Annotated in this window: 109 protein-coding genes and 1 tRNA gene (2 of these 110 cut by a window edge); 49 read left to right on the top strand and 61 right to left on the bottom strand. The window is 58.2% G+C overall.

Annotated elements, in window-relative coordinates; translation table 11 throughout:
- A protein-coding gene (locus ACZ1GS_RS03240) for a TIR domain-containing protein (protein ID WP_472697061.1) crosses the window boundary here: on the bottom strand, window positions 1-1,086 show its 5' portion. 870 nt of this gene lie to the left of the window's left edge; 1,086 of the gene's 1,956 nt are visible here — the first part of the coding sequence; its start codon is at window positions 1,084-1,086; its stop codon lies beyond the left edge, outside the window.
- A gap of 18 nt (window positions 1,087-1,104) precedes the next feature.
- On the bottom strand, window positions 1,105-2,970 hold the full coding sequence (locus ACZ1GS_RS03235; RefSeq protein ID WP_472697060.1) for a serine protease: 1,866 nt from the start codon (window positions 2,968-2,970) through the stop codon (window positions 1,105-1,107).
- A 199-nt stretch (window positions 2,971-3,169) separates the two neighbouring features.
- Between ACZ1GS_RS03235 and ACZ1GS_RS03230 the strand changes: the two genes are divergently transcribed.
- From ACZ1GS_RS03230 to ACZ1GS_RS03220, 3 genes are all read left to right on the top strand, one after another.
- Window positions 3,170-5,146, top strand: coding sequence for a hypothetical protein (locus ACZ1GS_RS03230; RefSeq protein ID WP_472697059.1), 1,977 nt, complete (start codon window positions 3,170-3,172; stop codon window positions 5,144-5,146).
- Window positions 5,147-5,278: 132 nt separating this feature from the next.
- Window positions 5,279-5,815 (top strand): nuclear transport factor 2 family protein, encoded by a 537-nt coding sequence (locus ACZ1GS_RS03225; protein ID WP_472697058.1) that lies wholly within the window; start codon window positions 5,279-5,281, stop codon window positions 5,813-5,815.
- Between the two features lie 81 nt (window positions 5,816-5,896).
- Window positions 5,897-7,234 carry an aromatic ring-hydroxylating oxygenase subunit alpha gene (locus tag ACZ1GS_RS03220; RefSeq protein ID WP_472697057.1) on the top strand — a complete coding sequence of 446 codons (1,338 nt, stop codon included), beginning with the start codon at window positions 5,897-5,899 and terminating at the stop codon, window positions 7,232-7,234.
- A 21-nt stretch (window positions 7,235-7,255) separates the two neighbouring features.
- Here the strand turns inward: ACZ1GS_RS03220 and ACZ1GS_RS03215 are convergent, their stop codons facing one another.
- Both ACZ1GS_RS03215 and ACZ1GS_RS03210 read right to left on the bottom strand, forming a co-directional pair.
- Window positions 7,256-7,780: an isoprenylcysteine carboxyl methyltransferase family protein gene (locus ACZ1GS_RS03215; RefSeq protein WP_472697056.1), complete on the bottom strand. Its 525-nt coding sequence runs from the start codon at window positions 7,778-7,780 to the stop codon at window positions 7,256-7,258.
- A complete protein-coding gene (locus tag ACZ1GS_RS03210; protein WP_472697055.1) occupies window positions 7,780-8,844 on the bottom strand; it encodes a type III polyketide synthase in 1,065 nt (354 codons plus the stop codon). Before ACZ1GS_RS03210 ends, ACZ1GS_RS03215 begins: the two co-directional genes overlap by 1 nt.
- 116 nt (window positions 8,845-8,960) lie before the next feature.
- On the opposite strand from ACZ1GS_RS03210, the gene ACZ1GS_RS03205 reads away from it, so the two are divergent.
- Both ACZ1GS_RS03205 and ACZ1GS_RS03200 read left to right on the top strand, forming a co-directional pair.
- Window positions 8,961-10,058, top strand: a complete 1,098-nt coding sequence (locus ACZ1GS_RS03205) for an AraC family transcriptional regulator (protein WP_472697054.1) — start codon at window positions 8,961-8,963, stop codon at window positions 10,056-10,058.
- A gap of 115 nt (window positions 10,059-10,173) precedes the next feature.
- Window positions 10,174-11,043: a sterol desaturase family protein gene (locus ACZ1GS_RS03200; protein WP_472697053.1), complete on the top strand. Its 870-nt coding sequence runs from the start codon at window positions 10,174-10,176 to the stop codon at window positions 11,041-11,043.
- Between the two features lie 287 nt (window positions 11,044-11,330).
- Here the strand turns inward: ACZ1GS_RS03200 and ACZ1GS_RS03195 are convergent, their stop codons facing one another.
- Window positions 11,331-11,600, bottom strand: coding sequence for a hypothetical protein (locus ACZ1GS_RS03195; protein WP_472697052.1), 270 nt, complete (start codon window positions 11,598-11,600; stop codon window positions 11,331-11,333).
- Between ACZ1GS_RS03195 and ACZ1GS_RS03190 the strand changes: the two genes are divergently transcribed.
- From ACZ1GS_RS03190 to ACZ1GS_RS03180, 3 genes are all read left to right on the top strand, one after another.
- Window positions 11,584-12,087: a phasin family protein gene (locus tag ACZ1GS_RS03190; protein WP_472697051.1), complete on the top strand. Its 504-nt coding sequence runs from the start codon at window positions 11,584-11,586 to the stop codon at window positions 12,085-12,087. The two genes, ACZ1GS_RS03195 and ACZ1GS_RS03190, sit on opposite strands and share 17 nt — an antisense overlap.
- Before the next feature lie 257 nt (window positions 12,088-12,344).
- Window positions 12,345-12,692, top strand: a complete 348-nt coding sequence (clpS, locus tag ACZ1GS_RS03185; protein ID WP_472698055.1) for an ATP-dependent Clp protease adapter ClpS — start codon at window positions 12,345-12,347, stop codon at window positions 12,690-12,692.
- Between the two features lie 48 nt (window positions 12,693-12,740).
- On the top strand, window positions 12,741-13,400 hold the full coding sequence (locus ACZ1GS_RS03180; RefSeq protein ID WP_472697050.1) for a DsbA family oxidoreductase: 660 nt from the start codon (window positions 12,741-12,743) through the stop codon (window positions 13,398-13,400).
- Here ACZ1GS_RS03180 and ACZ1GS_RS03175 read toward each other — a convergent pair.
- Genes ACZ1GS_RS03175 through ACZ1GS_RS03165 form a run of 3 tightly spaced genes read right to left on the bottom strand, consistent with a single transcriptional unit; the run spans window position 13,397 to window position 15,301 of the window.
- Window positions 13,397-13,831, bottom strand: a complete 435-nt coding sequence (locus ACZ1GS_RS03175; protein WP_472697049.1) for a VOC family protein — start codon at window positions 13,829-13,831, stop codon at window positions 13,397-13,399. The genes ACZ1GS_RS03180 and ACZ1GS_RS03175 overlap by 4 nt on opposite strands.
- A gap of 22 nt (window positions 13,832-13,853) precedes the next feature.
- Window positions 13,854-14,669 carry a DUF1295 domain-containing protein gene (locus ACZ1GS_RS03170; RefSeq protein ID WP_472697048.1) on the bottom strand — a complete coding sequence of 272 codons (816 nt, stop codon included), beginning with the start codon at window positions 14,667-14,669 and terminating at the stop codon, window positions 13,854-13,856.
- A complete protein-coding gene (locus tag ACZ1GS_RS03165) occupies window positions 14,666-15,301 on the bottom strand; it encodes a lysophospholipid acyltransferase family protein (protein ID WP_472697047.1) in 636 nt (211 codons plus the stop codon). The genes ACZ1GS_RS03170 and ACZ1GS_RS03165 overlap by 4 nt, the downstream gene beginning before the upstream one ends.
- Before the next feature lie 161 nt (window positions 15,302-15,462).
- Here ACZ1GS_RS03165 and ACZ1GS_RS03160 point away from each other — a divergent pair, with 161 nt between their 5' ends.
- The gene (locus ACZ1GS_RS03160; protein ID WP_472697046.1) at window positions 15,463-16,062 is read left to right on the top strand and encodes a rhodanese-like domain-containing protein; all 600 of its coding nucleotides are present in this window, start codon (window positions 15,463-15,465) and stop codon (window positions 16,060-16,062) included.
- Here ACZ1GS_RS03160 and ACZ1GS_RS03155 read toward each other — a convergent pair.
- From ACZ1GS_RS03155 to ACZ1GS_RS03140, 4 genes are all read right to left on the bottom strand, one after another.
- On the bottom strand, window positions 16,034-16,498 hold the full coding sequence (locus tag ACZ1GS_RS03155; RefSeq protein ID WP_472697045.1) for a thermonuclease family protein: 465 nt from the start codon (window positions 16,496-16,498) through the stop codon (window positions 16,034-16,036). The two genes, ACZ1GS_RS03160 and ACZ1GS_RS03155, sit on opposite strands and share 29 nt — an antisense overlap.
- A gap of 129 nt (window positions 16,499-16,627) precedes the next feature.
- The gene (locus ACZ1GS_RS03150; RefSeq protein WP_472697044.1) at window positions 16,628-16,972 is read right to left on the bottom strand and encodes a PilZ domain-containing protein; all 345 of its coding nucleotides are present in this window, start codon (window positions 16,970-16,972) and stop codon (window positions 16,628-16,630) included.
- A 186-nt stretch (window positions 16,973-17,158) separates the two neighbouring features.
- On the bottom strand, window positions 17,159-18,115 hold the full coding sequence (locus tag ACZ1GS_RS03145) for a cation diffusion facilitator family transporter (protein ID WP_472697043.1): 957 nt from the start codon (window positions 18,113-18,115) through the stop codon (window positions 17,159-17,161).
- A gap of 127 nt (window positions 18,116-18,242) precedes the next feature.
- Complete coding sequence (locus ACZ1GS_RS03140) at window positions 18,243-18,422, bottom strand: PspC domain-containing protein (RefSeq protein WP_472697042.1); 180 nt, start codon at window positions 18,420-18,422, stop codon at window positions 18,243-18,245.
- A gap of 614 nt (window positions 18,423-19,036) precedes the next feature.
- Between ACZ1GS_RS03140 and recF the strand changes: the two genes are divergently transcribed.
- Together recF and mobA are read left to right on the top strand one after the other, a co-directional pair.
- Window positions 19,037-20,116 carry a DNA replication/repair protein RecF gene (gene recF, locus ACZ1GS_RS03135; RefSeq protein ID WP_472697041.1) on the top strand — a complete coding sequence of 360 codons (1,080 nt, stop codon included), beginning with the start codon at window positions 19,037-19,039 and terminating at the stop codon, window positions 20,114-20,116.
- A gap of 333 nt (window positions 20,117-20,449) precedes the next feature.
- Window positions 20,450-21,043, top strand: a complete 594-nt coding sequence (gene mobA, locus ACZ1GS_RS03130; RefSeq protein WP_472697040.1) for a molybdenum cofactor guanylyltransferase — start codon at window positions 20,450-20,452, stop codon at window positions 21,041-21,043.
- Window positions 21,044-21,093: 50 nt separating this feature from the next.
- Here mobA and ACZ1GS_RS03125 read toward each other — a convergent pair whose 3' ends face one another.
- Window positions 21,094-21,354 carry a hypothetical protein gene (locus ACZ1GS_RS03125; protein WP_472697039.1) on the bottom strand — a complete coding sequence of 87 codons (261 nt, stop codon included), beginning with the start codon at window positions 21,352-21,354 and terminating at the stop codon, window positions 21,094-21,096.
- A gap of 198 nt (window positions 21,355-21,552) precedes the next feature.
- Here ACZ1GS_RS03125 and ACZ1GS_RS03120 point away from each other — a divergent pair, with 198 nt between their 5' ends.
- Window positions 21,553-22,992 (top strand): amidohydrolase, encoded by a 1,440-nt coding sequence (locus ACZ1GS_RS03120; protein ID WP_472697038.1) that lies wholly within the window; start codon window positions 21,553-21,555, stop codon window positions 22,990-22,992.
- A 37-nt stretch (window positions 22,993-23,029) separates the two neighbouring features.
- Here the strand turns inward: ACZ1GS_RS03120 and ACZ1GS_RS03115 are convergent, their stop codons facing one another.
- Entirely contained in the window at window positions 23,030-26,257 is a 3,228-nt protein-coding gene (locus tag ACZ1GS_RS03115; protein ID WP_472697037.1) for an amidohydrolase family protein, read from the bottom strand.
- A gap of 98 nt (window positions 26,258-26,355) precedes the next feature.
- A complete protein-coding gene (locus ACZ1GS_RS03110; protein ID WP_472697036.1) occupies window positions 26,356-27,258 on the bottom strand; it encodes a histone deacetylase family protein in 903 nt (300 codons plus the stop codon).
- A 198-nt stretch (window positions 27,259-27,456) separates the two neighbouring features.
- Between ACZ1GS_RS03110 and ACZ1GS_RS03105 the strand changes: the two genes are divergently transcribed.
- The gene (locus tag ACZ1GS_RS03105) at window positions 27,457-28,704 is read left to right on the top strand and encodes an ABC1 kinase family protein (protein WP_472697035.1); all 1,248 of its coding nucleotides are present in this window, start codon (window positions 27,457-27,459) and stop codon (window positions 28,702-28,704) included.
- Here ACZ1GS_RS03105 and ACZ1GS_RS03100 read toward each other — a convergent pair whose 3' ends face one another.
- Window positions 28,705-30,465, bottom strand: coding sequence for a tetratricopeptide repeat-containing protein (locus ACZ1GS_RS03100; RefSeq protein WP_472697034.1), 1,761 nt, complete (start codon window positions 30,463-30,465; stop codon window positions 28,705-28,707).
- A gap of 161 nt (window positions 30,466-30,626) precedes the next feature.
- Here ACZ1GS_RS03100 and ACZ1GS_RS03095 point away from each other — a divergent pair, with 161 nt between their 5' ends.
- The 5 genes from ACZ1GS_RS03095 (at window position 30,627) to ACZ1GS_RS03075 (ending at window position 37,391) form a co-directional block, all read left to right on the top strand.
- Window positions 30,627-31,844: a TIR domain-containing protein gene (locus ACZ1GS_RS03095; RefSeq protein ID WP_472697033.1), complete on the top strand. Its 1,218-nt coding sequence runs from the start codon at window positions 30,627-30,629 to the stop codon at window positions 31,842-31,844.
- Between the two features lie 71 nt (window positions 31,845-31,915).
- Window positions 31,916-33,193, top strand: coding sequence for a spinster family MFS transporter (locus ACZ1GS_RS03090; protein ID WP_472697032.1), 1,278 nt, complete (start codon window positions 31,916-31,918; stop codon window positions 33,191-33,193).
- Between the two features lie 76 nt (window positions 33,194-33,269).
- Window positions 33,270-34,403 (top strand): DUF3667 domain-containing protein, encoded by a 1,134-nt coding sequence (locus ACZ1GS_RS03085; RefSeq protein ID WP_472697031.1) that lies wholly within the window; start codon window positions 33,270-33,272, stop codon window positions 34,401-34,403.
- Between the two features lie 3 nt (window positions 34,404-34,406).
- Window positions 34,407-36,041, top strand: coding sequence for an alkaline phosphatase D family protein (locus ACZ1GS_RS03080; protein ID WP_472697030.1), 1,635 nt, complete (start codon window positions 34,407-34,409; stop codon window positions 36,039-36,041).
- Between the two features lie 171 nt (window positions 36,042-36,212).
- On the top strand, window positions 36,213-37,391 hold the full coding sequence (locus ACZ1GS_RS03075) for an LL-diaminopimelate aminotransferase (RefSeq protein ID WP_472697029.1): 1,179 nt from the start codon (window positions 36,213-36,215) through the stop codon (window positions 37,389-37,391).
- Between the two features lies 1 nt (window position 37,392).
- Here ACZ1GS_RS03075 and ACZ1GS_RS03070 read toward each other — a convergent pair whose 3' ends face one another.
- A complete protein-coding gene (locus ACZ1GS_RS03070) occupies window positions 37,393-38,205 on the bottom strand; it encodes a universal stress protein (protein ID WP_472697028.1) in 813 nt (270 codons plus the stop codon).
- A 135-nt stretch (window positions 38,206-38,340) separates the two neighbouring features.
- Between ACZ1GS_RS03070 and ACZ1GS_RS03065 the strand changes: the two genes are divergently transcribed.
- Genes ACZ1GS_RS03065 through ACZ1GS_RS03055 form a run of 3 tightly spaced genes read left to right on the top strand, consistent with a single transcriptional unit; the run spans window position 38,341 to window position 40,490 of the window.
- Window positions 38,341-39,030: a glutathione binding-like protein gene (locus ACZ1GS_RS03065; protein ID WP_472697027.1), complete on the top strand. Its 690-nt coding sequence runs from the start codon at window positions 38,341-38,343 to the stop codon at window positions 39,028-39,030.
- A gap of 9 nt (window positions 39,031-39,039) precedes the next feature.
- On the top strand, window positions 39,040-39,669 hold the full coding sequence (locus ACZ1GS_RS03060; RefSeq protein ID WP_472697026.1) for a DsbA family protein: 630 nt from the start codon (window positions 39,040-39,042) through the stop codon (window positions 39,667-39,669).
- A gap of 38 nt (window positions 39,670-39,707) precedes the next feature.
- On the top strand, window positions 39,708-40,490 hold the full coding sequence (locus tag ACZ1GS_RS03055) for a crotonase/enoyl-CoA hydratase family protein (protein WP_472697025.1): 783 nt from the start codon (window positions 39,708-39,710) through the stop codon (window positions 40,488-40,490).
- Between the two features lie 3 nt (window positions 40,491-40,493).
- Here ACZ1GS_RS03055 and ACZ1GS_RS03050 read toward each other — a convergent pair whose 3' ends face one another.
- Window positions 40,494-40,928 (bottom strand): acyl-CoA thioesterase, encoded by a 435-nt coding sequence (locus tag ACZ1GS_RS03050; RefSeq protein ID WP_472697024.1) that lies wholly within the window; start codon window positions 40,926-40,928, stop codon window positions 40,494-40,496.
- Window positions 40,929-40,966: 38 nt separating this feature from the next.
- Window positions 40,967-42,397, bottom strand: coding sequence for a spinster family MFS transporter (locus ACZ1GS_RS03045; protein ID WP_472697023.1), 1,431 nt, complete (start codon window positions 42,395-42,397; stop codon window positions 40,967-40,969).
- 302 nt (window positions 42,398-42,699) lie between these two features.
- Between ACZ1GS_RS03045 and ACZ1GS_RS03040 the strand changes: the two genes are divergently transcribed.
- From ACZ1GS_RS03040 to ACZ1GS_RS03000, 9 genes are all read left to right on the top strand, one after another.
- Window positions 42,700-43,335, top strand: a complete 636-nt coding sequence (locus tag ACZ1GS_RS03040) for a LuxR C-terminal-related transcriptional regulator (protein ID WP_472697022.1) — start codon at window positions 42,700-42,702, stop codon at window positions 43,333-43,335.
- Entirely contained in the window at window positions 43,332-43,577 is a 246-nt protein-coding gene (locus ACZ1GS_RS03035; protein WP_472697021.1) for a hypothetical protein, read from the top strand. The genes ACZ1GS_RS03040 and ACZ1GS_RS03035 overlap by 4 nt, the downstream gene beginning before the upstream one ends.
- Entirely contained in the window at window positions 43,574-44,518 is a 945-nt protein-coding gene (locus ACZ1GS_RS03030; RefSeq protein ID WP_472697020.1) for a glycosyltransferase, read from the top strand. The genes ACZ1GS_RS03035 and ACZ1GS_RS03030 overlap by 4 nt, the downstream gene beginning before the upstream one ends.
- Window positions 44,515-45,018 (top strand): hypothetical protein, encoded by a 504-nt coding sequence (locus ACZ1GS_RS03025; protein ID WP_472697019.1) that lies wholly within the window; start codon window positions 44,515-44,517, stop codon window positions 45,016-45,018. Before ACZ1GS_RS03030 ends, ACZ1GS_RS03025 begins: the two co-directional genes overlap by 4 nt.
- Before the next feature lie 7 nt (window positions 45,019-45,025).
- Complete coding sequence (locus tag ACZ1GS_RS03020) at window positions 45,026-46,171, top strand: hypothetical protein (RefSeq protein ID WP_472697018.1); 1,146 nt, start codon at window positions 45,026-45,028, stop codon at window positions 46,169-46,171.
- A gap of 100 nt (window positions 46,172-46,271) precedes the next feature.
- Entirely contained in the window at window positions 46,272-47,186 is a 915-nt protein-coding gene (locus tag ACZ1GS_RS03015; protein ID WP_472697017.1) for a sulfite exporter TauE/SafE family protein, read from the top strand.
- Window positions 47,183-47,956: a TIGR02186 family protein gene (locus ACZ1GS_RS03010; RefSeq protein ID WP_472697016.1), complete on the top strand. Its 774-nt coding sequence runs from the start codon at window positions 47,183-47,185 to the stop codon at window positions 47,954-47,956. Before ACZ1GS_RS03015 ends, ACZ1GS_RS03010 begins: the two co-directional genes overlap by 4 nt.
- A gap of 115 nt (window positions 47,957-48,071) precedes the next feature.
- The gene (locus ACZ1GS_RS03005; RefSeq protein WP_472697015.1) at window positions 48,072-49,814 is read left to right on the top strand and encodes an ATP-binding protein; all 1,743 of its coding nucleotides are present in this window, start codon (window positions 48,072-48,074) and stop codon (window positions 49,812-49,814) included.
- Window positions 49,815-49,944: 130 nt separating this feature from the next.
- Entirely contained in the window at window positions 49,945-50,382 is a 438-nt protein-coding gene (locus tag ACZ1GS_RS03000) for a hypothetical protein (RefSeq protein WP_472697014.1), read from the top strand.
- 134 nt (window positions 50,383-50,516) lie between these two features.
- On the opposite strand, the gene ACZ1GS_RS02995 is transcribed toward ACZ1GS_RS03000, so the two are convergent.
- From ACZ1GS_RS02995 to ACZ1GS_RS02970, 6 genes are all read right to left on the bottom strand, one after another.
- Window positions 50,517-53,426, bottom strand: coding sequence for a valine--tRNA ligase (locus ACZ1GS_RS02995; RefSeq protein ID WP_472697013.1), 2,910 nt, complete (start codon window positions 53,424-53,426; stop codon window positions 50,517-50,519).
- A gap of 209 nt (window positions 53,427-53,635) precedes the next feature.
- A complete protein-coding gene (locus ACZ1GS_RS02990; protein ID WP_472697012.1) occupies window positions 53,636-54,304 on the bottom strand; it encodes an enoyl-CoA hydratase/isomerase family protein in 669 nt (222 codons plus the stop codon).
- Window positions 54,301-56,400, bottom strand: a complete 2,100-nt coding sequence (locus ACZ1GS_RS02985) for a S9 family peptidase (protein ID WP_472697011.1) — start codon at window positions 56,398-56,400, stop codon at window positions 54,301-54,303. The genes ACZ1GS_RS02990 and ACZ1GS_RS02985 overlap by 4 nt, the downstream gene beginning before the upstream one ends.
- A 98-nt stretch (window positions 56,401-56,498) precedes the next feature.
- Window positions 56,499-57,116, bottom strand: a complete 618-nt coding sequence (locus ACZ1GS_RS02980) for a DUF2497 domain-containing protein (RefSeq protein WP_472697010.1) — start codon at window positions 57,114-57,116, stop codon at window positions 56,499-56,501.
- A 110-nt stretch (window positions 57,117-57,226) separates the two neighbouring features.
- Window positions 57,227-58,738 (bottom strand): TolC family outer membrane protein, encoded by a 1,512-nt coding sequence (locus ACZ1GS_RS02975; protein ID WP_472697009.1) that lies wholly within the window; start codon window positions 58,736-58,738, stop codon window positions 57,227-57,229.
- Window positions 58,739-58,762: 24 nt separating this feature from the next.
- Window positions 58,763-59,416, bottom strand: a complete 654-nt coding sequence (locus tag ACZ1GS_RS02970) for a protein-L-isoaspartate O-methyltransferase family protein (RefSeq protein ID WP_472697008.1) — start codon at window positions 59,414-59,416, stop codon at window positions 58,763-58,765.
- 261 nt (window positions 59,417-59,677) lie between these two features.
- Between ACZ1GS_RS02970 and ACZ1GS_RS02965 the strand changes: the two genes are divergently transcribed.
- Window positions 59,678-59,751 (top strand) — tRNA-Cys (locus ACZ1GS_RS02965).
- Window positions 59,752-59,956: 205 nt separating this feature from the next.
- The gene (locus tag ACZ1GS_RS02960; RefSeq protein ID WP_472697007.1) at window positions 59,957-60,379 is read left to right on the top strand and encodes a PilZ domain-containing protein; all 423 of its coding nucleotides are present in this window, start codon (window positions 59,957-59,959) and stop codon (window positions 60,377-60,379) included.
- Between the two features lie 9 nt (window positions 60,380-60,388).
- Here ACZ1GS_RS02960 and ACZ1GS_RS02955 read toward each other — a convergent pair whose 3' ends face one another.
- Window positions 60,389-60,886: a hypothetical protein gene (locus ACZ1GS_RS02955; protein WP_472697006.1), complete on the bottom strand. Its 498-nt coding sequence runs from the start codon at window positions 60,884-60,886 to the stop codon at window positions 60,389-60,391.
- A 193-nt stretch (window positions 60,887-61,079) separates the two neighbouring features.
- Here ACZ1GS_RS02955 and ACZ1GS_RS02950 point away from each other — a divergent pair, with 193 nt between their 5' ends.
- Window positions 61,080-61,823 (top strand): helix-turn-helix transcriptional regulator, encoded by a 744-nt coding sequence (locus ACZ1GS_RS02950; RefSeq protein WP_472697005.1) that lies wholly within the window; start codon window positions 61,080-61,082, stop codon window positions 61,821-61,823.
- A 31-nt stretch (window positions 61,824-61,854) separates the two neighbouring features.
- Here the strand turns inward: ACZ1GS_RS02950 and ACZ1GS_RS02945 are convergent, their stop codons facing one another.
- Window positions 61,855-62,430, bottom strand: coding sequence for a DNA-3-methyladenine glycosylase I (locus tag ACZ1GS_RS02945; RefSeq protein ID WP_472697004.1), 576 nt, complete (start codon window positions 62,428-62,430; stop codon window positions 61,855-61,857).
- Between the two features lie 32 nt (window positions 62,431-62,462).
- Window positions 62,463-63,812, bottom strand: a complete 1,350-nt coding sequence (locus ACZ1GS_RS02940) for a methyltransferase family protein (protein ID WP_472697003.1) — start codon at window positions 63,810-63,812, stop codon at window positions 62,463-62,465.
- A gap of 154 nt (window positions 63,813-63,966) precedes the next feature.
- Between ACZ1GS_RS02940 and ACZ1GS_RS02935 the strand changes: the two genes are divergently transcribed.
- Entirely contained in the window at window positions 63,967-65,151 is a 1,185-nt protein-coding gene (locus tag ACZ1GS_RS02935) for a PQQ-dependent sugar dehydrogenase (protein WP_472697002.1), read from the top strand.
- Window positions 65,152-65,213: 62 nt separating this feature from the next.
- Here the strand turns inward: ACZ1GS_RS02935 and ACZ1GS_RS02930 are convergent, their stop codons facing one another.
- Window positions 65,214-66,074 (bottom strand): DUF1499 domain-containing protein, encoded by an 861-nt coding sequence (locus ACZ1GS_RS02930; RefSeq protein WP_472697001.1) that lies wholly within the window; start codon window positions 66,072-66,074, stop codon window positions 65,214-65,216.
- 165 nt (window positions 66,075-66,239) lie between these two features.
- On the opposite strand from ACZ1GS_RS02930, the gene ACZ1GS_RS02925 reads away from it, so the two are divergent.
- From ACZ1GS_RS02925 to ACZ1GS_RS02905, 5 genes are all read left to right on the top strand, one after another.
- Complete coding sequence (locus ACZ1GS_RS02925) at window positions 66,240-66,752, top strand: GNAT family N-acetyltransferase (protein ID WP_472697000.1); 513 nt, start codon at window positions 66,240-66,242, stop codon at window positions 66,750-66,752.
- Window positions 66,753-66,820: 68 nt separating this feature from the next.
- Window positions 66,821-67,399 (top strand): DUF1285 domain-containing protein, encoded by a 579-nt coding sequence (locus ACZ1GS_RS02920; RefSeq protein ID WP_472696999.1) that lies wholly within the window; start codon window positions 66,821-66,823, stop codon window positions 67,397-67,399.
- Between the two features lie 5 nt (window positions 67,400-67,404).
- Entirely contained in the window at window positions 67,405-68,007 is a 603-nt protein-coding gene (locus tag ACZ1GS_RS02915; protein ID WP_472696998.1) for a CoA pyrophosphatase, read from the top strand.
- Window positions 68,004-69,209 carry a CCA tRNA nucleotidyltransferase gene (locus tag ACZ1GS_RS02910; protein WP_472696997.1) on the top strand — a complete coding sequence of 402 codons (1,206 nt, stop codon included), beginning with the start codon at window positions 68,004-68,006 and terminating at the stop codon, window positions 69,207-69,209. Before ACZ1GS_RS02915 ends, ACZ1GS_RS02910 begins: the two co-directional genes overlap by 4 nt.
- Window positions 69,206-70,045, top strand: a complete 840-nt coding sequence (locus ACZ1GS_RS02905; RefSeq protein WP_472696996.1) for an SDR family NAD(P)-dependent oxidoreductase — start codon at window positions 69,206-69,208, stop codon at window positions 70,043-70,045. Before ACZ1GS_RS02910 ends, ACZ1GS_RS02905 begins: the two co-directional genes overlap by 4 nt.
- 100 nt (window positions 70,046-70,145) lie before the next feature.
- Here ACZ1GS_RS02905 and ACZ1GS_RS02900 read toward each other — a convergent pair whose 3' ends face one another.
- The 4 genes from ACZ1GS_RS02900 to ACZ1GS_RS02885 form a co-directional block, all read right to left on the bottom strand.
- Entirely contained in the window at window positions 70,146-70,865 is a 720-nt protein-coding gene (locus tag ACZ1GS_RS02900; protein WP_472696995.1) for a PEPxxWA-CTERM sorting domain-containing protein, read from the bottom strand.
- A 290-nt stretch (window positions 70,866-71,155) separates the two neighbouring features.
- A complete protein-coding gene (locus ACZ1GS_RS02895) occupies window positions 71,156-71,869 on the bottom strand; it encodes a PEPxxWA-CTERM sorting domain-containing protein (RefSeq protein ID WP_472696994.1) in 714 nt (237 codons plus the stop codon).
- Window positions 71,870-72,056: 187 nt separating this feature from the next.
- Window positions 72,057-74,330 (bottom strand): DNA topoisomerase IV subunit A, encoded by a 2,274-nt coding sequence (gene parC / locus ACZ1GS_RS02890; RefSeq protein WP_472696993.1) that lies wholly within the window; start codon window positions 74,328-74,330, stop codon window positions 72,057-72,059.
- Between the two features lie 230 nt (window positions 74,331-74,560).
- Complete coding sequence (locus tag ACZ1GS_RS02885) at window positions 74,561-75,013, bottom strand: hypothetical protein (protein WP_472696992.1); 453 nt, start codon at window positions 75,011-75,013, stop codon at window positions 74,561-74,563.
- Window positions 75,014-75,155: 142 nt separating this feature from the next.
- On the opposite strand from ACZ1GS_RS02885, the gene ACZ1GS_RS02880 reads away from it, so the two are divergent.
- The 6 genes from ACZ1GS_RS02880 to purQ all read left to right on the top strand — a co-directional run bounded on the left by ACZ1GS_RS02880 (window position 75,156) and on the right by purQ (window position 80,852).
- Window positions 75,156-76,085 (top strand): DUF4349 domain-containing protein, encoded by a 930-nt coding sequence (locus tag ACZ1GS_RS02880; protein ID WP_472696991.1) that lies wholly within the window; start codon window positions 75,156-75,158, stop codon window positions 76,083-76,085.
- A 118-nt stretch (window positions 76,086-76,203) separates the two neighbouring features.
- The gene (purC, locus tag ACZ1GS_RS02875; RefSeq protein WP_472696990.1) at window positions 76,204-76,983 is read left to right on the top strand and encodes a phosphoribosylaminoimidazolesuccinocarboxamide synthase; all 780 of its coding nucleotides are present in this window, start codon (window positions 76,204-76,206) and stop codon (window positions 76,981-76,983) included.
- Between the two features lie 154 nt (window positions 76,984-77,137).
- The gene (locus tag ACZ1GS_RS02870) at window positions 77,138-78,382 is read left to right on the top strand and encodes a HupA family protein (RefSeq protein ID WP_472696989.1); all 1,245 of its coding nucleotides are present in this window, start codon (window positions 77,138-77,140) and stop codon (window positions 78,380-78,382) included.
- A gap of 15 nt (window positions 78,383-78,397) precedes the next feature.
- Window positions 78,398-79,813, top strand: coding sequence for a surface lipoprotein assembly modifier (locus ACZ1GS_RS02865; protein WP_472696988.1), 1,416 nt, complete (start codon window positions 78,398-78,400; stop codon window positions 79,811-79,813).
- A 131-nt stretch (window positions 79,814-79,944) separates the two neighbouring features.
- Complete coding sequence (gene purS, locus ACZ1GS_RS02860) at window positions 79,945-80,196, top strand: phosphoribosylformylglycinamidine synthase subunit PurS (RefSeq protein WP_472696987.1); 252 nt, start codon at window positions 79,945-79,947, stop codon at window positions 80,194-80,196.
- Window positions 80,196-80,852 carry a phosphoribosylformylglycinamidine synthase subunit PurQ gene (gene purQ, locus ACZ1GS_RS02855; RefSeq protein ID WP_472696986.1) on the top strand — a complete coding sequence of 219 codons (657 nt, stop codon included), beginning with the start codon at window positions 80,196-80,198 and terminating at the stop codon, window positions 80,850-80,852. Before purS ends, purQ begins: the two co-directional genes overlap by 1 nt.
- Window positions 80,853-81,094: 242 nt before the next feature.
- Here purQ and ACZ1GS_RS02850 read toward each other — a convergent pair whose 3' ends face one another.
- The 26 genes from ACZ1GS_RS02850 to ACZ1GS_RS02725 all read right to left on the bottom strand — a co-directional run bounded on the left by ACZ1GS_RS02850 (window position 81,095) and on the right by ACZ1GS_RS02725 (window position 105,655).
- A complete protein-coding gene (locus ACZ1GS_RS02850; RefSeq protein WP_472696985.1) occupies window positions 81,095-82,204 on the bottom strand; it encodes an OmpA family protein in 1,110 nt (369 codons plus the stop codon).
- A 183-nt stretch (window positions 82,205-82,387) separates the two neighbouring features.
- Window positions 82,388-82,840, bottom strand: coding sequence for a DUF2793 domain-containing protein (locus ACZ1GS_RS02845; protein ID WP_472696984.1), 453 nt, complete (start codon window positions 82,838-82,840; stop codon window positions 82,388-82,390).
- Between the two features lie 69 nt (window positions 82,841-82,909).
- Window positions 82,910-84,667: a phage tail protein gene (locus ACZ1GS_RS02840; RefSeq protein WP_472696983.1), complete on the bottom strand. Its 1,758-nt coding sequence runs from the start codon at window positions 84,665-84,667 to the stop codon at window positions 82,910-82,912.
- Between the two features lie 61 nt (window positions 84,668-84,728).
- Window positions 84,729-85,118 carry a hypothetical protein gene (locus ACZ1GS_RS02835; protein WP_472696982.1) on the bottom strand — a complete coding sequence of 130 codons (390 nt, stop codon included), beginning with the start codon at window positions 85,116-85,118 and terminating at the stop codon, window positions 84,729-84,731.
- The gene (locus ACZ1GS_RS02830; RefSeq protein ID WP_472696981.1) at window positions 85,119-85,535 is read right to left on the bottom strand and encodes a peptidoglycan endopeptidase; all 417 of its coding nucleotides are present in this window, start codon (window positions 85,533-85,535) and stop codon (window positions 85,119-85,121) included.
- Window positions 85,532-86,353, bottom strand: a complete 822-nt coding sequence (locus ACZ1GS_RS02825) for a DUF2163 domain-containing protein (RefSeq protein ID WP_472696980.1) — start codon at window positions 86,351-86,353, stop codon at window positions 85,532-85,534. Before ACZ1GS_RS02825 ends, ACZ1GS_RS02830 begins: the two co-directional genes overlap by 4 nt.
- Window positions 86,350-88,704 (bottom strand): DUF2460 domain-containing protein, encoded by a 2,355-nt coding sequence (locus tag ACZ1GS_RS02820; RefSeq protein WP_472696979.1) that lies wholly within the window; start codon window positions 88,702-88,704, stop codon window positions 86,350-86,352. Before ACZ1GS_RS02820 ends, ACZ1GS_RS02825 begins: the two co-directional genes overlap by 4 nt.
- A 2-nt stretch (window positions 88,705-88,706) precedes the next feature.
- Entirely contained in the window at window positions 88,707-89,294 is a 588-nt protein-coding gene (locus tag ACZ1GS_RS02815) for a tail tape measure protein (RefSeq protein WP_472696978.1), read from the bottom strand.
- Window positions 89,287-89,508 (bottom strand): phage tail assembly chaperone, encoded by a 222-nt coding sequence (locus ACZ1GS_RS02810; protein ID WP_472696977.1) that lies wholly within the window; start codon window positions 89,506-89,508, stop codon window positions 89,287-89,289. Before ACZ1GS_RS02810 ends, ACZ1GS_RS02815 begins: the two co-directional genes overlap by 8 nt.
- A 34-nt stretch (window positions 89,509-89,542) precedes the next feature.
- Window positions 89,543-89,857, bottom strand: coding sequence for a gene transfer agent family protein (locus ACZ1GS_RS02805; protein WP_472696976.1), 315 nt, complete (start codon window positions 89,855-89,857; stop codon window positions 89,543-89,545).
- Entirely contained in the window at window positions 89,850-90,257 is a 408-nt protein-coding gene (locus ACZ1GS_RS02800) for a phage tail tube protein (RefSeq protein WP_472696975.1), read from the bottom strand. Before ACZ1GS_RS02800 ends, ACZ1GS_RS02805 begins: the two co-directional genes overlap by 8 nt.
- 38 nt (window positions 90,258-90,295) lie before the next feature.
- Complete coding sequence (locus ACZ1GS_RS02795) at window positions 90,296-90,694, bottom strand: DUF3168 domain-containing protein (protein WP_472696974.1); 399 nt, start codon at window positions 90,692-90,694, stop codon at window positions 90,296-90,298.
- A complete protein-coding gene (locus ACZ1GS_RS02790; RefSeq protein WP_472696973.1) occupies window positions 90,691-90,909 on the bottom strand; it encodes a hypothetical protein in 219 nt (72 codons plus the stop codon). Before ACZ1GS_RS02790 ends, ACZ1GS_RS02795 begins: the two co-directional genes overlap by 4 nt.
- A complete protein-coding gene (locus ACZ1GS_RS02785; protein ID WP_472696972.1) occupies window positions 90,906-91,250 on the bottom strand; it encodes a phage head completion protein in 345 nt (114 codons plus the stop codon). Before ACZ1GS_RS02785 ends, ACZ1GS_RS02790 begins: the two co-directional genes overlap by 4 nt.
- Entirely contained in the window at window positions 91,247-91,816 is a 570-nt protein-coding gene (locus tag ACZ1GS_RS02780) for a head-tail connector protein (protein WP_472696971.1), read from the bottom strand. Before ACZ1GS_RS02780 ends, ACZ1GS_RS02785 begins: the two co-directional genes overlap by 4 nt.
- Window positions 91,817-91,864: 48 nt before the next feature.
- Complete coding sequence (locus tag ACZ1GS_RS02775; RefSeq protein ID WP_472696970.1) at window positions 91,865-93,073, bottom strand: phage major capsid protein; 1,209 nt, start codon at window positions 93,071-93,073, stop codon at window positions 91,865-91,867.
- Between the two features lie 83 nt (window positions 93,074-93,156).
- A complete protein-coding gene (locus ACZ1GS_RS02770) occupies window positions 93,157-93,567 on the bottom strand; it encodes an HK97 family phage prohead protease (protein ID WP_472696969.1) in 411 nt (136 codons plus the stop codon).
- Entirely contained in the window at window positions 93,564-93,872 is a 309-nt protein-coding gene (locus tag ACZ1GS_RS02765; RefSeq protein ID WP_472696968.1) for a DUF6127 family protein, read from the bottom strand. The genes ACZ1GS_RS02770 and ACZ1GS_RS02765 overlap by 4 nt, the downstream gene beginning before the upstream one ends.
- Window positions 93,873-93,980: 108 nt before the next feature.
- Entirely contained in the window at window positions 93,981-95,132 is a 1,152-nt protein-coding gene (locus ACZ1GS_RS02760; protein WP_472696967.1) for a phage portal protein, read from the bottom strand.
- Between the two features lie 564 nt (window positions 95,133-95,696).
- On the bottom strand, window positions 95,697-97,052 hold the full coding sequence (locus ACZ1GS_RS02755; protein WP_472696966.1) for a DNA-packaging protein: 1,356 nt from the start codon (window positions 97,050-97,052) through the stop codon (window positions 95,697-95,699).
- Window positions 97,042-97,593: a hypothetical protein gene (locus ACZ1GS_RS02750; protein WP_472696965.1), complete on the bottom strand. Its 552-nt coding sequence runs from the start codon at window positions 97,591-97,593 to the stop codon at window positions 97,042-97,044. Before ACZ1GS_RS02750 ends, ACZ1GS_RS02755 begins: the two co-directional genes overlap by 11 nt.
- 317 nt (window positions 97,594-97,910) lie before the next feature.
- Window positions 97,911-101,030 (bottom strand): autotransporter outer membrane beta-barrel domain-containing protein, encoded by a 3,120-nt coding sequence (locus ACZ1GS_RS02745; RefSeq protein ID WP_472696964.1) that lies wholly within the window; start codon window positions 101,028-101,030, stop codon window positions 97,911-97,913.
- On the bottom strand, window positions 100,981-101,373 hold the full coding sequence (locus tag ACZ1GS_RS02740; protein ID WP_472696963.1) for a hypothetical protein: 393 nt from the start codon (window positions 101,371-101,373) through the stop codon (window positions 100,981-100,983). Before ACZ1GS_RS02740 ends, ACZ1GS_RS02745 begins: the two co-directional genes overlap by 50 nt.
- Before the next feature lie 289 nt (window positions 101,374-101,662).
- Window positions 101,663-102,598 carry a LysR substrate-binding domain-containing protein gene (locus ACZ1GS_RS02735; protein WP_472696962.1) on the bottom strand — a complete coding sequence of 312 codons (936 nt, stop codon included), beginning with the start codon at window positions 102,596-102,598 and terminating at the stop codon, window positions 101,663-101,665.
- A gap of 112 nt (window positions 102,599-102,710) precedes the next feature.
- On the bottom strand, window positions 102,711-104,507 hold the full coding sequence (locus tag ACZ1GS_RS02730; RefSeq protein ID WP_472696961.1) for a patatin-like phospholipase family protein: 1,797 nt from the start codon (window positions 104,505-104,507) through the stop codon (window positions 102,711-102,713).
- 80 nt (window positions 104,508-104,587) lie between these two features.
- Window positions 104,588-105,655, bottom strand: coding sequence for a DUF2855 family protein (locus ACZ1GS_RS02725; RefSeq protein ID WP_472696960.1), 1,068 nt, complete (start codon window positions 105,653-105,655; stop codon window positions 104,588-104,590).
- A gap of 193 nt (window positions 105,656-105,848) precedes the next feature.
- On the opposite strand from ACZ1GS_RS02725, the gene ACZ1GS_RS02720 reads away from it, so the two are divergent.
- From ACZ1GS_RS02720 to ACZ1GS_RS02705, 4 genes are all read left to right on the top strand, one after another.
- Window positions 105,849-107,420, top strand: a complete 1,572-nt coding sequence (locus ACZ1GS_RS02720; protein ID WP_472696959.1) for an alanine/glycine:cation symporter family protein — start codon at window positions 105,849-105,851, stop codon at window positions 107,418-107,420.
- A 247-nt stretch (window positions 107,421-107,667) separates the two neighbouring features.
- Window positions 107,668-108,249, top strand: a complete 582-nt coding sequence (locus tag ACZ1GS_RS02715; protein ID WP_472696958.1) for a YqaA family protein — start codon at window positions 107,668-107,670, stop codon at window positions 108,247-108,249.
- Window positions 108,250-108,362: 113 nt separating this feature from the next.
- Window positions 108,363-109,736, top strand: a complete 1,374-nt coding sequence (locus ACZ1GS_RS02710) for a glutamate--cysteine ligase (RefSeq protein WP_472696957.1) — start codon at window positions 108,363-108,365, stop codon at window positions 109,734-109,736.
- A gap of 176 nt (window positions 109,737-109,912) precedes the next feature.
- The gene (locus ACZ1GS_RS02705; protein ID WP_472696956.1) at window positions 109,913-112,261 is read left to right on the top strand and encodes a TonB-dependent receptor; all 2,349 of its coding nucleotides are present in this window, start codon (window positions 109,913-109,915) and stop codon (window positions 112,259-112,261) included.
- Between the two features lie 38 nt (window positions 112,262-112,299).
- Here the strand turns inward: ACZ1GS_RS02705 and dinB are convergent, their stop codons facing one another.
- Both dinB and ACZ1GS_RS02695 read right to left on the bottom strand, forming a co-directional pair.
- Window positions 112,300-113,418: a DNA polymerase IV gene (gene dinB / locus ACZ1GS_RS02700; protein ID WP_472696955.1), complete on the bottom strand. Its 1,119-nt coding sequence runs from the start codon at window positions 113,416-113,418 to the stop codon at window positions 112,300-112,302.
- Window positions 113,415-114,064: the 3' portion of a pentapeptide repeat-containing protein gene (locus tag ACZ1GS_RS02695; RefSeq protein WP_472696954.1), read on the bottom strand. The gene runs 937 nt beyond the window's last position; only the last 650 of its 1,587 coding nucleotides appear in the window; its start codon lies beyond the right edge, outside the window; its stop codon occupies window positions 113,415-113,417. Before ACZ1GS_RS02695 ends, dinB begins: the two co-directional genes overlap by 4 nt.

Below are 114,064 nucleotides of genomic sequence, written 5' to 3'. Positions count from 1 at the left end.
GCGTTCACTGGCCTCATCGACATGGGTTGCAAAAATATCCTGGCCGCGCAGGAAGATATCGAACGCTGCGACGCTTTCCGTGCCGCCAATATGCTTCTCTCCCGATCGCACCGGATCGCCGTCGATCCGAAGGGAAAGGGATGACGCCACAGCGGTTGCGATTTCGGTCTGGATCGCAAAAATATCGATAATCGGCCGTTCAAATGTCTCGGCCCACTGGCTGAGGCCGGTTTGGCCATTGGTCAGATCAATCGCAATCTTGACCCGATCACCAGACTTTTGGACATTACCGCTCAAAAGAAATGTGACGCCGAGTTTTTCTGCAATGCTGCGTATGTCCCCTTCATGGTTACGAAAACTGTCCGAAGACGCCTGCCCCATGACCTGCAGCAACCGGTTTCGCGACAGTTCCGATCGGATTTCGGATGCCATGCCGTCAGAAAAATAGGCTTGCTCCGGATCGCCGGTCAGATTGACAAAGGGCAGAACCGCGATCTTGCGTTCGCCGCCCTCGTCCGAAAAAGCACCGCCCTTCCAGAGCGCGGCGCCACCCCCTGCAACCGCAATCGCAGCGCCACCGGCAAGCAAATGGCGACGATTGATGGTCCAGTTCGGCTGTTGCTCGGGCAATTGCGCCGGGGTCGCGACGCTGTCTGGCTTGTCGACCAGCGCCCGGATCGCCTGCAGCGCCTTTTGCATCGCGGCAGATCCGGGCTTGCTGCCGCCTTGCGATAAGTCAACAAACTGAAACTGCCGGAAACCCAGGGGCGGCTCGCTGCCATCAATGGATAGCGGGACCAGACAGCCACGGTTACGTCCGCTGGTCGCCTCGTCGTGAACCCAGTGGGACGCCACCGACGTTTTCGACCACAGGACAACCACCGCATGTGCATGTTCCAACGCGTCTTCGGTGACACGATTAAATCGTACGCCCCCTTCCAGCAGCCCATCCCACCAGACATCGAAGCCGGCGTCGCTGATCGCGTCGATAATCGGCTTGGCAATCTTGATATCGTCACGGGAATAGCTGACAAAAACGTCAGGTCCACCATTCCTGTCCGCTACGATGACTTCCGGATCCGACATTCAAAAACTACCTTCCAGCTACAACGGCACGACGCGGCCAGAGACAAATTTCGTTTTGGCAACCGCGATCCATCGCAAATAAGGATAGACGTACGCGGAAACCGATGGATTGTCATTCGCGCCGCATCCAACCGCCCAGGAAATAATGCCAACCTGAACATTTCTGCCGTTCTCATAGCCCATTATCGGGCCACCGCTGTCGCCAAGACAAGTGAATATGCGCTTTCCGCGATGCTGTCTGGGCAGATCCCGAGGTGTAACAGCACAGAGCATGAAATTGGTGACCTTGCGGCCATAGCCGGGCCGCTTCTGGCACAGCCTGCGGGTCAGGATATCCATTTCTCCAAACCGCAAATTGGCCGGATTGCGTTGCGCCTGTCCACCGCTTGTCAAGCGCGTGTTCGATCCCGCCACTTCCTCGGTCACGCCCCATCCATACCATCGCACCTTGCTGTTGCTCGCCACGCGGCGTTTGGGCAGGCTGATTGGCTTGGTCTTGTTCCAGACCCAGGACAAGGTGCTTTCGTCCGGCTTGATCCGGATCAGCGCAATATCATTGGGGTGGCCGCCGGGGCGGTAATTTTTATGCACGACAATCGAGTCAATCGCAGCGGTTGTTCCTCCTCGACTCAAATTCTGTGTACCCAGCTTGATCCGGCGATATTTTAGCACACTCAGCCGTTTTGCAGGCGATCCTGCAAAGGGCGCATTGGCCACGCAATGGGCTGCGGTCAGCACGATATTTCTGGCGATCAATGTCCCGCCGCAGCGGTGGGTTTTTTCATAGATCTGCCAGTTTGTTCTGCTCAGAGTCGTGTTGGCCTGCAGAGATCGCGGCGTCGCGATGCTGGTGGAATAAAGCTGAACCTGCCAGGGTGCCATCAATTCGGGCACGATAAATCCACCGCCGCCATAGTTGATCGGCGTAACATCCTGGCCGCGCGCTGACACAATCCAGTTTTCAGGAACCTGTGCCAGGCCGCCGTCCTTCAGGGTCAGCCGATCAGGATCAATGGGTTGATCAGACGCGATGGTAACATAGACATATGTTCGGGATGGATCCGGGGCAAGATCACCAAAACCGTTGTCGCCGGGCATTTTTGTGCCGCTGCGTGTTTCGATAGCGCCCGGTCGCAACACACGCTGATTGCCGGGACTCAAGGGACGCAAAATGCGGCTGCCATTCTCGTTGTCAAACCGCACGACGGCGAGATATTTTTCCCGCGATCCGCGATTTTCCACCGTCAGGGAATAATAGGGATCGAAACAAAGGGAATCATCTTCTCCCAGACAGGCATATTCTAACCGCGCGACCCTGGTCCTGATCTCCGGTTCCGGATTGCTTTGTGCTTTGACCAGCAGCCGGCGCAGCCACAATATCTTCTGCACCTCTGCCTGCAACCGGATTGCAAACGTGCCGTCATCAATCTGGCCAACCATGTAGGGAGTCTGCGAAATCCACGGCGTTGGAAAATTCAAGGCAAAACGATAATAGAGTTGCGCAATATATTCTTCGGCCCGCACAAAACGTCCGGGTGATTGATCGTCGGGAAAATGGAATTCAATGTCGACCAGGATCAGCGCATCGGGAAAATCGGGATAGCGCGCCAGCAGATATTCCGCTTCTGCTTTGACCTCTGTAATACGGACATGCGGATTATTGTGCAGCACAGCGTCAATTTTCGCTCGGTCCGGCACCAAAGAATCCGCAAGAGCAATCGTCACCTGGTCGGGCGATCGGTTGCTGTGCTTGCGCACCAGAGAATCGCATCCCGACGCACTACATGTATTGACCTGCACCGGGTCCGACTGTTGCTCATTCGCCGCCGCAGCTGGCGTCCATGCGAACAGGCTCAAGACAATGATCATCCATATTCTAGGCATCACATCCCCCGACCTTTGCCCGACAGCACTTCTTGCCAATGCGACCCAATGGCCGGTAACTTATTCTTTTTTCGTGGAATGTAAAATCATACCTGCCGTTTCCATCCAAACCGATAGCGATTGCGGAAAGACTTGTGCCAAAGGCCAGTCTCGCTATTGATTGCCTATAACGCAATGAAGGCATCTGTTTTCTGATCTCATGGCCGGTTCCCTAGTCCCATCATTCGCTCGGATCTCCATCGGAATCACGGGGCACCGCGAAGGCAATGCGGCTTTTCGAGACAACCGGGCTGCGATTGAAGCGGCCCTTGCCGATCTCTTTGACATCATCGAACGGGCTGTGGCCGATGCGGATCACGATGCGGATCACGATGCGGCCGGCGTGCGCCTTTACACGGCGCTGGCGCAAGGCACGGATCTCATGGCTGCGGACCAGGCCCTCAGCCGCAACTGGTCGGTATCGGCGATCACCCCGTTCAGCCGGGGCCTGAATATCGCGATCAACGCCTATCCCGATGATCCGCAAAAGACGGCGGACCTGATCGATGGGCTGCGGCGGCCTGAACAGACTTCTGATCCGGTGGTCAACCATATGCGGGGCATTGCCGCCCAGGCCGATTGCTTTGAACTGGCCGAGCAGGATAGGCTGGTCACCAGGCTGTTTGCAGAATCCGCCCAAGCGCCCGACGATTTGATCAAACGCCAGGCCTATGACGTGCTGGTGTCCGACCGCGCGGCCGCCGCCAGTCGCGTGGTGATCGAACATGCCGATATGCTGATCGCCTTGTGGGATGGCGTGACGGCCGGGGCGACCGGAGGCACCCATCATTGCATGGAAACCGCTCTGCGCGAAGGCGTACCGGTGGTCTGGGTTGATGCGGCCGCGCCCGAATGCTGGACAATCCTGCGAGACCCTGAAGAACTGGATGGGACCGGGTCACCAAAACAGGGCGCGACCGCGGATGGCGTGACAGCGGTGATCGAGAGATTGCTCGAACGGAGCGGATCCGAGGTCGACACATGGTCCGACACGCTGCAGGCCGATCAGCAGCCATCCCGCAGCAAGAAAAGATTTCACGGTTATCGACGCATTGAAGCGATTTTTGGCGGCAGAAACAAAACGGGACGCTTTGCCTCTCTGCGCCAGGTCTACGAAACGCCGGATCAGATTGCAGCGGGATCGCATGCAGAGCTGGTCGCCAATGCGCGGGCGCTGCCCGGCTGTGACCAGAATTTTGTCGAGCGGATCGAGCAGAGCGTGCTGCGCCGCTTTGCCGCAGCGGACGGCCTCTCGAGCTATTTGTCAGATGCCTATCGCGGCGGGATGATCATGAACTTTCTGCTGTCCTTTCTCGCGATCGCTGGCGGCATTATCTATCTTCCGTTTGTGAGCGCCGCCTACAAGTGGCCCTTCGCGCTCACCGAATTTCTGCTGCTCTTGGCCATTTTGGCGATCACCGCTATCGGCACGCGGCAGCGTTGGCACAGCCGCTGGTTTCAGACCCGCCGGGTGACCGAATATTTGCGCCATGCGCCAATGCTGCTCCTGATCGGGGTTGCCCGGCCGTCAGGACGCTGGCCGAAGGGCACGGATACCAACTGGCCCGAAAATTATGTCCGCAAAATCCTGGGCGGTCTTGCCCTGCCCAAGGTTGTGATCACCCAGGACTATTTGCGGGCGAGCCTCAAGAACCTGCTGCTGGACCATGCGGTTGAGCAGCGCAATTACCATCTCGAGAAAGCCCATGGGCTGACAAAAGTGCATCACAATCTCGATCATCTGTCAGAATGGCTGTTCAAATTGGCAGTCCTCTCAGTCACCAGCTATCTCGTTCTGGTCTTGCTCGGAGAACTCCGCGTTATCCCGACCAGCATCGCTTATGACAGCGCTAAGATATTCACCGTCCTGGGCGCCATTTTGCCAGCGCTCGGCGCCACTTTTGCCGGTATTCGCTATTTTGGCGACTTTGAAAGATTTGCGGCGATTTCAGAGGTGACCGCCGAAAAGCTGACCGAACTGGAACGGCGCATCCAGATCCTGCTTGCCAGACCGGATGCCGATCTGCGCTTCAGTCAGGTGTCCGATATTGCCCACGCCATCGACGACATTGTCGTTGCGGAGATTGAAAGCTGGCAATCCGTGTTCAGCGGCAAACGCCTTTCCGTTCCGGTCTGAACAGTTGATGGTCCGCGCGGGGTTGTGCGGAGCAGGACAATCGCCGTTCGCCCGACCAAAATGCTAGTCGATTCATCGGCAGAAAGCGCGGAACATGGACCACGCACTGAAACCCGAAGGATAGGAATTGCCATGGACCGGCTCGCGATCACTGCAGACAAGCTCGAATGCACCGAACTAGTGTCGCGTCTCGCCCGGGCCATTGACCGCTGCGACGCCGATTTAATCGCCGAGCAATTCCATTTTGATGCCACGGACGATCATGGCAGCTTCGCCGGTTCGGTCAGCGAGTTTATCGCGTGGGTGATCCCACTTCTGGAAAGCATGATCCTGACCCAGCACGTAATCGGTCAGGTGTTGATCACGGTTGATGGCGACCATGCTGCAGGGGAAAGCTATTTTGTCGCGTACCATATTCTGCCTGGCCCCGATGGTGATATTTTCATGGTTGCCGCCGGACGTTATCTTGATCGCTTTGAGCGGCGGGACGGAATCTGGAAAATCGCCCACCGCCTGGCGGTCTATGACTGGAATAGCAGCACGGCTGCGACCGACAGTTTTGATCGCACCGGTGGCGGACCGCAAAGCTTTGGCGTGCGAGGACAAGCCGACCCGTCCTACCGCCATCTGGCGGGTCGCGGTGGCGCAACCGACCGTCCGCCCTCCTGATCTTAACGACAGTCAACATCCGCCACGTGATCTTGTATGACTGTGGCAGCACGTCAGTCCGATCGGGAGAGAGCAACTGTTATGGCAGATCATGATCCCCGCGAGATAAACCGGCACCTGGCTGATGTCTCCAAACAACCCGAACCAGCGCTGCGCGGCACACCGATCACGCCGGACCGCTATTATTCCCGGGAATTCATGGACAAGGAATGGGACAAGGTCTGGACAAAGACCTGGCAGATCGCGGGGTTGTCAAAGGAACTGCCAGCTGTCGGGGACTATATCACCACGTCTCTGGGTCCGGAGAAGATTCTCTGCACCCGCGGCAGCGATGACAAAATTCGCGCCTTTTACAATGTCTGCCAGCATCGCGGCATGCAGCTGATGAAAAAGCCGTCCGGCAACACGCGCCGACTGACCTGTCCCTATCATGGCTGGGCCTATGATCTGTCAGGTACGCTGAAATTTGTGCCGGATGAATCCGACTATCCTCAAGGCAGTCCTTGCGGAAAATTGAATCTGGTTGAAATTCCCTGTGAAGAATGGGCCGGATTTGTCTGGTATAATCTCGATGAAAACTGCGCGCCTTTGAAGAGCTTTCTTGGCCCCATTGCCGATCAGATTGATTCCTATCCGATGGAAGAAATGACCCGAACGCACTGGGTGACCATTGAAGGCGATTTCAACTGGAAGCTCGTACAGGACAATTTCAGCGAATCCTACCATGTGCCCTTTGTCCATCCGGGCTCGGTATTCGTGCTCGAATATAGCCATCAGCATTGCCAGTTTGACCATTTTCCTGAGGGCCATTGCCGGATGTTCATGCCCGGAGCGGGTCCGGCCCGCGCGGTCAAGGGCGGCGAGAAACAGACCCTGGAAATCATGGCGGAAGAATTGCAGCGATGGGAGCTTGATCCGGACGACTATCGCGGCGGAAATATCAGAAATCTGCGCGAGGATCTGCAGCGGCAGAAACGCAAGTTGGGTGCGGAAAAGGGCTATGATTTTTCGACCTATCATGACGACCAACTGACCGACAACTGGCACTATACGATCTTCCCCAATCTGTCCTTCAGCCTGAAACCCGACGGCAATATCTGGCTCCGCGCACGGCCGCATGAAAGTGATCCGGAAAAATGCTATTTCGACATGTGGTACATGACCCTTTTTCCAAAGGACGCCACCGAATATTATTCGTTGATCATGCGGGAATTTGTGTCGGTCGACACGCCAGCCGAACATGTGCAGGGCAAGGCCGGCGTGGTTTCCGCCGGCCCGGCGATTGACGAAGATCTTGCGATCTGGCCGCTGCAGCAACAAGGTCTGCATTCGCGCGGCTACCGGCGGGACTATCTGTCAGGGCAGGAAAGCCGGATGCGCTATTTCCATGAAACGCTGGAAGACTGGATGGCGCGTTAGCAAGGTCGCCGGACTGCCCTCTCAGCCGCGCTTGCTCAGCACCTGATTTTCGACCCGGATCCGGTGCCGCAACAGCAGGGCGTTGAGGCCCGAAAAGACCAGCGCAACCCACGGCAAACCAAAGAGCAACGGAACGATCGCAATCTCCATCACCACCACCAGATAGTTGGGATGACTGATATATTTATATGGACCGCGTTTGACCCGATCAAAATGCGGGGCGCTGATGATCCGGGTGGTCCACCAGCGGCCGATCGACGCCAATGTCCAGACCCGCAATATCTGAGTGCCGACGAACAGCGCCAGCAGCGCCGGGTTGAGCGCCATGAACGGGTCGACCAGCAGCGCAATGGCGAGGAGCCATGCTCCATGGAGTAGAATGAAATAATGATAGTGATCCGCGCCAAATTCCTCGCCGCCTTCGGCCAGCAATCGCGCCGTGTTGCGATTGGCGTAAACCAGTTCGCCAAGCCGTTGGGCGACAATATAGAGCAGCACCCAGCCGACCCAGGTTGGTGCCGTGGTGAATAGCGTGCCGATGCCCATTACGCGGTGCCTTGCGGATGCAGCAGCCCGACGGCCGCGGTGAAGCCGGGGCCCAGGGCAGTGACCAGGATCGGTTTGTCCTGCGGTTTTTCGAGCAGACGCTGCAAGACAAACAAAACGGTCGGTGAAGACATGTTGCCGTGATTTTCAAGAATATGCCGGGTCGCCGGGATATCCGCATGGGTAGGACCAAAATAGGCGGCCATGGCATCGACGACGCGGCCGCCGCCCGGATGGCAGGCCGGTTCTCCGAGATCGGATTTGGCGATGCCCTGCTGATCCAGAAAAGCATCGCAAAATGGGGCAAAATCCTGTGCCACGAAGCTGGGTATGTCGCGGGCGAGCACCAGATCAAAACCGGTCTCGCCGACTTCCCACCCCATCATATCGCGGGTATCCGGCCAAGTCTTCTGGGTGAATGCCCCAAATTGTGGCCCCTCCGCGCGATCGCCCGTTCCGCTGAGCACAGCCGCAGCACAGCCATCGGCAAACAAGGCAGTGGCGATCATGTTCTTCTTGTCAAACTGGCTATAGTCGTAGGACAGGCTGCACAATTCCAGCGACAGCAGCAAGACATGCTGGCCGCCATTGGCCGCTGCCAGTTCATTGGCCAGCCGCAAGCCGAGCACGCCGCCGGCACAACCATAACCGAACACCGGAACAGTCTGGACATCCGAGCGAAAACCCATTGCCGCAATCAACCGGCTGGGAATGGAAGGAGTCATGGTGCCGGTCGTCGAGATCATTACGATGGCATCAATTTCGGCTGGCAACAGGGTCGCGCTTTGCAGGACATCCGATGCGGCTTTCTCTGACAGCTCGAGCCCGACGCGGTCATAGATTTCAGCCCGCTCCGGCCAGCTACGTTGCTCGAGATAATAATCCGGCGGGCAGGCAATATTGCGCTGCGCAATCCCCGAATTGCCGAGTATTTGTTTGAGCCGGGCCGGCAAGGCAGCGCCCCGGGCGCGGGCCAGGATAGCGAACACGTCATCCTGGCTGATCCGGTGATCGGGCAGCGCGGTGGCAATGGATTTGAGGCGGGGCATTTGCAAAGCGGTCATGAGTGATATTCGGTACCATGCTCAAGATGTTACATATAGAGGTTTTGAAAACAAAAGATAATTGACCCGTGGCCGGTCATGCTCAGTAGAATTTCCCACGCAGCACAATATTAGCATTGCACCGTCGAAAAGATGGGTTAGCTTGGCCACCAATTGGGAAGGGCTATGTTATCAACGGAATAGACTGGTCATCGGTCGACGACACTCTTAGGCTGCTCGCCATTGGCGGGCAGATCATGCTGATTGCGGTGCTCGTCGGCGGCAAGATCCGAATGCGGCTCAAGATCGCCGCGATCGGCCTGATTATCAGCTCGATGGCCTATATCGTCAACTCATCCGGGTTTTTCCGCCATGAAGGGCTTGTGAACCTCATGGTTGATTTCACCTCGATTTCCACAACCATCTGGGCGTGGGTGTTCGGCCATCAGCTGTTTGAGCGGCGGATCAACAAGAAAATCCTGATAGGCGCTTCTCTGGCCCTGTTTCTTTTATGGGCATCGAAAATCCTGTCGCTCGATATTCAATGGATTACCTTCGATCTGATCCGGCTGATTTCGCTGGCCCTTATGATCCATCTGCTCGTGCTGGCAATCGGCGGGCGCGCTGATGACCTGGTTGAAAAGCGTCGCCTGATCAGCACCTTTCTTCCCCTGCTCATCGGTCTGCAGGTCGGCGGGGTACTGTTGTTCGAATTGCTATATGGCGGGCAAAGCAGTTCGCCGGCTATATCGGCGGTGAACGCGGGCTTCATCTTTGTACTGGTCCTGTGCGCTGGCTCCGCGTTGTTGGTGGCCGAACCCGAAGTGCTTGTGGAGCGCAGCGATGCTGCAGCCAAGCCCTCGCCTATCGCGCATCTCTCCCCTTCAGAAACCGTGCTGCACGACAAGTTGATTGCGGCGATGAAAGATGGTCATTATCGCACGCCATCGCTCACCATAGCCACACTGGCGAGCGCGCTCGACACACCCGAGCATCGCCTGCGCGCGCTGATCAACAAACAGATGGGGCATCGCAATTTTTCGTCTTTTCTGAATGGCTATCGAATCAGGGAAGCGCAGGAAAAACTGGCTGACCGGGCATTGGTCGACGTTCCTATTCTCACCATTGCAATGGATTTGGGCTATGGATCGCTTGCCCCGTTCAATCGCGCTTTTCGCGCGGAAACCGGTGTTACACCAAGTGATTTTCGAAAATCGGCGATTGATCAAAACTGAAATAGTCTGATCCATTTCGGAATCGCACAGCATTTTTCAGCATCGCAGAGAAACCGCGTTTGCAATCCTCCACAACACAAGCATCAACCGAACCTAGCTTGTGATGGAGAATGCCATGCCTGAAGAAACACCCACGCTGATGACGGCCATAGTCGACCATATGATCGGGGCTTTCACCTTCGATCTCGGGCGCTATCTGATCGCCGCCGGCCTGCTCTCGCTGTTGCTTTGGGCTTTCGGAAAATGGAGCGAAGCGCGCCGCATTCAATCCCGCAACGCCAGCTTCGCCGATTATCGCCGCGAATTTCTGTCGTCGATGCGGACAGTGCTCGTCTTTGGCCTGACGACTGTCAGCACGGTGATGCTCGAAGCGAGCGGATGGATCACCGTACTCAAGGGCGAAACGAACTGGACACTGTTCACAGTCCAGTTGCTGGCGATGATTGTCGCCCATGACGCCTATTTCTACTGGATGCATCGCTGGTTGCATACCAAGACCATGTTCCGCTTTTCGCATCTCCATCACCATAAGTCCCGGACGCCGACACCATGGGCCGCCTATAGCTTCTCTTCCTTCGAGGCGATGACCGAGGCGGCTTTCGTTCCGATCTATCTGTTCATCTTCTCGATTGGTTTTGGCGGCATGTATCCGTTCGCCATCTTCCTGTTTCTTGCTCATATGATCGTGCGCAACGTAATGGGCCATGCCGGGGTTGAACTGTTTCCCGCTGGCTGGACTCGCAACAAATGGGTCGGCTGGATTACCACAACAACCCATCACGACCTGCACCATAGCCAGGGCAACAGCAATTTCGGTCTCTACTTCACCTGGTGGGACCGCTGGTTCGGCACCGAGCACCCTCAATATCAGGAGCGTTTCGATGCCGTCGCCAAACCCATCCACCTCTCGGTCGGTGCGGCAGCCAACATCTCGATTGCAGCCTTTGCCGGATTGGCGCTGGTGACCACCGCACAAATTATCTGAACACTCCGCCAAAGCCGGAGATCGGTTCTCCCAGAAGATGGCTTGGTCGATAGGACCAAGCCATTTTTGCGTCCGCATAGCGACAATATCGCCTTGATAATACAAGCCTTATCGATGCACCGCACCCAATATTGTGCACTGCAACATTTTTCTTGACATCGCCTCCATGCCGCCCTATTTGTGCACTGCAACAAACACATGGAACAACAGATGGCTGACACGAAAACAACCGAAACAAAGGCTGCTCCGGCTCCTTCAAAGCCTGCCGGCCTTTCTGCACAAGCAGCTTATGCTGCAGCTGCGTCTGCTGAGCCGATCAAGGCCCCAAGCGCGCCAGCATCCTCTGCCGCACCGGCGAAGAAAACCACCGAAGCTGCAAAAGCGGCTCCGGCACCGACAACTAAAACGGCTTCAAAACCCGCTGCCAAGAAGCCAGCAGCAAAGAAAGCGGTATCAAAAAAGACCGTGACGAAGCGCAAAGCCGCTCCGAAACGCACCGCTGCCACCACCAAAAAGACTGTAAAAAAAGGAACGACCAAAATGACCACTGCAACCAAACGCGTCGCAAAGAACACCAAAGCCGCTAACACCAAAGCTGCCAACAAAGCGAAGAAAACCGCTGAGACCTTGGGCACCCGCTTTGAGAAGCTGACTGCAACCGCTCAGGAACGCGCCAAGGAAGCTGCGGACCGGGCTGTTGAACTGTCCAAAAACGCTGTTGAATTCAACCGCGAAAACATCGAAACGCTGATCGAAACCGGCAAGATCACGGCCAAGGGCGCTCAGGAAATTGGCCAGACCAACCTGAAATATACCCGCGAGAACTTCGTCGAAGCCAGCCGCGCGCTGCAGGGTGTATTCAGCGTCGCGACGCCGAAAGACTTTTTCGACAAGCAGACCGACTATCTCCGTGCCGGCATGGACCGCATGATGGATCAGACGTCCAACAATGTTGATGCCGTAACCACCCTGGCCGGCAAAGCCTATCAGCCGATCGCTGACCGTGTCAGCACGATCCGCAAGGAAATGAAAAAAGCCGCTTAAGCCGCTTTTCATCATCACGTTTAAAGGCCGTCCCTGTCGGGGCGGCCTTTTTTCTTGTGCGCTTTGCTGTCGGTCGAGCGCTAAACTGGCAATTTATCCCAAAATGACCACATTGAGATGATTCCACCACTTGCCCTCGGGGACCGAAATACCATATCCTGTGAGCAATGAGCAAAATCGAGATTCTCTTTCACGCGCCTGCAGGCGCATCCGGCTTTGATGATGTAAGATCATCGCTCAGCAATCATCCCGTCCGGATGGCTGGCGATGACGATACCGGGGATGACGAAAGCGGCACCGGTGACGATGACACCAATCTGGGTATCGCCACCAAGACCCGGACCAAGACTAAGAAACCGAATCCCTATAAAGTCCTTTTGCTCAACGACGACTATACCCCGATGGAATTTGTCGTGCTTGTCCTGAAACGCTTTTTCAAGATGGACATAGACGAAGCCACCCGGGTGATGCTGCATGTGCATCAGAAAGGCGTCGGGATTTGTGGCACGTTCAGTTATGAAGTGGCCGAGACCAAAGTAACCCAGGTGATGGATTTTGCCCGCAAGAACCAGCATCCTTTGCAATGCACGCTTGAAAAGGCCTGATCTGATCCAGTCCGCCCGCACCGGGACCTACCACAACGAGGAATTACCATGCCCGAGACACCCGTCATCACCGTCGATATTGTCTCCGATGTGGTCTGCCCGTGGTGCATTATCGGCTACAAGAAACTCGAACAGGCGATGCAGCGCTTTGAAGGCAAAGCCAATTTCGCGCTCGCCTGGCATGCCTTTGAATTGAACCCTGGCATGCCGCCCGAAGGCCAGGATATTGATGAGCATATGGCGCAGAAATATGGCGCCACGCCCGAACAGAGCAAATCTAACCGCAACCGCTTGCGCGAAGCCGGAGCGGGTCTAGATTTCGACTTTTCCTATCATCCCGGCATGCGGATGGTGAACACATTTGACGCCCATCGCCTGCTGCACTGGGCCGGCGAAACCGGCAAACAGACCGCGCTCAAGCTGGCCTTGTTCAAAGCTCATTTTACCGATGGCAAGAATGTCAGTGATCATGATGTGCTGGTTGCCGTGGCCGGCTCGGTCGGTCTGGATGAGAAACGCGCCCGCGACCTTCTGACCACGGATATGTTCGCTCCGGAAGTGCGGGCTGTGGAGGCCGAATGGCAGGACCGCTTCATCACCGGTGTGCCGGCCTTTATCTTCAACAAGAAGTTCATGGTGCCCGGCGCGCAGGATGCTGATGTCTTTGCCCAGATTATCGAGAGCAAGATACTGGCCAAGGCCGCCTAGGGTGTTTCCTGCTCCTCGAGGAGCTCGATCAGATTGCCAAACGGGTCCCGGCCATAAACTGCCTTCTGGGCTCCGAAATCAACCACCGGTCCGACAAAGGTCATCCCGGCGGCGCGCAACCGGTCCTGCTCCGCTTCGATATCCGCTACCGCCAGAGCAATATGCGGATAGCCGAGATCCTGAGGATCGGATCGCCGGTCGCGGGGTACCGGATCGCTATATTGCCACAGCTCTATCGCGATATTAGGGCCCTTGAGCATCGCCATCCGCGCCGCGAACCCAGGCAAGCCGACAGCGGCGCCGGCCTTGATATTGTCAGCGCTGATGTCGCTACGCCAGTCCAGCGCAAAGCCGAGAACCTCTTCGTAAAAAGCGAGACCGGCTTCGAGATCCGGCACGCCGACCGCCACATGATGAATGCCTTTGATCATAAGGGAATTCCTTGAATCCGAGTCAGTTCGATCGCCTCTTGGGCGGCATCGGGATGAACCCGGACGTTCGCTCGATATAGTCGACATAGTCGGGGCGGTTCTTGCGCAACGCATATTCGAGCATTGGCGCGCCGCTCCATTTGGTCAGCGTGAAGCTCAGAAAAATCGGTCCGACAATCGCAATCCACGCCGGCCAACCGACTTGGGTCGCGACCAGAAAAATGCCCCACCAGGCACAAAAATCGCCAAAATAATTGGGGTGCCGAGTGTAACGCCACAAGCCTGTATCCAGCACTTTACCCGTGTTGGCAGGATCGGCCTTGAAGGTCTTGAGCTGGGCGTCGCCAATTGTTTCGAAAGCGATTCCGATAACCGCCAAGAGAGCTCCGATGATCGCCACCGGACCAAGGCTTTGCTGCCCGGCGAGAAGAATGCCGATCTGCGCGGGCAGGCAAACCATGAACAGCAAGGGCATTTGCAGCGCCCAAACCTTGATCAATGCGGTTTGAGCAAAGCTCCATCCCTTTTTTGTCATCGCCGTACCGATGATTTTCGTATAACGCGGGTCCTCGCCTTCCTCGCGCCAGCGCAACAGAAGATGGGTACCCAGCCGGGTGCCCCAGGTGACGGTCAAACCGAACAGCACCCAGGCCAGCCAGCCGGCTTCCTGCACCGCAAGAACCTGCCACAAGGAAGCCCCCGCCATGATCGCCATGCCATAGGCCCAGAATGAATCGATGAATGAGACATCGCCAATGCGAAGCGAAACCAGCCACAGGATGATGACGACGATCAGCAACAGGGCGAAATTCGTTGCCAGAGCCAGCAACAGGGTCATGACGGGTTGGTGGTCTTCGGACTGGCAATCGGATCAGGATCGGTCGCGACCAGATCATCCATCGCCTTGTCGGGATATTTCGGCGTGACGCTGTGATAGAATTTGCTGATTTTCGCCATGTCCGCCTTATAGTCGCCGGTCGGCATGAACGCTGGCCCGAGCCCGCCTGACTTTTTGGCATAATCCATCAAGCCGATGATCAGCGGGACCTTGGCCTTCAGGGCGATATAATAAAAGCCCGTCCGCCATTGCCGGACACTGCCGCGCGTGCCCTCTGGCGGGATGGTCAGGATAAAATCATCCCGGCTTTCAAACTCCTTGACCATGGTGTCGACCATATTCTGCGATTGCGACCGATTAACCGGAATCCCGCCCATGCGCCGCATCATGTCACCAAAGGGCCATTTGAACAGCGTATCCTTGCCAATCCAGTAGGACTGGAACTTGAGCTTGTTGGTCAGGCCAAAGAAAAAGAGAAAATCCCAGTTGCTGGTATGCGGCGCCGCGATGATGACGCATTTTCGCGGTGGAGGATTCTCCTGCACCGCAGTCCAACCATTGAGATGAAAGACGAAAATCGAGAATCGTCGGACAATTTCCGACAACCAGTTTGGTTTGATATTATTCGCCACACGTCCCCCGGTTTGCGATGGTAACCCCGCCTCGCGGAGGACAATAGGTCCATTTCCCCCCAGCGCAATGCCTCAAATCACCTGTCCGCCATGCCAGTTCAGCTTTTGGCAATATGCGTTCGCCCATTTTCCCGGATCGGCGTTGTGCAGGGAGACAAAAAATGACCATCAAACCCATCCTATCCGTGATCTTGTTATCGGTATTGCCCCTTTCTCCTGCCATAGCACAAAGCGGTGCAGACGTCGCGCCAAGCAATCCCCAAGTCGACTATCACGGCTTCATGCAATTGACCGCTGAACTGGCCGATTACCGGACCAAACGGCTGGTAAGTTGGGACGCGTTCGAAACGATTGCCGCACGGGATGATGCGCTCATACTCGACACCCGTTCGGTCGCGGCCTTTGAGCAGGGGCATATTGCCGGGGCCGTCAACCTGCCATTTTCCGATTTCACCGAGGACAAGCTCGCCGCCCTTATCGGCGACAAATCACGACCAATTCTGATCTACTGCAACAATAATTTTCGCGACAATGTCCCGCCCATCCGTCTGAAAAGCGCACCGCTCGCGCTGAACATTCCCACCTTCATCAACTTATATGGCTATGGCTACGAGAATATTTACGAGCTTCAGGGTGTCATGCATATGGCCGATCCGCGGGTAAAATGGACCGGAACCGTTCAGCCATGGCCGCCGACCGGACCGTTCCGGCCGCTGTCTCAGAGCGAAAATCCTAGCGCGGATGCGCGGCCCGCCAGTTAGCCGGTGTCTCGAATTGTCCTTGCCAGATTCCGCGCCTTGCTTTTTCCGCGCGGGCTTCTTCGGCGCCATAGGCAAGCGATCCGAAATGATCTGATGACAGGGCATGTCCCTGCTCCACCAGGGCCGCACCCAGATCTTGCTCGCCATGCCGACAAGTCACGATGGATCGCCCATATTGATCGCGGGCATGAACCTCGCAACCAAAATCGCCCTGGCGCAACAACCGTTCAAGGCCGGCCCGCGCCGCCTTGCCACAGGTCCAGGTCCTATTCTCTCGATCGGTGCAGGTCTGTCGATATTCCGGGGCGTCGATACCGGATATACGATATTCAGCGGTTCCGTCCTTGAAGCTGTCGCCGTCGATCACCGCGACCGCACGCCCGTCAATGGTGACCACTTCGGTGGTCCGCTGCCAATAGAAGGACAGAGCGGTCATCCCAAGCACCAACAGGGTGCCAAGGACCAGTCGCCATATGGATTTCTTTGAAGATTTGCGCGGCATGGATGATCCGCTTAGCCGATTGCGCGCATGGGACAAAGCCGCTTGCGCGATTATTGGACGTCTTCAGCTTTTCAATGTCGGGTAACGGGACACAATATGGTCGAAGACCGCCGGATAGAGCGCCTGGGTAAACTCGCACCCAAAGAAATCACCATCAATCCAGCATATCTTGCTTTCCAGAGCCGTAAAGGACGGCAGGGTCATATAGATATTTTTTTCCCCGGTGAGACGGGTCATGCAACGCATGCGGAAGCCGGTCAGGGAAAGGTCCAGGATCATCGCCTCGACACGCCCGAGACCGGGTTCGCGAACATCAGCCAGGATTTCCACCCCGGCCCGCGTCGAAATCCGGTGGTCACCCCGCTTGAATTGCTTATCCATCGCCCGTGCGTCAATCTTTGCCGTCATGTCTAAAAGCCCCGTGTCCTCAAACCCTGATCCTGCATCCTCGCAGAATATTATCGCCCAATTGGCACGATAACCGGCTCTGATCTCGATCTATCAGCAGATCATTATGCAAAGGTTAACGGGGACCCGGGATTCTGTGGTTAATCTGGTTCTCTGGAACGCCCGGGATTTCAGCCGCAATCGGTGTCAGGAATGGCAATCCGTAGCGCAGATTTCTGCCTCTTCATCCTCCAGTTCGATCTGGATGGTGATATGGTGAATCGCAAAGCGCTCTTTCATTTCCTTCTGCACGTCCATCAGGAAATTCTTGCCCGGATGTCCGCCCGGAATGACCAGATGGGCGGTCATCGCGGTCTCGCTGGTGCTCATCGGCCAGATATGGAGATCGTGCACCGTTTCGACGCCTTCCAGAGCAACAAGGTGGGCCAGTACTTCCTCCACGTCGATATCTCTTGGGACACCGGCCAGGGACATTCGCACCGCTTCGGATAGCAGCCCCCAGGTGCTCCAGAATATCAACCCGACGATGAGCAGGCTGATCAGCGGATCCACCCAGTTGGCGCCGGTAAACAGAATCACGAAGCCGCCGATCACGACACCTGCCGACACCGCCGCATCCGCCATCATGTGCAAAAAGGCGCCGCGAATATTGATGTCTTCCTTTTGGCCGCGCATGAACAGCATCGCGGTTCCGAAATTGATGACGATACCGATTGAAGCGACCATGATGACAGTGGTTGATGCCACCGGTGCTGGCGCAGCAAAACGCCCTATCGCTTCCCAGGCGATCGCCCCGCAGGCGACCAGCAGGAACAGCGCATTAAGCAGCGCGGCCAAAATCGAAGAACCGCCCAGTCCATAGGTGAATTGCTTGCTCGGCGGACGCTTCGCCAGTTCGGCGCCGGCCCAGGCCACGGCCAGTCCCAGCACATCCGAAAGATTGTGCCCGGCATCGGCAAGCAATGCCATGGAGCCGGAGAGAAGGCCATAAGTGACTTCGACGATAATATAGAGGGTGTTGAGCGCGATCCCGAACGCAAAGGCGCGGCTGAAATTGGTCGGCATATGGCCATGCGGGCCATGGCGGTCATGGTGACTATGCGGGAATGGCCCATGATGGTGATGGTGATGCGATCCCGCCAACAACTGCGCTCCGATGGTTGATCCGTGGTTTTACCGCCTGAAGCGTACACGGAATTATCGGAGCGGTCTATGTATTTTAATCAATGTTTTCTGTATGTTATATCATTATTTCTGTGAGATCAGAGGCTTAGTCAACGATCAGACCGATAGCCAGATAAATAATGATCGCCGAGCCGAAGCCGAAAATCGTGGCGAGAACGAAGATGATCCGCAACAGATTGGCATCCATACCACTCCAGTTTGCGAGACCGGAACATACGCCCATTAATTTGCCATTGGTTTTGTCGAGTTGCAGTTTGTTTTTCACTGGGGATTTGGTCCTTTTGGTTGAGGTTGAAGTGGGCCAGCTGGTCGGCGTTGGCCGGTTGCTCTTGTTGTTGCCAGCCATCAGATCACCAGCGAAGCGGCGTTTTGAGCGGCTGGTCCAACGCTAGCGCTGACAAATATAGCAGCAGAGAAAAGAGCAGCGATGGCGGCGAGAGTTTGTGATTTCAGCGTGTAGGTCATGGTTTTTCCTTTCAGGGAGTTGGGGTTGGTTTAAGCGATGAATGATGCTGCGTTGGTTGCGGCTGGGCCGACACTGGCGCTGACGAAAACGGCGGCAGAAAAAATGGCGGCAAAAGCGGCGACAACATTGTTGGAGATATTCGAGAACATAATGGCTTCCTTCCGGGTTAAATGGGCCTTCGCTGTGTGTTTGCGAAGATGTCTCAATCATTGCAGGAGGCGTGCCAGTTTTATCTTATTGTTATTTATCAATGCGATAGAGAATTTTCTCGTCGGATGTTACATCCTGTAAACCTGATACTTGGTTTTTTTCACTAACTATTAGTATTGGTGCTATGTTGAGCCTGCCAGAATCCTGATGGCGGCGAATTTGCTTCTCAATCTCGTGGCCCACAGCTAGACCAACGGTCCGTCATGACGATTTCCCGGCTCACTCTTCATAACTTCAGAAACTATGCCAGCCTGCGCCTGGACGCCCGGCCGGGTTTTATCCTGCTCAGCGGTGAGAATGGAGCAGGCAAAACCAATATCCTGGAAGCGGTGTCGCTCTTGTCCCCAGGACGGGGGCTGCGCCGGGTCGCGTTAAAGGACATCGCTCGCCAGGATGGTCCCGGCGGTTTTGCGGTCGCGGCCGAACTGGATGACACCCAGCTCGGCACAGGTACCAGTGATGACCAGCCGGACCGCCGCAAGTCCCGGGTCAATGGCGCTTCGGTACCAACCAATGATCTGGGACAATGGCTGTCCCTCTTGTGGCTCACCCCGGCGATGGACCGGCTGTTCATCGAGGCGGCAACCGGAAGACGCAATTTTCTGGACCGGCTGGTGACCGCCCTCGAACCAACCCATGCCCGCAATTGCAGCCGCTATGATGCAGCGCGCAAAGAACGCAATCGGCTATTGGCCGACGAATTTATGCCCGATCATGATTGGCTGGATGCACTGGATGGGCAACTCGCCAATTTCGGTAGTCTGGTCGCTGACGCGCGCCATCGGATAACCCGGGCCCTGAACGCGGCGTTGCAGCAAACCGACGACGGCCTCTTCGCTGCGGCCAGAATGGAACTGGACGATCATGGCATGCGCACCGAACAAGCGCTGCTCGAACAGCTACGCATCGGACGCCAGTCGGACAGACGCGCCGGGCGCACGCTTTCGGGCCCGCATCGATCGGATCTGACTGTTTTCCATGCGGCCAAGGGGCAATCCGCCGAACGCTGTTCAACCGGCGAACAGAAAGCACTGCTCTTTTCGATCATCTTGGCCCAGGCAGATCTAATTGCCGCTCAGCGCGGCGATCGCCCCATCCTGCTGCTTGACGAAGTCGCGGCGCATCTCGATCCGCGGCGACGGGCCGCATTATTTGCCCAATTGGCTGACAAAGGCGGGCAGGTCTGGTTGACCGGAACCGAGCCCGGACTGTTTGCCGATGTCCCGGATGGCGCGTTGCATTTCGAAGTTTCGGAAGGGACGTTGAAGCGGCGTCCGGACTGAGCGTACGTGCCAAGAATGACTTAACCATCATTCTTAGCGCTTGCTTTGGTCGTTTCCGGCATTCGTCATCGTATGCGCAAGACCATCATAACCCGCGACAGGAAGCGGAGCCCCGCCCTGCTCGTTCAGGCCATTGTTCCGATCCTGCTTGTCTTGCAGGCAATCGTCTTCCCGGTTCCGGGACCAGGCACCATTGCGCCCTCTTCGACAACCGCAATCGCACCGTGATCCGCATTCCGATCCCGGAATGGCTGGACAGACCATGTCCGTAAAGTCAGGATGTTACCTTGTTCTCGCTATGGAAGCCGCCCGCTATGAATGACTGGTCCCGCTATGAATGACAACGGCCCTCTGTGCCTCGTCGTGCTCGCTGGGGGTCAGTCCCGGCGCATGGGACAGGACAAGGCCGTGCTGACGCTCGACGGGACCCGATTGATCGATCAGGCGATAACAAAACACCAGGACAAAGCAGACTGGATTGGGCTGTCGGCACCGCAGGATCATGGCACGGGTCTGCCCTATATGGCCGATGATCCCGATTGTCCGGGCGGGCCGGTCGGCGCCATCTATTCGATCGCCGCGCAGCTCCCAACCCTCTGCCCTGGCGCGGATCGCTTCATAACCATGCCGGTCGATGCACCCTTTGCACCCGCAGATCTCGTCAGCCGACTCTCCGCTCAACCGGGTTGCAGCGTGGCAGAAAGTCCGGACCGGATGCATCCGGTCTTCGCCCAATGGCTGTGCGCCGCCGTCAATATGGTGCGGGGGACTCATGAAACGCAGGATCACGCGCCGTCGCTGCAATGGCTGGCACGCCAATGCGATGCAACCACAGTATATTGGCCTGATGAAACCGCTTTTGTGAACATCAACCGTCCAGAGGATCTGGCCGCTGCAGAAGCTAGAATCAAAAAAGCCGGCGCCTGAGGGAGCACCGGCTTCTTTGAAGCGCCCGCGGGCGCGATCCGTCTTCGCGCTTATTTCAAGCGGCGCAATTCTTTCTTGGTCAGGCTGGTCATCAGCTTGCCATCAACCGTCGACAGCGTTTCGGCATCGACGCGGCGAACCTTGCCTTTGTAGATGACCAGAACATCGCCATTGGCGGCAACGCGGTTCACTTTGGCCACGCTGGAACCCGTTGCATCGAACAAGCGATCATTGCGTTCGGCAGCAGAAGCGGCGGGAACGGTCAGCGAAAGGGCGGCTGCGGTGATAAGGAGGGATGCAATTGACTTCATGATAGGCTCCATTTGGCTCGGGGAAGGAACCCTGATTATGCTGACATCAAAGTAAGTTGCAATGTGAAATGTTGCACCTGCGAGTTGCATTTTTGCACTTGACCTGTGCCGGGAAGGTCCAAGGCTGGTGTAATAATATTGCTTACACCAGCCCTATTGTGCCATTCCCTGTGCATAATCATTGTGGAAGAGGATTTTATGAACCGTTTCTCGTTTGCCGTTATGCTCGCTACATCTGCGCTCACGCTCCCAACCGTTGCCCTTGCGGAAGACGCCGACACTGCCTCAATCATGGCGGCGATTGATGCCCGGTCGGATGAAAGCGCCAGCGTCGCCCGGCAAATCTGGGAATGGGCGGAAGTCGGCTACCAGGAAGAAAAAGCCACCGCCCTATTGCAACAGACATTGCGCGTGCAGGGTTTTGCCATCGAGGCGGGCGTCGCCGATATTCCAACCGCTTTTGTGGCGGAATATGGCAAAGGCGGGCCGATCATTGCGATTCTCGCCGAATATGATGCCCTGCCCGGCATCAACCAGGATGCCGTGGCAACCCGAACACCAATTGACGGCAAGAATGCATCTCACGCCTGCGGCCATAATCTCTTCGCCGCCGGATCGGTGGAGGCCGCCATCGCGGTCAAGAACTGGCTCGAGAAGACCGGCACACCCGGCCGCGTAAGGCTCTACGGGACCCCGGCAGAGGAAGGCGGCAGTGGCAAGGTCTACATGGTCCGCGCCGGATTGTTTGATGATGTCGATTTCGCGCTCCACTGGCACGCAGGCGATGAAAATTCCGCCGCGGCGCGTACGACGCTCGCCAATCGCTCAGCCAAATTCCGTTTTCGCGGCGTGTCGGCCCATGCCGCGGGTGCTCCGGAAAAGGCCCGCTCAGCGCTGGACGGTGTTGAATCGTTCAACATGATGGTAAACATGATGCGCGAGCATGTCCCGCAGGATTCGCGGATCCATTATGTGATCACCAAGGGCGGAACCGCGCCCAATGTCGTTCCGGATTTCGCCGAGGTCTTCTATTATGTCCGCCATCCCGATCCCGATGGCGTTGATGCGATCTGGACGCGCGTCGAAGATGCCGCACGCGGGGCAGCGCTGGGAACCGGAACAAAAGTCGACTGGGAAGTGATCCACGGCAATAATCCGCTGCTGGTCAACGAGCCGCTGGCGAAAATGATGGACAGCAAGCTGCGCCAGATCGGCGGCATCAGCTACACCGCAGAAGAACAGAAATTTGCCGAACGCATTCACGCAAGCTTTACCAATCCAGACCATCCGCTCGGCAGCGAGGCAGAGATTCAGCCTTATGATGTCACCTTGGGCTATGGCTCCACCGATGTCGGGGACGTGTCCTATGCGGCGCCGACCGTAGGCTTGAGCACAGCAACCTGGGTTCCAGGCACCTCCGCGCATAGCTGGCAAAGTTCCGCCGCCAGCGGCATGTCGATCGGCTTCAAGGGCACGCAGGTGGCCGCAAAAACGCTGACATTGGCGGCGATTGAGCTCTATACCAATCCGGAGTTACGCCAGGAAGCGCGCACCGCCTTCGATGAAGCGAGAGGGCCGGATTACAAATATAAGTCGCTGCTTGGCGATCGCGAACCGCCGCTGGACTATCGGAAGTAGAACCGGCAGGCCGCACCTGGCGCGCGACCTCCCACGGTTATTCCCACCAGTAAGCGGCGCGCTTGCGTGATCCGGTGACGACTTCGTTCATGGTCACCGGATCGTACATCCGCCCGTTGATCATCACGCGGTGAACCTTGTCGGTGTTGCGAATATCCGCCGTCGGATCCGCATCCAGCACGACCAGATCGGCCAGCTTACCCGCTTCAAGCGATCCGATTTCATCCGCCATGCCGAGCGACTTGGCGGAATCAATCGTACCCGAGCGCAGCGCCTGCAGCGGCGACATGCCGCCACGGACAAAGGACCATAGCTCCCAATGGGTGGCGATGCCGGCTTGCTGGCCATGGGCACCGATCGCGACCAGCACGCCCTTGTCAGCCAGTTTCTTGGCTTCGCGCGCATTATTGTCATCGACAAAATCTTCTTCCGGAGCCTTGGTGCGCCGGACCGTATTCGCGGCAAGACGCTTGGGCGGAGTGTGCACCAGCAGGGGATGCGCGAAGACATCGGTTGCCTGACGCCAATAGGGATCCCCCGCCAGACCGCCATAGCTCACCACCAGGGTGGGCGTATAATTGGTATCCGACTGCGCAAACATCTGCACAACATCATCATAGAAAATATCGAGCGGGATATTATGTTCCAGCGTGCTGTTGCCATCGGCAACCAGCGCCATGTCCATGCCGAATAGCGAGCCGCCTTCCGCTACGACGAGCATATTTTCCTGCCGTGCGGCCTCGACAACCTGCTGCCGCTGTTCGCGCCGGGGCTGGTTGTAGTTTTTGACACTGCTGCCGCCTTGCGCCTTCAGCCGGCGGACATGATCAAGCGCATCTTCGAGATTGTTAATCTCTGCGTAAACGCTGGCGGCCTTGGCCCCGTAAACAATCTCTCCGGTGGAGAAAATGCGGGGTCCAATCAATAGCCCGGCGCGCTGCATTTCACCCGCGACGAAGATCTCGCTCGCGCGGCTCGACGGATCATGAATGGTGGTGGTGCCAAGCGCCAAATTCTGGATCAGCGACCAGTTCTGCTGGGGCACCAGTTCGTCAGTGCCCTGGGCGCCGTGCGCATGGGCATCGACAAGACCTGGAATGACCGTCTTGCCGGTCAGATCAACCACGGTCGCTCCAGTCGGAATCGCAACGGTTCCGCGCGGTCCGACCGAGACGATCTTATTATCCCGGACCACAATCGCGCCGTCAGCGATAATGCCACCTTCGTCATCCGCCATGGTAACGACCCGGCCACCGACCAGCGCAACCAGACCGGACGGCTTGTCAGCCGTGATGGTGCGCGCCAGCGAAACACCGCTGGTCGGCGGTGTGAACTTCGGCGCGTCTTTTGCTGCCGGCGCGTTCGGAAACAAGGCCGCCGTTTGTGCGCTGAAGACTGTCGCGCCCAAGCTCCAGTGCAATTGCCGGCCATTTTGCGACCAGTGCATATAGTCCGCGCCGCTTTTGCTCACTCGCGTTACCGGCAAGGACTTGCTGTCCGGTGCAACGGCCACCGCCTGAGTACCGGGCAATAGCGGCATGACAAAGGCTTCATAATTCTGGCGGAAGGCGACATATTGCCCGTCTGGCGAAACGCTATAGCCATTGGCCAGCTCGCCTGTGGCATGGGTGCGCTTGGCCTCACCGCGCAAATCGCTGCTCATCAACACCTGTTTGCCGTCGTCCTGCCCGACCATGAATATGCGGTCGCTGGCGGCGCCAAATTGCGGGGCGGACGCGCCTTTTACAACGCGCTCTGGTGCACCACCAGTTGCGGCCACCCGATAGACACCGTCGTCCACCGAGTAATCGGGCGAAGTCAGGTAACCGCCACCCTGCATTTCAAAAGTGATCGTGCGGCCATCAGGCGAAAATTGCGGGCGCGCATAATGGCCCGGGCGGTTGGTTATCGTGCGAGCCGATCCGCCGGACGCGGAGACGGTTTTTATCCGCCCCAGCTTGTCATCGGTCCAGCCGACAAACACAATCGACCGACCATCGCGTGACCAGGAAGGAAACAGCTCCCGTTCGCCGGAACCGCTGGTCAGCCGCCGCGGCGTGCCGCCGGACATGGACTTGATGTAAAGCTGCCCCAGGCTTTCGAACACCACGCGCTTGCCATCAGGAGAGACCGCAGCAAAACGCGGCATTTTCGTGGTGAAGCTATCGGGTGCAACCGGGATTTTGGGGTGCGGCGCATCGGCGACACCGCGGCTATCATTGATCGCAAACGGGATCACCGCCGCGCCGCTGCCATCCGCCGCCACTCTGCGGATCTTGCCGCCGGCCCAGAACACCAGAGTCTGGCTGTCCGGCGTCCAGTCGATATTCGGATAGACGCCGGTCACGGCCCAGGTTTCCTGCACGTCCTGATCCAGCGCATCATAGACTTTGCGTTCGATCCCGGACGCGATATCCTTGACATAGAGTTTGGACTCGGCGCGCTCGCGGCGGACAAAGGCGATCGACTTTCCATCAGGCGAAGGCGCCGGCCGGACCGATCCTCCAAAACCCGAGACAGCGGTCGTTATCTCGCCGGTCTCGAGGTCATATTTCTCGATATTGAACAGATCCTTGTTTGAATCCTGCGCGTAAATGAACGTGCCTCCGGGCGTGATATTGCGGGTGTAATAGATCGCCTTGCCATCGGGAGCGTAGATTGGCTCGCCGAGTTCCTTCTGGTGCTTGTCGTTGGGTTTCTTGACCAGCGCCACGCCGGCCCCGCCCGACACATGATAGACCCACACTTCTCCGGTGCCGAGCGAACGGCTGGTGGTGAAATGTTTCTTGGCGACAATATAGCGCCCGTCCGGACTCCAGCTCGGCTGATTGAGCAGGCGGAATTTCTCCTTGGTCACCTGCCGCTTGTCGCTGCCATCACGGTTCATGATCCAGATATTGTCACCGCCGCCGCGGTCGGAGGTAAACGCGATGCGCTTGCCATCGGGCGAAAAACGCGGTTGCACCTCCCAGGCCAGGCCTTCGGCGATCCGGGTTGGTGTCCCGCCGCGGATCGGCATGGTGTAAATATCGCCGAGCAAGGCAAAGGCGACAGTCTGACCATCGGGACTGACATCGACATCGATCCAGCTGCCTTCATCGGTCTGGATCGGCACTTGCTTGATCGTCGCGCCCTGCGGGGCGTTGACATCCCACTTGGCCGCGTCATCCTTTTTTGCAGCATCGGTTGCCTGCGCGAAACCGGGGGTCGCCAAGCCTCCCGCCAGAGACAAAGCAGCAATTACGGTGGCGAGACGATATTTCATGAAAATTCCCCGAGGCTTTTTATATTGTGCAAAGCTATTCAACAATTGCGTCCGAATGAACAGAAATTTTTATGCCTGTACGACCTGAACCGGTGCCTTCACGGCATCACCAGCGCATCCGCCATGGCGCGCATCGAGCGCGCGTGACGGCTGGCAACGGCGTGATGATCGGTCCCGTAACCACCGCCGAGAGCGCTCGCGACCGGAATTCCCCGCATGCGCGCCTGACGGATCACCAGATGATCGCGCTCCACCAGCCCTGCATCGGTCAGCGCCAGCCGTCCCAGACGGTCATCAACATGCGCGTCGACGCCGGCTTGATAGAGCATGATATCAGGCTGGAAATCCTCCAGTGCCTGGGGCAGATGACGGGTCAGAAGCGCCAGATATTCGGCATCCCCCGTGCCGTCGGGCAGGCCGACATCCAGCGTCGAGCGCGCCTTACGAACCGGAAAATTCTTCTCGCCATGGAAGGACATGGTCATCACGTCGCTGCGACCGGCGAGCAAGGCGGCGGTGCCGTCGCCCTGATGAACATCCAGATCGAGGATCAGAATCCGGCGGGCATCGCCTTCGGCCAGCAAGCGGTTGGCGGCCACGGCGAGATCATTGAAGACGCAATAGCCCGCTCCGCTTTCGGCCAGCGCATGATGGCTGCCACCGGCGCTGTTTGCTGCGAACCCATGTTCGAGCGCCAGTTGCGCCGCCAGCCAGGTTCCGCCTGACGTGTAACGAACCCGCGTCGCAATCGCGTCGGTTACCGGAAAGCCGATCCGGCGCTCCTTGTCCGCCGGCACAGTTGCGGTCAGCACCTGGTCAACATATTCGGGGTCATGCACGGCATCGAGCCAGCGGCGATCAATCGCGGACGGGGCGTGGACAGTATAGTCGTCGGATAGCTGCCGGATCGCTTCCATCACGAGATGATATTTGTCGAACGCGAAACTGCCCCGGGTTGGCGGCGGCGCGACATAGTCACTGTGATGAACAATATGCAGCATCAGCAATCGATAGAACAACGCCGATCAAATTGACACTGTCCCTAACGCCGTATCGGGCGTAACGCTCCCCTGCCCTAGAAGCCAATTTGCCTCGACTGACCGCAAAGGATCCGCATCATCGCGCCCAAGGATGAACTTCCAACCAAAGGCCGCGCCGTTCCCAGTGGGCGGTTTTCCCGCTTTGCCCGCTTCGGGTCCATGGCGACCGCAATTGGCGGCAGCATGCTGGTAGAAGGTGTCCGCCGGCTGGCAGACGGCGAACGCCCGAAGGTCAGTGACATGCTGCTGACGCCTGGCAATGCCGTCAGGCTGACCAACCAGCTGGCCAATTTGCGCGGTGCAGCTATGAAGCTCGGACAGATGCTGTCAATGGATGCCAGCGAAATGTTGCCACCCGAGCTAACCGAAATCCTCGCCCGGTTGCGCGCCGACGCGCAATATATGCCCGACAAGCAATTGCGCAAAGTCATGGCCACGGAACATGGAAAAGAGTGGGAAGCGCTGTTTGATCCGTTCGGATATACACCGATCGCAGCGGCATCGATCGGTCAGGTGCATCGCGCCACCACCGTCGACGGGCGCGATGTCGCGATCAAGGTGCAATATCCCGGCGTGCGCGAGAGCATCGACAGCGATGTCGACAATGTTGCTTCGCTGATCGCGCTGTCGGGTCTGATCCCCAAGGCACTCGACATCACACCAATGCTTGACGAGGCCAAGACCCAGCTCCATCAGGAAGCCGATTATGCGCGGGAAGCGGCCTATCTCAGTCGCTTTGCGACCTTGCTGGAGGGTGACGCGGATTTTCAGGTTCCCCAATTGCACCAAGATTTGACGACCAATAATGTGCTCGCGATGGCGTTTATCAAAAGCGTGCCGATTGAATCACTCGAAAGCGCATCACAGGCCAAGCGCGACCGGATCGTGACACTGCTGTTCCGTTTGCTGTTGCGGGAATTGTTCGAGTTCCGGCTGATGCAAACCGACCCGAATTTCGCCAATTATCGATATAATCCCGAGACCGGGCAAGTGGTGCTGCTCGACTTTGGCGCCACCCGCTCGATCCCCAAACCGGTTGCCAGCCAATATCGCAAACTGGCCAAGGCCGGTCTCGCCGATGATCGCAAAGCCGCACAACAAGCAGCGATCAAACTCGGCCTTTTTGGTGCCGATGCGCAAGAACATCATCAGGATGCGATTATGGACATGTTTGACATGGCCATGAATCCGCTGCGCCAGCCGGGGCCGATAGATTTTGCCGATAACAGCAACGTCCAGCTGCTGCGCGACGAAGGCCTTCGCTTTGCGGCTGCTCGGGATTTCTGGCATGTCCCGCCTGCCGATACGATCTTCATCCAGCGCAAATTTGGCGGCATGTACATGCTGGCCAACCGGTTGAAAGCCAAGGTCGACATTGGCGCGATGCTCAAAGCCTATCTTTCGTAATTAATGGCCTTGCCGGGCCATCAGCCGATAGATCGGATAGCTGCCATAGCCCTTGGCAAATTCGACATTGCCGACATAGCGACAGCGAAACCGGTCGGCCGCCTCGAGCACCAGGATCGCAGCAAAGGCCTCAGTGACAAAGACCGCCCCCGGCGGTGTCACCGGTTCGATCCGGGCGGCCCGCGAGACTTCCGATCCATAATAGGTGATTTTGCCAGTGATCGGATCGGGCGTTTCATAGGCCGGACCGTAATGCACGCCGATCCGCATGCCCCCGGATTCAGACAGGCCCAGCATACCGTAATCAAAACCTTCGAGGGCCTTTTGCAGATTCAGGGCGATATCGGCAGCGACGGGAGCAGCTGGCATGATTGCGAGCACGGCGTCTCCCCAGCTATTCTGAGCCAAAATGGCATCCTTGTGATCATCCAGCACATCGGCCATGCGCCCCATTATGCCTTGCCAGAAGGCTGGTAAACTGGCCTCCCGAAGCTTAGAAAAGCCCGGAAAGTCGGTAAACAGATAGGCTGCAAGCTTGCGCACATGATGGTCTGCATCCGGCATTTCGGGATAAGACAGAGCGCGATCAACAGCGCCCGGCGCTAGGACCGACGAGGTGCCGCCAAAATCCTGCCACGCCGCCACATCTGCCCCGGTTCCAGCGGGACCAGCAGACGCCTGCCCGTCCCAGATCGCCAGTTGCAGCGCCTCGGTTTTGAGATATTGTCCGCGCAGCCGCGCCATTCCCATCGCCACCTTGCTGGCATAACCAAATTGCCCGGGATCCCCGACATAGTGCATCTCGGTGGCAAAGCGGACGCTGGTCGCCATCGCCAGACAGCGTTCATAGCGCGGTAGCCAGCCGCCGCCCGCCGGCTCAACCGACTGCGCAACGAAATCATCAGCGAGAAAAGGCAAAGTGACATGCACCTCGCCGCCTCTTGCGAGCACCGCTTCGGCGATCAGGATATCCGCTCCGGCAGCCAGCGAGCCATAGGCAAAGGCGATGTCATTGGCGCTCAGAAAATCTGTAATCTGCTCCGTAAGAGCGCGTTCGGCTTCCCGTGATTCCAGAAACATGTGCCCGCAATAATGCATGACTTTCGGCGGCTGGATCGGCGCCAGCAGGCGATCGATCGCGCTCGGGTCCAGCCCCAGTTCTTTCGCCACCAGCCGCAATTGCCGGCTGCTGCTTGACTTGGCACCGGAATTGGCGTCCGGCCATTGACTCGCGGCAATCAACGTCGCTTCCGCACCGGCGAAATCTTCGGCAATCAACAAGGCTTCTGCCTGGGTCGCTGCCGCATAATAATCGCCGGGATCGCGGACGTCCTGCAATTCCAACAGCGATTGGGCCAGTTTCTGGGCCTGGTCCTTGCGACCGCTGAGCAGGGCCAGACTGGCGGCATTAATGCCGGGATAGGCGTCGCCACTGTCCTCATAAATCGTGACATAAGCCTGAAATGCAGCATCCATCGCTTCCGCCCGCTCCGCAGGGTCGCGCATCATCAAGGCGGAATCTTTCAATATACGAGCGGACAAGGACCGGTGATGCGCGTTGTTCGACTGGTCCAGACCATATTCGGCGTATAGCTCCATTGCCTGCGCGCCCTCGCCCATCCGCGCTAATGCGAGCACCAGCAAATGCCGCAATTCAACCGACTGGTCGCCAGCATCAATCGCCGAACGGGCACAGTCATAGGCCCGCAGCAAATCGCCCTGATCAATCGCATGCTGGGTCTGTTCTACGGCCGGGTCCATGCAAAGGCTCTAGATAATAATGCTCGCGACAGCAATTGCGGCGATCGTGATTGCCACAAATCGTGACGGAATCTTTTCGCCAAATAGTAGCGTAATTCGTTAAGGCGGTTATGATAGCGCCGAGCGCGAGCAGGCTTTAACGCTGGGGGGCGGATCACGACATGGGCGAAAAACCGGAAACGCAGCTGTTTATCAGCCACCATTCGAGCAAGCTGAACGTTGCCCTGGAGCTTGAGCAATCGCTGGCCGCGTATAACGTAACATGCTGGCTTGCACCGCGCGACGTCGAGCCCGGCGAAGCCTTTGACATGGCGATCAAGCGCGCGATTGATGAGAGCTGTGCAACGTTGCTGCTGTTTTGCAGCCGGTCGGACAAAAGCCCGCATGTGAAACGCGAGCTGATCCTCGCGGATTCATCGCGCAAGGCCATATTACCACTCCGGCTCGAAAAACTCGACCCCGACCAGCTTGCCTATCATCTGGCGGATTCCCAGTGGATCGACTGGATGGAGCAACGCGAAAACACCATCGAACGCGTCGCTGCCAAAGCGCATCAGCTCGCTGGCACCAGCATGAAGACCATGACCGTGGACGATCTGATCGCCCATGGCGGACATGACGAGCCAGACGCCGCAGAAGCGACGGGATCGGGACCGGACACCGAACCGGCCCCCCGGATATCAGCCGCTGATCGGCCGTTATCAGCGCCCGATTCGGACCCGGTTGATGACGATCCGAATGAGGATGACAATTACGACTATGGCGCAGCTGATGCAGAGAAAACAATCAACTGGGCGCCATTTGTAGCGACCGCGGCGCTGCTGGTCGCGGTATTTGCAGTCTTCTTGTTCTGGAACAACCGGACGAGCGACCCGGTGGCAGACATGGACCCGGTCGCCGAAGCGGTGCAAGAGGAAACCGGCGAAACGGCTCCATCGGAGGAAGGCCCATCCGTAACCGAAGCCCCGGCAGAGCCAGTCGCCCCGCCCCGGATCAATCCCAGCTTCGATTGCAAGAAAGCCTCCAACTCGGTGGAAAGAATGATCTGCCGATCGATTCCATTGGCCGATCTCGATCGGATTTTGGCAACCGAATATGGAAAGGCGATGGCGGCTGTCGGGGTCAGTGCCAATCGGCTGAAGCGGCAGCAACAGGCCTGGCGCACCGATGTCCGCGATCGCTGCACCGATGCCGAATGTATCTCGCGCGCGGTCCGGGAACGGGTCGCGATACTCCGCGCTATCGCAGCCGGCAATCTCGATGTGCCCCGAGACCGGCCTTGGCCCAATGGCGATTCTGCCTTTCGGAACCGTCTGGGTGGCGGGTTCAGCGCCGAAAATCCGGTCGTATTCGGCCGAAATGAGGAAGACGGCCAGTAATCTTTGGCGACTCTGGCCCTAATTAAACAGGGGGTACCGCCGCCCTTGGGATCGTGTCACATTCCTTTGTAATGAACGCCACACAACCCTTGAACGAAGCAGCGCCCACTGGCCGCCATGCCAATTATGTTCTCGGTGTCCTGTTCGTCGTCACGATGCTGAACTTTCTCGACCGCCAGATCATTTCAATTCTGGCGGAACCGGTCAAACAGGATCTCGATCTCAGTGATACGCAACTCGGCTTGATGACCGGTTTCTCGTTTGCGATCTTCTACACAACCCTGGCCATCCCGGTGGCAGCGCTGGCCGACCGCTGGAACCGCAGCCGGATCATCGCCATCGCCATCGCAATCTGGTCCGCGATGACCATGTTGTGCGGGGTTGCGACCAACTTCCTGCAACTGTTCCTTGCCCGCGTCGGCGTGGGCATCGGTGAGGCCGGTTCGGCACCCGCGTCGCACAGCCTGATCGCCGACCTGTTCCCGCCCGAACGCCGGTCTGGCGCGCTAGGCATATTGGGCATGTCGGTGCCCGTCGGGGCGTTCATTGCCTACGCCGCAGGCGGCTGGATGGCGGAAAATCTGGGCTGGCGCGTCGCCTTTCTGATCGCCGGTTTGCCCGGTGTCATCATCGCCTTCGTAATCTGGTTCACCGTACCCGACCCGCGTGGCGCGGTCTCCCTCAAGCAGGCCTTCAAGCCGGTGCCAGGAGCGGTGACCTTGAAACAGGCGCTGCTCGAACTATCCGGCAAGCGCGCCTATTGGCATCTGGTTGCCGCTGGCGTTCTGGTCCAGTTCGTATCCTACGGGCTCGCCAGCTTTTATGGTGGCCTGTTCGTCCGGGTCCACGGCATGCCGTTTGGCGAACTGGGCTGGAAGCTCGGTTTGATGGTTTTCCTGTCGGGCGGGTTTGGCGCATGGATTGGCGGCAAAGCCGGCGATTTCTTTGGAAAAGTCCGGGAAACCCTGCCGCTGCTGATCAGCGGGCTCGTGCTGGTGCTCGCCGCACCGGGCATGATCCTTGCCGTCTATACCGAAAATGCCGATCTTGCGATCATCCTGCTCGGGATACCGACATTTGCCGCAACCTTCTATTACGGGCCCAGCTTTGCCGCGCTGCAAGGACTCGCCAGCGATCAGACCCGTGCAATGGCCGTAGCCATCTATTTGCTGATCGCCGGGATCATCGGACTGGGCGTTGGCCCGGTCTTTGTCGGTGCCCTTTCCGACATGTTCGCGGCCGACCTGGAACCGGGCGCCGCCTTGCAAAAAGCGCTCGCCCTGCTGGCGCTGTTCAACATCTGGGCTGGCTTTCACTATTGGCGGATCACGGTGCACCTGAAACGCTGAGGCCGCGCCCAGAGGATGGCGCGCCAAAACAAAAGCCGCTTGCCTTATCGATCAAATTGGCTGAACAGTTGTCGCCATGTCTGATGAGATCGAAGCCGTTGGGACCGCTGTCGAAGGAGCATTGCTCGGCCGGGCGGTCGAACAGGAAACCGGCGATGGCAACACCGCTGGTTCAGGCCAATGTCTGAATTGCCAGTCTGAGGTAACGGGAACCTATTGCACCCAGTGCGGCCAGCGCCTTCACGTCCATCGATCGATCGGCGCATTCGGGCATGATATTCTCCACAGCGTTCTCCATTTTGAAGGCAAATTCTGGCGCACTTTGCCTCTGCTGGCCTGGAAGCCGGGGCAGCTGACCCGGCGCTATATTCACGGCGAACGGGCCCGGTTCATCTCGCCCATGGCGCTGTTCCTGTTTTCCATCTTCATGATGTTTGCGGTTTTTTCATTCATGGGCAGCCCGTTTTCGGTGGGCGATGGCAGCGATGCCCTGGACGGCGGTTTCACCGCCGGTGTTGCCAAGGAAGCGGGACGGGTTACGGGTCAGATCGCCCAAAAGGAAGCGCAGCTAAATCGTGCGACCGGTGCGGAAAGAGACGATCTCAATGAAGAGATACTGGACCTCAAACGCGCCCGCAATGTAATGGCGACGATGGTCGCCGAGGACATGCCTTATCCCGATGTCGGGCTGAGTGATACCGATTTTGCCATCGGCGATGAAACAGGGTCATCGGTGGTGAACATCAGCGACGATTTCACCACCGGGTCCGCTTCGTGGGACCAGTGGCTGAAACAGGCGTTTGAGAAAGCCAATGCAAACCCCAATCTGCTGCTCTACAAGCTGAAGGCCAATGGCTATAAATTTGCCTGGTTGTTGATCCCGATCTCCCTGCCGTTTGTGTGGCTGACGATGATTGGCCGGCGAGGCTATCATTTCTATGACCATGCCGTGTTCACCACTTATTCGATCAGCTTCATGTCGCTGCTGTTCATCAGCTGCGCGCTGCTTGCAGCGATCGGGCTGCCTGGTGCGGTCTGGGCCCTTTTGCTGACCTGCTATCCACCTGTTCACATGTACCGTCAATTGCGTCACGCCTATCAATTGTCGCGCTTCGAGGCGCTGCTCCGGGTCGTTGTCTTGCTTGTGTTTACCGTCATCAGCCTGTTACTTTTCTTTCTTATATTGTTCGCTCTCGGCCTGTTAGGATAACGCATGACACCCTCATTTAATCGCCGCCAACTCATTCAGTTGGGCACATTTGGTCTCGGCGCGCTGTCCACCTCGGCATCCGCGACCATTGCCCGGGCCGGAGGCTTTACCCATGGCGTCGCGAGTGGCGAACCTTCCTCGGAATCGATCTTGCTGTGGACCCGTTTTGTCGGCAGCGGCGATGTCAAGCTGACCGCGGAAATGGCGAAGTCAGTCGATTTCAAGAACGCAAAGACTGTGGGTGAAGTCACCGCTTCACCACGCCGGGATCATATTGCCAAGATCACGGCGCAAGACCTGCAGCCGGGAACATGGTATTTCTACCGGTTCATCGCACCGGACGGGTCAGTCTCGGCGATCGGCCGCACAAAAACCTTGCCGGAAGCGATGGTCCCGCAATTCAATATTGGCGTTTTCAGCTGCTCGAACATGCCGTTTGGCTATTTCAACGCCTATGCCCACGCCGCCGAACGGAATGATCTCGACTTGATCCTGCATACCGGCGACTATCTCTACGAATATCCTGTCGGCACCTATCCCTCCAAGGAACAGGCGCTTGCCGGCCGTGTTTTGAATCCGACCCATGAAATGGTTGAGCTGGCAGACTATCGGTTGCGCTACGCAGCCTATCGCAGCGATCCGGATTTGCGGCGCATCCATCAGAGCCTGCCGATGATTGCGATGTGGGATGACCACGAATTTACCAATGATGCTTACAAAGACGGCGCGCAGAACCACCAGCCCGACACCGAAGGCGACTGGGCGGTGCGCAAGCGCGCGGCGGAACAGGTCTATCGGGAATGGATGCCGGTCTCAGACCTGGCCGAAGGATCGCAACGCTGGAGCCAATATGAAATTGGTGATCTCGCAACCTTGTTCCTGACCGAAAGCCGGATCAGTGGCCGTGATAAACCGGCGGAACTCGAAGCCGCGCTGAAAGGCCAGAGCGATATCCAGCAGGCGCTGAAAAATTTTCGCGACACCGAATGGCGCGATCCGAGCCGGTCAATGTTTGGCGCCACGCAGGAAGCATGGCTGGCTGGCGCGCTTAAAGCATCCCGGCAGGCCGGTAAAAAATGGCAGGTCTTGGGCCAGCAATGCGTCATGGGGGAATTGAAATTGCCGCAGGACGCGGCGAGCTGGGTCGCCGATGACGCGCCCGCTTTTGCCAAGGCGCGGATTCAGATCGGTACTTTGGCGGCAAAAATTGGCTTGCCAATTAATTTTGACAGCTGGGATGGCTATCCCGAAGCCCGGCGCCGCTTGCTGGCCAGCGCGCAGGAAGCCGAAGCGGATCTGCTGGTGCTTTCGGGTGACAGTCACAATGGCTGGGCGTTTGATCTCGACATTGGCAACGGTGCGGCCGGCGTTGAATTTGGCGGCCACAGTGTCACCTCTCCCGGCTTTGAAGCCTATACGCAGGGCGTTGCGCCGGCCCAGGTTTCCGAAGCGGTGGTGGCGGCCAATGATCAACTGCAATGGGCCGATACCGGCAATCGCGGCTATATGACGGTCGCGCTGACACCCGACAAAGCCACATCGACCTGGCATTTCCTCGATACCATCCGGACGAAATCGACGGCGCTGAAGGGCAATGCGAGCCAGACGGTGATGCGCGGAACCAATCGACTGACCTGAACTAAACCGACCGATTGGCTTGGCACGGAACGCGCTGCGACGGATGGACGAGCAGATGGTCTAGTTGAACTTATCGACCGCCAGGCTCTCGACATTTGAAATAAATATGCGCAAGGCAGGAATTGTCGTAAGACTCTTGCGATTTCAACCCCGATGGAGACCTGCGCCACAATGTCCGAAGAATTCTACCGCATCAAACGCCTGCCCCCTTATGTGTTCGCTGAAGTGAATGCGATGAAGGCGGAAGCGCGGGCGCGTGGGGACGATATTATTGATCTGGGGATGGGCAATCCGGATGGTGCCCCGGCGCAACATGTGATCGACAAGCTTTCGGAAACCGCGAACAACCCCAATGCCCATCGCTATAGCGCGTCGAAAGGGATCAAGGGATTGCGGCTGGCGCAGGCCAATTATTACAAACGCCGGTTTGATGTCGAGCTGGATCCCGACAGCGAAGTTATCGTGACCCTGGGATCCAAGGAAGGGCTGGCCAATCTGGCCCAGGCGATCACGGCTCCGGGCGACGTCGTGCTCGCGCCGAATCCATCCTACCCCATCCATACCTTTGGTTTCATCATTGCCGGTGCCGCCATCCGGTCGATCCCCGCAGCTCCGGGACCCGATTTTTTTACGCGCCTCGAATATGCGATGAGCTATTCCGTGCCCAAGCCATCGGTGCTGGTCATGGGATATCCCTCCAATCCGACCGCTTATGTTGCCGATCTCGATTTCTACAAAAAGGTCGTCGATTTTGCCCGCGAACATAAATTGTGGGTGATCAGCGACCTTGCTTATGCCGAAATCTATTATGGCGACACGCCGACCCCATCGATGCTCGAGGTTGATGGCGCCAAGGACTGTGTGGTTGAATTTACCAGCATGTCCAAAACCTATTCCATGCCGGGCTGGCGCATGGGCTTTGCGGTTGGCAATCAGAAACTGATCGGCGCGCTCACCCGCGTCAAAAGCTATCTCGACTATGGTGCTTTTACGCCTATTCAGGTCGCGGCGACGGCGGCGCTCAATGGCCCGCAGGACATTATTGACGACAACCGCGCGCTGTACAAGAAACGCCGCGACGTCATGGTGGAAAGCTTTGGCCGCGCCGGTTGGGACATCCCGTCTCCCGAAGCCAGCATGTTCGCATGGGCACCGGTGCCCGAACAGTTTCGCGAGCTCGGATCGATGGAATTTGCAAAGCGCCTCATCGCCGAGGCAGGCGTTGCGGTAGCTCCGGGGACCGGCTTTGGCGACGAGGGCGAAGGCTATGTGCGCCTGGCGCTGGTCGAAAACGAGCAACGCATCCGCCAGGCCGCCCGCAGCATCAAGAAATTCCTCAGCGCTGGCTAGCTCAAACCGGTTTGCGGACCATCAGCACGTCAACCGGAGACCAGCCGAGCATTTCATTGGCACGGCTGCCGATCGTCGCGCGCACAAAACCGCCGCGCCCGTGGGTTCCAAGGACCAGCAGGTCCACGTCCCCGTCATTGAGCAGTGCGTACATGGACTGATGCAGGCTGCCTTCCACGAGATGAGTGGTGATCCGGTCCGCTTCGGCGTCAGACAGGGCCAGGCTGTCGAGAAAGGCCTGCATTTCCTGTTCTGCATTGTCGCGCATCTCGGCCGCGACGCCGTCGGACTTCAGCCAGGCTTCATAGGCGACATGAAAAGCGTGGACGAGCTTGATCTGGGCCGAGGGAAACAGCGCCAGAGCGGTCCGCAGCGCATGAGCGGCAAAATCCGAAAAGTCCGTTGCCACCACGATCCTGCGATAGTCAGCACGGGGCCGCTCCTTGACGATCAGAACCGGCGCAGATGCATGATGGACAAGATGATCCACAGCGGTGCCGAGAAAGAAGTCCGAGAGGTTATTGTGCCGGGCCGCGCCAACGATGATCAGGTCGCTGTTCAAGCTTTTTGCGGTATCCGCAATCACCTTCGGGGCTTTCCCGCGTCCGACCACCAGCGCGCAACCCGCCGCGTCGTCCCCGTAATTGCGCTCAAGCGTGTGCCGCACTTTCTTTTCATCAACGGCGTTCTTGCCCGGATCGACGAAGATCACCGTACGGTCGGCCTGCCATGCCTCGGCGAGTTGCCGTGCACGATCAATGGGCCGGTCTCCCCGTGCCGTCAAATCGGTTGCAATCAGTATCTGCTTGGCCATGGAACATCTCCTCCTTTGAGTTCGCTTGCCTGTTCGTCCTTACTCCCATAACAATGGACCACCGGTCATTGATCTATCACAACGGATCCGTTGATTTTGATCGATAATGACCATGAAAAGGATAAGCCTGCTTCTATGATTGATCTCTATTTCGCTCCCACGCCCAATGGCTGGAAAATCTCCGTCATGCTGGAGGAATGCGGGCTCGACTACCGGCTCAAATGGATCAATATTGGCGCCGGAGAACAATTCGAACCGGCGTTTCTGGCGATCAGTCCGAACAACCGTATCCCCGCCATTGTTGACCATGATCCCGAGCAGGATGGCGAACCGGTGAGCGTTTTCGAAACCGGAGCTATCCTGCTTTACCTGGCGGAAAAGACCGGACGATTCCTGCCCGCCGATCTGCGCGGCCGCACGGCGGTGACGGAATGGCTGATGTGGCAAATGGGTGGACTGGGTCCGATGATGGGCCAGCATGGCCATTTCAAGCTCTATGCCCCGGACCGCATTGCCTATGCGACCGAACGCTATCGCAACGAAGTCTTGCGGCTCTTTGGCGTGATGGATCGGCAGCTGGCCGATCACACTCACCTCGCCGGCACGGATTACAGCATTGCCGATATGGCCTGCTTCCCCTGGGTTCAAACCTATAAGCGCCAGGAGATTGATCTGGCAGACTTTCCCCATGTGAAACGCTGGTACGAGACATTGAAACAGCGCGAAGGACTGCGCCGGGGCATGGCGGTGGGCCGCGACAAGATCAACCGCAACCCGCAGGATGACGCCGCTGTCCGCAAGACATTGTTCGGGATCAAGGATTAGGAAAACAGCATGACCGCCAAGGTACAATTTTACTTCGATCTGTCCAGCCCGTGGACCTATCTCGCGTTTCACAATATTCAGCCGATCATCGCCGAAACCGGGGCGGAAATCCTGTGGAAACCGTTTCTGGTCGGCGGCGTGTTCAACGCGGTCAATCCCAGTGTCTATGCCGCGCGCGAGAATTCCGACAATCCCAAATTTGTGCACAGCTTTCGGGTCATGAAGGACTGGGCCGCGCTGGCCGGCTTGCCGCTCAATTTCCCGAGCCCGCATCACCCGGTCAAATCCGTCCATGCGATGCGTGCCTGTTGCGTGCTGGAAGAGGATCAGGCGGCGTTGCAGCGCTTCGCGACCGCCGCCTTCCATGCTTATTATGCCGACCAGCGCAATCTCGATGATCCGGCCGTGCTGATCGCGATTGCGGATGAGATCGGCATGGATGGCCAGGCGCTCGCAGCGCGCACCCAGGACCAGGCGATCAAGGACCGGTTGCGCGCCAATACCGACGAAGCGATCGCTCGCGGGGCCTATGGTTCACCTAGCATATTTGTGCCTTTCGGAGATGGCGAACGGATGTATTTTGGCAATGATCAGTTGCCGTTGGTTAATCGAGCGATTAAACTCTTTGCCAACAGTTAAGCGAATCCGCTGTCCTGCAGCCAATACGGAGTTCCAAAATGTCAGAACGTGTCACTATTTCGGTTGAGAATCATATTGCCGATGTCCGCTTCAACCGGCCCGAAAAGATGAACGCACTTGATCCGGAACAGATTGATGCGATTATTGATGCGACCGATCAACTTGCCAAGATGGACGATGTCCGGGCGATCGTCCTTTCCGGCAATGGCAAGGGATTTTGTGCCGGCCTCGACATGGCGAGCTTTACGCAATCGAACACAACCAACAGCCTGACCGACCGCACCTATGGCAATGCGAACAAATATCAGCATGTCGTGCTGCAATGGCGCCGGCTGCCGGCGCCGGTCATTTGCGCGATCCACGGAGCCTGTGTCGGTGGCGGCCTGCAATTTGCGTCGGCAGCAGATATTCGCGTCGCGACACCGGATTCGAAATTGTCGATCATGGAAATGCGCTGGGGCCTGATCCCGGACATGGGCAGCTACAGCACCTGGCGGACGTTCGTGCGCGACGATGTCCTGCGCGAGCTGACCTATACCAACCGGATTTTCTCCGGTGAGGAAGGCCAGCAGCTTGGCTTTGTGTCGCATCTTTCCGACGATCCGCTGGCGAAGGCGATGGGGCTGGCAGCCGAGATTGCCGGCAAAAATCCGGACGCTGTGAAAGCCGCAAAACGGCTGATGAACAAATTGCCCGACATGAATGAAGACGAGATCCTGATGATGGAAAGCGTCGAACAGGATCAGGTTGGTCGCAAGCCCAATCAGAAAGAAGCGGTGATGGCGTTCATGCAGAAACGCGCCGCCAATTTTAACGACTGACCGCTAGTCGCGCGCGACCATCTGGGCTTCCAGTACCGCCCGGAATTCAGCATCCATCGGCTTGGCGCCATCGCCACTGGTCAGCACCAAAGTGGTGATACAGGTCGCGACACATTGCTCCTTTTGGAAGGCGGCCGACACAATATCCCAGGACGACCTGCCGATCCGGCCGATGCCGCTGCATATTTCGGCATCATCGGGAAAATGGGCCTCGCGCAGATAGTTGATCTGGACGGCTGCGATCAACCAGCGATCACCGGCCGCGCGGTTTTCCATGCCCAGCGACCGGTTGAACCGGACGCGGCCATTCTCGAACAAGTCCGCCATCGCGACATTGTTGATATGGCCCAGCAGATCCATATCGCCAAAGCGGGTCTGGGTGACGTTCGAAAACGGGTAGCTCGCCTTTGACAGCTGCCAGGGTTCAGGTTTGGACATGGCCTATTTCCAGATCAGGTTTAACGGCAGCGCACCGGCTAGTTCATTTTCGCCAGCAGATCCTTTTGCAGATGCTTGCACAGCCACAGATAAGCCAGACCGGACAGTCCGTAAATCATCGCGGTGAAGCGCAGGGCATCCCGCACGCCTTCCCCAGTGGCTTGCCGACAGGCATCTAGCATTGCCTGGCTACCCGCGGCCAATATCGATGCATCGGTGCCTTTGCATAATTCCAGCGTCATCTGGCTGGTGAGCGCGGCGGTGTTGACATAAGACGCGCCGAGGAAATCGCTAATCGCTCCCACGAAGAGCGGGCCGAGACCATAGCCGATCAGATTGACGACGAAGAGCAATATGGCGATTGCGGTTGCGCGCGCCTTCACGTCGACCACCCCTTGGGCAATCGTATATTGCGATCCCAGATAGGTATAGTGCAGGAACGCCGCAACAATGAGCATGACCAGGGCGGTTGACTGAACATCGGTAGTAAAGCCGATCCAGTATAACGGCAGCGACACAATAAGCGACCAGCCGGGCACCCAGGCAACCGCATTCGGAAAGCGGCCGCTCAATTTTTCAATCGCGTAGCCGCCACCGAATGTGCCAGCTGCAGCCGATAGCGAGATCGGAAGCACCAGCTGCAGAGCAACGTCAGAAATGCTCAGCTGATGGATGCGGACGAAGAAGGAAACCTGAAAACTCGAAATGCCATAACCGACAAAGGCGACAATCGTGGCGGCCAGGGCGTTGATCCAGTAGCTGCGATTGCCGCTCAGGCGCTTGAGCGTTGCGGCAAAGCCAAGCTTTTCAAGCTGCGGCGTGCCAGGAGGATCCGAATAGCCCCGGGGTGGTTCCTTGATCGTGAACAGCACGATCAGGCCGATAACAACGCCTGGCAAACCAAGAATGATGAACGCTTCGCGCCAGGAAAAGGCTTCCGCAATCGGACCGCCAAAGGCCGCCGCCAACGCGCTGCCCAGAGTGACACCCATGGCATAGATGGCGAGCGCGCGGGCTCTGCTGCGCGGTGGAAAATAGTCGGCGATGATCGAATTGGCGGGCGGCGTGCAACCGGCTTCCCCAATGCCGACACCAACACGGAAAATCAGAAGGGCGAGAAAACTGCCGGCGATTCCGCAGAGCGCGGTCATCACCGACCAGAATATGACGCTGAACGCAATGATGCGGACGCGACTATAGCCCTCGGCCAGGCGCGCGATCGGGATACCGAATAATGTGTAAGTCAGCGCAAATCCAAATCCGGACAGAAAACCGAATTGGAGATCCGAAAGCTGAAATTCCTGAATAATCGGTTCTGAGACCACACCGATCAGGGCGCGATCGATGAAGTTGAGCGTATAGACGACGAGCAATGAGAAGAGCACATAGCCGCGATATCCGCTGGTGCCAAAGGCTTCACCGGTATTGGTCGAGGACGAGGGCGAAGCTTGGGCCTGTGTTGCGCTCATATGATCTCCTAATCTTTTCTTTGACTGATGGCCTGAACTGACGGCCAAGTCCAGTGCCCATTGCACAAGCAGGAAATCACTCGAAGAAACCATTTTACATATTGTTACATTATGATAATAGGATTCGGCGTGCGCTTATCAAGAAGCGTCCCGATTGTTTGGGGCGATGGACCGTTGGCATGACACGATCTCTTTCCCGCATAACAACCGCCTATTTGCCCGTAGGGAAATCAGCGGATAAACTGGAATCCGGTACGTCATCAGTGGCGGATATATCCGGAACCCGCCCTTTCAAGGCACCATTGGATGGCGAAGCGGCGCAAGCCAAAACAGAGTTGCCGTGGCCCTTGTCACACGGCCAACAGGTTTGCCTGCACCTGGTATTTGTCCATATGACATCGAAGGAAATCGCGCGCGAGCTCGATATTTCACCACATACGGTTGATCAGCGCCTGCGGATGGCGATTCGCATCATGGGCGTCGGCACGCGATTTCAGGCGGCACGCACATTTGTCAGCTTTTTGAATATGGTCGAGGAACCGGACGCCGACCCATATCAGCCTTTGATATATCAACCGGCCGGGTTTCAGAACCCCAGTGGTTCTGACACTCTCCGCTGGTCGGCATCAAGCCTCACCATGCCGGCATCGCGAGATGGAGGGTCGGGTGATGGTATGATTGCGCATGTCTCTGGAACAGGCATCGGTACAGGAAAAGGCATCGGGGTCTCCGCCCTTCCCGGCCCGGCCATAACCGTTCCGAAAACCCGGCTCTCCGTTTTCAATCTATTCCCGGCACAGACGGAAAGGCCGGTTAGGACGCCCCTTGAGCATCGCGCCGCGCAGATTGGCCGCCTAACCAGGTTTGGGTGGACCATGATCCTGATGACCGGATTGTTCCTGCTCTTGCAATCGGCCATTACCTTGGTTCGCTCATGATGCCGTTCACCCCGTGGATTGATGTCCTGCTGGTCTATCTCCTGCTGGCCTGTGCCTATGTGGTTTGGCGCGGTCGCCAGGAAGCGCGAAAAAGCACGGCGCTGGTTTTTGCAACCAGCCTGCTGCTGCTTGGCGCTTTTCTCCTCTGCGGCCCCAGCGTCCCGGTTTCTGCCGCACTTCTTTTGATGGTCATCGTCGTGGATCCGTTGCCCGCCCCCGTTTCTCGGAGACTATCCCGATGATCGCGCAGGAGCTGTTGACCGGTCTGGCTTTGGTCCAGCGGGAATTGCTGTTGTTCGCCAGCATTTGCTTTCTGCTGAGCGCGTTTGATGATCTGATGTTCGACCTGTTGTGGATTGTCCACTCGGCCAAACGCCGGCTGAGAATATATCGCCGCCATCCGAGAACAATTGTCGAGGCCCTTCCAAAACGGCGGGGTCACCGACCGCTCGCGATCTTCGTCCCGGCCTGGCAGGAAGAGTCGGTGATCGGACCCATGTTGCAGCGCTGCTCGGCACTCTGGCAGCATCGGAATTATCGCATCTATGTCGGATGCTATCCCAACGACCAGCCAACCATAGCGGCTGCCGCCCGGGCTGCGCGTGGGCAACCGCATATCCGCATCATTATCTGCGATCATGCAGGCCCGACATCAAAAGCCGATTGTCTGAACCGATTGTGGCGCGCCGCCTGTCAGGACGAACTGCTGGAATCCAGACAATATAAGGCGATTATCCTGCAAGATGCGGAAGACCTGGTGCATCCGAGCGCGCTGGAATTGTTTGACCATCTGATTGATCGCGCGGCTCTGGTCCAGATTCCGGTGATTCCGCGCCGCGCATCGGGATCACGTTGGGTTGCGGGTCACTATGGTGATGAATTTGCCGAGATGCACGGCAAGCAGATGGTGCTGAGGGAAGCGCTGGGGGTAGCGATCCCTGCCGCCGGTGTCGGCTGTGCCTTTGGCCGGGCGGCGCTCGGCCATTTGTCCGCGCGAACACGGGGCAAGCCTTTTGACGCAGAGAGCATGACCGAAGACTATGAACTGGGGTTGCAACTGACCACCGGGAAGCCGCGCGGCATATTCGCACGGATGCAGGATCGCAATGGCGCCTGGGTGGCCACGCAGGAATTTTTCCTGACACATTGGCCGACGCCGTTCGTCAGAAAAGCCGATGGATGACCGGGATCGCGCTATCCGGATGGGATCGCCTGGGATGGCAGCGTTGCTGGCGCGAAAACTGGATGCGGTTGCGCGACCGCAAAGCCACGTTGGCGGCCCTTGTTCTGGCGCTGGCCTATCTCGCCTTCATCCTGACCGGCCTGCTCGCGCTCACCGATCAGCTGACCGACTATGCAATACCGGCATTGCCAGAGGGGTTGAAGATCCTGCTGTTTTGCAATGGAATTTTCCTGGCATGGAAACTGATACTCAAAGCCTGTTTCGTTTTTCGGCTCTACGGTCCGACGGAAGCGCTGCTGTCTTTCCCGCGCACCATCGTGGCGAATATCATCAATATCCTCGCCGCCGGTCGCGCCATGTATCATTATCTCAGAAGCCTCAAAGGCGTCCCGCTAAGGTGGGAAAAGACGCGTCATTTTCATCCCCAAAGCCGCGATGTCCGCCTCCTCAAGCCTCACCCGCGGTTGCGCCCTGCGTCAGCCGTGCCCCTGCGCGATTGACATTGGCATGTCCGGATCCCGTGGCGCTCCGTTCCGGGCTCTGGCCGCCATCATGCTCTTCTGGACCATCGGCCGGGTGACGTGGATCGCCGTCGACCTGCGCGTGGACAAGGCACCACAAGATCACGACATGGTTCAGAAGACCGCCTTGCCCGCTCCGCCGTCCACGACACGGGATGACGCATCGCCGCCGCCCCGCCGAACTGCGCCGACCGCTTCTTCCGTCCGGACACGGCCAAAACAATCGACCATGCAGCCCGCGATCAGCGCAAGTCCATCGGTGCGCTTGCTCCACACCGCACGCATAGCTGCATCCGATCGGCCGCTGCACCGGATCGCTCCGGCTATCCTAGCGACAGATTATTTTCTTCCGCCGCCTGCCGATGCCGGTGGACATACTGATCGGGTCAGGCGGTCCGTCAATGCTGGTGACAGGTCCCCACCCCGCAACCATCGCGCCAGGCCTGCGGCGGGGACCCGTTGGTCGGGCTATTTCTGGCTGTTTGCCCGCCAGAACGCGCCAGCGCGCGACCCGGCACGATCCCCGATCCTGCGATCACCAAATGGACGTTATGGTGCCAGCCAGGCCGGCGCCATCCTGAGCTACCGTTTCGTGGGCCGACCGGATCGCTACATCTCGGGTTATACACGGCTGTCGACGGCGCTCGCAGGTCCGGCCGAACAGGAATTCGCACTCGGGTTCAAGGTCAAACCGATCGACAGCCTGCCCGTCACACTATATGCTGAACAACGCCTGGCACCGGAGGGACAGGCGGATCGCGGACGTGCTATTTTCATGGCCGGCGGTATGAACCCCACTCCCCTGCCCTTGCCCATTCTTACCGGCACTACGGTCGAAACCTATGGTCAGGCTGGCTATCTTTTTCATCAGAACCGGACCTATATTTTTGATGGGTTGGCGAGCATCCAGCAACCAGTTTTCACGCGAGGCAAACGAGCCTTGTCGGTTGGTGTTGGTTTTTGGGCTGGTGGCGACAAGACATCCCATCGCATTGATATTGGCCCCCGCGCGGAATTTCGTATCCCGATCCGCAAGGCGCCCATACGGATTGCCATTGACTGGCGCCAGCGTATCGGCGGTCAAGCCGAACCGGGCTCTGGTGTGGCGGCAACCATCAGCACCGGTTTCTGAAGCTATTATCGATTCCGAGCTGACGGTTTCCTGACTTTTCCTGGGTTCTGACACGCAAGTCCCTTTATCCCGTAACGAAAAGAGATTAGTCGTTGGAACCATGGATATTTATCTCCCCATTGCCAATTTGTCGGTTGATGCCTTTGTCATCGTCCTGCTTGGCGGACTGGTGGGGATCCTGTCCGGCATGTTCGGGGTTGGCGGCGGCTTTCTGACAACGCCCCTTCTGATCTTCTATGGCATCCCGCCGACCGTTGCCGCCGCATCGGCTTCAACCCAGGTAACCGGCGCGAGCATATCCGGTGTTGCCGCCCATATGCGGCGCAACGGCGTCGATTTCCGCATGGGGGCGGTGCTGGTTGTGGGCGGCATTTTCGGAACGCTGGTCGGGACGTTATTGTTTCAGATACTGCAACGCTGGGGCCAGATCGATACCGTCATCTCGGTTCTCTATGTGGTCATGCTGGGCAGCATTGGCGGAATGATGGCGAAAGAATCCTGGGGCAGCGTCAAGGCGTTGCGGTCAGGCAAGCCGCTGCCCGCCCGCAAAAGACGCCACCATCCGCTGGTCGCCAATCTGCCGATGCGATGGCGCTTTTATCGGTCCGGGCTTTATTTGTCGCCGATCGCGCCTTTCCTGCTTGGCTTTGTCACGGGCATATTGACCATGTTGCTGGGTGTCGGCGGCGGCTTCATCATGGTGCCGGCAATGCTCTATCTGCTCGGCATGGGCGCACAGGTGGTGGTTGGCACTTCGCTGTTTCAAATCCTGTTTGTCACCATCGCGTCCACCATGATGCACAGCATGACCACCCGCGCCGTGGACATTGTGCTGGCGTCGCTGTTGTTGATCGGCAGTGTCACTGGCGCGCAATTGGGGGCCAAATTTGCCCAGCGCATGCGGCCCGAATATCTTCGGCTTTCGCTAGCCATCATGGTCCTGATCGTCGCGGTCCGAATGGCTCTGGGCCTGGGTTTCCAGCCCGATGAAATCTACACGGTACAGCCGCTATGACCGGTTTCGGGCCTTTTTCCGCTAAGCTGATCCTGGGCTTTTGCGCGCTGTTCCTGTTGACCGGCAATACACCGGTGCTGGTCACCGAATGTTCGCCCGATCGGGTCAGCATCCGTGGGGATTTTAACGGCGCGCAGCTTTTGTGCTTCGGGGCCATTACCTATCCGCCCGGCTCGCGTAATCAGGACCGCGCGGATATCGTCGTCGTGCTCAAAGGACCGACGGAATCGATCGTCCTGCGTGAGAAACAGCAGGTTGCCGGAATCTGGATCAACGCGGCGAGCACCGAGTTTCGGTCGGCGCCGGGCTATTATGCCATTGCATCGTCGCGACCCGTAGAGGAGATTGTCGACGACAAGACCGCGGATATCTACGAACTCGGCCTCGACCATCTGCAATTGTCGCCGGCCAGCGCGATTGCCAGCAACGAACAGGAACGCTTCATTGCCGGACTGGTAGATCTCAACACCCGCGGCAGGCTGTACAAAAACCTGCCGAACAACGTCGATATCGACAATTCGGTCCTTTATCAGGCGCGGATTGACCTGCCGGCCAGCGTCCCGGTCGGCGAATATTCCGCAGAAACCTTCCTTATTATCGACGGGCGGGTCGAAGCCGCGGAAATCAAGGACATCACAATCGAAAAAATCGGCCTCGGCCGGTTCATCACCAATTTGTCCCAGAATAACGGCTTTATCTATGGCCTGCTTGCCGTACTCATTTCGGTGGTGCTCGGATGGGGTGCCGGATATCTCTTCCGCAAGATCTGATTGCCCCCGGGATTCGGTAGCTCAGCGGTTAGGCTTTTCGTCAGCTTGGTAAATATTCCTTAACCCTGTTTGCTTACCTCTGTGATCTCGATGCACAGTATAGGAAAGACGCTTTATGTCTGACATGGGATCTCATAATTTTCCGGCCGCTCGGCCATTGCCAAATGCGGACAAGACCGAGGACAGCCCGAATCCGGCTCCCGCCAGACCCGATATTACGCGATCCGCCCACGGTTCAGGGGGGACACCGCAGCGTTCCGAAGGGCACAAGATTGGCGAAGTCATCGAAATTGCCGGCTCGGGATCGCAAATCGTCATGGACAGCGCCGTGCTGGCCAGTCTCGCCGAACATGGTGATCCGACGGTCAGAATGGCTGGTCAGGTCGGCAGTCAGATCAAGATTCGGGTCGGCGTAACCTGGCTGCTCGCCAATATCCGGACGCAGAAACTCTATCAGGGCCAGTCCGGTCTGGTGACAGCGCAGATCGATTTCCTCGGCGAAGGCGATGAAGAACGCCTCACCGGTCATATCTACAATTTCCGTCGCGGTGTGACGCGCTATCCGGTTCCCGGGTCGGTCGTCTATGCCGTTACCACCGCCGATCTGAAGCAGGTTTACGCCTCCGATGGCCGGACCAATGTGGAAATCGGAACGGTGTATCCGACCGACGATATTCGCGGCGGCCTTTACGTCGATGCGATGCTCGGCAAGCATTTCGCGCTGCTCGGATCCACCGGTACCGGTAAATCAACCTCGGCTGCGCTGATCCTCCACAAGATCTGCGATATTGCGCCCGAAGGCCATATCCTGATGATTGACCCGCACGGGGAATATTCGGCGGCGTTCAAAACCAATGGCCGGCTGTTCGACGTCAATAATCTCGCGCTGCCCTATTGGTTGATGAACTTTCAGGAACATTGCGAAGTCTTTGTGAAATCCAATGGTGATGACAAGCAGATGGACAGCGATATTCTCGCAAAATGCCTGCTCGCGGCCAAGGCCAAGAGCCAGGCGGCAGCGGGTGTCGCCAAACTGACCGTGGATTCACCGGTTCCCTATCTGTTGTCCGACTTGACCACCATCATCCAGAATGAAATGGGCAAGCTCGACAAGTCCACCAACACCGCGCCTTATATGCGGCTCAAGACCAAGATTGACGAAATCAAGGCCGATCCCCGCTATAGCTTCATGTTCTCCGGCATGCTCGTCGGCGACACAATGAGCGACTTCCTGTCCAAGATTTTCCGGCTGCCTGCCGATGGCAAGCCGATCTCGATCATCGATGTCTCCGCGGTCCCGTCCGAAATCACACCTACCGTCGTCGCGGTTCTCAGCAGACTGGTCTTTGACTATGCCATCTGGGCCCGCAACGAACCGAAACGGCCAATGCTGCTGGTTTGCGAGGAGGCTCACCGCTACATTCCCAATGACGATATTGCTGGAGAAAGCAGTGTTCGCGATATTCTCAGCCGGATTGCCAAAGAGGGTCGTAAATATGGCGTATCCCTCGGACTCATCACCCAGCGACCATCCGATCTCGCAGAGGGTGTGCTGTCGCAATGTGGTACGATCATCTCGATGCGTCTGAACAACGATCGCGACCAAAGCTTCGTGAAAGCGGCAATGCCCGAAGGCGCGCGTGGTTTTCTCGATTCCATTCCTGCGCTGCGCAACCGCGAGTGCATCGTCTGCGGTGAAGGTGTCGCCATTCCAATCCGGGTGTCGCTCGATACCCTGGCAGAAGAACGCCGTCCGGCATCGGAAGATCCGATCTTTACCGATCTGTGGCGCGAACATGGCGGCGAAGAAGAGATTATCCAGCGGGTTATCAAACGGTGGCGCAGCCAGGGGCGCTAATCCCCATTTTGCCATTAGTCTGCGCAGATCGGTCGTTTGTCGAACGGCGATAGCGTAACCATCCTATTCGATTACACCTGTAGTCGATAGATCGGACCCAATGCCCGATCCGATTGGATGGAGAATGACAATGACAAATCGCAAATATGCTGGCGTGGCAGCAGGGCTGGCGTTGGCCGCCATGGCGTCGATAATCCCGGCGACCACCGGCCAGGCTCATGACGGCGATCACAAATTCAGCAAGAAATGGAGCAAGGACCTCGCCGAGAAAATCGAGGCCAGGGTCCAGATGGGCATGGTCAAGGGCGCTGCTGGCATGGAGAAAGGCGCGGATAAAATGCTGCGCGGGGCCGACAAGATGGAAGCCTATGCCGATCGTCTGGAACGCGATGCCGCGTTTCGCGAGAGCGAAGCCGAAAAACGCAGCCAATGGGGTGAAGGCCGGATCACCGCCGATGAGCTGTTGAAACAGGCGCCCGAATTCCGCCGCGGCGCGACTGAAATGCGCGAGGGCGCAGCCGAATTGCGAAAAGCCGCCGAAAAAATGCGCCGCGGAGATACCAACTAGAGCAACTGACATCCGGCCTGTTGGCGATCCTGATCGCGATGCCGCATCTCGGCCGCCACGGTGCGCGCTCTGGATCCTGAAACACGTTCAGAATGGCGCGGCGCATGGCACCAAGGTCTTTTGAGTTTTTGGTTTTACCCCAGGCGGTCGAGGGCGGCCTGCAGGCGCTCGGCCTCGGCGCTTTTGTCGGCCAGGTCGGCGCGGGCTTTCGCGACCGCTTCTGGCTTGGCTTTTTCGACAAAATTGGCGTTGCCCAGACGGCCTTCGAGCGACTTGGCTTCCTTGGACACGCCCTCCAAGGCCTTGCCCAGCCGGGCTTTTTCCGCGTCAATGTCGATCGCACCGACAAGCGGCAGGACGTAAGTCGCGCCATCGATGACAATCTGGGCGGTGGCCCCTTCTGGTGCTGGATCAAAAGAGAAGCTCTCAAGACGACCGACCCGATCCAGAGCGGATGCCTGGCGTGTGATTCGATCTTGCAGGTCTTGGTCGCCATCACGAACATGGGCGGTCATCTTTGTGCCCGGCGCAATGTTGAGTTCGACTTTGGCGGTCCGGGTGGCCGAGATCAGGCGAATGAGCCAGTCGACTTCGGCCTTGGCCTCGGGATCAATCTCTGCTTTGGGCTCCGGCCATTTGGCGACGATCAGGTCATAATTCCGGCCGCCGGTTTCCGAAGCCATGCTGTGCCATAATTCTTCCGTGATAAACGGCATGAACGGATGGAGCATGACGATGATCTGGTCGAGCACCCAGCCGGCCACAGCGCGGGTTTCGGCGGCAGCCGCCGCATCTTCGCCTTGCAGCAATGGCTTGATCAGTTCGAGATACCAGTCGCAGAACCGGTCCCATGTGAAATGATAAATCGTGTTGGCGGCTGCATCAAAGCGCAGGTCTCCGAGCGCCTTGTCGAGTGTAGCGAGCGTCTCGGTCACTTCGGACAGGATCCAGCGATTGACCGGCAGCTTGGCCTCTGGCGCACGCAATGTCTTGCTCGCGCCGATGCCGTTCACTTCACAGAAGCGTGAGGCATTCCACAGCTTGGTCGCGAAATTGCGATAGCCTTCGACCCGCTTGTCATCCATCTTGATGTCGCGGCCCTGGCTTTCCATCGCCGCCATGAAAAACCGCAACGCATCGGCGCCATATTGGTCGATCAGGCCGAGCGGATCGACCACATTGCCCTTGGACTTGGACATTTTCGAACCATCTTCAGCACGCACAAGGCCGTGCAGATAGAGCCGCTTCCACGGCACATCCTTCATGAACTGAATGCCCTGCATCGCCATGCGCGCGTCCCAGAAAAACAGGATATCAAAGCCGGAGATCAGCAGGTCATTGGGGTAATGGCGCTTGAGGTCTTCGGTTTCTTCCGGCCAGCCGAGCGTACCGAAGGGCCATAGGGCGGACGAGAACCAGGTGTCGAGAACGTCGGGGTCGCGGAACAATGCAATGGTTTGGCCGCCACCTTCTGTCCGCGCAAAGTTTAGTGCGTCTTCTCGGCTTTTCTTAAAAACAATTTCGGGATCGGGTAGCTTCTCAGATCGATAAAACTCTTTGGCAGCCTGAATTACCTCTTGTTCGGTTGCTGCTACAAAAATTTGCTCGTCACGATCTCTATTCTTGTTAGCCTTGAACAAAACATCGTTCAGATACAGGAACTGCCTTGTGCCATCGACTTCTTCTACAACCGGTCCAAACCAGGCCGGAATCCGGTGTCCCCACCAAAGCTGGCGCGACACGCACCAGGGCTGGATATTCTCCATCCAGTTGAACCAGGTTTTCTCCCAGGTCTTGGGCACAATCTCGATGCTGCCATCGCGCACCGCCTTGATCGCGGGCTGGGCGAGTGTCTCGGCATCGACATACCATTGGTCGGTCAGCCAGGGTTCGATCACCACGCCGCCGCGATCGCCAAAGGGCGTTGCGATGGTACGCGGCTCGGCATCATGCTCGACGGTTTCGCCATCCTGGGATTTGGTCACATGCGGGATCAGGCAGCCGAGCTCTTTCATCCGCTGCACAACCAATTCCCGTGCGCCCTTTACACCGTCTTTCTTGAAGCGGTGCAGACCGATAAATTCTTCCGGCACCAGAGCGTCGGCGGTCTGGCAGACATTGGCCTCGCCATCGAGCATATTGAGCATGTCCGCCGGCGCGAACCCGGCCCGCTTGCCGACTTCAAAGTCATTGAAATCGTGGCCCGGGGTGATTTTCACCGCACCGCTGCCCAGTTCCGGATCGGCATGTTCATCGGCAACAATCTTGAAGCGCCGCCCGGTAATCGGTTGCTCAATCTCTTTGCCGATGACGCTCTTATAGCGCTCGTCACTGGGATGAACAGCCACCGCCATATCGGCAAGCATGGTTTCGGGCCGGGTGGTGGCGACTTCAATATAGTCCTGACCATTATCCAGAGTCACGCCATCGGCCAGAGGATATTTGAAATGCCAGAAATGGCCCTTCATATCGGTGGTCTCAACCTCGAGATCGGAGATTGCGGTTTTCAGCGCCGGGTCCCAATTGACTAGCCGCTTGTCGCGGTAAATCAGGCCATCATTGTAAAGGTCTACAAACACTTTGAGGACGGCTTCGTTCATGCCGTCGTCCATGGTGAAACGCTCGTTGGACCAGTCCATCGAACAGCCGAGACGGCGCAGCTGTCCGGTGATTGTGCCACCGGACTCCTCTTTCCATTCCCAGACTTTTTCGACAAATTCTTCGCGGGTGAAATCGGTGCGCTTTTGCTGGCGCTCATTCATTTGCCGCTCGACGACCATCTGGGTCGCGATCCCGGCATGATCCATCCCAACAACCCAAAGCGCATCCTTGCCCTTCAACCGTTCGTGGCGAATGATGATATCCTGCAGAGTATTGTCGAGCGCATGGCCAATATGCAGCGACCCGGTGACATTGGGTGGCGGGTTGACGATCGTGAACGGCTCTGCATCGCCGCGTTCCGGGCGAAACTGACCAGTGGATTCCCAGTGCTGGTACCAGCGCGCTTCGATCGCGGCGGGGTCGAAATTTTTATCTAATGTCATGCGCTGCCTTTGCCAGCGCCCGACCGGTTATTCAACACCCGTTATGCGGATAACGGAGCCTCCCCACCGCCACGCCAACGTCATCCCGTCACAACGCCATCGTCATCCTGAACTTGTTTCAGGATCTCGTTCGGCACGGCGCTCCCTCTCGATGGGTCCTGAAACAAGTTCAGGATGACGTGGTATTGCTGCACAGCCGTGCACAGGCCCTACCCCAATATCGCATCAATCTCGGCATTGGCCTTGGCGCGCAGCTGGCGTTTGCAGGCAGCGAAAGCGGGTTGGGCATTGAGCTCCTGGGCCTTGGCCACGGATTTCGCGATCAGGTCGTCCGGCATCAACGTCGCCTCAACCAGACCAGCGCCAATCGCTTCATTGGGTTTCAGCAACATGCTCGACAAGGCCAGCCGCCGGCGCCAGGACGGTTCCAGCCAATGGTCCAATATCGCTTGCGGAACCGGTGGAAAGGGCAGACCCGCCTTGGCCTCGGGCAGACCGATTTTATAATTGCCGGAAGCGGCGTAAATCCAGTCGGCGCACAGCATCATGATACCGCCAGCACCAATCGCATTGCCGTTGACCGCACAGACCAGCGCGCAGGGCAGCCGATGAAGCGACGCCGCAAAGCCGTTAATCGCGGCAACCGCCCGTTTCTGGCCCGCGTCATCCAGCGACGCAGCGATTTTCGTGTCCATGCCACAGGTAAAATGCTCGCCAGCCCCAGTCAGCACGACGCCCCCTTTGGGCTTGTCCTGCGCAAGCTGATGAAAGACGCTGATGCCTTCGTCGAGCAGGTCCGAGGATAGCGTGTTGCGCGGCGCGTTGGTCAGGGTGACGATTACCGTGTCGCCCTCTTTCTGCATCGGAAAATAGCTCATTCGCCTTGTCCTTCCGCGGTCCACTGCGCCATCCAGTCAAACACGGTATTGTGCCATTGCACGCTGTTCTTGCCGTTGAGCACCCAGTGGTTTTCATCCGGGAAGATCAGCAATTTCGATGGAATATTCATCTCCTGCATATGGGTGAACGGCATCAGCGACTGGGTATAGGGAATGCGGAAATCCTTTTCCCCGTGGATGAACAGGGTTGGCGTCTTCCACTTGTCGATACGGTTGAGCGGGTTCCAGCGCTCCGGATTGGGCCGGGTCGACCAGGATCCGCCATGATCCCACTGGTCAAACCACAATTCTTCGGTCGAAAAGGCGAAGCTGCGCAGATCGAATATGCCGGCATGGTTGATGATACAGTCAAACTGATCCGGCCACTGACCCGCAATCCAGTTCATCATATAGCCGCCATAGCTGGCACCGAGCGCACAGGACCGGTCGCCGTCAATCTGCTTGTCGATCTTGAGGGCTGCGGCATGGCCGAGCTTCAGATCCTCCAGTGGCTTGCCACCCCAATCCTGGTTGATGCTGTCGGTAAAGGCCTGCCCGTATCCGGTCGAGCCGTGGAAGTCGACGGTCACTACCGCATAGCCTTGCGCCGCCATGACCTTGTAATTCCAACGGGTTGACCAGCTGTTGCCAAAGCTGCCCTGCGGTCCGCCATGGACCAGAAAGGCCATTGGCAGCTTGCCTTTGGCACCCGCCGGCTTGATGATCTGCCCCCAAACCTGGTCGCCATTGGCGCCTTTGAAATCAAAGCGCTGGATGTCGACCTGGTCCATCTCGGTCAGCGCTGCGCTATTCATCCGGGTCAGCTGAGTCACTTTTCCATCCGCAGACCGGTGATAAATATCATCGGGCTGCTGAATGCTTTTCAGCGTGTAAAGGATCGCGCCATCGCGCAGCGGCACCACATTGCCCGCGCTGCCGGATTTGGTCAGCCGGGTGACTTGGCCCGATTCCAGATCGACCTGGAATACCGGCTTGTCGAGCACATCGCTTGCGGTGACATAGAGGCTCTTGCTGTCCGCTGCCCAAGCGATCGAGCTGATCGAGCGGTCCCAATCCTTGGTCAGCGAACGCTGTTCGGTCAGCTTTTGACCCTTGTTGCGGACCATCAACACCATCTTGTCCGATTCATAACCGGGCCGGGCCATCGCGCCCCAGGCAAGCCATTCGCCGTCCGGGGAAAAGGCCGGCATCACATCCACGGCCGGATTGGTCGCGGTGAAATTGGTCGTCTTTTCGCCATTGGCGCGCGTGCCATAAATATCGAGATTGGTCGATTTGGGTTCGTTGCGGTCCGCCAGGCGCAGCGTGAACAACACGCCTTCGTCATCCGGGGCCCAGGTAATTTCCTCGCCGCCACCAAAAGGTTTGGTCGGGCTGTCACCGACCAGGTCGCCATCCATCGCGACGCCGGGACCGCTTAGTTTTCCACCATCCAGGTCAAAGGCAAAGATCCGGCTGTAATTGCCGGGTGTTTCCCAAGATGACCAGTGACGCACGAACAGCTCGTCATATTCCCGTCCGGTGCCAGGGCCAGGCAGCGCTTTATTGCCGTCACCGCCAGCATCCTCTGCGCACCCAAATGTCGGGCATTCCCGTGCGATATCGCCCCAGACCGCAATCTTGCTACCTTTGGGCGACAGTTTGAAGCCCGCGACATCCGCCTGCAAGTTGCTCGATTGTACGGGATTACCCGCGGGACCATCGGTGGATATGGCCAGACTCCAGACCTGTTCCGAACCGCTGGCATCACTCAGATAGTAAAGCGTTTGCCCATCCGCCGAAAAAGCCGGGCTATGTTCGCTGGCATCCGCGCGATCAGCGATGCGCACCGGCGGCGCGTTTTTGTCGGTGAGATCAAGCAGATACAAGGCGGTGGCGCGCGCATAGCTTTCCGGATCGGTTTCGGTGACGCTGAACACGGTCCATTTCTCATCCGCTGAGACCGTCGGCGCGCCGACCCGGTTGAGCGTTGCCAGATCTTCAGCGGTCATTGGCCTTGCGACAGCGGCATTGGTGGACAGAAGCGCGCCGGACAACAGCAGGGCAACGCAGGAAGCTTTGGTCATGATTTTCATGATCAAAGGTGTAGCATGCTTGTCGGACAAGACAATCCGACAAATCGCCGATGATATAGGCTGGATTATACCGGTTGTTTAACAGCCGGCTGGGGGCGTTACTTCTGGCTGATCCGGCGAATTTCCTGGGCGACCATTTCCTCGACGAGGCGTGGCAGATTGTCGTCGAGCCACTGCTTGAGCATCGGTTTCATCATCTCGCGGGTCATGTCCTCCAGTGATGTCTGGCCGTCCGCTTTTGCTGGCGCCGGACTGTTGCTGCTGTCCATGGCCACCAGCGCCGATAGCGACTGCCGCATGGCGTCGAGCTTCTTGTCATCGATCAGACGCTCTTGCTTGCGCCGGTCCCCGAATACGCCGTGGGCATTGCGGACGGCATCATCCTTGACCTCATTAGTCAGCTCGAGAATCTCGTCGCTGTCATCATTATCTGCCGACACGTCCGCACCCTCCGGTTCTTCAACCGCATCGCCGTCAGCCGCAACAACCTTGTCCGCTCCGGAATCTTCGACGGGCGCGTTGGAGTCCTCCAATATCGATTGCGGCAAGGGCGGAACCAGGTCGACAACCTTCTTGGACCGCGATGCTGCCGGCTTTCTGGCTTCCGCTGGCCGGTCGATTTCAATCGCCTTATCCTCGGCAATGATCCGCTTGATCGACGACAGGATTTCTTCCATCGACGATTCGCTTTCTCGCTCGCTGCTGTTTTCCGCCATTTGCAGGTCCCTATACTCTTTACAAGCGCGACTGGCGCCGGACTTCTCTCTAACCCATTAACCATGATTCCGGCAAGCATCCGCCGGTCAATTCTTTCATCCGATATGGATTATGGCTTTTCTGGCGATTCTGGCCGGCTTTCTGGTGTCCCGGTCCTAGCGGAAGGCAGCGGCTCAACATCCGCGGTTTGCGCGACCGTATCGACGGTGCGGGTGGCCACCGGCTCCGGATTTGGATCGCTTTGATAGTCATAAAAGCTGCTTTTCACACGCTCGTAATTGACCTGCGGGTCGTAGAGCGCGCCACCTTCGAGACCAAGATCACGGGCTTCGGCCCGGCCCATTGCCGCGAGCAAAGTAAACCCGGCGACATAGCTGTTGCGACGCGCCGTCACGAGATCGACCTGCGCGTTGAGCAATTCCTGCTCGGCATTCAGAATATCAAGGATCGTCCGATTGCCGACGCTATTTTCGGCCCGCACGCCTTCCAACGAAAGCGCCGATGCGGCGACAGCGCGCTCGGATGATTGAATCACCCGTTCGGACGCTCGCCAGCTGGAATAAGCTGCGCGAGTCTGGGCGATGATATTGCGTTCTGTGGCAATTAGTTGCTCATAGGCCTGACCGGAACGCGCTTGGGCTTGCCGGATTTGAGCCGCCGGCCGGCCGCCTTGATAGATCGGCACGGTCAAACGTACGCCAGCTTCGGCGGTCGACTGTTCCTGCACAAAATTGGCGCCAACAATATTGCCGCCCAAGGTATTGAGGAAATTGACGTAATTGCCCTGGGTGAACACCTCGACTGACGGTCGTCTGCTTGCCCGCGCGCTTTTGATATCAAATTCGGAAGCCGCGCTGCGCTCCTTGGCCGCGAGCAGATCGGGATTATATTGCAGCGCGATTTCAACCGCCGCATCCGGCGTCGCAGGGAGATTGGGTAGCGGCGGAGGTGGTTCGAGTTTACCCGGTGCCCGCCCGACCAAGGCGATGTAATTTTCCTTGCTCGCGATAAGATTGGCCCGCGCGGATTCGAGATTGCCCTTGGCAATTTCCAGCCGTGATTCGGATTGCGCGACGTCGGTTCGTGTCAGATCGCCAATTTCGAAGCGGTCGCTGGTCGCCTCGAGATTGACCGCAAGAACACCGACATTGGCGCGGCTCAGACGAGTGACCGCCTCGTCGCGGATGACATCCATATAAGCCGCTACAACATTACTGAACAAGGCCGCTTCGGTGCCACGCAGATCATATTGCCCGGCGCTGACCCGGGTCTTCGCCGCCTTGACCGCGTTTTTAACCCCACCGCCAGAATAGATCGGCACATTAATCTGTCCGCCAGCCACCGCCTGGCGCAAAGGCGCGGTAAAGCTGTTGGCGCTGCGCACGAAATTTTCCTGATAGGTGAAACTGGTTCCCGAACTTGGCCGGCCATCGGCTTTCGCAATCGGCACAGTTTCGTCGACAGCCCGCTGTCCGGCCTGAGCACCTGACAGGGTTGGGTTGGTTTTATAAGCGGCGACCATGGCCTCGCGCAGTGTTTCGGCATGAGCGGCAGAGGCCGACAGGCCCAAGGGAGCTGCAACCAAAACGGAGGCCGTCAAAAGCAGAATGCGTTTACTCATGTTCAACTGTCCCACCTTCATATTTCAGAATTCAAAACCTTTGGGCTGTTCAAAACCCGGCAGTGGTACACCGCCGCAATCTGCGAAATATTGATAGCCAATCACGTCGCCCGCTTTCCGGCCAAGCGCCAGTCGAGCCACGCCCTGGTCCGATATCGCAGCCACCAGGCGACCCTCTGGTTCCAGCTGTGCAACCAGACTGTCTGGCACCGCCTCGACAATGCCATCAATCAGAATCACCTGGTAAGGCCCGGATGCCGCATGGCCATCAGCATGATCCGCCTTTTGCACCGTCACTGTGTCGAGCGCGGCGCAATTTTTCTCGGCCGCTTTGGCAAGCTTTGCGGATTGTTCAACCGCGACAACTGAGCCCGCCAATTGTGCCAGCACCGCTGCGGTATATCCGCTCGCGGCACCGATCAGCAAAACGTTATCGTCTTTGCCAATTTCAGCAGCATTGATCAGCCGCCCGGTCGACAAAGGCGCGTTCAGACTGCGCCCTTCGCCGATCTGGACACCACGGTCGGAATAAGCGACGGATCGCATCGCGGCAGGGACGAAATCTTCCCGCGCAACATGGCTCATCGCCGCAATGACACGCGGATCGCTGACATCTGTGGTGCGCAATTGACTGACGACCATCGCCTTGCGCATTGCGTTGAAATTTTCCTGACCCACGAACCTACCCTCGATCTGTTCCGATAATGCCTATGCCACCCCTGTATTATTTAAGCAATACAGCAGTCGCTATTTTCTGTCGCTTCTAGCGGCAGTTAGGACCATCGCCAAGCCGGATTTCAGCGATTTCGCGATGAACCGATCAATTGGACCTTCCTGAAGCAACTCCAACGGTCACGCGGCAAACGGCCCTAATAGTGCTGATGCCGCTCAAACGGGGCTTGACATTATCAGCAAAGCGAAGCAATTGCGCCCCTCTCCGGCCCGATGGCGGAGTGGTTACGCAGCGGATTGCAAATCCGTCTACGCCGGTTCGATTCCGGCTCGGGCCTCCATTTTTTTCGGATGCATATTGGACCAGTCTTGGTCTCCGGCGAGTCGCAGCCCGGGGCCGGGATGGCGGATTGCGCCGGGTCATCGCTCCGGCATCGCGCCACCCAGAGGACCCCTTTTTAATCGGCGGCGCAGCGGGATTCCGCTAAATGTTACCATCTGTTTACCGTCTTTATCATTGGACCACATAACCAATGACCGATCAGGATGAACGAACGCAGCAATCTCTCTATTTCAGCCGAAGAGCAAGGCGCGCCCAACGCCATGCGAGAGCCACGGCTGCGGCGACTGGTCAAGATCGAGGTCCGATTGGCCGATGGCCACCAGGCAGAAGCCCTCGTGCGCAACATTTCATCCTTCGGACTCTGTGCAAAATTTCCCCTCTCCGCGGAACGCGGCGATTCCATAATCGTCTGCAAGGAAGGCTATGGCCAGGTTTCCGGGACAATCCGATGGGTGGACCGGGACCTGATTGGCGTGCAGTTTGAGGATCCGATCGACGTCGACCGGTTCAATTTTGGCGCCCAAAACAGCAAAGGCCATTTTGTGAAAAAGGTCGACAACGCGCATGTCTGGAAGGGATTCCAGCAGGCAACCGACATCAAGCGCCCCGGCTTTCGATCGCGCTGATCTGAGTGCTTATCCCGCCTTTGAGGCCGGTTGCAGCGTCAACGCAACCGCTTCGGTGGTCGCAGCGTTCAAGCCCAATAAACCGGTGATGCTGGCTTTGAACTCAGTGAATAGGATTTCCAATTTATCCAGCCCTTTTCCGGTGAGCAGGATATAGGATCGGTCGCGGTCGAAAATATCATCTTCCTGATAGACAAAACCATCTTGCATAAGCAGATCAAGATAGCGCAGCGCGACCTCTTCGGGCATCGCGGTCAAATGCACAATCTCGGGCAAGCCGAGCCGCCGGTCTGCCTTGTTGGCTTGATAGAGCTCCAGCAGAATTTCCCAGATGCAATTGGAAAAATAGCCAGTGGGAAAAGACGCATCGCGAGTCCGGCGCAGATTCAAGGCGAACGCGCTGATATCCAGATTGGCAATCAACTGGACCCAGTTCTCCCGCTCCATCCGGTCGAGTTGCTGTTTGATATCCTTCAAAATGGTCAGCTGATCGGTCAATTCTTCCATGGCACGGTCTCAGGTTGCGCCAACGTTGTATGCACGCGAATCGCGAAGCAATGTTTACAACGTTAACTGTGGTTGGGGATCGCTCTCCTAGGGGAGCCGACGAGATCTTGCTGTCACGCAAACAGGGGACAAGTTGTAAAAATTTGTATTTTGGCGCATTCTGTCGGGGTCGCGCTTTAAAAAGGGGGATTCGATGGCCGGATCGACCGATCATAAGATTCCTATTGCCGAAATTCTTCTGGAAATCAGCAAGTTGGACGACGTTACTGATATATTGCACCGGATACGGGACGCCTGCGCGGATCTCGGGGCCAACCGTTCTAGCTACCATCTCACCCCGAAATTGCATTCCCAGACCGACAAGGCTGTCTATCTCGCAGCGACCGGCTTTCCCAAGCAGTGGCTTCAGCTCTACGAAAATCCGGACTTCCGCAAACATGACCCGATCCCCGATATGATCATGCAGCATGGCGAAGCGATGCTGTGGCAAGACGCCCTGGCGTCTCGCCGGTTGACAAAGGAGGAGGAGGCTTTTGCCCGGCAACTCGATGCGCACGGCCTGCACCAGGGTCTCGGCATCCCGCTCTTTGGTCCGAAAGGCCGCAACGCTTATTCGTCCTTCACCTTCGATCCTGTAGAGCTTGTTTTTGACGATGAAATCATCGCCACGATCACATCGCTCGCTTTGTCTGCGCATGTCCGCATCTGCAATATATTGGAACGGAAACACAGCCGAAAGGTGCGCCTGTCCGAGCGCGAAAATCAGGTTGTGCGGTTGATTGCCAATGGCCGGTCCAACAAAGCGATTGCCGCTCATCTGAAGATTGAACCATCGACCACGGATACCTACGTCCGCCGAGTCTTCGCAAAGCTCGGTGTCAGCGACCGCATGGGGGTTTCGATCAAAGCCCTGGAACTTGGCATTTTGCACCTCTGATCTAAGCGCTTTGACCGCCCGTCGCAGCGTATCAGGCTTGCCAGCAATCCGCCATATGGTCATCCACCATCCCGATCGCCTGCATATAGGCATAGATGATGGTGCTCCCGACGAAACTCATTCCGCGCTTTTTCAACGCCTTGGAAATGGCATCGCTCATCGGTGACGTGGCGCGCATATCCGCACGGGTTTTTGGCCGGTTTACCACCGGCTCGCCATCGACATGAGCCCACAGCCAGGCATCGAAACTGCCAAATTCCTCCTGCATCGCCAAAAAAACGAGGGCATTTTTGCGCACCGAATAGATTTTGAGCCGGTTGCGGATGATCGATTCATCCTCGCGCAAGGCCTCCAGTTCGCTGTCGGTCATCGCGGCAACGCGGTGGAGATCAAAACCATGAAAGGCGCGGCGATAGCCGTCCCGTTTGCGCAGCACGGTTTCCCAGCTCAGCCCCGCCTGGGCGCCTTCGAGAATGAGGTTTTCGAACAGCTTCCGGTCGTCATGTTCCGGAATACCCCATTCCTCGTCATGATAGACCCCATAAAATTCCTTGCCGGCCTGGCCGCCGAAGCAACGCGCTTTGCCATCTGTACCGATCACTGTCATCGCTGGAGCTTAAGCCGCGCCGAAAGCGCTGTCTACTCGGCAGGCTGCATATCCGGCGGGTCTTGCGCAGCCGGCTTATCATCGGCCGGTGGCCACCAGCCGATCTTGACCTTCACCCAGTTGATCGCGCGCGGAATCGGGGCGTTGCGGTCCATCCATTCGGCATAGGCCTTATAGTCAGGATCGCTCAGCAAATGCTTTTCTTCGGTCTTCGCGCGCCAGTAATAGACCCCGCTGACGACTGCCATCAGCGCGGTGTTGCGGACAAAGTCGGTCAGGCTGCCAGAAGTGACCAAAAACGGCATGGTCGCCAGCCACCAATAGATGTTCTTGGCGACATAGGCGGGATGTTTGGTAAAGCGATAGGGCCCGTGAGTCAGGATTCCGCGATGGGTCAGGTTCGAAAAGCGGATACCGAAGGCCACGGTTGCCCAGGCATAAATGGCGGTCAGCAGCACGAGGATCGTGCCCCAGACGATCAGCAATATGTCTTGCCCGGCAAACCAATAGGCCCAGTCGGCAGTGTTCACATGATAGTTGAGCGGGCCGTTATCGCCCATCAAAATGAAGGGCGGGTAGCACATCAAGGCGGCAACCCAGCCGGCCAGAAAGGGATTGGCGGTTCGGATATGAGCATCAAGCGGTTTCATGGTCAGCAAATAGCCGATCGTGGCAAACTGCACATCGACGACAAACATGGCGATGATCAGCCAGTGCGCAATGGCAACCGGATTGCTGATGACGGCATTGATATCGAGCCGGACGATGTCACCAAAGCCACCCGGAACAATCGAGATCATGAACGCCAGGAAAAAGCCTTTCACCGCCCAGGCGCGCAGATGGTGATAGATTTCCTCGCGATCATAAGTCCCGCGCGCACCCATCAGAAACTGTCCGAAATGCCAAGCGCCGTCCCGCGGTTCGACAAACCGCCGGTCCATCCACAAGACATAAGGGATCGACAGGCCAAAGACATAAGGCGCCGCGGTCTCCATCATATTCATCGAAAATTGATATTGCCCGGTCCAGTACCAGCGCCCGACACAGTAGATCAGCGCGATCAACCCCCAGGTTGCCCACAGCCCTGCCAATTTAACAAGGCTGATATCGAAGGTCGCTCGCGCTGGCTTCGGGTTTTTCCAGTCGATCCCGGTTGATGGTCGCAAATGCACCTTGTCGTAGAGCAGCGACCAGATGACCATCGGAAGGCCAGTCGCCGCACAGGCAACAAGCGCGGAATAGGGCCCATCCATGCCATATTGGCGGGCAATCAGAATCCAGGAAAATAACCCCAGCAATCCGGCGAACCCGACACCGGACGAAACCGCGGACGACGGTCGCGGGTCAGCGCGGCTGATTTTCGGGCTTTTCGGTCCTGACATGAGCATCGCTTTAACCAGAAATGGTAAGCAAGCGATGAACAGACCGATTTTTGGGGGATTTGTGTCGAATGATCTAGGAAAGCGACTCGTGATGTCCTATATTTGATCGAAAGAGGTGGATGGGAAAAACATGCTGATAAAGAATGGAAAAATCGTGAAAAACATCGGTCTATCAATCTGTTCCGCGGTTGCCCTTGTGGCGTGCACCAATGGCGATGACGCGCAGGCGACAAAAGGAGACGGTAACGCGGCGGAAACCAGTGCCGATATCTCGCCGGTTGACCGAAAACCTTTCAACAGCACAGAAATTGCCAGCTTTGATGAGCCATGGGCGATGACTTTTTTGCCCGACGGAACGGCGCTGATTACCGAAAAAGCGGGCAAGTTGATTCACATCTCAATGAACGCCCAGGGCCAGGTGGAAAATCAGACGACAATTTCCGGTGTTCCCGAAGTCGACTATGGTGGTCAAGGCGGCTTTGGTGATGTCGTGCTCTCACCAACCTTTGCCGAAGACAATATGGTCTATCTCAGCTGGGTAGAAGCGGGCGAGAATGATCAGCGCGGCGCCGTCGTTGGCCGCGCCAAACTGGTTCTTGGGGCGGACAAGAATGGCCGTCTGGAGAATATGGAAATCATCTGGCGACAAACGCCCAAAACCACCGGCAAGGGCCACTATTCGCACCGCATGGTCTTTTCACCCGACGGCAAATATCTGTTCATCGGGTCCGGGGAACGACAAAAATTTGATCCCTCGCAGGACATGACCGGCAATCTGGGCAAGATCGTTCGGCTGTTCCCGGACGGCTCGGTGCCAAAGGACAATCCGTTTATCGACGAAGAAGGCGCGCTGGATGAAATCTGGTCGCTCGGACACCGCAATATTCTTGGCATTGCCTTTGACAGCAATGGCAAGCTTTGGAATCACGAAATGGGCCCTCGCGACGGGGATGAACTGAACCTGGTGCAGCGCAGCGCCAATTACGGCTATCCCATCGTTTCCGACGGCGTGCACTATGATGGCAAGGATATTCCCGATCATGATACGCGGCCGGAATTTGCCGCCCCGAAAGTATCATGGGTGCCGACCATCGCTCCGGCGGGTCTGATCTTCTATTCCGGTGACTTGTTCCCAGCGTGGAACGGCAGCGCCTTTATCGGAGGCCTCGCCAGTGAGGCGATCATCCGGGTCTCGTTCGACGGCGAGAAAGCGAAGGAAGCCGAGCGCTTTGCGATGGACACCCGCATTCGCGAACTCGAGCAAGGACCAGATGGCGCCATCTGGGTGCTTGAAGATGGCGAAGGCGGACGTCTCTTGAAGCTGACCCCGGCGCGCTGAACGCCGGCATCGTGTCCCGTATAACGGGAACACGATCACCGATGGTTACCAATTGACGGTTGCTAGTTGACAGTTGTGGTCGTGCCCGAAAGGTCGCTGAGAAACTGGCGCACGCGCTTCGCGTTGGCCCCAAGATCATGCACGCCAACCCGGGAAACCGACCGCATGTCGATGATGCTGGCATTGCCGTTTTCCGCTGAACGGGCGCGGATGACCACGTCATCCTTGAACCGGAACAGCGAAATCGTTGCGGTGGCCTCGAGATGGCCGGCGGCCGGATCAACATTGGCGACCTCCCAACCGCGATCTTCGGCCAGGCGCTTGGCTTTTTCGATCACTTCGGCGACCGGCTGGTCAATCCGCACGGAACGGATGTCCGGATAGGCTTCCTGATGCAGAGTGGCCCAGCGCTGACGCGGATTCATCCCGCGCATCTCGCTGTCTTCAGCGCCCGGGATCTGGTCCCAATTATCGGCACGCAGCGTGAGGGCGGTAAACTGTGGCGGATCGGCCAGATCGGTGGTGATGTCATGGATCGCCGGCAGCGAGGCTGCGGTCATGATATAGCTGAGCATATAGCCGAGGAAACCAAGCGAGACGAGTGTACCCAGACCCAAAAGCGGCCAGCGTGTCTTGCGCCCTTTGCGGCGGTCAAGAATGAAGCCGATAATGGCGATCAGCAGCGCTATTATCGCCACCAGACCGGTCCATGGCAGCGCGGCCAAACCCGCTTGCCAACCCCATAATCCGAAGCCGCCGCCTGCGGCTGCCCCGAAAAAAGCGATTACTGCGGCGATGCTCAGAACCAATACGATCCAGCCTTTGGGATCCTTCCGAAACCCTGCAAATTTACCGTTTATGGCGGTGGCGCCGGCTGGCGACACGGTCTCGGTAGATGTATTCTGGTCCTGTTGGTTTTGCACGCTAAGCTCCCTTGTTGACCGTCTTTTAGACGCGGTCATCACGATGTGCAATCGGCTGGTTGGGTGGCGCAACATCGGGGCCCATCTCGCCGCTCGACAGGCCGCTGCTTTGCGGGTAAACGCCCGGCTTTCAAGACGCATTATCCTTCAGTCGAAAGCCTGCCTGTGAGTACTATTATTCCTTTGGTTGAAATTCCACCGGCGCTGGTCGACGATTTGCTCGACGCGGCTTTTGGCAAGGGGCGCAAGGAACGGACCGCTTACAAGGTGCGCGATGGCATGGCGATGCTCGAAGGGTTGAGCGTTGCTGCGGTCGACAATATCGAGAACGAGTTGCTCGGCTCGCTGCAATGCTGGCCGATTGCGCTGACCGACGACGAAGGTACGGCGCATCCGATGATCATGGTCGGACCGGTCGCGGTCTATCCCAGCTGCCAGGGCGAAGGCATCGGCCAGAAAATGATGACCGCCATTCTATCGGAAGTGAAAGAAGAGGACAGCCTGCCGCTGGTGATGATCGGGGATCCGGATTATTATGATCGGTTCTTCGGCTTTTCTGCCGCGTGGACAGGCGGATGGAGTCTGCCCGGGCCATGGGAACCTAGTCGCTTGCTGGTCCGCACAGGCCCGGATGTGGTGCTGCCGGAAAAAGGGAAACTCGGACCCTGGGTGGTTTGACTGCCGTTTCGTTCATCCGGATCAGAACCGCCCTTTACATAGCCGCTTGGCCACAATAGGCCCTATCCATGCCCTATACCCCGCCGCCCGAACTCGCGTCCCTTTCGCTTGCTGAAATTGCCGAACTGGTCGAAGCGCAGAAGCTACCGCCGGTCGACCAGTGGGACCCGCAGGACAGTGGCAATAGTGACATGCGCATCGCGGGTGACGGAACCTGGTATCATCAGGGCGATCCGATCACCCGCCCTGCCATGGTCCGCGCTTTTTCAAGCATCCTGCGGCAGGAAAAGGACAATGGCTACGCGCTGGTCACGCCGTATCAGAAGCTTAGTATCATCGTCGAAGACGCCCCCTTCATAGCAGTGGAAATGGAAAATGAAGGCCGCGGGCGTGATCGCAAGCTCGCCTTCCGGCTCAACACCGATCATCTTGTCATTGCCGACGATCTGCACAAGCTCAGCTTTCCCAACGACCCCGAAGATCCGCGCCCCTATCTGCATGTCCGTGGAGGACTGGAAGCGGTGCTGGCCCGGCCGGTTTATTATGACCTGATCGAAATGGCGCTGGCCGACCATGAAGCTGACACGGCCGAAGCCTTCGGTTTGTGGAGCCATGGTGCCTTTTTTCCGATCGCATTGCCGGAATGAGCGGGATGGCCGATCTTCGCACACGACTGGCCGAAGCGCTGAGTGATGGCCATGCCGATGATCGCGATCATCTGCTCTCCGATGAGCGCGATATTGTCGCCGATATTGATACGCTGCGCAGTGCCGCGGTGCTGATTGCGATCACCGATCGTCCGGATCCCGGCGTCATATTGGTGCAGCGCCCCGATCACATGCGCAATCATCCCGGCCAGATTGCCTTTCCCGGTGGCAAGATTGATCCCGAAGACAAGGACGCGATCCATGCGGCGTTACGCGAGGCGCAGGAAGAAGTGCAGCTGGATCCGGCGCTGGTCGATATTGTCGGGCCGACCGACCGCTATCATTCCGGCAGCGGCTATGCGATCCAGCCGGTGCTCGCTGTGATCCCGCCCGACCTGCCGCTGGTCCCCTGTCCCGCGGAAGTGGATGAATGGTTCGAGGCGCCGCTCGATTTTGTCCTCGACCCGAAAAACCAAGCAGAACATGTCGGTGAATGGCGTGGGATCCGACGGGAATATTACCAGATTAACTGGCAGGACCGCCGGATATGGGGAATCACCGCCGGTATTTTGGTCAATCTGTCTCAGCGGCTGCGGTGGAATCCATGAAGCTGCCCGCCGCCCCCTGGACCCAACAGGCCTCGCTGAAAGCGTTGATTGCCGCGCTGGATGGCGCGCAGGGCGCCACCCGCATTGTCGGCGGTGCGGTGCGCGATACAATGCTGGGATTGCCGGTGAAGGATATCGATCTGGCCACCCGGTTGCTGCCCGATCAGGTGATGGCGCGGCTCGACGCGGCGGCCATCAAGGCCGTCCCGACCGGCATCGACCATGGCACCATTACCGCTGTCACCGCCGATGGTAATGTGGAAATCACCACTCTGCGCCGCGACGTGTCGACCGATGGTCGTCGCGCGACAGTGGCGTTCAGCGAAGACTGGCAAGACGATGCCGCGCGCCGGGACTTTACCATTAACGCGCTGTTCGCCGATCCGGAAACCCTGGAGATAACCGACTTTTTCGGCGGCCTTGACGACCTTGACCAGCGCCACATCCGCTTCATCGGATCGGCTGAACAGCGGATTGCCGAAGACCATCTGCGGATCATGCGCTATTTTCGCTTTCTCGCGCGCTTTGGGCAGGATCAGGTCGAGGCCGAAGCCTTTCAGGCCTGCGTTGCCGCCGCGGCCAGCCTGAAATCGCTGTCGCGCGAACGGATTGCCGACGAATTGCTCAAGCTGCTCGCCACCGACAATCCCTGCTTTGCGGTCGAGCAGATGATCCGGGCGGATATCTTTGCCCATATTGTCAGCGCGATAGATCCAGAGGCACCCGCTCTGCTCCACCGTGTGATCGCCCGCGAACAGGCCGAGGGTCTCGCGCCGTCCGCTATCCGCCGTCTCATCGCGCTGTTGCCCAAAGACCCGAAGATGGCCGACAAGATTGTTTCGGGCCTGCGTTTTTCGAAGAAAATGCGCAAGGCCGTGGCCGCACGGCTCGTTGCGTTGCACCCCGAGACAAAAGACATGCCTGCCCTGGCCTATCATCACGGACTGGAGGCCGCGCAGGATATCGCGCTGCTCTTTGCCAAAGATGGCGCCTTGTCCACCAGCCGCGATGCGCTTGAGGGCTGGCACAAGCCGGTCTTCCCGATTACCGGCGGCGATCTGGTGCAGATGGGGCTCGAGCCGGGACCGATTGTCGCCCAGCGCATGGATGAAATCGAAGCCACCTGGATTGCGGAAGGCTTTCCGGGCGAAAGCCGCGTCCGCGCGTTGGCGAAACAGTTTTTGGAAAAGGATCACCCATGAAAATCACATCACAGACCGTTGCGTTCATCACCGGGGGCGCAGCCGGGATCGGCTTTGCCATTGCCCAGGCGCTCGCTGCCCGCGGTGCCAAGATCATGCTCGCTGATCTCGATCAGGCCCGGCTCGACGCAGCGGCAGCCGCTCTCACTGCCAAGGGTGCAGAAGTTGATACGGTGGTCTGCGATGTCGCCAATGAAGCCCAGATGCGGGCTGCTGCCGATGCCACTATCGCCCGCTTTGGAAAGGTCCATCTTGTAGCCAATAATGCCGGTGTCGCATTGGGTGGAATACCCGGCGAGATTCCGATGAAGGACTGGCGCTGGATCGTCGATATCAACCTGATCGGTGTCGCCCACGGCGTCGAGATCTTCACACCGCTGATCCAGAGTCACCGCGAAGGCGGCCATTTTATCAACACCGCTTCGATGGCAGGCCACGGGGCGATGCCGGGCATGGCGCCTTATCATGCGACCAAATTTGCGGTGGTCGGCTATTCCGAAGGCCTGAAGCAGGAGCTCGAACCCAGCAATATCGGTGTCAGCATCCTCTGCCCCGCCTGGGTCAAAACCGATATCCACCGCAGCAGCTTCGATAAGCCCAGCGGCGGCGCGTCGGAAGAGGATCCACAGTTCAAGATGATGGAAACGGTCATTGATGGCGGACTCGACCCGGCTGATGTGGCGGAATGGACCGCGCAATGTGTCGAGGCCAACCGTCTCTATATTTTCACGCATCCCGAATTCGCCGCCGGGATCGATATGCGCTATGCCGCGATCAAGGCGGACTATGACGCCTGCTCAGAATTTCCGGCGTTTCGGACCAAGGATGCTGGCTGACACAGCCTATCCGTTGGCCAATGAAAAAGGGCTCCCCGCGCAAACGGGAAGCCCTTTTTTCTATCCGCCACCGGAACCCGGTAGCACGATGTATCAGCATTCAGGCGAACGCTGGTTTCGCTGTTGCCGTCTTGCGACCGCGACGCAGCGCGCCACCGACGAGACCGAAACCGAAGATCATCATCGCCCAGGTTGCCGGCTCAGGCACGGCGGTGATGTCGAGCGAGACATTGTCAAGCAATGGCCCGATATTGTCGGCACTGTCGGAGCTGAAGTTAAACTCAAACGATCCGGCTGAGGCTGCAGTGAAGAAAATCGACCGGCTCGAAAAAGGATCAGTTCCCAGGACATTGGACGTGAAACCATAGCGGTTGCCGGCCAGGACTGTTGTCGAGGGGTCGGCGATGAAATCAGAACCAAAGAAATTGAAGCCACCGTCGGTCAGCATTGTATCCGACAGAAAAGTGAAATCGGCTGAGAAAGAATCGGAAGAACTGTTCCGTTGATTTCCGCCAATGTCGAACGTCAGACGCACGATATCACCAGCGTTAACGGCAAAGCTGCTGATGCTGGTCAGCTCACCAGGGCCAGGCGATCCGTCAATGTCAACGCAAGATCCGGAACAGTTGATGGTGAAATCGCCATCGGCGACCAGATCGGTTGCTCCTGCACCAGTTGAGTTGAAATTCGCATAGCCAGTGTAGTTCAGCGCCGAAGCGCCGCCATTTTCACTGTCGAAATTGTCGGAAAAGACCACGCCCGCAAAAGCCGGGGACGCCGTCATCGCAGTCAAAGCAACGGCTGCCAATAGTTTACGCATTACATATACCTTTCGCCAGAAACTCTGGCGCTAACGGTTAAAATATAACGAAATCGAATCGATCGCGACCCCTCAACGACGTTCGTTGGATGTCTCATGCGCAAAAAACCACAAGAAAGTCAAACTTCTGGTAAGGATTTCTTAACCTTTTACATCGCTGTCTCAAATCGGGGCCCGGTGTGATGGCCTGATATGGCCTGACTTCACGATCCACCAAAAAAAGGCCTCGCGCAGAAACGCGGAGCCCTTGTTGTCCTTGTCGTTTGACCAGACATCGCCCGGTCAGTCGATTACACCATCGCTGACTTTGCAATGACCGTCTTGCGGCTACGACGCAGCGCGCCGCCGACCAAGCCGAAACCGAAGATCATCATCGCCCACGTTGCCGGCTCAGGCACGGCGGTGATGTCGAGCGAGATATTGTCGAGCAAAGGACCGACATTGTCCGCGCTGCCGGTAGCAAACTGGAATTGCAGGCTGCCCGCTTCAGCGGCGGTGAAGAAGATCGAATTGCTCATGAACGGCGAAGCCCCGCCAATGCCGAAACCGTTCGAATAGTCCGAACCGGAAATCGAGGCGAAGTCGATAATGTCCGGGCCACCGTCGAAACTCGCACCGGCATTGAGCAGTGTGATCGAGCTATCGAAGAAATAGCGAACATCGAAGGAATCCCGATTGGTCCCGCGCTGGCTGCCGCCCACATCATAGGAAAGCCGGACCGTGTCGCCCGCATTGAACGCGAAAGAGGCCTTCGACAGAAGCGCCCCGGGTCCGCGCGTCCCGTCGAGATCGACGCAGGAACCGGAACAGGACAGACCAAAATCGCCGTCGGCAACGAGGTCGGTATTACCCCCACCCACCGAGTCAAAATTGGCATAGCCGGTGTAACGGAGTGCCGAAGCACCGCCATTTTCACTGTCAAAATTGTCCGAAAAGACGACGGCAGCCTGTGCTGGCGCGATGGTTGCCGCGGTCAACGCGGCGGCGGCTAGAAATTTACGCATAATACCCCTGTTCGCCAGCTTGGGCTGGCATTGTCATATATACAGATGAGACAGGTTCGGCTGCGACCCAGAAAACCGCCTATCTTCTGTCACGGGATGCCATTGAAAAGACTGTAAAGTCAACATTTTGGTGAGGTTTTCTTAACCTTTTACACAAGCGTGTCAGAATGAGACATGCCGTTACAGATCAATCAAATTTTCCGCTTTTCGGAAAGCCGGTTGGTGGCAGACGCCCTGCCGCTCCGCGCGCAACTCGCCACATGGTCAGATCATTCTCGGTCCGGGTTCGCCCGCTGTCGCCGCCCATGGCCCAGCTCAGGCCTTCTTCGAGCTTGAATACGGTTGCATCGGACAGTCCACCATCCTTGTAACGCTGAAGCATGACGCCCTGCCCTTTCGCCATTTCCGGCATTTCGGACAGTGCGAACACCACCAGTTTGCGGTTATCGCCAATAGCTGCGACATGATCAGCGTCTGCCGGAACCGGCCGTACGACGAGCAATTTCGCATCCCCCTTCAGGTTGACAACCTGCCGGCCCTTTTTGGTTTCCGCGACCACGTCCGAAATATTCGTTACAAAGCCGCGGCCCCAGGTTGAGGCGATCAGCAATTTCGCTTTCATGTCCGCGGCCATCATCGCGATCGGTTCGGTTCCTGGATCCATATCGACCATTGACGCGACCGGTTCGCCAAAGCCCCGCGCGCCGGGCAATTTGTCCGCGCCCAGAGTGTAGAAGCGGCCATTGTCACAGCACATCAGCAACTTGTCGGTTGTCTGGGCGTGAAAGGCAAATTTGGGGCCATCGCCTTCCTTGAACTTGAAGCTGTCGGGCTGCGACAGATCGGCATGGCCCTTCATCGCCTTGATCCAGCCGCGCTGGGACATGATCACCGTGACCGGCTCTTTCTCGATAAAGGCCTCGAGTGAAATCTCGCGTGCCGGCGCCGCTTCTTCAAGCATGGTGCGCCGGGCACCCAATGGCGTATCCTCGGCATAAAGCTTGCGCATCGCGGCAAGGTCTTTCTTCAGCCGGGTTTTCTGCCGGGCCGGGCTTTCGATCAGCTTGGCAAGGCCCTCGCGCTCTTCGAGCAATTTGTCGCGCTCGGTCCGCAGTTCCATCTCTTCAAGCTTGCGCAACGACCGCAACCGCATGTTGAGAATGGCTTCGGCCTGCCGATCAGTGAGCTTGAATTCCTCCATCAGCATCGGTTTCGGTTCGTCATTATTGCGGATAATCTCGATCACACGGTCGAGATTCAGATAGGCAATAATATAGCCTTCCAGCAGCTCCAGCCGCGCATCGATCTTGTCCATGCGGTGCTGGGAACGGCGCACCAGCACCTCGATCTGATGGGTGATCCACTGTTTCAGCACCTCGGTAATGCCCATCACCTTGGGGGTGCGGTCCTTGTCGAGAACATTCAGGTTGAGCGAAAACCGGTTTTCAAGGTCGCTCATCCGAAACAGCGCGTTCATCAGATCATCCGGATCGACCGCACGGCTTTTGGGCTCCAGCACAATACGGACCTGTTCGTCGGATTCATCGCGAATATCCGCCAGGATCGGCAGCTTCTTGTCAGCGATAATCTGAGCGATCTGCTCGATCAGTTTGCCTTTTTGCACCTGGTAGGGAATTTCGGTGACGACAATCTGCCAGGCGCCCCGCCCTTCGGCATCTTCCTTTGCCCATTTCGCGCGCAGACGCATCGCCCCGCGCCCGCTTTCATAAGCCGCATCGATAACCGATTTCGGATCGACCAGGGTCCCGCCGGTGGCAAAATCCGGCCCCTTGATAATCGCCATGATCTCGGCATGCTCGGCCTTCGGGCTTTCGATCAGCAACGTCGCGGCGTCGATAATCTCGGCGACATTGTGCGAGGGAATGCTGGTCGCCATGCCCACTGCAATCCCGCTGGCGCCATTGGCCAGCAGATTGGGAAACAGACCGGGCATGACTTCCGGCTCTTCGTCTTCGCCATTATAGGTTGGCTTGAAATCGACCGTGCCTTCGTCGAGGCCGTGCATCAATTCAATCGCGGTGCGCGTCAACCGGGCTTCGGTATAGCGATAAGCCGCTGCGTTATCGCCATCGATATTACCGAAATTGCCCTGCCCGTCGACGAGCGGGTAGCGCATCGCAAAACTCTGCGCGAGGCGCACCATCGCGTCATAAACCGACTGGTCGCCATGCGGGTGATATTTGCCGATGACATCGCCGACCACCCGTGCGCATTTCTTGTAGCCCTGTGACGGGTCGAGCTTGAGCAGACGCATGGCCCATAGCAGGCGGCGGTGGACCGGTTTCAAGCCATCGCGCAGATCCGGGAGCGACCGCGCCGTAATCGTCGACATCGCGTAGATCAGGTAACGTTCCGACAAGGCCGCATCAAACGGCGCATCGACTATCGCATCAAATTCATCTTCGGGAGCCGCATCGGGGCCATCGGTCACATCACTCATAGGCTAGGCGATAGCAGGGTCGATTCATGCTGTGTAGTGGGAAATTGGAGACCATTTGATTAGCATGCTTTTCCTTTCCCCTTGAGGGAGAAGAAACGGGAGCTTGGCAGCTTGCTGCCTAGCGAAGTTGGTGAGGGGTGGCGGCACAGTGTACCGTCTCGTCCCCTCTCCAAGATTTTCTAGTCCGTAAACGGACAAGCAAATCTGTCCTCTCCCTCCAGGGGAGAGGATCAGGTGTTGAGCCACTCTCTGGGCAAGGCCAAGCCTTCCCGTTCATTGTCCCAGATAATGCTCATGATCCACCATCGCCCGGAACATTCCGGTCCGTCATTCCACAAATGCACCATGTTCACGCCGCGAAACTGGATCTCCGGATGGTCCGGAGTCTCGCGCGCTTCATAGGTTGAATAGACATGGGCAATTTGCCCGAACAAGTCGGTTTTGCGGCCGATCTCAATTTCATAGAAAGATCGCCCTTCGAGGAGCGGTATCGTGGCTTCGACAAATTCATCATAGGTGAAGGTATAGGCAATCGGTTGCCCGTCCTCGATCCGGGTGCGCGTGATCAGCGCCCGCGAATGGTAGATCTCCCGGTCCCGTTCCCAGTCCTGCCCGCCTGGTGGCCCAGAGATACATTCGTAGAGCGTTGCCATCAGCTCATCGATTGTTGCATATTTTGCCATTGTGGTCGGCCTCTCCTATTGCAGACTGCGCCTTGCCCACCGCCATTTAAACGGTTCGTCGCATGTATGAAACGTTTGGGCGTTGACTATGTAATATTATCTCATTAGATCTCTTGTTTCATCATGGAGAGGAGTGACTGCCATGCGCAAGACTTTATTGACTGCCGCCCTGACATCCGCCGCCTGTATTGGTCTCGCGGCCTGTAGCCAGGGCCAGGAAAGCGCGATTGAATATGACATGGCCGAGGCTGAGATGGCGCAACCGAAAGGCGCCGCCGCGATGATGGAACCGGCCGCATCGGCAGATGCGAGTGGCGAAACCGCTTCCGAAATCCCGGTCAGCCAGCCCCAGATTGCCTATAGCTATGATTATGGATTCCGCCTGCCCGCCAGTGAAATCGCCACAGCGCAGCAGGCGCATATCGCCCTGTGCACGGCCATGGCGGACAATGGCTGCCGGGTGCTCAACATGTCCAATAGCGGCGGTGAAGGCGACTATGCCAATGGTCGCCTGCATCTCGAAGTCACTGCGCCCAAGGCGCGGGCCTTTGGGGAACAGCTGGCGCAAGCAATTGACGAAAGCGGTGGCAGTCAGATCGCGGCCTCGATCGCAGGGGAAGACTTGTCCAAACAGATTGTCGATACCGAAGCGCGCTTGCGCAGCCGGGTGCTGCTGTCCAAGCGGCTGACCGATTTGCTCGCCACGCGCAAGGGCACGGTAGCCGAACTGGTCGAAGCCGAACGCGCGGTGACGCAAGTCAATGAGGAAATCGATCAGGCGCGCAGTTGGCTCAAGGAAATGCGGGGCCGGGTCGCCTATAGCAAGGTGATCGTCACCTATCAGTCGGGCGCTCCCGGGTCTGGCGGTTTCCTCCGCCCGATCCGTGATGCCTTTGGCAGCGTCAGTGCGATTTTCGGTCAATCCATCGCAGCGGCAATTACCTTTACCGCGGTGATCATCCCCTGGGCGTTGCTGCTTGGTTTGCTGGTTTACCTGCGCCGCCGGTTCAAGGCCGCAGACCGCAGCTTCTGGGGGCGTAAGATCGTCGCCGATCCACCGGCAGAGGATTGATTGCGCCCAACCGAGCTTTGGCTTATAGGATCATTGCGTTGCCCCGATCCGTTCGATCCTGTTGATTCGAACAGTCGGGGCATGATTTTTTGCCTCTTCCTGAGAGTAGGAACCCGATATGTCCCGTCGTCGTCAGATTTACGAAGGCAAGGCCAAGATTCTCTATGAAGGTCCTGAACCCGGCACGATCATTCAATATTTCAAGGATGATGCCACCGCGTTCAACGCCGAGAAAAAGGGCACGATCAACGGCAAAGGCGTGATCAACAATCGCGTCAGCGAGCATATTTTCACCTTGCTCAAACATATCGGCATCCCGAGCCACTTCATTCGTCGGCTCAATATGCGCGAGCAGCTGGTCAAGCAGGTTGAGATCGTCCCGATCGAAGTGATTGTCCGCAATGTTGCTGCCGGATCCTTGACCAAACGGCTCGGCATCGAAGAAGGCACCCCGCTGCCACACACCTTATTGGAATATTGCTACAAGGATGATGCGCTGGGTGATCCGTTGATCGCCGAAGAGCATATTGCCTGTTTTGGATGGGCAACGCAGGAAGAAATGCAGGACATTTCGGCCATGGCGATCCGGATCAACGACTTCATGGCCGGTATGTTTGCCGGTATCGGGATAAAATTGGTCGATTTCAAACTGGAATTTGGCCGGCTGTTCGAGGGCGATTTTTCGCGTATCATTCTCGCCGACGAAATTAGTCCGGACGGCTGCCGGCTCTGGGATATCGAGACCAATGAGAAGCTCGACAAGGACCGTTTTCGGCGTGACCTTGGCGGAGAAGCCGAGGCTTATCAGGAGGTTGCTCGCCGGCTCGGCCTGTTCCCGGAAGGGGGGCTCAGCGAAGTGCTCGACCTGGATAGTGAACGGAAGAAGCGCGGAAAGTAACCATAGTTTTTGGGATGATGGTTAAAGCCTTGCTGGCATTTGCTGGTGCGGGGGCGAGCCAATCGCAATCAAATCGCTGACATGGTTTACGCGAATTTAACCATTGAAATGATAGCTACGCCCTCATGTGAAATTCATGTGAGGAACTTTTCCGATGCGCCTTTTGATCTTGTTAGCCAGTACAACAATGCTCGCCGCTTGCGGTGGCGCAGGCCCCCAGAGCGCAGGTAGTGCAGCACCGGGTGGCGGCACCACGGGTGGTGGCGGAACCGGAACCGGCGGTGGTTCAACACATACATTCGTCAATCCGACCGAACCGAAATCCTATAAAGGCGTCGGCGGTACGCACAGCTATCGCTACAATGTGGTCGACGCGGGCAACCCTGGCGCAGGCCAAGGCGGTCAACTCTATCAAGGTGATGCAAAGACGGTTCGGAATACCGATCTCACGATTGAGTATAATCCGCGGGATGCCATTTTCAATGTCAGCTTCACCAACGGACTGGCGGGAACAACGGGCGCAAGCCGTTTTCAGGATCCGCTCCACCGCACCGACTTTGGTGGCGCGGTCGAACCCCAATTCGGTACACCCAACCTGGGATCAGCGGCCTTCAATGTCCCCGGGATTAACTATCTCGAATCGGGATCCGGCAGCAATCTGGTGCAAGCTTCTGCCACCGAATTCTATTTCGATCTGATCAATCCCGGCGAAGCGGGCAGCTATGATTCTACGACTTTCTTTTACCAGACACCTGGCACCGAAACCCAATATGTGACCTTTGCGGGCTATTTGCGAAATACCGCCAATGTCGTGCAAAGCGAAATTGATAACCCGGATGGCAGCACGAGCGAAATCGTCACCCAGACCAACACGCTTGAACGCGGTGCGCTGGCCTTTGGTGAAATCACTCCGGCCGACCAGGTACCAACAACCGGTACGGGAGCTTTCGAAGGCGCCATGCTCGCAACCATGGTGTTTAATGACCAGCCCGATACAACCGGCAATTTCGACACATATTTTCAGTGGATCGCAGGCCGTGCAACGACCAATGTTGACTTTGCGGCCAATACTTTCTCGCTGTCTCTAGATGGTACCGTCGGTGCCCCGTTGTTGGACGGCACCAGCGGACTCCATACCATTCAGGAAAATGCGCAGTTCCGGGCCACGGGCGCCGGCCAAGTCGACCTTGTCGCAGCGGGTGGCTTCCTCGGCCAGTTTAACGAAGCCTGGTTTGTCAATCCAGGCGGCGCACGCCTCGATCTGGTCATCGCGGGCTCCAGCATTGACGGAACCTTCTACGGTCCAGATGCAGCGGAAGTCGGTGGCGGCTACCGCATTGTTGGCGGGACTCCGGACGAACGGATCGACATTTTGGGAACCTTCGTCGGCGACCAATAAAGACAGGGACGGACCATGCAGGTCTCCTTCAAAACGGCAATGTTCCTTTCCGGTGCCGCTCTGGCGCTGACGGGAGCATCCCCGGCATTTGCCGATGACGGCGTGGATACGGTGGTCACCAAGCCCATCGCTGAAACCGCCAATGGCCCGCAATGCGATGAAAACGGCAATTGCCGCTTTCGCGTCACCCCGCAGCAATTGCTCGCCAAAGCCGAAGCGCTGGTCCGCGCCAAACAATATGATCGCGCGAAACCGCTGGTCGATGCACTCGGCCAGGTGCCTGATCTCAAACTGCAGCAACAATTTCTGGCTGGCTTCATTGCCGCGGAAACCGGTGAACTCGACACGGCGATCAAGACATTTCGTTCAATTCTGGTGGAAAACCCGGGACAAACCCGCGTTCGTCTGGAGCTGGCGCGCGCCTATCTGATCAGCGGCAAGGAAGCGAGCGCCGACTATCATTTCCGGCTGGCGCAAAATGACGACGATCTACCGGAAGAAATTGTGCGCACCATCCGCAACACCCGCAGCATCTTGCGGGATCAGCGAGTCTGGCGGTTTAGCTTTGACTTCGGCTTTGCACCCGATACCAACATAAATGGCGCGACGAGCGCCGAGACGATCGATATCAATTTCGGTCCGATCAAATTGCCGCTGACCTTGGACGAAGAAGCCCGAGAACGCTCAGGCGTCGGACAAACCGCGAGCTTTTCCGGCGGCGTGCGCTTGAAAGCGACCGACAAGCTCGCTTTTCTGTTCGATGCTGACAGCAAGGTGGTCAATTACAAGGGTCAGGCGGCAGACGATATTGTATCGCAAATTGCGGCTGGACCAGAATTACGGATCGCCAAATATGCCAGTATCTCGCTCCAGGCCGTTGGCCAGCAGCGCTGGTTTGGTGGCCGTCTCGCCACCCGCGAATATGGCGGCCGCGTTGGACTCCAGATGGCGCTCAACGAGGGGCAGAGAGTCGGCATGGAAATTGATGCCCGGCGGACCGATTCCAAATTGAGTGATCTCTACAGCGGCTGGCAGCTGGGCGCCAATGCGACCTATGAACATCTGATCGGAAAATCGCTGATCGCCTCGGCCAGCGTCTTCGCCCGTCGGGACCTGCTCAACGCCGATGGATTTTCGAGCCTCAACTATGGGGTTAACCTGGGCATCGGCGGCGAACTGCCCTTGGGTCTCAACGCCGGTGTTTCGGGCAGTGTCAGCCGATCGCAATTTGATGCGCCCTTGCGACTCTACTCGGAAGAAAAACGCCAGGATTGGCGCAGCTATGGGCGTGCCTATATCGGCAGCCGGCAGATCAAGTTTCTCGGCTTTTCCCCATCGGTCGACTATGTCTATTCCCGCGTCGACAGCAATTATGATCTCTATCGCATGAACCGCCACCGGGTGAATTTCAAACTCGCCAAATTCTTCTAATTCGCGATCATCCTCTCGTTGGCGATCAATTTGCGTTTTGCTGGCAGTAAGCATGCGCAGCCTCTTGCTCCGTTCGCCGACCGCGCTATAGAAGGCGCATTGGCATCATCAGCGATCGAGAAGCGAGTTTCATGAAAGTAAGAATTTTTGTCACTTTGAAGAACGGTGTGCTCGATCCGCAAGGCAAGGCTATCCATCATGCTCTGGAAAGCCTCGGTCACAAGGGCGTTTCGGATGTCCGCGCCGGCAAATTGATCGAACTGGATGTTGCCGACGGCACTTCGGACGATGATCTGGAAAAAATGTGCGAAAAGCTGCTCGCCAATACCGTCATCGAGAATTACGAGATTGAAAAACGCGCCGACACAGGGACCGCCGCATAATGCGAACCGCTGTTCTCGTTTTTCCGGGATCCAATTGCGACCGCGACATGGCGGTCGCTCTCGAGACCGCATCCGGGCACAAACCCCATATGGTCTGGCACGGAGAAGACCAGTTACCGGACGGCGTTGATCTGGTCGCCCTGCCTGGCGGATTTTCCTATGGCGACTATCTGCGCTGTGGCGCGATGGCTTCCCGGTCCAAAATCATCCCCGCCTTGCTGGAAGCCGCGCAGAAAGGCGTCCGGATTTTGGGGGTATGCAACGGCTTTCAGATCCTGACCGAAATTGGCCTGTTGCCTGGTGCGCTGATGCGAAACGAAAAAATTGCCTTCATCTGCAAGGATGCCGCGTTGACTGTCGGACAGACCGGGTCAGCCTTTACCAGCCAATATGACCAGGGCGAGGCTTTAACAATTCCCGTTGCCCATCATGACGGCAATTATTTCGCTGATGACAGCACCCTCGATCGGCTTGAAGGTGAAGGCCAGATTGCCTTTCGCTACGCCGACAATATCAACGGATCAGCCCGCAATATCGCAGGCCTGTTGAATGCTGAAGGCAATGTGCTGGGCATGATGCCCCATCCGGAACGGGCGATCGACGCGCGTCATGGTGGCACTGACGGTTTGCGCCTGTTTGAAAGCCTGATGGCCTGAGCAACCCGCGGTAGCAAAGGGGCTCTAGTGGTTATCGCGTGAGGCCCCGCGTGCCTCTACTATGCGCGCCAAAGACCAACCATCCAAAATGAACCGGATTGCGTTTCCAGCGATGGCAATGGCACGAGAGCACGCCTGTCATCGGCAAGGCAGAAACCGGCGCGCAAGAGATCTGCTGCTCCGGCAGACAAAAAAAGGGCCGGTTCGAAAACCAGCCCTTTTCAAATTCGTTTTTGGCGAAATTAATTGCCGGAACCAGGTCCGTACATAACTTCAACACGCCGGTTCTGAGGCTCACGTACGCCGTCTGCGGTTTCAACGCGAGGACGCGATTCACCGAAGGCTTCGCTGGAGATCGCTCCGCCGCCGATGCCGCGTGATTCGAGATAAGCCCGAACCGAAGCGTTACGACGTTGGGACAGACCAACATTGTAGCTAGCTGAACCAGATTTATCAGCGTGACCCGCCAACATAACCTGAGCCGAACCACAGTCACCATAAGCTGTAACCGCGTTGTCCAGAACCGTAGCGGCTTCTGGCGTAATGTCTGACTGATCCCAGTCAAAGAATACGATGTACGGTCCAGGTGCACACACAGCCGCAGGTGGCGGAGGTGGTGGTGGAGGCGGTGGTGGTGGTGGTGGCGGAGGAGGTGGTGGTGGAGGTGGCGCATCTGGCTCACCGCCAAAGTTGTAAATCAGGCTACCGAGAACCGAGTGGGTCCGCAGACGCGTGCTTACATCATTACCAACCTGGTCAACCAGATCAATTTTGTCAGCATTGAAGAAACGATACTTGATACCAACGTCCCAGCTATCGCTCAAAGGAGCGCGAACAGCTGCAAGCAATTGCCAAGCAAAGCCGGTGTCGGAATCGTCAAGATATGGGCCAGCAAAAATGTTGGTTACTTCTGTACGAGCAACACCAACACCGCCACCGACAGAACCTTGAATTCCATCGTCATCACCAAAGTCGAGCATGCCGTTCAGCATGAAGCTGAGCGCATTGACTTCGCCGTTAATAGGCGTTGTACCAGTAAAAGTACCCGATCCGTTCGCGTTGCTTGGAATGCCAGGCGCGCCAATTTGCAGGCGCTCTGCAGCTGCAGCCTTGTAAGCTACTTCTGATTCCAGCCGGAATCCGCCGAAGTCATAGCCGACAATGCCGTCGAAATCATATCCGGTTTCGTGATCTACTTCCGCTGTATTGGCAACACCGCCAACATCAGCACTGATGTCTTCCACCAGCATCGCGCCGCCTTCTACACCTACGTACCACTGGCCATCACGGGCCAGAGCAGGTGAAGCGAGCGCTGTGGAGGCAAGAGCCAAACCTATGGCAAGCTTCCGCATTTATATTCCCCTTCTCATTTAGGTTCTGAATTCACGGCGCTTTGTAACCTCTCCCCTGAAACAGTGCAAGTCGACAAATCGTTATACTGTTGCGAAAATGTCGCCATTTTGGGGATTTACATCAAAAAATCGCGTATATGGTGCGTCTGGCAAGGCGAATTGCCGCAAGTTTCCCCCCATGTTTCAATCGGCTAGGGGCAAAATGCGCATGGTTTGCAGAACCGCGAGCAGCGATTCGATGGCCGCACGGGCTTCGTTGTCGACATTCGCGCCACCCGTGGCGGGCTCGACCCCTTCGGCAAACTGCCATTCGGCGCCATCGTAAACCGCGAGCCCGCGACTGTCGGCAACCGATATACGCATTTGGGCAACCGGTGAAACATAGCGCCAACCAGACGCGGACCAGCCGGCAATCTGACCAGTGCGTCCGCCCCATTCCGCCTTTGGCGCGCCGCCGATCAGCCAGCTTTGCCCAGGATCCGGGTTCAGCAGGGCAGGATCATCCGCGACCGCTTCAACCACCGGATGGATTAGAAAATCAATGAGCAACAGCGCCTCGTTGTGAAAAATCTCCTTATGCGCCTGGCCCGCGGCCAACAAAGGCAATTGAAGCCTGTCTGTTTTCAGAACGGTCATATATATTCCTTTCACAAGTCCGGATATCCGCAGACAAGAACAGCCGGAACGCCGGGGGTGTCCGATCGACTAGATGCGGATGGAAAAAGACAAAGCATCCGAAGCTGCAAATTGCCCGATCTGTTGAACGGCGACCGGAAGATGTTCCAGACCGGCGCTCCGCAATTGAGCAACAACGCCGGGTTCCAACTGCAGCTCCGGAATCGTCAGATCATGGATTGCCTCAAATTCGGTTCCAGTTGCGAAGGTGAGCCGATACCGTTCCTGTTCTTCGCCAAGCAGCGTTTCTACGTGATCAAGCCAGTAAAGACCGGCCCGCGAGCGCCGAGTCCAGCTTATCTGCAACCCCCCGTCCGTTCGCTGCACGCTCCGCGGATGAACCGGCGACCAAGGACGCAAAGCCCGCCCGGGGTGCGCGAGGGTTGCGATCACAGGCGCATCATCTTCTCGCCCGACAGCAGCGATATGAAGCGGCTGAAAAGGCGTGACATAGCGTGGATTCACCGGGGTCAGCCGTTCGGGCAGCAGCAATATGAAATCTTCGCCCGGCTCATGCCCCTGAATGGCCGCCTCTGTTCCGCCAAGCCCACGAAACAGCTCTGACAGGCGATAGCGGCCATCGCCAATGGGGTCTGATCGCCCAAATTGAACAATTTCAGATCCCAGAGCCGCCAGATTATGCCCCGCAAGCAGTGCGCCATGGTCCGCACCGGAAAGACTCATCTGGTCATCGTGAAGCTGCACGATCAGCGATTGCCGGCGATCAATGCGATGGGCGGGCGCGGGCGCGATGGCTTGCAACGCGGTACCGACAAGGCTGCGCCCGGCGATCGAGCCGATTGGTTCCAAGCCGCCGCCGATCGTATGCTGCCGATAAAGCTCCGCTCCGCGCCACCCTGTTTCGCCAGTCGCGGCTACGTAAATCTGCGGTTCTGACAAAAGCTGTCCGGGGACGGCGAGGGCAAAGGGCAAGTCAACCAGCGCCAAACGGGTCTGACCAGCGCGGTGATCATGGGCTTTAACCGATCGCCCGAAATCGGTCCGAGCAGATGAAAAGTGCGGTTGATCGGCGGCTTGCGAGAGAGAAAGTGTCACGAATCCACGGTGCAATTCCCAGCCCCGCACATGCCAACGGGAATCATCATTGCTCAGATGGACCAGCGAACCGGGCAGAATATCGGCAGAACCATTCAACAGGCTGAGCGTGCTGGAAATCCGCTCGTGATATAGTGCCCAAAGCTGCGCTTGCGCGATCGCCTTGGCTTGGTTTCCCGGCAATACCGCGGGAAAATCGCTGTGGCTTTCGGTCCGATTTGCGCCCGGTCGAAACGCGATCTGGAGCCCGGATTGATAGTCGCGATCCGGTTCATAATAGCGCAGGGCATATTGCCGTGCGATCTTGCTCTCCGGCTGCGTTTCAATCTGTTGTCGGTCGACGGCACCGCCTTGAGCCGACATGATCGTGTCATCATCCACAATGGTGATCGATTGATCGGTAGAATGATGACGGGACCAGGCCCGAATGCGGGACCCGACGGGGCGGTAGGACAGCGAGAAATGGTCTCCCACCGCCTCCAGCGCATCGCGGCGGTTTCGGCCACCGGCGGCATAGCCATGCAGTGTTTCGGTGGACGATAACTGAACCCGATGATCGGAAATATCGCCCACAATTTCGGACAAGGCCACCGCGCCATTGTCGGCGATCACCTCGATCGTCAGGGACGGAATATGATTGCCATAGTCGGTCAAGTCCATATCCTCGAAAACCGCCAGTGCGAGGCCGCGATAGGCGGGACTGGCCTGAACGCCTTCAACGCTGGCGATCATGCCATCAACCGCCTGGTCCTCGTCCCCGGGATAGAAACGAAAATCGGTTGCGGTTTTGAAATCACCCGCCGATCCGCGAAGCAGTTTCCCATCGGCCCAGATCCTGCCGATACCGCAGAATCGAGCGGCTTGAAAGCGCCACCGCGAAGCTGGCTGAATAGCTGTATTTCGTGTGGCGCGGCCGGCCCTTGCCGCCACTGGATTGCGCGCTTTCCTTCAGATCAGTCGCCCAGATAACCGACCCGGCCACGCGCATCCGACCGAAAATGCGCGGCAGCTGCGAACCGTAGCTGGAGGTCTGGATCGCCAATTCCTCCAGTCTCGTTCCATGCTGCGCAGGGGGTTTGAACAGGATATTCTGATCGACCTGTTGCCCCAGAAACGCCCCCAGCGCGCCGCCAAGCGGACCACCGACAGCCGCCCCGACTGCGGTCAGAACAAGCGTTGCCATCTATCTCTCCATCCAACGAAAGGTTGCAATTGCTGGCCAGGGCGCCGCCCCGGGTAGCGTAACGACACGGCCAAGACCGGCGTGGGCGTGAACCCACCCGTTTGGCACCCGGATCATCAGATGCAATTGCACCGGATGCGGCCGCACCAGGATTATGTCTCCGGCCAGCGCCGTCCGAGCGGTTGCCAGTCGGGCAAAGCCGGCGGCTTGCAGAAAAGCGGCAATTCTCGCCGGATCTCCACCACGCAAGGGGTAACCGGATGGGATTGCCGGCAGCTCGGTGACCGCCCTGACCGATTCAGCCACCAGACCAATACAGTCCAGTCCCTGCTTCGCGCACCGCCCATGCAGGCGGAAACGCGTTCCGCACAAGGCCAGGGCCCGGGCCGCAATCAACTCGCGATCGTTCGCCATCATGCCCCTGGATACCGGGTCAGCAAATCATTGCCCGGAAGATGAGGTTCTCCCCGAAAATTGACCGCATTGCCAAAGCGGTCGCGGCAGGTAGCAAAATTCTTGTCACAGCCCGCCGTCAGCTCCGCCCGATCACCGATGGCGACCGGCAATATGGGCGATTCCGCCAGCCAGATGTGATCGCCTTCGCCGTCAAAAATCGCGCTGGTCAGACCGCAATTGACACCACTCAGCCAGCGCAAAGCACCATCGGTAAATTCTGCGGCACGGCCTTGCAAATCGGGAAATGCTAGGCGGCGACCTGCGATCTCAGACACCAGATATTCCGCCTGATACCGTCTGATGTTAATCTTGCAGGCTCGGTCTCCGAGGCGCGCACGACAGGTCGGCGAGGTCACCGGAGCGATGGCGGCATCCAGAAAGGAGGTCGGCCCGAGCACTTCCACCCGAAAACTGTCGCCGGACTGAACAATTTCACCAAATTCTCCGCTGATCAATGGCAAGGGCGGTGCTTCGGGGTCGGCCCAGTTGATCAGGCTGACCGTCAGCCGCGCGCCATTCCAGCGCCCAGCGCGCAAATCACTCTCGGTAATGGCCGCATTGACCAGCACGCCACTAATATCGAGACTGTCCAACGCCAGGGAGTCGGTCAGCGATAGCGACGAGGGCATAATGCCGGGCGTCGCCCGATAGACGAAATGATCAATCACCACGTCCCGATCATGCGACACAAACCCGAGTGCGACCCCATCGGCGCGCTCAAGCCGCCAGGCATAGGCGCTGGTCGTGACCGGCCGGTCGAGCCAGGTGCGATCGGTCATTGCTCGCGCACCTCGATCATCCGCACCTCGGGCATGTCGCCAGCCCGAAATGTCGCCTGACTGACGGCAAGCTGATCATCGGCAAAGCGCACCGGCACGTCAAACAGGAAACCGGCGCTGATCCGGTCACCATCCGCCGGTGGCGTGGCAAAAGCGATTTCACCACCCGGTTCCAGGGTCCAGGCACTTTCGAGTTGTCCGTTCACGGCAACCACGACCGAAGATCGATCCGGCCGGGTAATCCGGCGAATTTGCGGATCACCGCCCGCCTGTCCGGCTTCGCCATAGCTCTTGATCAGCGCAAAGCGGGTGGTCTGCCCATCCCCGGTGCCCAGTCGTTGGTCGGTGGCGGTCGGCGGCGCGACCATGGCGTTGGAACTGTGATCAAACGGGTCCCGGAAACGAAACGCCCGCGCCGGTCCGCGCCGCGCGCGGAAAAACGCGATCAGCTGATGCAACTCGGTCTCTGATCGCACCCCCGGCCCGGCGTCAAATTCCAGCCGCGCATCCGCCCAATCACTGTTGCGCTGTTCGTAACCCGACATGGTGGTGACAATCCCGGTTGAGAAACGTGGAGCAACAGTTGCGGCTTGTCCCATTGCGATTGGAAATCGGACATCATCAAATGCCTCCATGGCGGACTCCTCTTCGGTAAAATAGGTAAAACCATCGCGCGCCACTTGCGGCAACGCCCAGACGAATATCGCTGGCGTCGCGCGCTGCCGGGCGGCGGCAATGGCTGCGTGCATCTGCGACCAGACCGCCCGATCACTGGAGCGCAGCGCAAAGCCGGCAAAATAATGTTGCCGATCCGGAGGATAAGCCAGCCGCTCCGTCGCCAGTGTGATCCCTCGCCCGGTCGCCGCAAAATTACCGGTGATCACCCAGTCATAATCTTCCAGTTGCAACCGGTCGAAAGCCGGATGAGCCCAGTCGGTCGGCAGATTGGCCCGCATGAGATCTGGTGCGGTGGCATCGAGCACCGTGGGCAGATAGGCCAGCAACAAAGTCTCAACCGGCGCGTCAGCCGCTTCCTGTTTTACGGCAGCCAGCAAATCGGCGGTCGATTGCGCGAGCATGGCACCAGCGCGATCGAGCAGCGTTTGCTCCGCCGCGGTCTTGTGCCCGCGCACATCATCAATAACCACCAGATCATCGCCGAAAGCCACCCGCGCCGCCTGATCATAGAGACAGATATGGTGATCGGGCGTGATCCACCACCATGGCTCGCCAATCTGGAACCGTATCGCCGCGCCGGTCGCGCGCAGGAGGCCCGTGAAGGCGCGCGCGACCGCCTGCAAATAGCCCATGGCTCCGGCATGGGTGGGAGAAAGCAAGGTCGATGGCGGTTCCCAGCCGGTCAGCGCCGGGTCGCCATTGGCCGCGCGCTGTTTCCAGTCGTTCCAGCAATGTGCATCAAACAATTCATAGGATAGCGACAGGATGATCTCGAAATCCATCGCCCTGGCCCGCTCGAACAAGTCACGATGCCACGCAGCACAGGGTTGATTAATGGCGGCGAATTCTTCTCCAGCCTGCGGCGGCGACAGGCTGGCATAAAGCCCGGACCCGTTGGCTTCGAGCCGGAAATAATGGCTCATTCCGACATAATGGTTGATCGCCCCGCGATAGCCGAGCGCGCGGATTGACCGCAGCAACCGTTCGGGGGTCTGATTGAAACTGTCGTCATAAGCGGTGGCCATGGACAGCCCGTTTTCGGGCATCATGACATCGCCAACCTCCAGCACGGCGCCCTGCCCATCGACCGCGATGGCGCTCATCTCGACCCAGCCAGTTTGAGGTTTCGCCAGAGGGGTATCGCTGCCGTCATAATCGGGGGAAACAATCGACAGGAACAGGCGATCAATCGCGCCAGGATAGACCGGATCCGCCTCGCCTGGCAGCAGAAAACCGCCGGCCAGGTCAGAAAATGGCAGCGTGATATCAGCATCCGTCGGATCGCCTTCGGCATAGTTCCACAGCCGCACATACCAGGATCGCGGCACACCTTCGGCGTCGCGCCCTTCAATCGTCAGGGTCGGTCCGTGCACCGCATCCAGCGGCAGGATCCCGGACGAGCGCCAGTGAAAACGCAGGGTCAGCCGGGCATAGTCATGCAGGCTTTCATAAGCGAGCAGCGGATGGTCCAGCCGGTCTTCGCTTTCCCAGATCAGGCCGGCAAGGTCATCGGCTGTGTAGAAGGTGGCATCGACCCGCAGCGCATCGGCCGCCAATGTCACGACCGATGCCATCATCGGTCGGGGAAAATTGACCGTCCAGAAGCGCGGATCAAAACGATTGATAAAACCGGATTGCTGCCCATTCCGGCGGGCGGCCAACCAATAGCCCATGATCAGTCCGCCCGGGCCGCTAGCGCCTGACGGACGGCGCGCGCCACCTGGCGACGCGATCGCTCCAGCTGTTCCGGTGCGCTCGATCGGCCATGGTCGGACACATGGATCGTCACGCGGACCTGATTGACCGCGGCGGATGCGGCATACGGTTCGATACGACCGGCAGCGGTTGGTACAAAGGTTTCCGGGCCCTGTTCACCCACCCGATAAGCCCGACCGGCGGTGACGGGTCCGCCGGTAGCACGGCCCGGCGCGCCAAGAGCCGCCCCGAGGATGGACGTCCCGAGACCCAGCAGGCCGCCACCTTGCCCCCGCCTGCCGGTTCCGAACAGTCCGCCGAGACCGGTGCTGATCGCGGCCTGGGCAATCTCCGCCATCACCGACAGGGCGGTGCGTCGCAGGTCCTCGAGATCGAGTGACCCGCGTCGTATCGCCTGGCTAAGGCTGTTGCCCAGAGCGGATCCGGCGCGTTCAACCCCGCGGGTCAACGGCCCGTCGATCATCGTCTGCATGGTATCGACATCTCGCGCAAAACCGGCGGTATCCGCGCGGATGGCGATCACCAGCCGTTCAATTTCTTCATCCATGGTCGAGACTTTCTGTCAGTTGTTGCAATTGGCGCCGGGACAAGGGCGGCGGGTCTTCGTTGGTCACCATCGGATCGACCATCGCTTTGAAAATGGCGTTGAGCTCTGCCGGTGTTGCGTTCCAGAACTGGTCCGGTGTCCAGCCCAGTACCGCCGGAACGAGGCCCGAAAATTGCAGACTGGCAGCCCGAAAATCCTCATGCTGATAGGTCATGGTACCAGGTCCCAGCGAGGATCGCGATGGGGGTTCACCGGCCCTGCAATATTTGCTTGAGAACGATTTTCAGCGCGGGAGTCACGCCGGCAAGACCAAGCGCCATCATCGCTTCGCCGAGCCCCGCGCGCGTCAGATCATCGGGCCGGTCGGCAATCGCGTGCCAGAACAGGCCGGTGACTTCCGACAGCAGCAACCGCCCGTTGGCCGCCCGGTCCACCAGATCAAACAGCGATCCAAGCTCTTCCTCGGCCGCGATCAGCGCGGCAAAGGTCGGCCGCAGGACTAGCGTCCGGCCCGCGACCGGGATTGCGGCTTCTCCGCGCAAGCCATTGGCAGGATCAGACATGGGTCACCGCGCCGGAACTTTCGAGGCTCAGTGTGTAACTGCGCTCGCCATTATAGTCGCCGCTATAGTCGAGCCGCGACACCAGAAAATCGCCGCGCAATCGTTCACCGCCTTCAAAGCTCAGCTCATAGGCATCAATGACCCCGCCCAGCGCATGGTTTTTGATCCGCATTTCGGCGTCCGACCCGGTAAATATGCCGGCGCCAGACACCGCAACCGACCGCACCCCGGCCCCCGACAGCAGCTCCCGCCAGCCGCCACTATCCTTGCTGGTGATCACGACCGGTTCACCGTTGACCGTCATTTGTGTAGTCCGCAAACCAGCGATTGTGTTGAAGCTTACCGGATCGGACCCGTCGCCGATTTTCAACAGAAAGGCGCTGCCTTTTTCAGCTGTCATGATGTTTCTCCTTATTGGGGATTGGGGGTGAAGATTCTTCACTTTTTCAAAACCTGCGCCCGATATTCGATCAGGCCTGTCCACGGCCCATCCGCTTTGCGGATCAGGCGGCTGCGGTGGAACCGGAAGGTTACGATCTGCCAGTGATCCGGCGCATCAAGACCCACCGCCAGCGCCTCTTCTACGGCGGTCATGATGGAGCGCAGACGGCGCGCGTTCCGCCCGTTATCATGGACGTGAATGGCCAGGCTGAGCGCACGCCCGGTACCGGTCTTGTGGCTCCAGTCCCGCACCGCACCGCCGGCCATGGCAATATAGGGAAACGGCTGCCGCGCGGGCGGACCATCGAACAGGCCGGTAATCTTTGCCATCACCGCGTCATTCTGGCGCAGCGTTCGGACCAGCGCGCGCTGCACCGCTTCGACCGCGCCGGTCATCGGGCCGCTCGCATCAGAAAAGCGATATCGCGCAGATCATCATGATGCGCGATCCGGCTTTGCACATGACGCCCGGACACGATCACCTGCGCATCGTTTCGTGACACTGTGATCGATGGTGGCAGGCTGTCCTGCAATTCGGCCTGCAGATCAATCACCGCCGTTTCCACGGCCGCTTCGGCGCGCTGCTCGGCGCGTTTGGCAAGATGTCTCATGATCGGTTTTCCTCCGCCTCGATAATGGTCCTCGGAATCAGCCGGTGGTCGGTCAGCACGCTGTGGATGGTCATCATGCGGGCGCCCCATCGCAACTGGTCGCCGGGCTTGACGAGCGGGGTTTGCCGAACCGTGCAGCACCATCGCGGCAGGGCGGTCCGGCTGTCCGCTGCGGTGCTGGCACCCGGTCCGAGCGGCACCATCGCCGCCCAGAAATCGCCGACCGGAACCATCGCCCCATCCGCGGAAGCGGAAGCATCGCGCCCCGGTCCCGGCCGGGTGATATGAATGCGTTCCCGCAACCGTCCGGCAAATTCGCCTGGTTTTGCACGGTCAATCATGTCATCCGGACCCGGCGATGGGGTTGCCACAGGGCGGTGACCGCGCGCGGCGGTCCAGCGGCATCCGGCGCATCGCGATGCGCATGGAGATGCCCGGCCAGCCGGATGATCCCCTGGCGCAAATTGGCCGGGAGATCATCCCATGCCGCCGCCAGGCCGGCCTGGTAGGTCACCCGAAACCGGGTGGCCCGGTTGGCCGCGCCGATCTTCACCCAGCCGGCGCCACTGCTGTCAATGTCGAGCGCATAGTCGCCGGCCGCCAGCACCGCGCCCTGCCCATCAGCGGTCACCGCCTCCACGGCAGTGATCGCCTGTACCGGTTGATGGCGCAGCTTCTGCCAGTTTCGGCTGCGGGCCAACCGCTCGCGATAATCCTGATGGATCAGAACACGTCCCGTAAACCCGGCACAGAGAACCATCGCACTGGCCAGAAACGATCGCAGCGCGTCATCATCCTGATCATGTTCGAGACGCAGAAACGTCTTGACCGCATCCACTGCACTGTCCGGGACAGGCGGTGGATTGGCGAGGAAATTGGCGGTTGAATATTCAGAGGGAGGGCTCACGGGAACGTGTCCTTTCGCTTCGGGGGAATGGGGCGGTGCGGTCAGGGCCTAGCTGGCGCTGAACTGGAGCAGCTTGATCGCTTCGCTGTTCATCACCTGCCCGCCGACCCGCTTGGTGGCATAGAAATGGACAAACGGCTTGTTGGTGAACGGATCGCGCAAGATCCGCGTCGCGCTGCGCTCTGCGATGAGATAGCCGGCGCGAAAATTGCCAAAGGCGACCGCCAGACTGTCTGCCCCGATATCAGGCATGTCCTCGGCCTCGATCACCGGATAGCCAAGCAGCCGGTCCGGTTGCCCCGACGCCAGCGACGCCTGCCACAGAAAGGCGCCATCGGCGGTCTTGAACTTGCGGATCTGGGCCAGTGTCGCGCTGTTCATGACAAACGATGCGCCTTGCCGATAGGCGGGCCGCAGCGTGTGGACCAGGTCGACCAGCGCATCCTCGCCATCGGCACCGGCAAAGCCCCCGGTGGCGCCGGTTGGCACATATTGCAATGTGCCGAAGCTGCGGATGTCGTCGGGTTCGTCGGTTACCGCGCCATTGAGGAACCCACGCGGCTGATTGAGCCCGGAACCGCTTACAAAGGCAGCGCCTTCGGCTTGGGCAAATTCCCGCGCGATTTCGTCGGCCAGCCACGCCTCGACGTCAAAGGCCGCATCATCCAGCATCCGCTGGGACGCCGCCGGATTGGCATAAAGCTCACCAGAAGGCGGCGCGATTTCGTTGAAGACCGGCGTATCCGTTTCCGGCCGTCCGGCGGTTTCGCTGACCCAGCCAGAGGGGGTGCCGCCGGTGGTCACCAGCTTGCGATAGCCCGCCGTGCCGGTCTGGACGACCGTCGCGATCGACCGGATCGGCGACCGGTCGGTCAGGGTCCGGCCGATCAGCGCGTCGAGTTCCTCCGGCACCGCATAGCCGCCATCGGGACCGGACGCCCCGGAAAAGCTCTTCTTCTCGATCCCGCTATGATCGCCGCTGCGGAGATATTTTGCGGTAAAATCGCGCGCCGAGGCTGACCGGGTCAAACCTTTGACGCCATCGGCATTGCCCGCCAGCACGGGCCGGGCAGAGGCTTTGGAGATGTCCGCCATCTGGGCCTGCAGGCCATCGACATCCTTGCGGATCGCCGCGACGCTGGCGTCCGGCTGTTCGCTCTGGGTCGATGGCACTGCTTCTTCAAAGCTGGCTTCGAGAGGATCAGCCTTGGTTTCGAGCACAGCGGGGATTTCGGATATTGGGGGAAGGTCAGTCATGTCAGTCCTTTCAGGTCGAGAGTAAAGCCGCCCCAATCGGGACGGCGACGGTAATTGCAGGGTTGGTAAATGGGGGGAATTGGTCAGGCGAGGCGCAGCACTTGGGCCAGCGGTTGCATCGGCCGGTCAACCAATGAAATCTCGGCCACATCCAGCGCGCATAACAGGCGCGGCTGATCGCCTCGCATCTGTTGCACGCGATAGCCAAAGCTCAGCCCGCGGAGCGCGCCGTCCAGCATGGCGGCAATGGCCGAGCGCCCGGCGCGGGACGCCCCGTCCACCATGCCGATCACGCGCAAGCCGCTGGCATCTTCGCGGGCATAGGTGATCGTCCCGATCCGTCGGACCGGATCATGCTGCCAGAGCAACGGCAGCGACAGGCCTTCGGCGAGCGATCCAAACGCACCGGGCCGAATGATATCGCCGCCGCGGTCGAGCCGATTGAATATCGCGGCATAGCCGGCAAAGCGCAGGGTCGCAGGATGCACGCTCATGTCACGAGATTGCCCAAGCCGAGCCGCATCGCCAGGCCGACCAGCAACAGCGCCAGCGCGGCGCGCACCACCCAGGTGATCACCGCTTTCCAGGCGCTGGCTTTGGCATCGCGCCAGGCGCCGAGCAATTCACGCAAGGCATCAATATCGCCTTCCGCCTTGGGATCCGCCAGACCGAGCCGGTCGAGCACTCGCTCCGCCCCGCTGTCAGTCGCTTCCTCGACAATCGCCCGGAGCGTCACAAGATCCGCGCCATCGCCCTCGGCCTGCGCAATCAGCCGCGCAAGCATTTCTTCATTTTGCATCGATTTGGTTCCTTCTTTTTGGACCTCAAGCGCCGGGCGGCGACATCCGTCGCCTCCCGGCGCCTGAGGTCTAATAAAAACTCCTCCTCCTTCTCCTCTTCCTCCCCGTCACGCCAATCCAACCATCTTGCGCTTTTCGTCGTCGGTCAGGAAATCGGCTTCACAGGCCTGTTTCCACAGTCGCTCGCGTTCTTCCGACAGGGCGGGGATTTGATCGCGGTCAACTTCCAGTTTCAGATCCGGCCACCAGTCGTTCAGCGCGCCGGTCAGGCTGTCGTATATCTTCCCCGCCAGCGGCAGGATCGTCAGCCGCCAGAGCGCACGATTGGCTTCGCGGTAATTGGCATAGCTATTGTCCCCCGGCAGACCGAGCAGCATGGGCGGTACTCCGAAGGCCAGCGCGATCTCTCGGGCGGCGGCGGCCTTGAGCGCGACAAAATCCATATCTGACGGTGTCATGCTCATCGCCTGCCAGGACAGGCCGCCTTCCAGCAACATCGGCCGGCCGGCATTGGCGAGGCCTGAAAAACTCTCTTCCATCTCGGCTTTCAGGCGATCAAACTGGTCCGCTGTCAGCGCCGATCCATCGGCACCGGGATCATAGACCAGCGCGCCCGATGGCCGGGCGGCGTTGTCGAGCAGCGCCCGGTTCCAGCGCGCCGCGGCATTGTGGATCGCCACGGCCTTGACCGCCGCTCCGAGACAGCCGAGCCCGTAATGATCGTCAACCGGATGGAACGCCTTGATATGGATGATGGCGGCCCGCCCGGCCGCATCTTGTGCGGGAAAGCGGGTGACATGATCGCCCGCGCGATAGACATAGGCCGCTGGCCAGCCCCGCCCGTCGGCGTCAACCGTGACCCGATCGGGGCGCAGCGCAAACAGTTCGACAGGCTGGCTCTCCAAACCCGTAATGATCTGCACATAACTGTTACCATGAAGCAGCAGATGTGCCGCGACCGTTTCGATCAATGCCTGTCCGGTGCCGCTGCCCCGCAGCAAGGCCATCACGTTACCCTGTACGGAATTTAGAGGCGCCTGGCTGACCGCTTCGGCGACAATCCGGACCGCGCGTTGGGCAATGGCGTTTTCGAGATAGGCGTCGCGGACTGCGGTCTGATAGGAAAACGGGGTTTCCCGATCGAGCGTGACTCCGCCATAACATCCAAGAAAACTGCGCCCCAAAGCGGGCCGCTTTGCCCCGGTCACACGGTTGCCCCCACCTTTGAAGGCGAGAGTCAGATTGTCCCAGAATTTCATGTTGTGATATCCTTTTTTACTTAACCTCAAGCGCCGGGCGCGGGCATCCGCCCGCTTGGCTATCGCGCCAGTAGGCGCGGCGGCCAGTCGGCCTTGCCTCACTGCGCTCGGTTTGGTTTTTCCTTCGGTGGTAGCGGGTGTTGCCAGCGGGATTCTTTTGTGGACCTAAAACGCCGGGCGGCGACATCCGTCGCCTTGGCTATCGCGCCAGTAGGCGCGGCGGCCTGTCGGCCTTGCCTCCGCTGCGCGTCGGTTTGGTGTTTCCTTCGGCGGTAGCAGGTGTTGCGCGCGAGATTCTTTTTGGACCTCAAACGCCGGGCGGCGACATCCGTCGCCTTGGCTACGCGCCAGTAGGCGCGACGGCCGGTCGGCCTTGCCGACGCGGTGCGTCGGTTTTGGTGCCAGTCTGGAGGGTTTCTACCGAGCGCAGCGAGGCAAGCGCGACTGCGCGCCCGAGCTTATGCGAGGAAAGCCAAGCGGGCGGTGCCCGCGCCCGGCGCCTGAGGTCTAATAAAGAATCCCGGCGCCTGAGGTAAAATAAAGACTCCCTCTCCCTCCCCAGCCTCACACCCGCAACCGCGGCTCCCGCTTTCGCCGCAGCATCAGTTCGGTCAGCGCATAGACCAGCGCGTCGGCGCGGTCGGGGGATCGGCCTGGCCCTTCATAGCCACCACCGATCAGCAATCCGCACAGTTCGTCCTCGAGGCGCGGAAACCCGCTGGCGTGGAAAACCCGGCCGGATTCATACAGCGCCGCCACCGGTTCCGCCCGGGCCACCTTGCCGCGTGAGGCATGAACCAGGCGGACCGGCAGCGAAATATCCGCCGCATGCAACACCGCCTTGACCATCGCGCCGCCCTGATTGGCCTCTGCAATCACCCGATCCGCAGCCCAGATCCGGGCCGCCTCGGCCACCGCTTTTGCCCATGTTTCAGGGCTGGCCTTTTCGACGCTTTCGTCCGCCAGCACTACCGCCTTATTATCCCTCCGCAAAGCCGCGACGATGATCCCACAAGCGTCACCGCTATGCGACGCGGGTGGATCAACACCGATGACAACCCGGTTCCATTCCGGCGGAATATCGCGACGGTCTGGAGCTATGTCCCTTTGCCCCATAAGGCAGGCCTCCAGCATCGCCCGTGTCCACAAGGCCCCTTCGAGATCGGCGATCAGTTCACCATCAAGCTCCTGCCGACCGAGCCGGGTCCCGCCATAATCGGCTTCCATCACCTTGATGAAGGCCGCCGGCAGGTTGGCGATATTGTCCTGGGTCCGGCCGCGCGTGATCACGGTGCCGTTGCCGCTACCGCTGATCAGTGCGCGCACCAATGGCACCGGTCTGGGCGTGGTCGTCGCTGCTATTTTCGGCGCACGGCCCAGCCGTAGCCCCATTTTGAGATTATCCCATGTCGCTTGAGCCTGCCCGGCATTATTGGTCCATTTCGCGATTTCATCGCTCCACGCGTGGCTATGCTGCGGTCCGCGCAGCCCGTCCGGCTCCGCTGCCGAATAAAGATAGGCTTCGGCCCCGCTCGCCCAGCGCAGCCGTTTCAGCGACGGTTCCCATAGTGGCCGGGTTTGTGGCGGCGCAATTGACAACAAACCGCTCTCGCCCTCGACCATCACCATCCGGGTTTCGGCAAAATTGGCGCCGACCAGCGCAAAACGTGCGTTGCTGTCGGCCTCGGCAATAGCGCGAACCCATTCCGCCCCCGCGCGGGTCTTGCCAAAACCGCGGCCAGCCAGGATCAGCCACAGGTTCCAGTCGCCAGCCGGTGCCCGCTGCTCTTCCCGCGCCCAATAATGCCACGCAGTTTCATATTCGCGGCGCATTTCGCGATCCATCAGGCTCAGGTAAAACGCGCGTTCATCGTCGTTCAGTGCGCCGATTTCGGTCGCCGTTTTGATATCATGGACCATGCGCAGCACCGTTCCTTTCGTCGCGCTGCAACCCATTTTGGGTTCCCGGATCCTGACGTTGCTCGGCCTGGAACGTGCGCAAACGCCGATTGATCCGCTTCAGCTTTTCATCAAGCGTGTCCGCGGCCGGTTCCGGTTGAGCGGACAGTTCTGCCCGCGCTGCACGAACCAGCGCCACCGTTTCCTTATGCAAACGCAACAGGCTGAGCGCGGTTTTATGATCATAGTCGCGCACCGTCTCGATCAGCTTGCCATGATAGAAGATCTTCCGTTCAACCCCTTTCCGGGCGCGTTCGAGCATTTCCATCTCAAGCAATTGATAGCCCGCCGCGAGCGCCTTCATCCAGGCAACCTCAAAATCGGGATCATTTTGCTTCCACCGGTACAGGGTGCCCGAGGCAATCCCCGCAATGGCAGCGGACTCCCGGATGTTTGATGTGATCGCGAGATGTTCCAGAAACACCGCCCGCCGCGCGATGTGATAATCGGCGCGGGGATCGGTTCGCGTTTCAGTTTCAATGTCTTTCTGTGTGTCTGCCATATCTGTCCCCTGACCCGGATCACTTCGACCGCGGGCAATAAAAAGGGCCGGGGCGCTGACCCATGGCTATCCCATCGGGATCACCCTGGTTCAGCGCCGCTCGGCCCGAATCACAATTTCTCTATGGTTGCAATATGTACCTATATAGCGTGACGATGTCAAGCTATTTGTGCCTATCTGGTTAGTTGTATTCTGTTTCTACACGCCACAAGGGCGGTCAAACCGGGCTTTTTCAGGACACAGATACGGAAAAACCGGCTGGTGTCTGACACCAGCCGGTCCCCCGTTCCTCTCTCAGGACGATCATAACGCTTCGACTAGAAAGCAAAGCGGACCCGAATGTTTCCTGAGTGAGATTGGTAATCCGAAGCAAAACGCCCCTGATATTCAGCGCCAATGCTGAACCCGCCTTTGTTGACAAGGTTCAATCCGGCGCCGAGGTCGAAACGCGATTGAGCCGGTTCGACTGTAGTGAGACGGAAGGTGTCGAGACCGCCGTTGAAGCTGCCGTTCACACCCAGACCATCGCCAATGAAATCATAGACATAGGCGATATTCGCATAGGGGATGATCGACAGATCCTTGCTGTCATCGCCGGTACCGGCAATCCGCAGGCCCAATGTGCCTTCAAGGAAGTCGGTCCGATCCGTATCGAGGGTCAAACCCAGACCACCGGTCTCGGTCACGCCATCCTGCGAGAGACTGGCATAACGCAGTCCGGCATGAGGGGTGATCGAGAAGGCTCCGGTTTCCAGCGTATAGCCGCCATTAACCGCCGCAATAAGGCCATCGACATCCGTTTCACTGGAGATCAGACCGGTCACGCCGTTGCGACGATTATCGACATTGTTGAACGAATAACCCAGTTCCGCATTCACAAAGGCAGCGCCAAGATCCAGGCCGGCATAACCGGAAATCTGGAAACTGTTAACGTCGCTTTGTGCGCCCACAGAACCCTCTGAATCGACATCGATATCGGAATAGTTCAACAACAGACCAACCGTCAGCGCCTCGTTCACTGGCGTGTCGAGCCCAAGTGTGAAGCCCAGAGCATCGCCATCATAGCCGACCGCGCTGAGACTTTGCGCATCCCGGTCAGACGTCCGGAAAAAGGCCTGACCCCAAAGCCCGGTTTCCGCCCCGTTCAATCGGCTCGAAAGCAAGGAACTGGAAAAGCGCTGGGTTTCAAATATTTCCCGCACCACACCGTCGTTGATCGCCGGCAACAAACTCAGCGCCGATGCCTCAAACGCCGCGGCATCAGCCGAACCGTTCAGGCTGTTGGCCACGTCGCCAGTCAGGCGATTGTTGGACAAGGCGGTAGTGAGTGCGCTGCCAAAGGCGGAGATATTGGCATCAGCACTGACCGCGGACAAGTCGGCAGCGATCGGCGTGACAGCCACTGAACCCAGCTGCACCGTGTAATCCAGCAAGAAGTCGTCATCGATCAGATTGACGGTCAAGCCATTGTCGGTGAATGTGCCGGTCTCGGATATCACGCTGATCGGCGCACCAACCGTAAGGTTCGCGATGTCGGTCGGGGTTTCGATCGTGATCACGCTGTCGGCTCCGAAGCTGCTGTCACCCGCAATGGCCAGACTGTCACTGCCCAGTTCGAACCGCAGCGTGCCATCGGCAGCGAAGGTCCCATCCACGGCCCGATTGCCGGAAACGGCCAGCGCGGCGCCACTGGCAACGGTCACGTCAACACCGCCCTGGATGTCGCCAGCCAAAGTCGACGAACCGCTGGCGAAGGCCAGACTGTCGGCAAATGCAGAACCGATAAAGTCACCATTGAGGGCGCCGCCATTTTGAACGAAGGTCAATCCGCCCAAGGCCGTCGACGCATCGACCGATTGCAGACCGGTCAAGGTGCCGCTGTTAGTGAAATTGCCCGTGAAATTGACATTTTCAATCAACAGAGCCGGAGCGGTCTCCGCCGTGATCGTGCCGCTATTGGCAATGTCGCCATTGACCGTGACACTGGTCCCGGCACCGGCACCGTTGAACAACCGCAAACCGGCCGTCGCACCGGATGCCAGAGCATCGCCGCGACCGCTAATCGTTCCCGCATTGGTCAGCGAGATCGTCCGGATGGCCCCATCGGCATTGCCAAGTTGCAGCGATACGCCCGCCCCCTGATTCCCGGAACCGGCATCAATGATACCGCCGGCGAGATTGTTCAGGGTGAAGTTATTGGCGGTGCCATCGGCATAGACGGTGCCGTTGCGCTGATTGCCGGTACCGATAATCGCACCGCTATTGTTGACCACCAATCCGGTGCCATCGATATTCAATGCGCGGCTGCCGGACGAAATCGTCCCGGCATTATTGACCACAGCGCCGGTGAACTCACCGCCGCCTGCGGGTGTGGCGTTGCCGAAATACAGGCCGTTCTGAACGCCTGAAATCGTACCGCCCGCCTGGTTGTCGATGGTGCCCGAAAAGGAGACGCCATTGACGAAACGAATGCCGGCAGTGGTGCCGCTATCACCTTCGCTGTCGATGGTTCCGCTATTGGTCACCGTGCCAGTGAACAGGCCGGAACTGCTGCCGTCCAACGCGCCTGCAACACGCTGACGCTCGAAGCGCACGCCATCGCCAGCCGTTGTGGCCCCGGCACCGGCGGTGCCGCGCCCCTGAATCGTACCGCTGTTATCGATGGCAAAGTCATTGCCTGCCGCCGAAAGCTCAACCGAAAAGCCAGCGCCTTCCAATCCTGCACCGGCATCAATCACGCCGTCATTGTTCAGCGTGAAATCTTGCGCCGTGCTGTCCGCATAGACGGTGCCGTTGCGCTGATTGCCGGTACCGATAATCGCTCCGCTATTGTTGACCACCAATCCCGTGCCATCGATATTCAATGCGCGGCTGTCCGAGGAAATCGTCCCGCTATTGTTGACAATACCGCCAGCATGATCGGCATCGTTTCCGAAATAGAGGCCGTTATTGGCCCCGGAAATCGTCCCGCTATTGTCGAGCGTGCCCTGAAACCCGATACGGTTGGCAAAACGGATGCCAGCCACCGGACCCTGATTCGATTCCGAAGCAATGCTACCGCTATTTGTGATGGCACCATTATAGACATATTGCGGGGCCAGTCCGGGACCAAAAAAGCGCAATCCGTCACCGGCTGTTCCACCGGCAGGTGCTGCTTGACCGCGTCCTTGAATGGTACCCGCGTTGACAATGGCACCGCTGCGAGGCGCGCCACCACCGCCGACTTCAATCGCGATCGCCGCGCCTTCAACGCCGGCATCGATGATGCCGGTTGCGCCGTTGTTGATCGCGATATTGTTGGATGTGCGGTTGCCGTAGACGGCGCCATTGCGCTGGCTCGCGGTGCCGCGAATGATCCCGTCATTGTTCAACGTCGCATCGCTGCCGTCAAAATTGACAACCCGCGAGATCGGCTTCCAGCAGGCCGGTTGCACCATTGTTGATGATGGTGCCGGTCGTGCCCTGATTGACCTGGATTGTCTGAGTCACACCGGTGGTGCGCAACGTGCCGTCATTCGCAACGGTTACCGCGTCATTGGCAATAACCACGACCGGCGCACCGGTGACCTCGCTTGTGACACCCAGGCCGGCGGTAATGGTTTCACCATCCGCGCCACTGGTGACGGTCATCATATCCCCGTCATTGATGATCTGCTGTGCCTGAGCCGGCACCGCCACCATCGCAATGACGATAGCCGCTGCCGAAACCGCATAGCGCAGCGGCAGGGATTGGGAAGCGGAACGGTTAAATGTTCCGGTCGGGTTGGATTCGGGGGTCATGATCTTCTATCTCCAAAAGGTTGTAAAATGCGCTGGACGAACGGGAATGCCGATCAGCTGAAACAGCCTTTAGAGAGCCAATTTAATCCGCTCCAATTCCAATATGAATTGGTCGATATTACCAAATGTAATTGCAATATTTATAATATATATCATATGTTTAGAACATATTCCGGACATGAAAAATGCGCCCGACAAGAGCGCATTTTCGAGTAATATTCTGCGGTTCAAAAAGCGGCTGAACCCCGCCGGGAATTAGCCCCCTTGCCGGCCCGGACAGGCCGATCAATCAGGCGGCAATAAACGAGATCACGTCTTCGGGAAAACTCTGCTTCACCGCATCGACAATTGGTGGGATCAAGCAAGAGCGCGGACAACCCGTGCGATGTGCAAAGGCAATCGTCCGGTTGAAGCGGTCGGAATCAATCTTGATAAAGCTACAATCCGGTTCATGCTTCGCATAGCGTTGTGCGGCCAGGGCCGGCAGCAGCGTACAGCCAAATCCATGCGCAACATATTGGATCACCGTTTCCATGCTGGTGGCTCTCAAGTCCGCCGGAATATCCGCGCCGACGCCGGAGTCATGACAAAGATTGAGCGCTTGATCGCGCAGGCAATGCCCCTTGTCCAGCAGGATCAGTTCGCTGAGCGGCAATTCTGCTTCGCTGACAGCGAGCTTGTCAGCCAGAACATGGTCTTTCGGGGTTGCCAGATACAGGTCCTCGACAAATAGCGGCACGGTATCAATGCCTTCGACATCGACCGGCAGCGCCAGCATGGCCGCATCAATATCCTTGTTCAGAATCTGTTCGACCAATGTTTCGGAAAAGGCCTCGCTGAATATGATATTGATCCCATCGCAAGACTCGCGCAGGGCCGTGCATAGCAAAGGCACCGCATAAGGCGCCAGGGTGGGGAAAAATCCGAGCTTTACCGGGATCGAAAGCGGGTCCTGACAGGCCCTTACGACATCGGCCATGTCTCGCATTTCACACAGGACCTGGCGGGCGGAATCGAGCACGCGCTGGCCCTCTGGCGTGATTTGCACGCCATTTTGCAGCCGGTCAAAAAGAACCAGACCCAGGCGCTCCTCAATCCTGCGGATCTGATTGGACAAAGCCGGTTGCGTCACGTTGCACTGCAACGCCGCACTCACAAAACTGCCCTGTTCATCAATGGCAGTCAAATATTCCAGATCGCGCTGATTCACTAGCATGTAAGTCATGACACATTCCCTCAATCATAGCTGAACCCGCCGAAAACGAATTCTTCGTACGCACCCTGTTCGTCCGGCGAGAGCATTCGGTTACAGCCATGATTTGAGCGTGTCCGCCCGGTCACCCGCGCAGATGGGATTTGAAATCGCTGCTGATGAGGACCTTCTCGGTCACATATTCGGCCGCCATTTCCGCCAGTTCGCGGCCCAGATGCCAGTCGAGAATCTGCATGTCGGGAATGATCGGCGGATTGACCAGAATATCGTCATCGCCGAGCATTTCCTTCGAGGCCATGCGGCTGGCGACAACCATCGAGCGAGACATGATCTCGACGATGGATGGGAATTCCGCCTCGCGCTTACGCCGCAGCAGCACGTCTTTCATCAAAGTCCAGCGGCCGCGGATATCATCATAGGCCACATCGGTGCGCCAGACTTCGTCGGGGTCGCCGAGCGATACCACGATGTTTGGACCGGTTTTCAGATCATGCATCACCTTGACCGGCACATTGTCGAGCACGCCGCCATCGACAAGAATATTGCGATCGCGATCAATAAAAGGCGGCAGAATTGTAGGCAGCGAGCCCGATGCCCGCACGCATTCCCACAGCGGACCACGGCGGTGGATATGCAGACCATTGGTCGACAAATTGGTCGAGACGCCAAAAAAGTTGATCGGCTGATCGGCAATATCCTTGGTGCCATAGCGGCTGCGCAATTCGGCGTCGAAAACGGTCGGATCAAGCAACGAATAGAGCGGCAGGGTCAAACGCCGCATCGCCTTGGCATCGATGAACATCGCCTCCATCTGGTCGAGTGTCTCCTCCACCGACATGCCGCGGGCGATCGCGCCGCCCATCGCCGCGCCGGCGCTGGCCCCACCGATAAAGTCGATCGGAATATCGGCGGTTTTCAAGGCCCGAACCACGCCGAGATGGGCGCAACCCAGCGCGCCGCCACCCGCAAGCACGAGGCCGATTGCGCGGCCGGTCAGGAACCGGGCAATCTTCGCGAAATCGGCGTCGCTGTCGAGCGCCAGATGATGATGCAATTTCGGTTTGCGCGGATCAATCCACTGCGCGCTTTTGCTGATCACCTTGTCCGATTTCTCGCGCGCCAGCACCAGCGTCCGTTGCGCCGGTCGGACCCAGCGCATCGCGCTCTGTTCCGCCGGATTGGGTTCCGCTTCGCTGCGCCCGGGACGACCGACCATGACCAGTGCGTCCGCGTTGCGACAGATTTGGTGGCTCCATTCCTCCGAGCCGCTGCCGTCGACCAGTACGAACGCGCCTTTGGCTTCCTGTTCTGCGAGCCAGCCTTGATAGGCAGCGGCGTCGGCCGCTTCGCTGGTTGCCTGATCCGCCGCGATAATCGGGGTGTCGGATCCGAGCAGGGTTTCGATGGCCTCGGCCAGCCGCGACAGGAACCCATCAGGCAGCTGGCTGGTTCCGGCCGGCAGCAGCGCAATGACACGGGGCATGCTGGAGGAGACGGACGTCGTGCGCGCGGTGGCCACCGCGAGCCGCTCGGAAACCAGTTTGAGCATGGCTTGGGTCAGCTCGGGATGCTGTTTGGCAATACGATCAAACGCGCTGCGCGAGACTTCGAGTACGGTGGAGTCGCGGGTGGCGACGACATCGGCGGTGCGCTTGCCGTCAGCGAAAAAAGCCAGTTCGCCAACCGCTTCGCCAGCTTCGATATGCGCCACCGTGTGCACCTTGTTGACGACGACCCGAAAGCGTCCGGATTCGACAAAATAGAGCGCATCAGCATCATCGCCTTGCCGGACCAGCGGATCCCCACCTGCGATCATGATTGTGGTCGAGCTGCCCGCCAGAGCGTCAAGCGCAGCGGGCGATACGCCGTCGAACAGCGCATGGCGGGCCAGATTCGGGCCGGATTCCGGTTTTGCGTTCATCCTATCCCCCAGGCGCGACCCCAGTGCAGACACTATTTGGCAGTTTCACCAAGGAATCAATCAGTTTCGGCAATTGCCAGCTATTCCGGCGAACAGATCAGCCCGCGATTTGGGGCAATCTTGTTGCCAAGCATTTCAACATAGGCGCGTTGCAAGTCGGCCTGACCGGACAGGCTCTCGACCGAGAGATGACCGGCGGTGGCCGTCACGAACGCATGAAATTGTTCATCCACCCGGCTTCGAAAGGCGGCCGGCCCAATCTCGTTCATCAGGGTTTCAGCGGCGGTCGGCGCGAAAAACAGTTCCGGCTTGGGGCCCTTGAGTTCCCCGGTGCCCGCCCGGGCTTCGACATGGGTTGCGCCGACCAGCGAGCTGAACTTCAGATTGCCGTCCCACTTGGCGTGGATATCGGCGAGCAGCTGGCTGTTGCCCGCAAAATCCACCGACACAATCGGCACGCTGGCATCGGCGCTATCGAGCGCGTCATAGGTCAGCACCTCGTCATAGAGACCGCTCTCCTCGACAAAGGTCTTGTTGCCCGCCGAAGTCAATCCGATCCGCTTGATCTCAGGGCTCAGATTCTTGGCGACCAAAGCCAAGCCCAGCGCGGTTTTTGATGACGCGCTGGTCAGCAGCACCGCTTCGGCGCCGTGCCAGTCGGACTGGCGCATGAAATCCTCGATCAGGAAGCTGGTGGTGAACAGTGGCTGGAACAGCGCGCGTTCGGCTTCACCCGCGGCTTCCGCCGTGCCAAGCCGATTATACTGATTATAGATGATCGCCATTGCCTGACGATGCGGCGCCATGTCGACGAAACCTGCATCAGTCACATTGCCGGGCTGCGCAACGAGGTGGCTGCCCATTGGCAGATAGCCATAGACCCGTTCGCCCTCGGCAAAGGCCGGATTGTTCGACTGCACCACTCGCGCAAATCCCCAGACCGGAACAATGCCCCAATCATTGTCGCCGGTCGGGAAGAAATTCCAATAGCCGAAACTGTCACCGGCCACCGCATAGGTAACATTATTGGCGGTGAGTGCATATTTCTCCACGGCCAGCAAAATCTCGCCATCCGCCAGAGCGGGTGCAGCAGCAGCCTCCCATTTGGTGTCATCCAGCGCGGTCTTGTTGACCCAAAGACTGCTCATTTGGTTGCTCATGTGCCGTTATTCCTCTCGTGACTCGCATCGGTTCATGCTGATTTTCAAGCTTTATCATAGGCTTTCTGGTTGGTTTGGCAAAAGCATTTGCCAAAAAGATCGGGCCTGCTAATCCTGTTGCGATTGTAATTATATTACAGTCGGCATTTCAGCGCCGAAAGCGCGAACGGGGAGAATTTTAGTGAGTACAGCGCCAGTTTCCGGTTTTGAAGCCGCGATCCAGCCAGTGACCAACGTATCGGATTTCATCTGGGGCGGCACCTGGAACGGCGAACCTGTTGTGGCCATTGCGGGCCAGCCTATCCCACCGATGGTGATCATCCTGCTCGGTGCGGGCATCTATTTCATGATAGGGCTGCGCGGCTATCCCCTCCGGCGGCTCTTTCCTGCCCTGGCAGGGTTATTCAAAAAGTCGGACGGCAAGGGCGCAGGCGAAATCTCGCCTTTTGCAGCGCTATCGACGGCGCTTTCCGGACAGGTCGGCACGGGTAATCTGGCCGGTGTTGCCACGGCGATCACGCTGGGCGGACCCGGCGCCATTTTCTGGATGTGGGTCACCGCCCTGTTCGGCATGGCGCTGGCTTTTGCCGAAGGTTCGCTCGCCGTGCGCTTTCGCGAAAAGACAGCCGATGGCGTGTATCGCGGCGGTCCGATGACCTATATCAGCATCGGACTGGGCCCGAAATGGACCTGGCTGGCGGTGCTTTTCTGTCTCGGCGCGCTGTTCTCGGCGCTGGTGACCGGCAATGGCATTCAGGCCAACAGCCTTGGCGACAGCGCCAATGAACTGTTCGGTGTCGAGGAATGGATTGGCGGCGCGATTGCTGCAATCGCGGTGTTTGCGGTCATTATCGGCGGGATCAAATCGATCGGCAAGGTGGCGGAAACCATCGTTCCGTGGATGGCGGGCCTCTATCTGGTCATGGCCTTTGTCGCATTGATGATCAACTTGCCTTACCTGCCCGAAACCTTTTCCCGCATCTTTGCGGGCGCCTTTGGCTATGACGCTGCCGCCGGCGGATTTCTCGGCGCGATGATCATGATCGCCATTCGCGCCGGTGTTGCCCGGGGCCTGTTTTCCAACGAAGCGGGTCAGGGTTCCACCCCGATCGCCCACGCGGTCGCGCAGACCAACGACCCGGCGGCTCAGGGCCGCTTTGCGATGATGGGCACGTTTATCGACACGATTGTGATCTGCACGATGACCGCTCTGGTCATGCTGACAGTGGCTGGCGACTTTACCGTGACCGATGCCAATGGCGTCAAACAGGTGGTCGAGCATGCCTGGCAATCCGATCTGAACGGCTTTGCAATGACCTCCGGCGCTTATGCCGCGGCCTTCCCGTTCGAAGTGTTCAGCATTCCGATCGGCACGCTAATCGTGTCGGTCGCGCTGATCCTGTTCGTGTTCACAACCTTGCTGACGTGGAGCTATTATGGCGAACGGGCGATCACTTATCTCTATGACCTGCTGCCCGGCGCGACACTGAGCGGCGAGAAGAAGTTGCATTTCACGTGGCGCGTCCTCTGGTGCCTGGTGATTTTCCTGGGATCCTTCGCCCCGCTGGAACTGGTCTGGCGTCTCGGTGATATTTCCAATGCCGTGATGACATTGCCCAATATCGTCGCCTTGCTGGCGCTGTCCGGCGTCGTCTTTGCGCTCGCCAAGGGCAACCGCACCGCTGGCACCGATCACGGCCGCGACACACCCGCAGAGCTGCAAGAAGAAGTATCCGGTGCACCGGGGCATTAATATGTTCACCTCAAACGCCGGGAGTCTTTGTATGACCTCAGGCGCCGGGCGGCGACATCCGTCGCCTTGGCTACGCGCCATAAGGCGCGGCGGCCGGTCGGCCTTGCCTCCGCTACGCGTCGGTTTGGTGCCGGTCTGGAGGGTTTCTACCGAGCGAAGCGAGGCAAGCGCGACTGCGCGCCCGAGCTTATGCGAGGAAAGCCAAGCGGGCGGATGCCCGCGCCCGGCGCTTGAGGTCAAATAGGTTATGCTCAAACGCTTGTACGAATGGATGCTCGACAAAGCCGGTCATCCCCATGCCACAAAATGGCTGTCCGGATTCAGTTTCACCGAGTCGAGTTTTTTCCCGATTCCGCCGGACGTCTTGCTCGCGCCGATGTGCCTCGCGAAACCGGAACGCGCCTATTGGTACGCCTTTGTTTGCACGGTTTCATCGGTCCTCGGATCGCTGCTGGGCTATGCGATCGGCTTTTTTCTGTTCGAAACCGTCGGGGTCGCAATTCTCGATTTTTACGGTGCCGCCGAAAAATTTGACGTTTTCGCCCAGAGTTTCAATGAACAGGGCTGGATCGTTGTCCTGCTTGCCGGGTTCACGCCGCTGCCCTTCAAGGTGATCACCATCGCTGCAGGCAGCACCGCCATGCCGATCTACATTCTGATCGGGGCCGCCATCATTGCTCGGTCGGCACGGTTCTTTCTGGTGGCGGTTCTGCTGCGCTATTTCGGTCCCCCGATGAAGGAATGGATCGACAAGAATTTCGCGCTGGCCACAACCGTCGGCGGGGTACTGTTCGTTGGCGGCTTTGCTGCGGTAAAATGGCTGATATGACAGCGGCCGTTGCCGGAGCGCGATCGACATGGTCCTGAGCGCACACCAACAACTTTCTCCGCCCAAAGCAAAAATTTCTAGCGCAAGATAAGAGACTTGCTTAAACGAGGCCCATGAGCACGAGACAGGTTTCAAAAAGCAACGATCCCATTATCGAGGATATCAGCCAACTTATCGAACCGATGGTCGGCGGTGAGAAACCCAAAGAGCAGTGGCGCATCGGCACCGAACATGAAAAGTTCGTCTATTGCACCGAGGATCATCACGCGCCGAGCTATGACGAACCCGGCGGAATCAAGGACCTGTTGCTCGCGCTACAGGAATTTGGCTGGCAGCCGGTAGAAGAGAACGGCACCGTCATCGCGATGGCTGGCGATGACGGTACGGTCAGTCTCGAGCCGGCCGGACAGCTGGAGCTTTCCGGCGCACCGCTCGAAAATTTGCACCAGACCTGCAACGAAACCGGACGCCACCTGCAACAGGTCAAGGCGATTGGCGAGAAGACCGGCAAGGGATTTCTCGGCATGGGCATGTGGCCGGACAAGACCCGGGCCGAGCTCCCGATCATGCCGAAAGGGCGCTACAAGATCATGACCGAGCATATGCCGCGCGTGGGCAATCTCGGTCTCGACATGATGCTGCGGACCTGCACGATTCAGGTCAATCTCGACTATTCCAGCGAAGCCGACATGGCCCAGAAGTTTCGCGTCGGCCTGGCGCTGCAACCGCTTGCCACCGCGCTGTTCGCCAATTCGCCTTTTACCGAAAACCAGCCCAATGGGTTTGAAAGTTTCCGGAGCCATATCTGGTCCGACACCGATCCCCATCGCACCGGCATGCTGCCTTTCGTGTTTGACGAGGATTTTGGCTATGAGCGCTATGCCGCCTACATGCTCGATGTGCCGATGTATTTCGTCTTCCGCGACGGCCAGTATATTGACGCTGCGGGCCTCAGCTTTCGTGATTTCCTCAAAGGCGAGCTTTCGGTTCTCCCCGGAGAGAAACCGACCCTTGCCGACTGGAACGACCATCTTTCCACGGCCTTTCCCGAAGTGCGCCTGAAAAGCTTTCTCGAGATGCGTGGCGCCGATGGCGGGCCGTGGAACCGGATTTGCGCCCTGCCCGCCTTTTGGGTCGGATTGCTCTATGATCAGACCGCGCTTGATGCCGCCTGGGATCGGGTCAAGGGCTGGTCGATGGAAGAGCGCGAAGCGTTGCGCAACGCGATTCCCAAAGCGGGCCTCGACGCACCGCTGCCCAATGGCGGCAAATTGCTCGATCTGGCTGGTGAAATACTGGAGATCGCCTCTGCCGGTCTGTCCGCACGCAATCGGCTGAACACCAGCGGCGACAATGAAAGCGGGTTTCTTGATCCGTTGCGCGAAGTTGTCGCGACCGGAAAATCACCGGCTGCCCAGCTGCTCGCGCGGTTTCACGGCGAGTGGAATGGCGATGTCAGCCATATCTATGACGAGATGAGTTTCTGAACCACGGAACCTGAGCGTTTGTAACGCAATTGCAACAGTGTGTCAGGATTCCATCCATCGGCAGCCGGTAGCACCGGTGTAAGCTTGACCCAATGCATCGAGTCTGTTCAGGGACAGGACTGGAAATCAAGGGATTTCTGCAGTCCTTGTCTCGAACAGCTCCGGAGATTGTCGTCATGCACCGTTCGCTCTTATCACCCGTTTCCCGCTTCGCTCTCGCTGGCGCGCTGCTCACCGGCGGCATGGCACAACCGGTTCTCGCGCAAGACGATTCTAGCGCAGATGACGGACAGGGACTGAACACGATTGTCGTGACCGCGCAGCGCCGCGAAGAAAATCTCCAGGATGTGCCACTATCGATCTCGACCTTGAGCGACGCGAAGCTGGCTGCGATTGGCGCGGGTGGACAGGATGTTCGCGCGCTGTCCGCCCGGGTTCCGAGCCTGGTGGTTGAATCCTCTTTCGGCCGCACCTTCCCGCGGTTCTACATTCGCGGTCTCGGCAATACCGATTTCGATTTTAACGCGGCCCAACCCGTCAGCCTGGTCTATGATGATGTGGTTCTTGAAAACCCGATCCTTAAAGGCTTCCCGATATTTGATCTCGATCGCGTAGAGGTGTTGCGTGGACCGCAGGGCACGCTGTTTGGCCGCAACACACCAGCGGGGATTGTCAAATTTGACTCGGTCAAGCCGAGCAATGATGTGAACGGCTATGGCCGCATTAGCTATGGTCGCTTCAATGCGATCAATGCCGAAGGCGCTGTCACCCTGCCATTGATCGACAATGTCCTGTCTGCCCGTGTCTCTGCGCTCTATCAACGGCAGGACGACTGGGTGGACAACACCAACCCGACTGCGCCTGAAAACAATGCTTTCGAAGGCTATGACGAATTTGCCATTCGTGGACAACTATTGTTTACCCCAACTGATGAGCAGGAATTGCTGATCACTGGCCAGTATCGCGATCTGGACGGCACCGCACGCGTCTTCCGCGCCAATGTCTTTACCCGCGGCCAGTCCGGCCTCAACGATGATTTCGAACGGGATGAAGTCGCCACGGACGGCCAGAATGAACAAAATGTCGAAACCTACAACATCGCCGCGCGCTACAGCTATGACTTTGGCCCGGTTTCCCTGATCTCGGTGACCAGCCTGTGGGGCGGCGATGCCACCTCGGTTGGCGATGTCGACGGCGGCTTTGGCGCCAGTTTCCTGCCGCCCAATCTGACCGGCCCGGGGGTAATTCCGTTTACCGCCGAAACCCGCGACAGCGTTCCGTTCCTGACCCAGTTTACTCAGGAAGTGCGTCTCGAAAGCAATGATGACGGCCCATTGAGCTATCAGGTGGGCGCGTTCTATTTCGACGAAAAGCTGCGCATTGACAGTGAGAATTACTCGACGCTGGGCGACCCATTGAACGCAGCGGGCGGAATCAATATTTTCGTTCGCCAACGACAGCAAAGCGAAGCTTTCGGCATCTTCGGGGCGCTAACCTACGCGCTGACCGATCAGCTGAGCCTTTCCGGTGGCATACGCTATAATAATGACGAGCGTGACTATAGCGTTGTTCGGGCGCAGGATACCCAGTTCCCGACATTCCTCCAAAACCCACTGGGCACGGTTACGCGTTCGGTTGAGGATGACAATGTCACCTGGGATGCCAGTGTGAACTTTGCTGCAACGGACGACGTCAATCTCTACGCCCGGGTAGCCAAAGGCTATCGCGCGCCGAGCATTCAGGGCCGCATCCTGTTCCCGCCAGCAACCGCAACCCCGCTGGAATCGGGCGTGACGATTGGCGATTCAGAGACCATCCAATCTTATGAAGCCGGGGTGAAGGCAACGATTCTCGATGGCCGCGGCCGGATCAATCTCAATGGTTTCCTTTATGATCTCGACAATGCCCAGCTGACCGCGGTCGGCGGCGGCGTCAACGCCAACCGGTTGATTAATGCCGACAATGTCCGCGGCTATGGCTTTGAACTGGATATGGAATTTAAGCCGATTCCGGAATTGCTCCTGACCGCAGGGCTGAGCTACAACAATACCGAAATTCAGGACGACGGCCTGACCACGGCGGCTTGTGGCGCGGTGCGGGTCGATACGTTCCCGGATGTTTCGCTGTGTACCTTGCTCGATCCGATCGTCACCCCAGCGGCGCCCTTTGCCGCAGCGATCGTGAATATTGATGGCAACAGCCTGCCGCAAAGCCCGCGCTGGATTGCCAACTGGACCGCCCAGTACAGCATCCCTGTCGGCGACGGTGAAGTCTATGCCTTTACCGACTGGTCCTATCGTTCGAAGATCAACTTCTTCCTCTATGAATCGGTTGAATTTCAGGATGGTGGCCAGCTCGAAGGCGGCTTGCGGATCGGCTACAAGACCGACCGTTTCGACTTTGCCGGCTTCGTCCGCAATATCACCAACGATCAGTCGGCGGTTGGCGGGATTGACTTCAACAACCTGACTGGCTTCGTCAATGAACCGCGGATTTGGGGTCTGGAAGCCGGTTTCAAATTTTGACCTGATCGAGCGCCCGCGCAAGCGGGGGCTCGCTCTGCTCAGAATTCGAACGCGGCCTGATCGGTGTCCTGGGCATCCACTTCAGTCTGTTCCGCGCCGTCTACGCCTTCCAGATTGGCAAGCGTCAGCCCGAGCAGGCGCACGCCATTTTCGACCGGCATGATGCTGGCCAGCAATTCGCGGCCGAGGGTGGCAAATTCCGATTTGTCGGCCACCGACCGCTCGAGCGATTTCGACCGGGTGATCTGACGAAAGTCGGCATATTTGGCCTTGAGCGTTACCGTCCGTCCTCGTGATCCGGATTTCTCGATACTGTTCCAGACGATATCGATGATTTTTTCCATCGCGTCCTGCAGATCCGTCTCGGTGACCAGGTCGCTGCCATAGGTGCGTTCGCCGCCGACCGACTTGCGAATCCGGTTGGGCTTGACTGCGCGATGATCGACACCGCGCGAGGCGCGATAGAGATAGCCGGCGGATTTTCCGAAATGCTGGCGCAGGAAGTCTTCCGGCTGGGCACGCAAATCGGCGCCGGTTTCAATACCCAGCTTGCTCATCCGTTCGGCCGTCTTTGGCCCGACACCGAAAAACCGCCGCACCGGCAATTGCGCCACAAATTCAGCCCCCTGATGCGGCTTGATCACGCACATCCCATCCGGCTTGTTCTGGTCCGAGGCGATCTTGGCAATGAACTTGTTGTAGCTCACCCCGGCGCTTGCCGTGAGTTGCGTCTGTGCCTTGATTTCCGCGCGGATCATCTCGGCGATCCGGGTGGCATTGCCAATGCCCATTTTGTCGCCGCCATTTTCGGGGGTCACGTCGATATAAGCTTCGTCCAGCGACAGCGGTTCGACCAGATCGCTATGGGTGCGGAAGATCGCCCGGATCTGCTGAGAGACTTCGCGATAGACATCGAACCGGTGTTTGACGAAGATCAGATCGGGACAGCGCCGCTTTGCGGTCACCGAAGGCATGGCCGAACGCACGCCAAATTGTCGGGCTTCATAGCTGGCAGCCGCCACCACACCGCGCGCGGCCGATCCGCCGACGGCAACCGGCTTGCCTCGCAGCTCGGGATGATCGCGCTGCTCGACGCTCGCGAAAAAGGCATCCATATCGATATGGATGATTTTGCGAATGCCCGTCTGGCCGGTCATCTGTCGGCAGCAATTTGCCCGCGATAATGGGCCATATCGGATTCTTGCAGGCCGATCCGCATCAACTCGGGAAAGCTTGCCCGGGCACCACAGCTGACAAAATCGATGTGCCGGTCATCGCTGTCATCAAAGCGCGGTTTGCCGTTGCGATAGATTTCAATCCGATTGTTCCAATAGCGAAAAGCGGGCAGATTCTTGGAGCCATCGTCGGTCACAACCGATACCGTGTACCATCCGGTCGCGCGATCAAATCGTGCGCCCTCGACCTGCATCGTACATAGATGGGCATTGGCACCGACAGCATCGCCCTTTGCGTCAAGACTGCCATCCGGATTGCGTTTGACCAGCAGCTGTGCCCGCGCGGCACCCGCCAGGACCGGTGCGAGCTGCGCATAGCTGGCGGACTCGGTAAAATCCGATCCCAGCGGCAGGACTTCCTCGACAAACAACGCCTCTTCCCCGACGGGCAGCCAGGCTAATTCTCCGAGCCGCGCCAGCAGCGCGCCCTTGCGATTGCTGTAGGCTTCCCGCAGACAATCGGTAGGAAATTTCTGTGCACCGCAGGCATCACGCTGCTGCAACCATAGCTTTTGCGCTGCCTTCACACGACGGTCATGCTTGCGAGCGACGCCATAGAGGGAAGCAA

Source organism: Parasphingorhabdus sp. W113 (assembly GCF_055693205.1).
This window is presented reverse-complemented; position numbering and strand designations above follow the sequence as displayed.

Excerpts from the sequence above, each read along its gene's own strand:
- ACZ1GS_RS02960 (WP_472697007.1), top strand. The coding sequence starts at position 59,957 with ATGAACGAACGCAGCAATCTCTCTATTTCAGCCGAAGAGCAAGGCGCG.
- ACZ1GS_RS02950 (WP_472697005.1), top strand. The coding sequence starts at position 61,080 with ATGGCCGGATCGACCGATCATAAGATTCCTATTGCCGAAATTCTTCTG.
- ACZ1GS_RS03090 (WP_472697032.1), top strand. The coding sequence starts at position 31,916 with ATGAACGCCACACAACCCTTGAACGAAGCAGCGCCCACTGGCCGCCAT.
- ACZ1GS_RS03060 (WP_472697026.1), top strand. The coding sequence starts at position 39,040 with ATGACCGCCAAGGTACAATTTTACTTCGATCTGTCCAGCCCGTGGACC.
- ACZ1GS_RS03035 (WP_472697021.1), top strand. The coding sequence starts at position 43,332 with ATGATGCCGTTCACCCCGTGGATTGATGTCCTGCTGGTCTATCTCCTG.
- ACZ1GS_RS02795 (WP_472696974.1), bottom strand. The coding sequence starts at position 90,694 with ATGACCGGCGCGGTCGAAGCGGTGCAGCGCGCGCTGGTCCGAACGCTG.
- ACZ1GS_RS03020 (WP_472697018.1), top strand. The coding sequence starts at position 45,026 with ATGTCCGGATCCCGTGGCGCTCCGTTCCGGGCTCTGGCCGCCATCATG.
- ACZ1GS_RS03125 (WP_472697039.1), bottom strand. The coding sequence starts at position 21,354 with ATGAAGTCAATTGCATCCCTCCTTATCACCGCAGCCGCCCTTTCGCTG.
- ACZ1GS_RS02705 (WP_472696956.1), top strand. The coding sequence starts at position 109,913 with ATGCACCGTTCGCTCTTATCACCCGTTTCCCGCTTCGCTCTCGCTGGC.
- ACZ1GS_RS02800 (WP_472696975.1), bottom strand. The coding sequence starts at position 90,257 with ATGACAGCTGAAAAAGGCAGCGCCTTTCTGTTGAAAATCGGCGACGGG.
- dinB (WP_472696955.1), bottom strand. The coding sequence starts at position 113,418 with ATGACCGGCCAGACGGGCATTCGCAAAATCATCCATATCGATATGGAT.
- ACZ1GS_RS02815 (WP_472696978.1), bottom strand. The coding sequence starts at position 89,294 with ATGGATGAAGAAATTGAACGGCTGGTGATCGCCATCCGCGCGGATACC.
- ACZ1GS_RS03235 (WP_472697060.1), bottom strand. The coding sequence starts at position 2,970 with ATGCCTAGAATATGGATGATCATTGTCTTGAGCCTGTTCGCATGGACG.
- ACZ1GS_RS02895 (WP_472696994.1), bottom strand. The coding sequence starts at position 71,869 with ATGCGTAAATTTCTAGCCGCCGCCGCGTTGACCGCGGCAACCATCGCG.
- purC (WP_472696990.1), top strand. The coding sequence starts at position 76,204 with ATGTCCCGTCGTCGTCAGATTTACGAAGGCAAGGCCAAGATTCTCTAT.
- ACZ1GS_RS03065 (WP_472697027.1), top strand. The coding sequence starts at position 38,341 with ATGATTGATCTCTATTTCGCTCCCACGCCCAATGGCTGGAAAATCTCC.
- ACZ1GS_RS03100 (WP_472697034.1), bottom strand. The coding sequence starts at position 30,465 with ATGGACCCGGCCGTAGAACAGACCCAGCATGCGATTGATCAGGGCGAT.
- ACZ1GS_RS02745 (WP_472696964.1), bottom strand. The coding sequence starts at position 101,030 with ATGGTGCAACCGGCCTGCTGGAAGCCGATCTCGCGGGTTGTCAATTTT.
- ACZ1GS_RS03160 (WP_472697046.1), top strand. The coding sequence starts at position 15,463 with ATGACCATCAAACCCATCCTATCCGTGATCTTGTTATCGGTATTGCCC.
- clpS (WP_472698055.1), top strand. The coding sequence starts at position 12,345 with ATGGCTGGCGATGACGATACCGGGGATGACGAAAGCGGCACCGGTGAC.
- ACZ1GS_RS02840 (WP_472696983.1), bottom strand. The coding sequence starts at position 84,667 with ATGATCGCCAGCGTTGAAGGCGTTCAGGCCAGTCCCGCCTATCGCGGC.
- ACZ1GS_RS03210 (WP_472697055.1), bottom strand. The coding sequence starts at position 8,844 with ATGACCGCTTTGCAAATGCCCCGCCTCAAATCCATTGCCACCGCGCTG.
- ACZ1GS_RS03055 (WP_472697025.1), top strand. The coding sequence starts at position 39,708 with ATGTCAGAACGTGTCACTATTTCGGTTGAGAATCATATTGCCGATGTC.
- ACZ1GS_RS03045 (WP_472697023.1), bottom strand. The coding sequence starts at position 42,397 with ATGAGCGCAACACAGGCCCAAGCTTCGCCCTCGTCCTCGACCAATACC.
- ACZ1GS_RS02750 (WP_472696965.1), bottom strand. The coding sequence starts at position 97,593 with ATGGCAGACACACAGAAAGACATTGAAACTGAAACGCGAACCGATCCC.
- ACZ1GS_RS02730 (WP_472696961.1), bottom strand. The coding sequence starts at position 104,507 with ATGAACGCAAAACCGGAATCCGGCCCGAATCTGGCCCGCCATGCGCTG.
- ACZ1GS_RS02980 (WP_472697010.1), bottom strand. The coding sequence starts at position 57,116 with ATGGCGGAAAACAGCAGCGAGCGAGAAAGCGAATCGTCGATGGAAGAA.
- ACZ1GS_RS02740 (WP_472696963.1), bottom strand. The coding sequence starts at position 101,373 with ATGACCCCCGAATCCAACCCGACCGGAACATTTAACCGTTCCGCTTCC.
- ACZ1GS_RS02975 (WP_472697009.1), bottom strand. The coding sequence starts at position 58,738 with ATGAGTAAACGCATTCTGCTTTTGACGGCCTCCGTTTTGGTTGCAGCT.
- ACZ1GS_RS03110 (WP_472697036.1), bottom strand. The coding sequence starts at position 27,258 with ATGCTGCATATTGTTCATCACAGTGACTATGTCGCGCCGCCGCCAACC.
- ACZ1GS_RS03075 (WP_472697029.1), top strand. The coding sequence starts at position 36,213 with ATGTCCGAAGAATTCTACCGCATCAAACGCCTGCCCCCTTATGTGTTC.
- ACZ1GS_RS02770 (WP_472696969.1), bottom strand. The coding sequence starts at position 93,567 with ATGAGCGTGCATCCTGCGACCCTGCGCTTTGCCGGCTATGCCGCGATA.
- ACZ1GS_RS02850 (WP_472696985.1), bottom strand. The coding sequence starts at position 82,204 with ATGCGGAAGCTTGCCATAGGTTTGGCTCTTGCCTCCACAGCGCTCGCT.
- ACZ1GS_RS03095 (WP_472697033.1), top strand. The coding sequence starts at position 30,627 with ATGGGCGAAAAACCGGAAACGCAGCTGTTTATCAGCCACCATTCGAGC.
- ACZ1GS_RS02830 (WP_472696981.1), bottom strand. The coding sequence starts at position 85,535 with ATGATGGCGAACGATCGCGAGTTGATTGCGGCCCGGGCCCTGGCCTTG.
- ACZ1GS_RS02735 (WP_472696962.1), bottom strand. The coding sequence starts at position 102,598 with ATGACTTACATGCTAGTGAATCAGCGCGATCTGGAATATTTGACTGCC.
- ACZ1GS_RS03200 (WP_472697053.1), top strand. The coding sequence starts at position 10,174 with ATGCCTGAAGAAACACCCACGCTGATGACGGCCATAGTCGACCATATG.
- ACZ1GS_RS02990 (WP_472697012.1), bottom strand. The coding sequence starts at position 54,304 with ATGAGCTATTTTCCGATGCAGAAAGAGGGCGACACGGTAATCGTCACC.
- ACZ1GS_RS03180 (WP_472697050.1), top strand. The coding sequence starts at position 12,741 with ATGCCCGAGACACCCGTCATCACCGTCGATATTGTCTCCGATGTGGTC.
- ACZ1GS_RS02775 (WP_472696970.1), bottom strand. The coding sequence starts at position 93,073 with ATGACTGACCTTCCCCCAATATCCGAAATCCCCGCTGTGCTCGAAACC.
- ACZ1GS_RS02805 (WP_472696976.1), bottom strand. The coding sequence starts at position 89,857 with ATGTCTGATCCTGCCAATGGCTTGCGCGGAGAAGCCGCAATCCCGGTC.
- ACZ1GS_RS03085 (WP_472697031.1), top strand. The coding sequence starts at position 33,270 with ATGTCTGATGAGATCGAAGCCGTTGGGACCGCTGTCGAAGGAGCATTG.
- ACZ1GS_RS02900 (WP_472696995.1), bottom strand. The coding sequence starts at position 70,865 with ATGCGTAAACTATTGGCAGCCGTTGCTTTGACTGCGATGACGGCGTCC.
- ACZ1GS_RS03115 (WP_472697037.1), bottom strand. The coding sequence starts at position 26,257 with ATGAAATATCGTCTCGCCACCGTAATTGCTGCTTTGTCTCTGGCGGGA.
- ACZ1GS_RS02785 (WP_472696972.1), bottom strand. The coding sequence starts at position 91,250 with ATGATTGACCGTGCAAAACCAGGCGAATTTGCCGGACGGTTGCGGGAA.
- ACZ1GS_RS03070 (WP_472697028.1), bottom strand. The coding sequence starts at position 38,205 with ATGGCCAAGCAGATACTGATTGCAACCGATTTGACGGCACGGGGAGAC.
- ACZ1GS_RS03000 (WP_472697014.1), top strand. The coding sequence starts at position 49,945 with ATGACAAATCGCAAATATGCTGGCGTGGCAGCAGGGCTGGCGTTGGCC.
- ACZ1GS_RS03155 (WP_472697045.1), bottom strand. The coding sequence starts at position 16,498 with ATGACCGCTCTGTCCTTCTATTGGCAGCGGACCACCGAAGTGGTCACC.
- ACZ1GS_RS02945 (WP_472697004.1), bottom strand. The coding sequence starts at position 62,430 with ATGACAGTGATCGGTACAGATGGCAAAGCGCGTTGCTTCGGCGGCCAG.
- ACZ1GS_RS02760 (WP_472696967.1), bottom strand. The coding sequence starts at position 95,132 with ATGAAATTCTGGGACAATCTGACTCTCGCCTTCAAAGGTGGGGGCAAC.
- ACZ1GS_RS02790 (WP_472696973.1), bottom strand. The coding sequence starts at position 90,909 with ATGAGACATCTTGCCAAACGCGCCGAGCAGCGCGCCGAAGCGGCCGTG.
- ACZ1GS_RS02955 (WP_472697006.1), bottom strand. The coding sequence starts at position 60,886 with ATGGAAGAATTGACCGATCAGCTGACCATTTTGAAGGATATCAAACAG.
- ACZ1GS_RS02995 (WP_472697013.1), bottom strand. The coding sequence starts at position 53,426 with ATGACATTAGATAAAAATTTCGACCCCGCCGCGATCGAAGCGCGCTGG.
- ACZ1GS_RS03010 (WP_472697016.1), top strand. The coding sequence starts at position 47,183 with ATGACCGGTTTCGGGCCTTTTTCCGCTAAGCTGATCCTGGGCTTTTGC.
- ACZ1GS_RS02845 (WP_472696984.1), bottom strand. The coding sequence starts at position 82,840 with ATGACCGTTCTGAAAACAGACAGGCTTCAATTGCCTTTGTTGGCCGCG.
- ACZ1GS_RS02715 (WP_472696958.1), top strand. The coding sequence starts at position 107,668 with ATGCTCAAACGCTTGTACGAATGGATGCTCGACAAAGCCGGTCATCCC.
- ACZ1GS_RS03215 (WP_472697056.1), bottom strand. The coding sequence starts at position 7,780 with ATGGGCATCGGCACGCTATTCACCACGGCACCAACCTGGGTCGGCTGG.
- ACZ1GS_RS03120 (WP_472697038.1), top strand. The coding sequence starts at position 21,553 with ATGAACCGTTTCTCGTTTGCCGTTATGCTCGCTACATCTGCGCTCACG.
- ACZ1GS_RS02885 (WP_472696992.1), bottom strand. The coding sequence starts at position 75,013 with ATGGCAAAATATGCAACAATCGATGAGCTGATGGCAACGCTCTACGAA.
- ACZ1GS_RS03150 (WP_472697044.1), bottom strand. The coding sequence starts at position 16,972 with ATGACGGCAAAGATTGACGCACGGGCGATGGATAAGCAATTCAAGCGG.
- ACZ1GS_RS03170 (WP_472697048.1), bottom strand. The coding sequence starts at position 14,669 with ATGACCCTGTTGCTGGCTCTGGCAACGAATTTCGCCCTGTTGCTGATC.
- ACZ1GS_RS02985 (WP_472697011.1), bottom strand. The coding sequence starts at position 56,400 with ATGAAAATCATGACCAAAGCTTCCTGCGTTGCCCTGCTGTTGTCCGGC.
- ACZ1GS_RS02820 (WP_472696979.1), bottom strand. The coding sequence starts at position 88,704 with ATGGGCTATTGGTTGGCCGCCCGCCGGAATGGGCAGCAATCCGGTTTT.
- ACZ1GS_RS03015 (WP_472697017.1), top strand. The coding sequence starts at position 46,272 with ATGGATATTTATCTCCCCATTGCCAATTTGTCGGTTGATGCCTTTGTC.
- ACZ1GS_RS02835 (WP_472696982.1), bottom strand. The coding sequence starts at position 85,118 with ATGGCAACGCTTGTTCTGACCGCAGTCGGGGCGGCTGTCGGTGGTCCG.
- ACZ1GS_RS03005 (WP_472697015.1), top strand. The coding sequence starts at position 48,072 with ATGTCTGACATGGGATCTCATAATTTTCCGGCCGCTCGGCCATTGCCA.
- purQ (WP_472696986.1), top strand. The coding sequence starts at position 80,196 with ATGCGAACCGCTGTTCTCGTTTTTCCGGGATCCAATTGCGACCGCGAC.
- ACZ1GS_RS02725 (WP_472696960.1), bottom strand. The coding sequence starts at position 105,655 with ATGAGCAGTCTTTGGGTCAACAAGACCGCGCTGGATGACACCAAATGG.
- ACZ1GS_RS02810 (WP_472696977.1), bottom strand. The coding sequence starts at position 89,508 with ATGACCTATCAGCATGAGGATTTTCGGGCTGCCAGTCTGCAATTTTCG.
- ACZ1GS_RS02765 (WP_472696968.1), bottom strand. The coding sequence starts at position 93,872 with ATGCAAAATGAAGAAATGCTTGCGCGGCTGATTGCGCAGGCCGAGGGC.
- ACZ1GS_RS02940 (WP_472697003.1), bottom strand. The coding sequence starts at position 63,812 with ATGTCAGGACCGAAAAGCCCGAAAATCAGCCGCGCTGACCCGCGACCG.
- ACZ1GS_RS03025 (WP_472697019.1), top strand. The coding sequence starts at position 44,515 with ATGACCGGGATCGCGCTATCCGGATGGGATCGCCTGGGATGGCAGCGT.
- purS (WP_472696987.1), top strand. The coding sequence starts at position 79,945 with ATGAAAGTAAGAATTTTTGTCACTTTGAAGAACGGTGTGCTCGATCCG.
- ACZ1GS_RS02710 (WP_472696957.1), top strand. The coding sequence starts at position 108,363 with ATGAGCACGAGACAGGTTTCAAAAAGCAACGATCCCATTATCGAGGAT.
- ACZ1GS_RS03225 (WP_472697058.1), top strand. The coding sequence starts at position 5,279 with ATGGACCGGCTCGCGATCACTGCAGACAAGCTCGAATGCACCGAACTA.
- ACZ1GS_RS02915 (WP_472696998.1), top strand. The coding sequence starts at position 67,405 with ATGGCCGATCTTCGCACACGACTGGCCGAAGCGCTGAGTGATGGCCAT.
- ACZ1GS_RS02920 (WP_472696999.1), top strand. The coding sequence starts at position 66,821 with ATGCCCTATACCCCGCCGCCCGAACTCGCGTCCCTTTCGCTTGCTGAA.
- ACZ1GS_RS03190 (WP_472697051.1), top strand. The coding sequence starts at position 11,584 with ATGACCACTGCAACCAAACGCGTCGCAAAGAACACCAAAGCCGCTAAC.
- ACZ1GS_RS02880 (WP_472696991.1), top strand. The coding sequence starts at position 75,156 with ATGCGCAAGACTTTATTGACTGCCGCCCTGACATCCGCCGCCTGTATT.
- ACZ1GS_RS02825 (WP_472696980.1), bottom strand. The coding sequence starts at position 86,353 with ATGACCGATCGCACCTGGCTCGACCGGCCGGTCACGACCAGCGCCTAT.
- ACZ1GS_RS03175 (WP_472697049.1), bottom strand. The coding sequence starts at position 13,831 with ATGATCAAAGGCATTCATCATGTGGCGGTCGGCGTGCCGGATCTCGAA.
- ACZ1GS_RS03220 (WP_472697057.1), top strand. The coding sequence starts at position 5,897 with ATGGCAGATCATGATCCCCGCGAGATAAACCGGCACCTGGCTGATGTC.
- mobA (WP_472697040.1), top strand. The coding sequence starts at position 20,450 with ATGAATGACAACGGCCCTCTGTGCCTCGTCGTGCTCGCTGGGGGTCAG.
- ACZ1GS_RS02910 (WP_472696997.1), top strand. The coding sequence starts at position 68,004 with ATGAAGCTGCCCGCCGCCCCCTGGACCCAACAGGCCTCGCTGAAAGCG.
- ACZ1GS_RS02870 (WP_472696989.1), top strand. The coding sequence starts at position 77,138 with ATGCGCCTTTTGATCTTGTTAGCCAGTACAACAATGCTCGCCGCTTGC.
- ACZ1GS_RS03050 (WP_472697024.1), bottom strand. The coding sequence starts at position 40,928 with ATGTCCAAACCTGAACCCTGGCAGCTGTCAAAGGCGAGCTACCCGTTT.
- ACZ1GS_RS03080 (WP_472697030.1), top strand. The coding sequence starts at position 34,407 with ATGACACCCTCATTTAATCGCCGCCAACTCATTCAGTTGGGCACATTT.
- ACZ1GS_RS02865 (WP_472696988.1), top strand. The coding sequence starts at position 78,398 with ATGCAGGTCTCCTTCAAAACGGCAATGTTCCTTTCCGGTGCCGCTCTG.
- ACZ1GS_RS03230 (WP_472697059.1), top strand. The coding sequence starts at position 3,170 with ATGGCCGGTTCCCTAGTCCCATCATTCGCTCGGATCTCCATCGGAATC.
- ACZ1GS_RS03105 (WP_472697035.1), top strand. The coding sequence starts at position 27,457 with ATGGCGACCGCAATTGGCGGCAGCATGCTGGTAGAAGGTGTCCGCCGG.
- recF (WP_472697041.1), top strand. The coding sequence starts at position 19,037 with ATGACGATTTCCCGGCTCACTCTTCATAACTTCAGAAACTATGCCAGC.
- ACZ1GS_RS02905 (WP_472696996.1), top strand. The coding sequence starts at position 69,206 with ATGAAAATCACATCACAGACCGTTGCGTTCATCACCGGGGGCGCAGCC.
- parC (WP_472696993.1), bottom strand. The coding sequence starts at position 74,330 with ATGAGTGATGTGACCGATGGCCCCGATGCGGCTCCCGAAGATGAATTT.
- ACZ1GS_RS02755 (WP_472696966.1), bottom strand. The coding sequence starts at position 97,052 with ATGGTCCATGATATCAAAACGGCGACCGAAATCGGCGCACTGAACGAC.
- ACZ1GS_RS03030 (WP_472697020.1), top strand. The coding sequence starts at position 43,574 with ATGATCGCGCAGGAGCTGTTGACCGGTCTGGCTTTGGTCCAGCGGGAA.